General features: G+C 73.1%; 90 protein-coding genes (2 of these 90 running past the window's edge). 45 read left to right on the plus strand and 45 right to left on the minus strand.

Translation table 11 applies throughout. From position 1 onward, the window contains the following. Positions 1 to 3,111, minus strand: partial view of a serine protease gene (locus tag SLAV_RS43105; protein WP_279638165.1) — the 5' portion only. 1,314 nt of this gene lie to the left of the window's left edge; only the first 3,111 of its 4,425 coding nucleotides appear in the window; it begins with the start codon at positions 3,109 to 3,111; its stop codon lies beyond the left edge, outside the window. Between the two features lie 38 nt (positions 3,112 to 3,149). Then, positions 3,150 to 3,479, minus strand: a complete 330-nt coding sequence (locus SLAV_RS08705) for a CU044_2847 family protein (protein ID WP_030237565.1) — start codon at positions 3,477 to 3,479, stop codon at positions 3,150 to 3,152. Positions 3,480 to 3,573: 94 nt separating this feature from the next. Here SLAV_RS08705 and SLAV_RS08710 point away from each other — a divergent pair, with 94 nt between their 5' ends. Next, entirely contained in the window at positions 3,574 to 4,518 is a 945-nt protein-coding gene (locus SLAV_RS08710; RefSeq protein WP_030237566.1) for a coiled-coil domain-containing protein, read from the plus strand. On the opposite strand, the gene SLAV_RS08715 is transcribed toward SLAV_RS08710, so the two are convergent. From SLAV_RS08715 to SLAV_RS08760, 10 genes are all read right to left on the minus strand, one after another. Beyond that, a complete protein-coding gene (locus SLAV_RS08715; RefSeq protein WP_063760354.1) occupies positions 4,508 to 7,156 on the minus strand; it encodes an AAA family ATPase in 2,649 nt (882 codons plus the stop codon). The genes SLAV_RS08710 and SLAV_RS08715 overlap by 11 nt on opposite strands. Then, positions 7,153 to 8,520, minus strand: a complete 1,368-nt coding sequence (locus SLAV_RS08720; RefSeq protein WP_030237579.1) for a hypothetical protein — start codon at positions 8,518 to 8,520, stop codon at positions 7,153 to 7,155. Before SLAV_RS08720 ends, SLAV_RS08715 begins: the two co-directional genes overlap by 4 nt. Continuing rightward, on the minus strand, positions 8,510 to 9,169 hold the full coding sequence (locus SLAV_RS08725) for a 4Fe-4S single cluster domain-containing protein (RefSeq protein WP_030237580.1): 660 nt from the start codon (positions 9,167 to 9,169) through the stop codon (positions 8,510 to 8,512). Before SLAV_RS08725 ends, SLAV_RS08720 begins: the two co-directional genes overlap by 11 nt. After that, positions 9,166 to 10,749, minus strand: a complete 1,584-nt coding sequence (locus SLAV_RS08730; protein WP_051841304.1) for a vWA domain-containing protein — start codon at positions 10,747 to 10,749, stop codon at positions 9,166 to 9,168. Before SLAV_RS08730 ends, SLAV_RS08725 begins: the two co-directional genes overlap by 4 nt. Further along, positions 10,746 to 12,080 (minus strand): hypothetical protein, encoded by a 1,335-nt coding sequence (locus SLAV_RS08735; protein ID WP_030237584.1) that lies wholly within the window; start codon positions 12,078 to 12,080, stop codon positions 10,746 to 10,748. Before SLAV_RS08735 ends, SLAV_RS08730 begins: the two co-directional genes overlap by 4 nt. Next, positions 12,077 to 14,596 (minus strand): hypothetical protein, encoded by a 2,520-nt coding sequence (locus SLAV_RS08740; protein ID WP_051841305.1) that lies wholly within the window; start codon positions 14,594 to 14,596, stop codon positions 12,077 to 12,079. Before SLAV_RS08740 ends, SLAV_RS08735 begins: the two co-directional genes overlap by 4 nt. Beyond that, positions 14,593 to 15,771, minus strand: a complete 1,179-nt coding sequence (locus tag SLAV_RS08745; protein WP_051841306.1) for a hypothetical protein — start codon at positions 15,769 to 15,771, stop codon at positions 14,593 to 14,595. The genes SLAV_RS08740 and SLAV_RS08745 overlap by 4 nt, the downstream gene beginning before the upstream one ends. A gap of 28 nt (positions 15,772 to 15,799) precedes the next feature. Then, positions 15,800 to 17,857 carry a hypothetical protein gene (locus tag SLAV_RS08750; RefSeq protein WP_159038055.1) on the minus strand — a complete coding sequence of 686 codons (2,058 nt, stop codon included), beginning with the start codon at positions 17,855 to 17,857 and terminating at the stop codon, positions 15,800 to 15,802. A 377-nt stretch (positions 17,858 to 18,234) separates the two neighbouring features. Next, positions 18,235 to 19,776, minus strand: coding sequence for an AMP-binding protein (locus SLAV_RS08755; RefSeq protein WP_030237591.1), 1,542 nt, complete (start codon positions 19,774 to 19,776; stop codon positions 18,235 to 18,237). Between the two features lie 140 nt (positions 19,777 to 19,916). Continuing rightward, a complete protein-coding gene (locus SLAV_RS08760; RefSeq protein ID WP_030237597.1) occupies positions 19,917 to 21,017 on the minus strand; it encodes a winged helix DNA-binding domain-containing protein in 1,101 nt (366 codons plus the stop codon). Positions 21,018 to 21,132: 115 nt separating this feature from the next. On the opposite strand from SLAV_RS08760, the gene SLAV_RS08765 reads away from it, so the two are divergent. Next, entirely contained in the window at positions 21,133 to 22,293 is a 1,161-nt protein-coding gene (locus SLAV_RS08765; protein ID WP_030237604.1) for a magnesium and cobalt transport protein CorA, read from the plus strand. A 214-nt stretch (positions 22,294 to 22,507) separates the two neighbouring features. Further along, on the plus strand, positions 22,508 to 23,038 hold the full coding sequence (locus SLAV_RS08770) for a hypothetical protein (RefSeq protein ID WP_030237607.1): 531 nt from the start codon (positions 22,508 to 22,510) through the stop codon (positions 23,036 to 23,038). Between the two features lie 398 nt (positions 23,039 to 23,436). Here SLAV_RS08770 and SLAV_RS08775 read toward each other — a convergent pair whose 3' ends face one another. Further along, positions 23,437 to 23,631 carry a hypothetical protein gene (locus tag SLAV_RS08775; RefSeq protein WP_234333815.1) on the minus strand — a complete coding sequence of 65 codons (195 nt, stop codon included), beginning with the start codon at positions 23,629 to 23,631 and terminating at the stop codon, positions 23,437 to 23,439. Positions 23,632 to 25,067: 1,436 nt separating this feature from the next. On the opposite strand from SLAV_RS08775, the gene SLAV_RS08780 reads away from it, so the two are divergent. The 7 genes from SLAV_RS08780 (at position 25,068) to SLAV_RS08810 (ending at position 31,628) form a co-directional block, all read left to right on the plus strand. Beyond that, a complete protein-coding gene (locus SLAV_RS08780; RefSeq protein ID WP_030237610.1) occupies positions 25,068 to 26,315 on the plus strand; it encodes an ATP-binding protein in 1,248 nt (415 codons plus the stop codon). After that, positions 26,312 to 27,154 carry a roadblock/LC7 domain-containing protein gene (locus SLAV_RS08785; protein WP_234333816.1) on the plus strand — a complete coding sequence of 281 codons (843 nt, stop codon included), beginning with the start codon at positions 26,312 to 26,314 and terminating at the stop codon, positions 27,152 to 27,154. Before SLAV_RS08780 ends, SLAV_RS08785 begins: the two co-directional genes overlap by 4 nt. Continuing rightward, positions 27,147 to 27,542, plus strand: coding sequence for a DUF742 domain-containing protein (locus SLAV_RS08790; RefSeq protein WP_030237614.1), 396 nt, complete (start codon positions 27,147 to 27,149; stop codon positions 27,540 to 27,542). The genes SLAV_RS08785 and SLAV_RS08790 overlap by 8 nt, the downstream gene beginning before the upstream one ends. A gap of 4 nt (positions 27,543 to 27,546) precedes the next feature. Then, positions 27,547 to 28,107, plus strand: coding sequence for a GTP-binding protein (locus SLAV_RS08795; protein WP_030237619.1), 561 nt, complete (start codon positions 27,547 to 27,549; stop codon positions 28,105 to 28,107). Between the two features lie 10 nt (positions 28,108 to 28,117). Then, complete coding sequence (locus SLAV_RS08800; RefSeq protein WP_030237621.1) at positions 28,118 to 29,494, plus strand: cytochrome P450 family protein; 1,377 nt, start codon at positions 28,118 to 28,120, stop codon at positions 29,492 to 29,494. A gap of 104 nt (positions 29,495 to 29,598) precedes the next feature. Continuing rightward, positions 29,599 to 30,846, plus strand: coding sequence for a cytochrome P450 (locus SLAV_RS08805; protein WP_030237628.1), 1,248 nt, complete (start codon positions 29,599 to 29,601; stop codon positions 30,844 to 30,846). Next, a complete protein-coding gene (locus SLAV_RS08810) occupies positions 30,843 to 31,628 on the plus strand; it encodes an enoyl-CoA hydratase/isomerase family protein (protein WP_030237631.1) in 786 nt (261 codons plus the stop codon). Before SLAV_RS08805 ends, SLAV_RS08810 begins: the two co-directional genes overlap by 4 nt. Positions 31,629 to 31,664: 36 nt before the next feature. Here SLAV_RS08810 and SLAV_RS08815 read toward each other — a convergent pair whose 3' ends face one another. The 5 genes from SLAV_RS08815 to SLAV_RS08835 form a co-directional block, all read right to left on the minus strand. Next, positions 31,665 to 32,957 (minus strand): NAD(P)/FAD-dependent oxidoreductase, encoded by a 1,293-nt coding sequence (locus SLAV_RS08815; RefSeq protein WP_234333817.1) that lies wholly within the window; start codon positions 32,955 to 32,957, stop codon positions 31,665 to 31,667. A gap of 93 nt (positions 32,958 to 33,050) precedes the next feature. Beyond that, on the minus strand, positions 33,051 to 34,298 hold the full coding sequence (locus tag SLAV_RS08820; protein WP_030237636.1) for an MFS transporter: 1,248 nt from the start codon (positions 34,296 to 34,298) through the stop codon (positions 33,051 to 33,053). Continuing rightward, positions 34,295 to 36,079: a condensation domain-containing protein gene (locus SLAV_RS08825; RefSeq protein WP_030237637.1), complete on the minus strand. Its 1,785-nt coding sequence runs from the start codon at positions 36,077 to 36,079 to the stop codon at positions 34,295 to 34,297. Before SLAV_RS08825 ends, SLAV_RS08820 begins: the two co-directional genes overlap by 4 nt. Next, the gene (locus SLAV_RS08830; RefSeq protein WP_051841308.1) at positions 36,076 to 37,413 is read right to left on the minus strand and encodes a DUF6271 family protein; all 1,338 of its coding nucleotides are present in this window, start codon (positions 37,411 to 37,413) and stop codon (positions 36,076 to 36,078) included. The genes SLAV_RS08825 and SLAV_RS08830 overlap by 4 nt, the downstream gene beginning before the upstream one ends. Next, a complete protein-coding gene (locus SLAV_RS08835; protein ID WP_030237642.1) occupies positions 37,395 to 38,480 on the minus strand; it encodes a phytanoyl-CoA dioxygenase family protein in 1,086 nt (361 codons plus the stop codon). Before SLAV_RS08835 ends, SLAV_RS08830 begins: the two co-directional genes overlap by 19 nt. 592 nt (positions 38,481 to 39,072) lie before the next feature. Between SLAV_RS08835 and SLAV_RS08840 the strand changes: the two genes are divergently transcribed. The 3 genes from SLAV_RS08840 (at position 39,073) to SLAV_RS08850 (ending at position 40,959) form a co-directional block, all read left to right on the plus strand. Beyond that, positions 39,073 to 39,930 (plus strand): class-II aminoacyl-tRNA synthetase family protein, encoded by an 858-nt coding sequence (locus SLAV_RS08840; protein ID WP_030237645.1) that lies wholly within the window; start codon positions 39,073 to 39,075, stop codon positions 39,928 to 39,930. Positions 39,931 to 40,000: 70 nt separating this feature from the next. Further along, positions 40,001 to 40,231 (plus strand): hypothetical protein, encoded by a 231-nt coding sequence (locus SLAV_RS08845; RefSeq protein ID WP_030237647.1) that lies wholly within the window; start codon positions 40,001 to 40,003, stop codon positions 40,229 to 40,231. After that, on the plus strand, positions 40,228 to 40,959 hold the full coding sequence (locus SLAV_RS08850; RefSeq protein ID WP_078950576.1) for a 4'-phosphopantetheinyl transferase family protein: 732 nt from the start codon (positions 40,228 to 40,230) through the stop codon (positions 40,957 to 40,959). Before SLAV_RS08845 ends, SLAV_RS08850 begins: the two co-directional genes overlap by 4 nt. Here SLAV_RS08850 and SLAV_RS08855 read toward each other — a convergent pair. The 5 genes from SLAV_RS08855 to SLAV_RS08870 all read right to left on the minus strand — a co-directional run bounded on the left by SLAV_RS08855 (position 40,916) and on the right by SLAV_RS08870 (position 48,296). After that, positions 40,916 to 41,317, minus strand: a complete 402-nt coding sequence (locus tag SLAV_RS08855) for a DUF7144 family membrane protein (RefSeq protein WP_030237651.1) — start codon at positions 41,315 to 41,317, stop codon at positions 40,916 to 40,918. The genes SLAV_RS08850 and SLAV_RS08855 overlap by 44 nt on opposite strands. 171 nt (positions 41,318 to 41,488) lie before the next feature. Further along, the gene (locus tag SLAV_RS08860) at positions 41,489 to 42,868 is read right to left on the minus strand and encodes a M1 family metallopeptidase (RefSeq protein ID WP_030237654.1); all 1,380 of its coding nucleotides are present in this window, start codon (positions 42,866 to 42,868) and stop codon (positions 41,489 to 41,491) included. A 50-nt stretch (positions 42,869 to 42,918) separates the two neighbouring features. Further along, a complete protein-coding gene (locus SLAV_RS08865) occupies positions 42,919 to 46,890 on the minus strand; it encodes a Pls/PosA family non-ribosomal peptide synthetase (protein ID WP_078950570.1) in 3,972 nt (1,323 codons plus the stop codon). 196 nt (positions 46,891 to 47,086) lie between these two features. Further along, complete coding sequence (locus SLAV_RS40960; RefSeq protein WP_158740830.1) at positions 47,087 to 47,233, minus strand: hypothetical protein; 147 nt, start codon at positions 47,231 to 47,233, stop codon at positions 47,087 to 47,089. Between the two features lie 94 nt (positions 47,234 to 47,327). Next, positions 47,328 to 48,296, minus strand: a complete 969-nt coding sequence (locus tag SLAV_RS08870) for a DUF8832 domain-containing protein (RefSeq protein WP_030237658.1) — start codon at positions 48,294 to 48,296, stop codon at positions 47,328 to 47,330. A 185-nt stretch (positions 48,297 to 48,481) separates the two neighbouring features. Between SLAV_RS08870 and SLAV_RS08875 the strand changes: the two genes are divergently transcribed. From SLAV_RS08875 to SLAV_RS08970, 22 genes are all read left to right on the plus strand, one after another. Continuing rightward, positions 48,482 to 48,763 carry a heavy-metal-associated domain-containing protein gene (locus SLAV_RS08875; RefSeq protein WP_030237668.1) on the plus strand — a complete coding sequence of 94 codons (282 nt, stop codon included), beginning with the start codon at positions 48,482 to 48,484 and terminating at the stop codon, positions 48,761 to 48,763. A gap of 94 nt (positions 48,764 to 48,857) precedes the next feature. Continuing rightward, the gene (locus tag SLAV_RS08880; RefSeq protein ID WP_030237671.1) at positions 48,858 to 51,116 is read left to right on the plus strand and encodes a heavy metal translocating P-type ATPase; all 2,259 of its coding nucleotides are present in this window, start codon (positions 48,858 to 48,860) and stop codon (positions 51,114 to 51,116) included. A 9-nt stretch (positions 51,117 to 51,125) separates the two neighbouring features. Continuing rightward, the gene (locus SLAV_RS08885; RefSeq protein ID WP_030237674.1) at positions 51,126 to 51,407 is read left to right on the plus strand and encodes a metal-sensitive transcriptional regulator; all 282 of its coding nucleotides are present in this window, start codon (positions 51,126 to 51,128) and stop codon (positions 51,405 to 51,407) included. A gap of 376 nt (positions 51,408 to 51,783) precedes the next feature. Beyond that, the gene (locus tag SLAV_RS42325) at positions 51,784 to 52,068 is read left to right on the plus strand and encodes a transposase family protein (RefSeq protein WP_078950571.1); all 285 of its coding nucleotides are present in this window, start codon (positions 51,784 to 51,786) and stop codon (positions 52,066 to 52,068) included. A gap of 259 nt (positions 52,069 to 52,327) precedes the next feature. Next, positions 52,328 to 53,557, plus strand: a complete 1,230-nt coding sequence (locus tag SLAV_RS08895) for a M16 family metallopeptidase (protein ID WP_158740834.1) — start codon at positions 52,328 to 52,330, stop codon at positions 53,555 to 53,557. After that, positions 53,554 to 54,363, plus strand: a complete 810-nt coding sequence (locus tag SLAV_RS08900) for a GNAT family N-acetyltransferase (protein WP_030237679.1) — start codon at positions 53,554 to 53,556, stop codon at positions 54,361 to 54,363. Before SLAV_RS08895 ends, SLAV_RS08900 begins: the two co-directional genes overlap by 4 nt. Positions 54,364 to 54,467: 104 nt before the next feature. Continuing rightward, positions 54,468 to 55,631 (plus strand): nucleotidyltransferase family protein, encoded by a 1,164-nt coding sequence (locus SLAV_RS08905; protein ID WP_051841309.1) that lies wholly within the window; start codon positions 54,468 to 54,470, stop codon positions 55,629 to 55,631. An 8-nt stretch (positions 55,632 to 55,639) separates the two neighbouring features. Beyond that, positions 55,640 to 56,578 (plus strand): ABC transporter ATP-binding protein, encoded by a 939-nt coding sequence (locus tag SLAV_RS08910; protein WP_158740836.1) that lies wholly within the window; start codon positions 55,640 to 55,642, stop codon positions 56,576 to 56,578. Beyond that, a complete protein-coding gene (locus SLAV_RS08915; protein WP_030237689.1) occupies positions 56,578 to 57,333 on the plus strand; it encodes an ABC transporter permease in 756 nt (251 codons plus the stop codon). Before SLAV_RS08910 ends, SLAV_RS08915 begins: the two co-directional genes overlap by 1 nt. Then, positions 57,326 to 58,117 carry an ABC transporter permease gene (locus tag SLAV_RS40965; protein ID WP_030237692.1) on the plus strand — a complete coding sequence of 264 codons (792 nt, stop codon included), beginning with the start codon at positions 57,326 to 57,328 and terminating at the stop codon, positions 58,115 to 58,117. The genes SLAV_RS08915 and SLAV_RS40965 overlap by 8 nt, the downstream gene beginning before the upstream one ends. Positions 58,118 to 58,201: 84 nt before the next feature. Further along, positions 58,202 to 58,969 carry a nucleoside/nucleotide kinase family protein gene (locus SLAV_RS40970; RefSeq protein ID WP_030237694.1) on the plus strand — a complete coding sequence of 256 codons (768 nt, stop codon included), beginning with the start codon at positions 58,202 to 58,204 and terminating at the stop codon, positions 58,967 to 58,969. After that, on the plus strand, positions 58,960 to 59,562 hold the full coding sequence (locus SLAV_RS40975) for a histidine phosphatase family protein (RefSeq protein WP_030237697.1): 603 nt from the start codon (positions 58,960 to 58,962) through the stop codon (positions 59,560 to 59,562). Before SLAV_RS40970 ends, SLAV_RS40975 begins: the two co-directional genes overlap by 10 nt. 13 nt (positions 59,563 to 59,575) lie before the next feature. Then, positions 59,576 to 60,511 (plus strand): hypothetical protein, encoded by a 936-nt coding sequence (locus SLAV_RS08925; RefSeq protein ID WP_030237701.1) that lies wholly within the window; start codon positions 59,576 to 59,578, stop codon positions 60,509 to 60,511. 91 nt (positions 60,512 to 60,602) lie between these two features. Then, a complete protein-coding gene (locus tag SLAV_RS08930; protein ID WP_030237704.1) occupies positions 60,603 to 62,642 on the plus strand; it encodes a PEP/pyruvate-binding domain-containing protein in 2,040 nt (679 codons plus the stop codon). Between the two features lie 13 nt (positions 62,643 to 62,655). After that, a complete protein-coding gene (locus tag SLAV_RS08935; protein ID WP_030237708.1) occupies positions 62,656 to 64,143 on the plus strand; it encodes an ARMT1-like domain-containing protein in 1,488 nt (495 codons plus the stop codon). A 20-nt stretch (positions 64,144 to 64,163) separates the two neighbouring features. Next, positions 64,164 to 64,517, plus strand: a complete 354-nt coding sequence (locus tag SLAV_RS08940; protein WP_030237710.1) for a nucleoside triphosphate pyrophosphohydrolase family protein — start codon at positions 64,164 to 64,166, stop codon at positions 64,515 to 64,517. 230 nt (positions 64,518 to 64,747) lie between these two features. Then, positions 64,748 to 65,143 carry a BlaI/MecI/CopY family transcriptional regulator gene (locus tag SLAV_RS08945; RefSeq protein WP_030237712.1) on the plus strand — a complete coding sequence of 132 codons (396 nt, stop codon included), beginning with the start codon at positions 64,748 to 64,750 and terminating at the stop codon, positions 65,141 to 65,143. Continuing rightward, on the plus strand, positions 65,140 to 66,048 hold the full coding sequence (locus tag SLAV_RS08950) for a M48 family metalloprotease (RefSeq protein ID WP_030237716.1): 909 nt from the start codon (positions 65,140 to 65,142) through the stop codon (positions 66,046 to 66,048). Before SLAV_RS08945 ends, SLAV_RS08950 begins: the two co-directional genes overlap by 4 nt. Before the next feature lie 129 nt (positions 66,049 to 66,177). Further along, positions 66,178 to 66,657: a GNAT family N-acetyltransferase gene (locus SLAV_RS08955; protein ID WP_030237719.1), complete on the plus strand. Its 480-nt coding sequence runs from the start codon at positions 66,178 to 66,180 to the stop codon at positions 66,655 to 66,657. Positions 66,658 to 66,871: 214 nt separating this feature from the next. Further along, positions 66,872 to 67,777 carry a class I SAM-dependent methyltransferase gene (locus SLAV_RS08960; protein WP_051841310.1) on the plus strand — a complete coding sequence of 302 codons (906 nt, stop codon included), beginning with the start codon at positions 66,872 to 66,874 and terminating at the stop codon, positions 67,775 to 67,777. A 126-nt stretch (positions 67,778 to 67,903) separates the two neighbouring features. Further along, positions 67,904 to 68,335: a Fur family transcriptional regulator gene (locus SLAV_RS08965; protein ID WP_030237722.1), complete on the plus strand. Its 432-nt coding sequence runs from the start codon at positions 67,904 to 67,906 to the stop codon at positions 68,333 to 68,335. Positions 68,336 to 68,610: 275 nt separating this feature from the next. Continuing rightward, positions 68,611 to 69,663: a helix-turn-helix transcriptional regulator gene (locus SLAV_RS08970; protein ID WP_030237725.1), complete on the plus strand. Its 1,053-nt coding sequence runs from the start codon at positions 68,611 to 68,613 to the stop codon at positions 69,661 to 69,663. 110 nt (positions 69,664 to 69,773) lie between these two features. Here SLAV_RS08970 and SLAV_RS43110 read toward each other — a convergent pair whose 3' ends face one another. The 3 genes from SLAV_RS43110 to SLAV_RS08980 form a co-directional block, all read right to left on the minus strand. Continuing rightward, positions 69,774 to 69,899 carry a hypothetical protein gene (locus SLAV_RS43110; protein ID WP_256462235.1) on the minus strand — a complete coding sequence of 42 codons (126 nt, stop codon included), beginning with the start codon at positions 69,897 to 69,899 and terminating at the stop codon, positions 69,774 to 69,776. 198 nt (positions 69,900 to 70,097) lie between these two features. After that, positions 70,098 to 71,414, minus strand: coding sequence for a D-inositol-3-phosphate glycosyltransferase (mshA, locus tag SLAV_RS08975; RefSeq protein ID WP_030237728.1), 1,317 nt, complete (start codon positions 71,412 to 71,414; stop codon positions 70,098 to 70,100). A 166-nt stretch (positions 71,415 to 71,580) separates the two neighbouring features. Continuing rightward, the gene (locus SLAV_RS08980; protein WP_030237731.1) at positions 71,581 to 73,155 is read right to left on the minus strand and encodes a class I tRNA ligase family protein; all 1,575 of its coding nucleotides are present in this window, start codon (positions 73,153 to 73,155) and stop codon (positions 71,581 to 71,583) included. A gap of 335 nt (positions 73,156 to 73,490) precedes the next feature. Here SLAV_RS08980 and SLAV_RS08985 point away from each other — a divergent pair, with 335 nt between their 5' ends. From SLAV_RS08985 to SLAV_RS08995, 3 genes are all read left to right on the plus strand, one after another. Next, a complete protein-coding gene (locus tag SLAV_RS08985; RefSeq protein WP_030237734.1) occupies positions 73,491 to 74,234 on the plus strand; it encodes a PIG-L deacetylase family protein in 744 nt (247 codons plus the stop codon). A 123-nt stretch (positions 74,235 to 74,357) separates the two neighbouring features. Continuing rightward, positions 74,358 to 75,797 carry an MFS transporter gene (locus tag SLAV_RS08990; protein ID WP_037688225.1) on the plus strand — a complete coding sequence of 480 codons (1,440 nt, stop codon included), beginning with the start codon at positions 74,358 to 74,360 and terminating at the stop codon, positions 75,795 to 75,797. Between the two features lie 52 nt (positions 75,798 to 75,849). After that, a complete protein-coding gene (locus SLAV_RS08995; RefSeq protein WP_051841313.1) occupies positions 75,850 to 76,710 on the plus strand; it encodes a helix-turn-helix transcriptional regulator in 861 nt (286 codons plus the stop codon). Positions 76,711 to 76,861: 151 nt separating this feature from the next. Here the strand turns inward: SLAV_RS08995 and SLAV_RS09000 are convergent, their stop codons facing one another. The 18 genes from SLAV_RS09000 to SLAV_RS09085 form a co-directional block, all read right to left on the minus strand. Further along, a complete protein-coding gene (locus SLAV_RS09000) occupies positions 76,862 to 77,530 on the minus strand; it encodes a maleylpyruvate isomerase family mycothiol-dependent enzyme (RefSeq protein ID WP_030237743.1) in 669 nt (222 codons plus the stop codon). A gap of 5 nt (positions 77,531 to 77,535) precedes the next feature. Then, positions 77,536 to 78,942 (minus strand): adenosylhomocysteinase, encoded by a 1,407-nt coding sequence (ahcY, locus tag SLAV_RS09005; protein WP_100660824.1) that lies wholly within the window; start codon positions 78,940 to 78,942, stop codon positions 77,536 to 77,538. 35 nt (positions 78,943 to 78,977) lie between these two features. Next, positions 78,978 to 82,433, minus strand: coding sequence for a methionine synthase (gene metH, locus SLAV_RS09010; RefSeq protein ID WP_100660825.1), 3,456 nt, complete (start codon positions 82,431 to 82,433; stop codon positions 78,978 to 78,980). Further along, complete coding sequence (locus SLAV_RS09015; protein ID WP_030242398.1) at positions 82,430 to 83,413, minus strand: carbohydrate kinase family protein; 984 nt, start codon at positions 83,411 to 83,413, stop codon at positions 82,430 to 82,432. The genes metH and SLAV_RS09015 overlap by 4 nt, the downstream gene beginning before the upstream one ends. A gap of 1 nt (position 83,414) precedes the next feature. Then, on the minus strand, positions 83,415 to 84,623 hold the full coding sequence (metK, locus tag SLAV_RS09020; RefSeq protein WP_100660826.1) for a methionine adenosyltransferase: 1,209 nt from the start codon (positions 84,621 to 84,623) through the stop codon (positions 83,415 to 83,417). Further along, entirely contained in the window at positions 84,620 to 85,426 is an 807-nt protein-coding gene (locus tag SLAV_RS09025) for a 4'-phosphopantetheinyl transferase superfamily protein (RefSeq protein ID WP_100660827.1), read from the minus strand. The genes metK and SLAV_RS09025 overlap by 4 nt, the downstream gene beginning before the upstream one ends. Before the next feature lies 1 nt (position 85,427). Further along, complete coding sequence (locus SLAV_RS09030) at positions 85,428 to 86,288, minus strand: class-II aminoacyl-tRNA synthetase family protein (RefSeq protein WP_100660828.1); 861 nt, start codon at positions 86,286 to 86,288, stop codon at positions 85,428 to 85,430. 33 nt (positions 86,289 to 86,321) lie between these two features. Next, a complete protein-coding gene (locus SLAV_RS09035) occupies positions 86,322 to 87,215 on the minus strand; it encodes a diiron oxygenase (RefSeq protein WP_100660829.1) in 894 nt (297 codons plus the stop codon). 63 nt (positions 87,216 to 87,278) lie between these two features. After that, on the minus strand, positions 87,279 to 88,325 hold the full coding sequence (locus SLAV_RS09040; protein ID WP_100660830.1) for a class I SAM-dependent methyltransferase: 1,047 nt from the start codon (positions 88,323 to 88,325) through the stop codon (positions 87,279 to 87,281). Further along, a complete protein-coding gene (locus SLAV_RS09045; protein WP_100660831.1) occupies positions 88,322 to 89,161 on the minus strand; it encodes a class I SAM-dependent methyltransferase in 840 nt (279 codons plus the stop codon). The genes SLAV_RS09040 and SLAV_RS09045 overlap by 4 nt, the downstream gene beginning before the upstream one ends. Positions 89,162 to 89,201: 40 nt before the next feature. After that, positions 89,202 to 89,717 (minus strand): MaoC family dehydratase, encoded by a 516-nt coding sequence (locus SLAV_RS09050; protein ID WP_100660832.1) that lies wholly within the window; start codon positions 89,715 to 89,717, stop codon positions 89,202 to 89,204. A 63-nt stretch (positions 89,718 to 89,780) separates the two neighbouring features. Beyond that, on the minus strand, positions 89,781 to 90,971 hold the full coding sequence (locus tag SLAV_RS09055) for a trans-sulfuration enzyme family protein (protein WP_100660833.1): 1,191 nt from the start codon (positions 90,969 to 90,971) through the stop codon (positions 89,781 to 89,783). A 113-nt stretch (positions 90,972 to 91,084) separates the two neighbouring features. Further along, entirely contained in the window at positions 91,085 to 92,530 is a 1,446-nt protein-coding gene (locus tag SLAV_RS09060) for an MFS transporter (protein WP_100660834.1), read from the minus strand. Between the two features lie 154 nt (positions 92,531 to 92,684). Then, positions 92,685 to 94,742, minus strand: a complete 2,058-nt coding sequence (gene fusA / locus SLAV_RS09065; RefSeq protein ID WP_100660835.1) for an elongation factor G — start codon at positions 94,740 to 94,742, stop codon at positions 92,685 to 92,687. 439 nt (positions 94,743 to 95,181) lie between these two features. After that, on the minus strand, positions 95,182 to 95,925 hold the full coding sequence (locus SLAV_RS09070) for a tyrosine-protein phosphatase (RefSeq protein WP_100660836.1): 744 nt from the start codon (positions 95,923 to 95,925) through the stop codon (positions 95,182 to 95,184). 52 nt (positions 95,926 to 95,977) lie between these two features. Next, complete coding sequence (locus tag SLAV_RS09075) at positions 95,978 to 96,427, minus strand: hypothetical protein (protein ID WP_100660837.1); 450 nt, start codon at positions 96,425 to 96,427, stop codon at positions 95,978 to 95,980. Further along, complete coding sequence (locus tag SLAV_RS09080; RefSeq protein WP_159038056.1) at positions 96,424 to 97,749, minus strand: RBBP9/YdeN family alpha/beta hydrolase; 1,326 nt, start codon at positions 97,747 to 97,749, stop codon at positions 96,424 to 96,426. Before SLAV_RS09080 ends, SLAV_RS09075 begins: the two co-directional genes overlap by 4 nt. 102 nt (positions 97,750 to 97,851) lie before the next feature. Continuing rightward, positions 97,852 to 98,211: a nuclear transport factor 2 family protein gene (locus SLAV_RS09085; protein ID WP_100660839.1), complete on the minus strand. Its 360-nt coding sequence runs from the start codon at positions 98,209 to 98,211 to the stop codon at positions 97,852 to 97,854. Between the two features lie 198 nt (positions 98,212 to 98,409). Here SLAV_RS09085 and SLAV_RS42330 point away from each other — a divergent pair, with 198 nt between their 5' ends. After that, a complete protein-coding gene (locus SLAV_RS42330) occupies positions 98,410 to 102,432 on the plus strand; it encodes an AfsR/SARP family transcriptional regulator (RefSeq protein WP_244225238.1) in 4,023 nt (1,340 codons plus the stop codon). A gap of 88 nt (positions 102,433 to 102,520) precedes the next feature. On the opposite strand, the gene SLAV_RS09105 is transcribed toward SLAV_RS42330, so the two are convergent. Continuing rightward, on the minus strand, positions 102,521 to 102,703 hold the full coding sequence (locus tag SLAV_RS09105; protein ID WP_100660840.1) for a hypothetical protein: 183 nt from the start codon (positions 102,701 to 102,703) through the stop codon (positions 102,521 to 102,523). A gap of 288 nt (positions 102,704 to 102,991) precedes the next feature. Between SLAV_RS09105 and SLAV_RS09110 the strand changes: the two genes are divergently transcribed. From SLAV_RS09110 to SLAV_RS09140, 6 genes are all read left to right on the plus strand, one after another. After that, positions 102,992 to 104,362 carry a helix-turn-helix domain-containing protein gene (locus tag SLAV_RS09110; RefSeq protein ID WP_100660841.1) on the plus strand — a complete coding sequence of 457 codons (1,371 nt, stop codon included), beginning with the start codon at positions 102,992 to 102,994 and terminating at the stop codon, positions 104,360 to 104,362. 271 nt (positions 104,363 to 104,633) lie between these two features. Beyond that, positions 104,634 to 111,050 carry a non-ribosomal peptide synthetase gene (locus SLAV_RS09115; RefSeq protein WP_159038057.1) on the plus strand — a complete coding sequence of 2,139 codons (6,417 nt, stop codon included), beginning with the start codon at positions 104,634 to 104,636 and terminating at the stop codon, positions 111,048 to 111,050. Further along, complete coding sequence (locus SLAV_RS09120; protein WP_030234603.1) at positions 111,047 to 111,850, plus strand: thioesterase II family protein; 804 nt, start codon at positions 111,047 to 111,049, stop codon at positions 111,848 to 111,850. Before SLAV_RS09115 ends, SLAV_RS09120 begins: the two co-directional genes overlap by 4 nt. A gap of 84 nt (positions 111,851 to 111,934) precedes the next feature. Next, entirely contained in the window at positions 111,935 to 112,978 is a 1,044-nt protein-coding gene (locus tag SLAV_RS09125; protein WP_030234600.1) for a TauD/TfdA family dioxygenase, read from the plus strand. Positions 112,979 to 112,983: 5 nt separating this feature from the next. Next, positions 112,984 to 114,804, plus strand: coding sequence for a non-ribosomal peptide synthetase (locus SLAV_RS09130; RefSeq protein ID WP_030234598.1), 1,821 nt, complete (start codon positions 112,984 to 112,986; stop codon positions 114,802 to 114,804). Positions 114,805 to 114,815: 11 nt separating this feature from the next. Continuing rightward, positions 114,816 to 115,343 carry the beginning of a condensation domain-containing protein gene (locus tag SLAV_RS09140; protein ID WP_234333738.1) on the plus strand. Its footprint extends 4,731 nt past the window's final position, so the window shows 528 of its 5,259 coding nt (coding positions 1–528); it begins with the start codon at positions 114,816 to 114,818; its stop codon lies beyond the right edge, outside the window.

Genomic DNA, 115,343 nt, shown 5'->3' on the forward strand with positions numbered 1-115,343 from the left:
TTCGCGCACCAGCAGGTCACCGAGCAGGTCGGCGGCCCGCGGGCCCTGATGGGGGTGCCCGGACCCCATCGCCTCGGCCAGCAGCGCCCGCGCCCGGTCCGCCCCGCCCTCCTCCCCCGCGAGCATGACGGCCAGCCCGACCCGGGCCGGCGGCGCCCAGTACCAGTGTCCGGAATCGATCGCGGTGCGGTAGGCCCGCTCGGCCTCGCGCGGGTGGCCTTCGCGCACCAGCAGGTCACCGAGCAGGTCGGCGGCCCGCGGGCCCTGATGGGGGTGCCCGGACCCCATCGCCTCGGCCAGCAGCGCCCGCGCCCGGTCCGCCCCGCCCTCCTCCCCCGCGAGCATGACGGCGAGGGCGACCCGGGCCGGCGGCGCCCACTCCGGGTGGTCGGAGGCGATCACCCGCTCCAGCCACTCCCCCGCGGGCCCGGTCTCACCGCGTGCGGCGTGCCATTCGCCGAGTGCGCAGGCTGCCCGGTTGCTCTGGTCGGGGCGTCCCGATCCGGCCACCTCCCGCAGGATGGCCACCCCCCGTTCCTCCTCGTCCCCTCCGAGCAGGACGACGGCCAGGCCGACCTGTGCGACCGGGAGCACGTAGGGGTGTCCGGTGGCGATCGCGGCCTCCAGTACCTGCCGGGCCTCGTCGTACCTCTCCTGCAGGGTCAGTACGTCTCCCAGGCCCGCCAGGGCCCACGGCACGACGTGCGCCTGTCCGCTGTCCGCCACCGACCGCAGCACGGCCTCGGCCCGGTCCAGCTTGCCCTGGTGGATCAGCAGGCCCCCGAGGTTCGCGCGGGCCGCGGAGGTGATCTGCCCCGCCACCGCGTCGCCCATCATGCGGGGCAGGGTCCACGGCCGCTCGGCCGGTTCCGGCGCGCCGGGGCCCCGGGCGACGCCCATGCCGGCCGCGGGCTTGCCGAGTTCGGTGCCCGGCTCCCGGCCGGTGCGTACGCCGGCCAGGTCGCCGTCGGTCAGGGTCCTTGCCAGCTGGGCTCCGGCCAGGTACCCGGCTTCCGCGTCCCCGGACGCGAGGACGGCCTCCAGCAGTCGTTCGGCGCGTTCGCCCTCGCCCTGAAGGACCAGGACCTGGGCCAGGCCCACCTGGGCCAGCCGGGAGATCTGCGGGTCGGCGGAGGCGACGGCGCTCTCCAGGAGCTGTCTGGGGCGGGTCCGGTCGCCGTTGACCACGAGTGCGCCGGCCAGTTCGACCTGCGCCAGCGGGGCCACGTTCTCCGTCCGGGAGGAGGCCGCCGCGTCCAGCAGTTCCAGGGCCTGGTCCACGTCCCCCCGGATGAGGGAGAGCTGCCCGAGCATCAGTGAGGCCCATGCCGCGCCGTCCCGGTCGCCGGAGGCCCCGGCGATCCTGCGCAGCAGTCCCTCGGCGACGTCGGGCTCCTCCCGGACCAGCGCGGCGTAGGCGATCGGCACCAGTTCGGCGGGGGTGCGGTGCTCGGCGAGGTACTCCCAGGCGATCCGGGGCACCGCGGCGGAGGGATCGTCGGCGCGGGTGTCCAGGTACTCCGAGGTGTAGGCGAATCCGGTGTACGCGGGCCGGTCCTGCGGCCCCGGTACCCGGTACAGGAGGGCGATGGCCCCGGCCACGGGCTCCCCGGCCCAGGCCAGGCCGCTCCGGTACAGGGTCTCGTCGGCGTCGAACCGCAGGTAGTGGGCGGACATGTAGGAGCGGAAGAGGTCGAGGAGGGCGGATTCGGGGACCGGTCCGGTCATGCCCATCCGGTGCCAGTCGGTCGCCGCCTTCACCAGCGCCCAGCCCTCGGGGCAGCTCTCCGCGCCGTCGCGCAGGCGCTGTTCCAGAAGGGGCGCGGCGACCAAGTGCTCGCCGATGCCGCGCGCGGCGAAGTCCTCCCGGGGGTAGAGCTCCCGCGCCGCGGCGGTGTCCTGAGGGGCCAGGAGCGCCGGCAGTTCGACCGTGTGCGCCTTGCCGAGGACCGTGCGGGCGACGCGACCGATGTCGTTCCCCATGCCGGCGAGGGCGGCCCGCTGTTTCGCCGGGATGGTGGCGACGACGGTGACGGCCGGCTGCCGCCGGGCCAGCCGGTCGAGGATCTGCAGGTCGAGGCCGCCGGGCCGGAGGTAGCGGTGGAGGTCGTCCAGCCAGAGGACGGCGCGGTCCTGGCCGAGCGGCAGGGCGAGCCGGCTGAGGTCGTCGAGGATCCGGCGGTCCGTGCCGTCCGGGCGCGGGACGATCAGCCGGGCTCCGGGCAGGGTGCGCAGGAGCGCCTCGTACAGGGTCCGCGACTTGCCGGCCTTGGACTGCCCGGCCAGCAGGACGAAGCGCGACCGGAGCAGGGCGTCGTCGAGGAGGCCGTCCTGCGGGCTGCGGGGCACGTAGGGCGAGGCCCCGGGCCGGTCGCTGTACGTGGAGCGGGAGACCCCGATGTCGTGCGGATCCACCCGGTCGACGCGGGCGATCTCCCCGTCCTCGGTCAGCGGGAGCCACAGCAGGCTCTCCAGCCGCTCCCTGACCTCTCGCGTCGTGGCGTCGCGTACGTGCGCGCCCAGTCCGGGCCAGTAGCGGACCAGTGTCTCGACCCTGATCGCGTACGCCGTGCGCCGGTCGACCTTGGTCACGGAGTCCCGGGCGACCAGCATGCCGATGACGCCCTCGCTGTGCACGTCCCAGACGGGCGAGCCCGAGAAGCCCTGTTCCAGTGCCCAGCCGGTGTGGGGGCTCGCCTCGACCTGGAGCCACTCGCTGCCGGCGTGGCCGATGATCTCGCCCCGTACGGGTACCCCCTGGCGGGGGTGCTCCCTTGGGTAGCCGTAGGCGCGGAACTGGTGGTCCCAGGTGCCGGAGTCCGTGGTCCGCAGCGGGGCGGGAACCGCTTCCGGGGGTGGCGGTGAGCCGAGTTCGAGGACGGCGACGTCCCCGGTGTCGGTGCCGGTGGCCGGGTGCCAGCCGCCGGGCACGACGGTGGCGGGCAGGGGGTCGTGCGCCTCGGCGTACTGGAACTCCACGAAGACCGGTTCCCGCGGCATCCCGAGCGCCGTCCCGGCCCGTACGACATGGGCGCAGGTGAGCACGTGCCGCGGGCCGACCAGCATCCCGGCCCCGACGGGGTTCTCGTGCGGGGAACGGCGGATGCTCACCAGCCAGGGCGGGCGTTCCCACGCGGCGGACAACGGGGTCAGTCCGCGGGACCGGCGGCGGAACGGCTCCAGTGGATCCGGACGCTGAAGTGTCCCTCGACCGCCGTCTTGGCGATCACCACTCCGGACTCCGCGTTGAGTTTCATCCCGAACTCGACCTCGTACTCGTCCGGCCCGAGGGACCTGACGGAGTCGACCACGGAGCGGATCGCGGGACGGACGGCGGTCAGGGCGGCCTCCAGTCGGCGGCCCGCCCGCACCACCCCGTCGGAGTCCCGGGAGATCCGCTCCAGACCCGGCGCGTCTTCCTCCACCTCGACCAGGAGCGACGCTCCATCAGGACCGTCGAATCGCACCAACTCGGCCATGAGTCCCCCGAATTCATCGCTGCGGAACCGCTCCGTGAAGAGTAGTCCCGCAAGTGCCGGATGCGGGCGGGTTCACGGCGATACGGTGATCGCCATGGACGACGCCAGACGAGAGATAGCCGACACGCTGGACGCCACCGACGCCGACGACGTGGAAGCCGCTCTGCGCGTACTGGGCAGCGCCTTGCGGTGGGCCGCGGACGCGGTGCGCCGGGTGGGCGGCGACACCGGCGGGGCCCGCGCGCTCGGGGCCCTGTACGCGCTGGACGACGCGCTGGAGCACGGCCGCGGACTGGAGGAGGCGCTGCCCGCCCTGCTGGCAGCCGCGATGCCCGGGGACCTGGTGGGCGGCGGTACGGACGGGCTGGTGCGGCGGCTCGCCGAGGTGACCGGGCAGGTATCGGACGAACGGGCGGAGCTGGAGAAGCTCGTGGCGACGCAGGAGGCCCTGCGCAGCCGACTGGAACAGCACGGGGAGCTGCGCCGCCAGGTGGACGAACTGCGCCGGCTGGAACGGCTGGTCGTCGCGCTGGACGCGCTCCGGGAGCAGCAGCAGGTCATCGGGGAGCGGCTGACCGCGCTGCGCGGCAGGGACGCCGGGGTCGAGGACGCACTGCGCACGAGCGGCGACGCGCTGATCCGCCTCTCGGAGGACCAGCTCGCCGCCCTGGGGCCACAGACCAGACAGGTGCTCGAACGGGCGGCGGCCGTGCAGGGCGCGCTGGCCGCCGAGGGACGCGAACACGCCGAGGGCGCGGCCGCGCTCGCGTCCGGACAGGAGCTCCTGGAGCGGATCCGGACCGAACGGGGCGCGCAGCTGGTGTCGTTGAGGCTGCACGCCGAGGCCAACCGCGATGTCGCGCGGGCGCTCCTGGCTCCGGGGGGAGCCGGCGGCGGGCCGGAGCTGACCTCGCTGGAGCAGGTGGAGGCCGCCGCCGCGGACATCGAGCGGCGGCTCGGGGACGCGGACCGGGCGCTGGGCCGGGTTCTGGAGGCCCGTGACTCCGAGGAGGCGCAGGGGCGTTCGGTCATCCGGTGAGCGGGCCGCCCGCCGCCGGGTCCGGGACGTCGGCCGGTTCGAACTCCAACGGGACGACGGGAGCGGGACCGGAGCCCGTTCCGGAGTCGGGGCCGGGGCCCTGCGGCCATCCGTGCTGGGCGAACCGGGCCGCCATCCTGCCCTCCATGACCTCCAGCAGCCCGCGGACCGTCCGGGCGTTGCCGAAGCCGGCCGGATCCGCCGCCCGCCCGCGCTCCAGCCAGCGCGCGGCCCGGTCCGCCACGCCCGCCCCGAGGGCGTACCCCTCGGCGGCGGCCGACCGGCGCAGGATCTCCACCAGGTCGGCGGTGGAGTACGGCGGGAACGGGATCGGCTCCGTGAACCGCGACTTCAGACCGGAGTTGGCGTCGAGGAACTCCGCCATCTCCCGCGGATAGCCCGCGGCGATCACGACCAGGCGGCCGCGCCAGTGCTCCATCTCCCGGGTCAGGGTGTCGATGGCCTCGGCTCCGTAGCCCCCGTACGAGCTGTCACGGGCCAGGCTGTACGCCTCGTCGATGAACAGGACGCCGTCCAGCGCGTCCTGAACGGCCTTCTGCACCTTGGGGGCGGTCTCCCCGATGTGCACGCCCACGAGTTCGGCGCGGGTGACCTCCAGCACGTGTCCCTTGCGCAGCAGGCCGAGGTCCCGGAACATCCTCCCCACCAGCCGGGCCACGGTGGTCTTCCCCGTCCCCGGCGGCCCGGTGAACAGCAGGTGCGGGGCGGCGAAGCCCTCCCCTCCCCTGGCCTGGCGCAGCCGCAGCCGGTTGGCCAGCTGCGTCAGGTGTCCGCGGACCGGGCCCAGCCCGACGTAGCGGTCGAGTTCCGCCAGCAGGCCGTCGGGGTCGGGGGCCGGCGGGGCCAGGTGCGTCCGGTAGGCCTCCGGGATGTCCCCGGGTACTACCGGCCGGTCGACGTGGCGGCGGACCCGGGCGGCCCACAGGGCGTAGACCTCGTCGGCGAGGGTCCGCATCTCCCGCGCGTTGCCGAAGGTCGCGTCCCTGGTCCGGTACATCCCGGCGACGATCCGGGCCAGCTCCTCCTCGGCCTCGGGACTCGGGCGCGGGCCCCGCCGGGTGAGTCGCCCGAGGAGGATCGCGAGCAGGGTGTCGGGGGGATAGTCGGTGAAGTCCAGGACGGTCGGGAACCGGCTCCGCAGGCCCGGGTTGGCTTCCAGGAACTCCTCCATCTTGTCCGGGTATCCGGCCGCGACGACGGCCAGTCTGCCGCGGTCGTTCTCCATGCGGCTGATGAGCGTCTGGATCGCCTCGCCCCCGAACCCGTCCCTCTGGTCGCTGAGTCCGTACGCCTCGTCGATGAAGAGCACTCCGTCCAGGGCCCGTTCCACCGTCTCGTCGATCAGCGCGGCCGTCTGGCCCACGTATCCGGCGACCAGGTCCCGGACCTTCGCCTCCACGACGTGGCCCCGGCCCAGCAGGCCCAGGTCCCGGTAGACCTCACCGACCAGCCGGGCCACGGTGGTCTTCCCGGTCCCGGGATTCCCGGCGAACACCAGGTGGAGGGCGGGGGGTTCGGCCGCAGCGGTGTGACCGGCCTCCCGGAGCGCCGCGGCGGCCTCGACCTGGGCGCGCAGGCGCTCGAAGTGCCGTTTGACCGCGTCCAGCCCCGGCAGGGCGTCGAGCCGCTCCCAGGCCGGGCGGGGGTCGGTGTCGGCGCCCTCGACCCAGCCCCGGACGGCGTCGGCGTCGAGCGCGCCGCCCTGCCGGGCCAGGCGGACCAGCTCGGTCCGCCAGGTCCGGGCCTTCCAGGGCTGTCCGGCCATGACCCGTACGATCGGGGCCAGTTCCCGCCAGTCGCCGATCCGCAGCCCGTCCCGCAGCCGTGTCGCGTGGATCAGCCGTTCCACCTCGGCGGCCTGCGGGAATCCGATCCGTGCCGTACCGGGGCGCCCGGGAGTTTCCATCTGCTGGCGTACGAAGGTCTCCAGCAGCGGGAAGCCGCCCTGTCCCGCGACGAACCCGGCCACTGCCTCCAGGGTGGGCCTGCGGAACACCAGCACCCACAGGTTGTGTCCGTCGCTCTGCTGGGACCAGTCCGCCATGGCGTGGGCCAGCTGCCGGGCCGCGTTGTGGTGGCGCAGGACCTCCTCGGCGTACGGGAACACCACGGCGGTCCGCTGGCCGCGCCCACGCAGGTACCCGGCGAGGGTCATCACCCCGAACGGGTCGGAGACGCCCGCCGCCGACGGCGCGGGCCCGGTGGCGCCCGCGGCGCCGGCCGGATCCGCCCCCCGCTCCCCGGTGCCGCCGCCCGCGCCGAGGCCGGACACCAGCATCCCGCCGAGCGGGCCCCTGAGCTGCGGGTGGCGCATGGTGCGCGGCGCCGCCCGGCGCGGGGCGGCGGCCCTGCGGGACCGGTCCCGCGAGGCGTCGTCGCGGAAGTAGACGGGATCGGACAGGGAGCTGAAGACGATCCGCTCGTAGCCCTCGGCCCGCAGCAGCCGCCACAGGGTCTCCTCCAGGGTGCACACCTGGTGACCGCCGTCGACGAAGACGTCGTCCACGCCCGGACCGTAGAGGACGGCGAACGGTTCCCCGCCGCGCAGGGCGGCGGCGGGGAACCGCTCCACGGCCGGCCCGGGGCCGGGCGCGGGCGGTGTCGCGGGCCCGGTCATGCCGTCCCGGGCCGGGGCTGCTGCCGGGCGCGGTGCCGTTCGATGTCGCGCAGCAGCGGATCGGGGTCGCCTTTTTCGCTCACCGGTTCCGACACCTGGTGGCCCTCCGCCGCCAGCCCCTGCCCGATCGCCCGGGCCCGGGCGGTGAGATCGGCCTCGGCGGTCACGTCGTGGTCGTAGGAGTGCACGCGGATCACGCACTCCCCCTCGTCCTGGACGGCCTGCGAGATGTCCAGGACGATCTCGTTGCCGTTGTCGTGGCGGAGTTTGGCGTAGTAGGCGCCCCGGGGGTCGGCGTCCTGGTACTCGCTGTCGACGAGGTCGTAGAAGGCGTAGTCGCTGAGGGTCTGGGCCACGGCGTCGGCGAGGTTAACCCGGATCTGCGAGGCCAGTTGCCGCATGCCGGCCCGTTCGACGGTTTCCCCCAGCGCGCCTTCGAGCCCCGGTGCCCGCTCCCGCAGCGCGTGCAGTTCGCCGGTGTCGGTCCCGTCGTCGCGCGCCCGTGCCAGGGCCCGCTCCGTCTCCTGTCCCAGCTCGTCGAGCTCCCCGGCCGACCAGTAGGTGACGTCCAGCGTGTACCCGGGCAGGGACCGGCCGTCCGCCCCGAGGACGGGGCGTTCCCTGTTGCCCTCGATCAGCTTCCCGATCCGCACCAGGGCCTCGACGGCGGCGGTCTGGGCCCAGGAGCGTTCCAGTTCCCGCTGTTCGATGTCGAGGCGCAGCTCGCTGAGCGAGTGGTACGTCTCCTGCACCACGGCGAGGGCGGCGTCGAACCGGCCGTGCGAGGCGTTCTGCTCGGCGGTGGACAGCCGGCGCGTCAGCCGGTCCAGTTCCCCGGGGGCGTAGCGCTCGTGCGGCAGCGACCGCTCGATCAGCCCGGCCATGGCCCGGCTGTCGGAGAGCCAGGTACGGACGGTCTCCTCGGCCCGTGCCCGGTCCTGCTTCATCACGTCGATCTCCGCGGACAGCCGGGCCGTCTCGGCGCGGCGTTCGGCGCGTTCCGCGGCGATCTCCCGGCGTACGGCCTCCTGGTGGGCGGCCAGCTGCCGCCGGGAGTCCTCCTGGATGCGGCCCGCCGTCTCGTCGAGGGTCCGGTGCAGCTCGCGGGCCTGCTCCCGGAGCCGTCGCGAGGTGTCGGCCTCCAGCTGCCGGGTCTGCTCGCTGAGGCCGCGCACCACTTCCTCGTGCCGGCGCTGGCGCTCCTCGACCCTGCCGAAGGTGCGGTCGATGTCGGCGCGGGTCTGCTTGCGGACGTCGTCGATCAGCCGGGGCAGGTTGCGCTGCACCTCCTTCAGCTTCTGCGCGTTGCGCTGGAGGCGGTACCACTCGGACTCGTCGACCTGGATGCGCTTCCTACCGCTCATGGGGCAGTTCCCTTCCCGGGGAGGTGCGGGCTCGTACGGAGTCGACCGCGCTGTCGAAGGCGGCCAGCAGCCCGCTCGGCGGGACGCCGACGAGCAGGGCTTCCGGGCCGCTGATGGCGATCTCGGCGGTCCTGGGGCGGCGGGCGAAGTCGTACCCGCAGTCCGCCAGCCGCCGGGTGAGGTGGTGGATGCGCTGGTTGGTGCTGCCGCGCAGTCCGCGGCCGTCGTCCAGCGCCGCCACGTACCGGCCGTCGATCAGTACGTCGACCGCGGCCAGGAGTGCGGGGACCCCCGGGGACGGCGGCGCGGAGCGGAGCCGTTCGAGCCGGTAGCCGGTGAAGCAGATCACGGAGACCTCGCGCTCCCGGCGGGCCAGCCGTGCCACCTCGGCGAGCCCGGCCGCCTGCTGCATGGGCTCGCCCCCCGAGAAGGTCAGGCCGTCCACCTGGGGGTCGCTCAGCAACTCGGCTGCCAGGGCTGCCGGTTCGGCCCGCCGGGCGGGCCGGTCGGGGATCCATTCGGGGGACATGCAGCCGGCGCAGCGAAAGGGGCATCCCTGTACCCAGAGCACGGACCGCAGGCCCGGCCCGAGCGCCTCGGTGCCGATCCGGGTCGCCGCGACGTTCAGTGCCGGGGTGGCGGCGCTCACCGCGGCCCGCCGGCGGGGGTGCCCGAAGGGCCGGGCGCGGCCCGTCCGGACAGGTAGGTGAACGACACCCCGTTGACGACGACGTCCCGGTCGGGCAGACAGGTCGCGCCGCTCTCGCGCGCGGTGGAGCCGTCCGGCGTGTAGCGGATCAGCAGGTCGATCCTGGGGCCGGTGCCGGTCGACCGGCGCCGGCCGCGGACCCGGCCCCGTCCGCCGACCGACGGGGGCCGCAGCGTCACCGTGCGGCCGGTCAGTTCGACACGGTCGGTGAACGCGTCACCGAACACCCGGGTCAGCAGCAACTCGCCGCGCAGTCGGGGCCGGTGGGTCCTGCGCCACCACAGCCAGCCGGTGAGCAGCAGCAGCGCGCCGCCGCCCAGCACCCCGGGGAGGAAAACAGCCGATCCCACCGTGGCCCGCAGCGGCACCGCCGCCCCCGTGACGCGCACCTGCTGGGGAACGTTCAACCGCACGTCGGGGGCGAGCGGCTGCTCCCACGCAGAGGTCACCCGGCCGGACAGCTTCAGCGTGGCGTCGGCCTCCTCCACCCGGCGGTACGGCAGCGGGCCCGCCGGGAGCCGGCCCCTCAGCCGTACGTCGAAGGTCCGGGACTCGCCCGGCCGGAGGGTCAGTTGCCCCGGCAGGCCGTCCAGGGCGACGGACGGGTCGCCGAGCGAGGCGCTCGCGCCGGTGACGGTCAGGGGTACGTGCCGGGACGTCGAGCGGAGCGTGAGCTTCGCGGTCGCCGACCCGCTCGTGAGATCGGCGCGCGCGGCGTCCGACCACTCCGCGGTCACCCCCTTGCCGACGTCCCCGGCCAGCAGCAGCTGCGCCTTGCGGATCCGGGTGCGCTCCCCGGCCCGTGCCAGGTACGAGCCGAGGTCCTGGATGCTGTCGGGGCGCAGCACGGTGGTGTTCTTCACGACGTCGCCCAGCAGGTCGGCCCCCGTGGCGCCGTTGCCCAGCGGCAGCGCGTACCCGGCGAGTTCGGTGCGTTCGGCGAGGGCCTGCGCGCGCCCGCGCAGGGCGGTCCAGGCGGGCCCCGTCGCATCGGGGTAGCGGGAGCCCCCGACGGGGTGGTGCTCGCCGTCGGTGAGCAGCACCACGGACGCGACCGCCGAGGCGTGATCGCGTTCGAGTTCGGTCAGTGCCGCGTCGAGCGCCTCGCCGATGTCCGTGTCCCCGGCGGGGTCGGGGGCGGCGGGCAGCTTGGACATGATCGCGGCGCTGTCGCCGGCCGAGCCGATGTAGCGCGGCTGCGGGCGGGAGTCGAAGGTGAAGAGCGCGACGTGGTCCTTGGGCGACATGCCGTTCAGGAAGCTGCCGATGGTCGAGCGGACCGTGTCGTAGCGGCCGTCCTGGTTCATCGACCCGGAGGTGTCGACGAGGACGACGTAGTCGGCGGGCTGGTCGTCCAGCCCGAGGGCCTGGTGGATCTCCGCCCGGGAGGGTGCCGGGTCGTTGGTCGTCGCCCGTGCGGTCGCCGGTGGGGCGGCCAGCAGGACGGCGGTCAGCAGCGCGGCCCCTCCCCGCGCGGCGCGCGCGAACCTGGGTGCCCGTGGCGGGGTGGGGTGCTTCACGGACCTGCTCCCTCAAGGTCGGTCGGCAGGGTGCCGAGGGGGTGTTCGGCGGGCGCCGCGGCGCCCAGCGGGTGCAGCACGAGATGGGCCGTCCCGTCGACGGCGATGCGTACTCCTACGTGGCAGTGCTCGCCTCCGCCTCCCGCGGGGAGGGTCAGGGTGGCGACGGTCCCGGTGTGCTCCCCCCGGGCGTCGCGCACCCGTACCCGTACCGGCCGTGCGGGATCGGCGGGGTGTGCCGCACCCGTCGCCACCGCGACGCGGTGTCCCCCGGCTTCCGCGAAGACGGTGGCGCCGCCGGGTTCCAGGACTCCGGCGGGGCTGATCACCAGCTCTTGCGGCCGGGGGGCTCCGCCGGTGACGCGGTGGGTGCCCACGCTGACGGCGTGCGGGTAGCGGTCGCCCGGGTCGGCCCGGCCGGCCGCGACCAGCGCGGCGCCGAAGACGGCGGCGAGGGCGGGGTCGGTGCCGCCGGGCAGGGCGGCGAGGGGCCCGTGCCGGTCCGCGAGGTGCCGGGTCAGCGGGCCGAACCGGGCCGCGCCCCCCACCGCGACGACCGGCGGGGCGGGCGCGCCGCCCAGGACCTCGTCGAGCAGGTGGTCGAGTCCGGCCGTGAGCGGTCCGAGGGCCCGGCGCACCGCGCCCGCGGTGATCTCCCGCCCGTCGATCCGGTGGACGGCCGCTTCGTCGTACCGGCCGTGATGGCTGTCCGCGCGGCGCAGCGCGACGTCGAGCCGCTCGGCGGCGCCCGCCTCCGAGCGGGTCGCGGCCAGCGCCCGCAGTCCCGCGGCGTCGTCCGGCAGCCCGACGGCGGCCAGCAGCGCCCGGTCGAGGTGGGCGCCGTAGCCGTCGGCGGGGGCGTGCCACGCCCGGTCCGTGACGGCCACGGCGCCGGAGGCCGGGGCGCACACCGACACCTCCGCCGCGCTCGCGCCGAGTGCGCAGACGGCGTACCGGCCCGAGGGCGCCGTGCCCGCGTGCCGGAGCAGCGCCAGTACCGCGTGGGCCGTGCCCAGGAAACGGATCCGCGGTGGCGGGCGCGTGCCGTGGACGGCGGTCAGCGCGTCCGCCGCCCGGTCCGCGGCCCCGGCGCGGTCCTGTTCCCTGACGACCAGCACCACCCGGTCGGGAAAGCCGTGGCCCGCGCAGTACTGCGCGTAGGCGTCCCGCAGGGCGGCCCAGGGACGGGCGCCCGCGTCCGCCGGTACGGGGACGCCCTCGCCGGGTACCGAGCCCGACAGCCGGACCAGCCCGGGGGCGCCGTCGGCGCCGGGCACGGCGATGCGCGTGAAGCGGGTTCCCGCGTCGACGGCCACGGCCGCGGCGCTCACGGCTTGCCCCGGGTGAAGCGGTCGCGGAACTTTCCCCTCTTCTCCTCCTGCTGCGCCTGCCGCGGACCGGGGTCCTGGTACGGCGGCTGTGCCGGAGGCGGCTGCGGAGGGGCGCCGCGGCGGGGGACGCCCAGCAACGTGAGGATCTGGTAGTGGCGTTCCGTCTCCACGTAGCTGAACTGGCGCAGCTGCGCGCGCACGTCCCGCGCCCACTCGCTCTGCCCCAGTGCCCGGTACAGGGCCATGCCCAGTCCGGGCGCCCGCCGGTCCAGCTCGTACCCGAACTCGTACACGGCCCGGGGTCCCCGGGTGTACAGCACGGGGATGAGCTCGGCCAGCAGCGCCGGGGGGACCGACCGGTCGGGGCAGGCCTCGACGACGACCCGGCCCAGTTCCACGAGGTCCTCACCGGCGAGGACGGCCTTGCGCAGCTGCCAGACGGGGCGCAGCCAGCTCAGCCGCTGCCTGCGGCCGAAGGCAGACACCAGGTCCTCGGGCAGTGCGTCGATCCACGGGCCGGGGTCCGCGGCCAGCCGCCGCTCCAGGCTGTCGCACACGACCTCCTCGGTACTGGGCCGCTGCCTCATCAGCTGGGACAGCACGCTCCACGAGGCGGGGTCGGGCGTGTCGCCCAGCAACGCCTCGACCGCGAGCCTCTTCACTTCGGGGTCGGCGTCGATCCGCCCGATCAGGGTGGTCGCGTAGGGACGGGCGGCGCCGGGGTCGGTGAGCCCGCGGAGCCGGGGCATCGTCGGGGTGGTGGGCCCTTGGCCCCGCAGGATGGCGCCGGCCATCGCGCACAGCAGGTCCGCGTCGGCGGCCGCCTCCGGTTCGAGTCCGGGCCCGCCCGGTGCGGCGACCCTGTTCAGCTCCGTGAGCAGCTGCTGCGGGGCCGTCCTCAGGGCCACCTCGCGCAGGCGGGACCACATGAGACCGATGACGGCCGGTGTGCCGTTGCGTCCGGCGGCGTCCAGGGCGATGCGCCAGGCGTCCTCACCGGCGTCGGTGAACTCGGTGACGTCGGCGGCCGTCACCTGGCCGGGGCGCAGGTCACCGGTGAGCACCGCGGCGAACCGCAGCCATCCGGCGGGGCAGTTCCCCGTGTCCCGCACGGCCGAGCGGACGATCCGGCGCAGCGGCGCGAGGTCGTGGCTGCGGTCCTTCAGGAGCGTGCGCAGCCATGCGTCCCGCACCTCGCGCGAGCCGATCAGGACCAGGTCGGCGGCTTCCGAGGTGTGCCCGAGCTCGTGTTCCGTCCGGTAGATGAGCTGGGCCACCCAGCCGGGCTCCTGGGCCGGCTCCGTCGCCATCGCCGTGAACAGCTCGTCGAACGCGCCGGGGCGGTACGCCTCCACACCGCGCAGCACCCTCAGGTACTGGGTGGCGCGGGTGAAGGTGGCCGGCGACGCCCCTTCGGTCAGGACGTCGTCGGCGAGCAGCCGCGGGGTCAGCGGGCTCCAGTACCGCAGCAGCACCTCCGCCGGCGCGTGGCGGGCGACGAAGGGCAGGAGCAGTCCCAGCTGCCCCTCGGTCAGGCCGTTCGGCCCGTACGTGTCCAGCACCCTCTGTACGTCGCCGAGTTCGCCGCCGTCCTGTCGGATCTCCGTGAGCACCGTGTCCAGCAGGTCCACCTCCCGCAGCGTGCGCAGGGCGGACCGCGGATCGCGGGAGGAGACGGGCTCGGTGGCGACCAGGAGGTGCCCGACGAGCTCGGCGGTGGATTCCCGCCCGGCCCGGAGCCTCAGCAGCTCGTTCAGGTACTCGCGCCCGACGCCGGTCCCCGGGTCCGGTGGCGGGCTGCCCGCGCCCAGCCGGGCCTCGGCCTGGCCGGTCCGCGCGGTGGCCGCGAAGACCAGCATCAGGCGGTGCTCGGACTGGCCGGTCCAGGTGGCCGCGCTCAGCCAGGCCCGGCACCCGTACGGCAGGAGCGAGCAGACGGCGTCGAGGATCAGGACCCGCTCGTCGGTGTCGGGGAGCCCGGCGCCCGGCGCCGCCACGATCGCCACCTGCCGGCCTTCCAGCAGCAGGGCCGCGACCCCGGCCGCCCAGTCGAAGCCCAGCCGGTCGACGGTGCGGGCGAGTTCGGCGGCCGTGGTCCGCCCGGCCTCGATGCCGAGGGCGGCCTCCGCCGGATCCGGCTGTGCGCGGGGGGCGGCCCGGTCCAGTGCGGTCCATGTCAGCCGGGCGGCGGTCGCGGGGCTCCAGTCCACGACGAGCAGCCGCCAGGTGTAGCTGGGGGCGCCGGTGCCGTCGACGCTGCCGTCCCAGGTCGTCTCGACCAGGGCGCAGACGGGGCCGCTCTCCCCCGGCACGCCGCTGAGGAACACCCGCCACGGCAGTCCGCCGGCGGGCTCCAGGTCGTCGGGGGTGCCGGTGGCGGCGCCCCAGTAGTAGCGCTCGGCCCGGTCGGACGGCAGGCTGCCGCGCAGGACCTCGTACCCCATGGTCCGCCCCGGGTACTTGCCCACCACCGACCAGTCGGCGGACAGCGGGTGGGTGCCGGGGGCCTCGTTCACTGACCGCTCCGCTTCGGTCCGAAGAGGCCCGGCTTGGCGTGGATCCTGCGCTCCAGGTCGATCAGGGGTTCCAGGACGTTGATGGGCTCGGGGGAGGTGCAGATCCGGGGGCGGCCCTCGACCTCCTCCACGTTGGCGTAGTTGTTGTAGTCGAAAATGTGCTGCGGGTTGAGCCGGTACCCGATGGCCGAGGTCGCGTAGTACGAGATCCGGTCGGGGTGGAAGAAGGTGGCGAGCCCGTCGCGCACCATCCGGGCGGTGGCCCCGCGGAAGTCCTCGCACAGCCACTGGAAGAAGCGGGCGCTGAGGTGCGCGGGCACGCGGGGCAGCCGGGATCCGGTGGAGTCCTGGGTGACCCATCCCGCCCGCATGGCGGGTTCGAAGAGGGCGGGGTGGTCGAACTTGGCAACGCACACGGAGACGTGATGCGGGAGCCTGTTGTCGTGGTGTCCCCTCCTGTCCCGCACCCTGGAGTTCAGCTCGTTGAGCGTCGCGTAGAAGAAGTTGAAGCTCTCCGTCGCCAACTCCCGGTCGCCCAGCGGGTCGAAGAGGTAGATCAGCCCCTGGGCGCGGGCGAGCTGGTCGGTGATCTCCTCGTGCAGCGGGTTGTTCGCCTGGAACACCTCTCCCGCCGCGTCGTTGATGTCCAGGACGAAGCTGGCTCTGCGGGGGCGCCTGCGCAGGCCGCCCGGGGCCGGTTCCTCCCCCTGGACGGACCAGCTCATGCTCCGCAGGCCCACGCTCGCCTCGGGGAAGATCCGGCGGGTCGAAAGCCGCGTCACGCTGTCGTTCAGGAAGCCGTTGGCCTCCCGGCTCATGCCGCTGATCCGCCAGCTGCCCTGCCCGTGCCGCTGGGCCTGCATCGCCGCGATCGGCAGCGCGCCGAGGAAGCTCGTCTTGCCGGAGCGCGGCGCGCCCCACAGTCCTATCCGGACGTGGTCGGTGGCGTTCGCGCCCGCCGGCGCGGTGGGGATCGGCGCCGGATCCCGGTTGCCGTCCATGACGGGGCCGGGCCCGTACCCGTACGGGACCTCCGCCTCCACGGGCCGGGCCGGGGGCCCGGACCAGGGCTGCCCGTTGGGCTGCGGGGGCGCGGGCTTCGGGGGCGTCGTGGAGCCGTCGGCCGGCGCACCGCCTGAGGGCCTGTCGTTCGGGTCGTAGTATTCCTCGGCCATGGGTCTCTCCTCGTGCCGGTACGGTCGGTCACAGCAAGGGGCTGGCGAAGGCCAACGGGCAGGGCGGGCCCTCCCATTGCCAGGTCGGGCTGAGGGCCTTGGCCACGTCGGCGGCCGGGTCCGCGCCGGGGCGGAAGGATCCCCCGCGGGACAGTTCGGCCCACGCGGTCGCCTCGTACCGCTGGACGGCGGCGCGAGCGCGGTCGGGGGGCGTCGGCGGCCCGGTCTGGGGGTCCGCCCTGGTCAGCACGTGGACTCCGGCGGCGCGCAGCCGGTCGAGTTCGGCCCGCCAGTCCGCGCCGAGGGGGCAGGACGGCACCATGCCGTGCTGCCGGGGCGGCGCGGGGGGCCTGCGGGCGACGATGAGGGCGACCCGTCGTACGGCCTCGCCGGCGCGGGGCGGCGCCGTGGCGAGGGGCACCAGTGCCGTGAGCGCGTCCTCCAGCGAGGACACCGTGTCCTGGCGGCGGCGGGCGGGGTGCCAGGTGTCCAGCGCGTGGAGCGCGGCCACGGCGGGCCCGGCCGGGACCGGCGGCATCAGCAGGACCGGCCGGGGGGCGTAGCCGTTCTCGTGGATCGCGTGGTCGTAGTGGCCAACGGCGCCGACCCGCAGGCCGCCGCCGGTGCCGGGGTCGCGGGCCAGGGAACAGATGAGGTCCCGGACGAAGGCCAGCCGCTCCTCGGTCTCGGCGGCGTCCGCCCCGCTCAGCTCGACGGTGCAGAAGACCTCCAGCCGCGGGGGGCGGACGATCCGCCGGGGGAGGCGGGTGAGCAGCGCGGTCAGGTCCAGGGGGGTGGGGTCCAGGGGGGTGGGGGCGGGGGCGGTAGCGCCGGGGGTGGTCGGGGCGGGGCCGGTCGTGCCGGGGGCGGTCGTGCCGGGGGCAGTCGTGCCGGGCGGGTGCCGTCCTTCCGTGCTCCCGCCGTCGCCCGCCGGGCGGGTGCCGTCGCCGGGCCCGGCGAGGGCCACCTCCCCGGGTCCCCGCAGGACGAAGGTGAGCCGGGCCGATTCCAGGGGCCCGAGGGCGGCCCGCCCCACGCCGAGGACCGCCGGGCCCGGGCCCGTGTCCTCGCCCGCCGGGGGGCCTGCCAGTACGGGCAGGAGCACGGAGGTCCCGGTGACCCCGCCGTGCACCGTGACGGTGGCGGTCGCGTCCGCCCCGTGGCGGAGCCGGACGCCCGCGGGGAAGAGCACGTGGCGGTGCACGTCCACCGCGCCGGTCCGCCGGTCGGCGCGCGCCAGCAGCAGGGAGTGGTCCACGGGGAGCGGTGCGGTGCGCAGCACCCCCCGCACGGCGTCCGCCGTCGTGACGCCGTACGCGTCCCCGCCCCGGCGGAGCAGCTCGGCCCGTGGGGGGCGGGTGCGGCGGAACGCGGCGGCGGCCCGGTCCAGCAGGGTCCAGCCGGGGCGGCTCACCAGCAGCACCGTGGAGCCGTCGCGGGGCGGGGGCAAGGACTCCGTCAGCCAGCGCAGCACGGCCGCGTCGAAATCCCTCCGGCCGACCGGGGATATCTCGCCGATGCCTCCGGCCAGCTGGAACCGGCGGATTTCCGGGTGGGGGTCCAGAGCGGGGACGAGGGAGTCCCATTCCGCGCTCCCGGCGTCCTTCTGCCGGGGTATTCCGTTTCCGTCGAGGTATGCCTTGATCACGTTTACGCGATCGGGACCGAATTCGAAGAACAGCAGTTCCCGGGACCGCCCGAAGATCAAATCATCGAGTATTTCAAGCCATTCGGCCGGCCCTTGAACCGGCGTACCCTCCCCCGGACCCACCGGCCGGTACTGCGGTACGCACTCCGCCCCCCGCTCGTCCTGCCCGGCCCCCGGTAACCCTCCCCGGACCACCGCCGCGAGCCGCGCGGAGGCGTCCGTAGACACGCCCGTACCCGCTCCCGCACCCTCATGCGCACCCGCTCCGGCGCTCCCGCTCAGCGCCGCCGCCCGTACGTCCCAGGCGTGCGCGGCGGCCGCCAGGGCGTCGGCCGCCCGGCGCACGTCCCACTCGGTCAGCTCCCCCAGGACCAGCTCGCCCCGCATCCGCCACCGGCAGACCGCGCACAGGTCCCCCTCTTCGGGAGTTCCGCACACCGGGCATGCTTGATCAATACGGGTCCCCCGCATCCACCGACTCCCGCCCCCCGTACAAACCGCCGGAAATGCTCAAGCCCAGCGGTTCCGAAACCCGGCTGTCGCCCGACATGTAACCGGGATCACGCACCTTCAGCGGAATCATGGTGGCACAACCGAGCCGGAATGTGACGTGTTTTGCACAGCCCCCGGCTCGGTGGTCATCTGTTTGGTTTCGGAACGTTCATCGGACCTGGTCCGGACGACGCGGGCGGGCCCGGGCGGACACGGGCGGACACGACGGCCCGCCCGCGCCCGCCCTTGGCCGGCCCGCGCGCAGATCGCGGGATAGCGGATAGCGGATGGCGGATGGCGGATGGCGGATGGCGGATGGCGGATCAGTTGACCTCCCGGTCCAGACCGGACCAGTAGGGCTCGCGGAGCTTGAACTTCTGGATCTTGCCCGTGGCCGTGCGCGGGATCGCCTCGCGGAACTCCACGCTCGTCGGCGCCTTGTAGCCGGCCATCCGCTGCTTGCAGTGGGCGATGATGTCGGCCTCCCCCGCCTCGGCTCCTTCGGCGAGGACCACGAGCGCCTTGATCGTCTCGCCCCACTTCTCGTGCGGCACGCCGATGACGGCGACCTCGGCGACCGCCGGGTGGCCGAAGATCACATCCTCGACCTCGATCGACGACACGTTCTCGCCACCGGTGATGATCACGTCCTTCTTCCGGTCGGAGATCGTCAGGTGCCCGTCGGCCTCGTCGAGGTCGCCGCCGTCGCCGGTGTGGAACCAGCCGTCCCGGAGCGCCGCCGAGGTCTCCTCGGGCTTGTCCCAGTAGCCGTCGAGCACCACGTTCGAGCGCGCCAGGACCTCACCGGACCCGGAGACCTTCAGCTTGACCCCGAGCGCGGGCAGTCCGGCGCGCGACAGCTTGCGCGCCCGCTCCTCGGCGGGCAGCTCCGCGTCGGAGGGCCGGGCCCGGTTGAAGGTGAGCAGGGGCGAGGTCTCGGTCAGGCCGTAGATCTGGGTGAACTCCCAGCCCATCTCCTCGTCCATCCGCTGGATCATCCGGCTCGGCGGCGGGGCGCCGGCACACACCACGCGCACCCGGTCGCGGCCCGGGATCTCCCCCTCCCAGGTCGCCGCCGCGTCGAGGACCGCGTTCCACACGGCCGGCGCCCCGCACATGAGGGTGACGCCGTGCTCCTCGACCCGTCGCAGGATCTCGCCGCCGTCGACCTTGCGCAGGACCACCTGCTTGACGCCGAGTCCGGCCATCACGTAGGGCATTCCCCAGCCGTTGCAGTGGAACATCGGCAGCGTGTGCATGTAGACGTCGCGTTCCCACACGCGGGTGTGCAGGCCGAAGGTCAGCCCGTTGACCCAGATGTTGCGGTGCGTCAGCTGCACTCCCTTGGGGCGGGCGGTGGTGCCCGACGTGTAGTTGATCGTCGCGGTGGCGTCCTCGTCGGGCTTCGACCACGGGCGCGGCTCGACGCCGAAGCGCATCAGCTCGGTCTCTGTCTGCTCGCCCAGGACGAACCGGTGGCGCGCCGTGACTCCGGACAGCGCGCCGTCCAGCTCCGGGTCGACGAGCAGGACCGAGGCCCCGCTCTGCCGCACCACGTACGCGACCTCCTCGGGCTTGAGGCGGAAGTTGACCGGTACGCAGACGCGCCCGCTCATCGGCACCGCGAACAACAGCTCCAGCAGCCGGGCCGAGTTGTGGCTCACCACGGCCACTCTCTCGCCCTCCCCGACACCGAGCGCGTCGAAGCCCGCCTGCCAGGCCCGCACGCGCTCGCCCAGCCGCCCGTACGTCGACACGGGCACCGGCGCGCCGGGCTGGTCCGGCTCGTCGATCACTCCGGCACTGGACGGGAACCCCAGCTCGGCCCGGTCGAGGAAGTCCGCAACAGTCATAGGAACCCGCATAGCCCACTCACTCCTGAATCCCGGATCGCCAGAACACCCGTACGGAGGAACGGCACCGCGCGGCGGGGGCCGTCGGCGGCGCCGAACTCCGATCATGAGGGCATCGTGCCGTGCCGGACGGGCGCTCCACCAGGGTGGCGTCAGCCGCGGATTGACCCGAAGCGCACGGGCCCCGGACCCCCGCCCATCCCGGCGAGCAGCGCTTCCCCCTCGGCGACGATCTCCTCCTCGACGCCCCGGGGGTGCCTCCCGAACAGTTCCACGACCAGCCCGTCGCCCTCCGTCCGCCACAGCCCGGCCAGGAACCCGTCGACGAGCAGGGTGCAGTGGGACTGGTTCCCGGTCCAGGCGCGGCCCTTGTGCTCGGGGGCGATGACGCGGGCACGGTCGGCGTGGGAGAGCAGCAGGTTGTCGAACTCGGGGAGGAAGCGGGGCGGCGCCGGGGTGTCGGCGTCGGGGCGGGGCGCGTCGGGGAGGTCGAAGAGCTCGGCCCCGTTCTCGTCGCGGAAGACGAGCAGCCGGGGCCGGAGCCGCTCGAAGGCGGGGCGCAGGCGGGTGAGACCGGCCCAGGTCTGCATGTCCTTGACGGAGGCGGGCCCGAAGGCGCCGAGGTAGCGCAGCACCACGTCGTCGACCGTCTGCGCCCGCACCCCGTCGGCGTTCGCGCCCAGCCACCGCTCGACGGTGGTCAGCCGCACCTGCCCGCTGCGCCCCCACACCCCGCGGGGGGTGACCTGCACGAGCGGGAGCAGGCAGCGGGCGGCCACGGACAGCGACTGGGGGTCGGCCGCGGGCCACTCCCGGAGCAGCTCCTCTCGGATCTCCCCCATGGTCCGCGCCTCCTCCTCGACGAAGCTCCGGGCGCGGGCGGCGAGCCGTACGAGGTCCACCCCGACCAGTCCCTTGCGGAAGTAGCCCACCTCGCGGTCGCGGGCCGGCTGGACGAGGGGGCGCAGGGTGAGTGCGTCGCGGGCGGTGTGCGTATGGATGGTCGAACGCACGGTCACCATCCGGACCACCTCCCGGGACTCCATGAGCCCCGACAGCACGCCGGGCCCGAACCCGGCGAGCCGGGCGTGCAACTGGTAGTAGGGCGGCTTGACGTTCTGGGCCTGGAGTCCGATGAGGTGCGTGACGGCATCCTCCGCGGACATCTCGGCGCGGCTCAGCAACAGCTGCCGGGCGAGCGTGGCACGGTTCAGCGAGCGGATACCGAGTACGGGGTGCGTCGTGGAGGCCATAAACCCACGCTAACCCTCCTTGCGGACATCCCCTGTCCGCAATCCCCCTCCCCCTCCCCGCCCTATATCCTGCCCTTTGCCCGTAAACACCCGTTCGACCGGGAGCTGACCTGCGATGCCGGAGCGCCCAGACCGCCGCCCCTCCTCCCTGCCCGCGAAGCGCTCGGGGTGGCTGCGCCCGTCCGGCCCCTCCTCGCCGCCCCCGCCCGCCGCCTCCGGCCCGGCGGGGTCCCTGGCGCCCGTCCCCCCGGACCACCGCAGCGTGATCGACTCCGCGGTCTACCGCGACGGCCGCCGGGTCGCCTCCCCCGCCACCCTCGCCGACACCTTCCGCCAGCTGCGCGAACAGCACGGCGGCATGGCCTGGATCGGCCTGTACCGCCCCACGGAGTCCGAACTCCACTCCCTCGCCGCCGAGTTCAACCTCCACCCGCTCGCGGTCGAGGATGCCCTGGAAGCCCATCAGCGCCCCAAGCTGGAGCGCTACGGCGACACCCTCTTCGTGGTCCTGCGCGCGGCCCGCTACCTGGACGCCCCGGAGGAGGTCGACTTCGGGGAACTCCACGTCTTCGTCGGCCCGGACTTCCTGATCACGGTCCGCCACGGCGCCGCCCCCGACCTCTCCGCGGTCCGCCGCCGCATGGAGGAGACCCCGGACCTCCTCTCCCTGGGCCCGGAAGCGGCGCTCTACGCGATCCTCGACGCCGTGGTCGACGGCTATGCGCCCGTCGTCGCGGGCGTCCAGAACGACATGGACGAGATCGAGACCGAGGTCTTCCGCGGCGACCCCGAGGTCTCCCGCCGCATCTACGAACTCTCCCGCGAAATGGTCGAGTTCCAGCGCGCCACCCGCCCCCTGGTCGGCATGCTCCACGCCCTGATGGCCGGCTTCGCCAAGTACGGCACGGACGAGGAGCTCCAGCGCTACCTCCGCGACGTGGCGGACCACGTCACCCACACCAGCGAACGCGTCGACGGATTCCGCCAGGCCCTCACCGAAATCCTCACGGTCAACGCCACCCTCGTCTCCCAACAACAGAACGCCGAAATGCGCGCCCTGGCCGAAGCCGGCTTCGAACAGAACGAGGAGATCAAGAAGATCTCCTCCTGGGCCGCCATCCTCTTCGCACCCACGTTGGTGGGAACGATCTACGGCATGAACTTCGAGACCATGCCAGAACTGCACTGGGCGGCGGGGTACCCCTTCGCGATCCTGCTGATGGCGGTGGTCTGCGTCAGCCTGTACGTCATCTTCAAGAAACGCGACTGGCTGTAGCCGGCGCATCGACACCGTTGATCAACTTGGCTCTTGCGGACGCATAGAGGCAGCCCGCAGGGCCCCCTGGGGAGAATCTGGGGAGAATGCGCAGCCCGCCCAGGCCAGGCACTCCCCCGCACCTTGACGCCGGCCCTCCCGCATCGCCGATCACCTTCGACGGTACGAGGTTGCGGAGGGCGTCGATGTCCGACCCCCTGTCTAGCCTGTCTCCGTGAAGCCCACCGATGACCGCCAGTTCCCCGCCGCGCTCGCCACTGCGATGGCCGTTCGATTCGACTACGCCGACGGGAAGACCGGGGTCGACTTCGAACCCTTCCCGGCCTTCCTGTCCGCCGCCGAGACCACCGACTGGTTCCAGGCATGGACCGGGAACAGCGAACTGGACGGCAACGACTTCCGCGTGTTCGGACAGGACGGCACGGGCGGGTACGCGGCGATCTGGCTCATCCGCCCGAGCCGGCCACTGGCCGAGCAGCCCGTCGTCTTCCTCGGATCCGAGGGCGAGACCGGTGTCGTCGCCCGCGACCTGGGCGACTTCCTGTGGCTCCTGGCCGACGGCTTCGGCCCCTGGGAAGCCGCAACCTCCTACGAGCCCGACTGGAAGGCGCACCCCAATCCGGAGTTGGCATCCATTGCCGAAGGGTTCGCACCGAACCAGCGTCGGTCGGCGGCAGCCGTAATCGAGCTGGCGGCTCAGGAGTTCCCCGACTTCGACGACACCATCATGGAGCTCTGCCGCTGAACGCAGCGCCGTCGTCGCGGACGTTCATTCAAGTCCCCGACGCCGGGAGCCATGGGGAAGGCGAGGACAATCTGGTCCTGGAGGCCCGCGAAATGCCGGCCGCCGGACGGGACGAGGAGGAGGTCTTCGCCGAACTGGCCACGCACACCAGCGACTGGGGCGCCTCCGCGTTGGCTGTGTGTCTGGCCCTCGAAGTGCCCCGGACGGACGCCGAAACCCGAATCCGCGAGGCTCGACCGGGTGCTGGACGGTCGTGGTGAGCGGATCCCTGACCTGTTGTGGACTGCCGCCCGCTCCCGCAGAGGGTTTCCTGGCGGCGTGATCTCCTGGTTTCGCACCGGGGAGCTCACGAAGGTGTTCCTGCTCTTGCACAGACCCGGTTCCGGAACGGACAGGGCTCACCTCCCGAGTTCCGGGCGGCCATGGTTACGGCTGGGGAACGCCTGGCAACCGAGAACGGCGAGGCCCTCAGGTACGTACTCGGGCACCGTGCCGAGCAGCGCGCGGATGGCCGCACGTCCCTTGCCGCCCGCTTCCGGCATGAAGTGGGCGTAGGAGTGGAGGGCGTGGTCGGACTTGAGTGACCGGGCCACCGGGCGAGCGTGACGGTGGACTGGCCCGCTTCGAGGAGGACGGAGGCGTAAGTGTGCCGGAGCACGTGGAAGCCGTCCTCGCGCGAAGCCTTCCACCGCGCACCCTTCTCCCGTGCGGGAATGACTCCGGCCGCAGCGAGGGCCGGCTTCCAGGCCTCATCGTTGAAGATGTTGGCGCTGATGGCGTTGCGTACGTCGCAGTGAGGACGAGCGGGAGGCTCTGCTTCTCCCGGTCGGGGCTCCGGTCCGCCCCAGGGGAGCTCGACGTCGCCCGCCGGATGGTCGAGGAAGTACGCGCCCAGTTCCGTGGCCACCGACCGGGGCGTGTCGACGATGCGCGTCTTGCCACCCTCGGGCAGGGCGAAGTAGAGACGCCCGGTGAGGAGCTGCACCTGCCTCGTAGGGAGAAGCTCACGAACGCCTTCCGGTTGCTTGCGGAATGCGGTTCCGGAACGGTGGGGCTCGCCTCCCCGTGGACCGGGTCGGGTCGTGCACGCGGCAGGGCTCAGCGAACGACGCTGACGTAGTTGCGGACTGCGGTCGGGGTGGAGCACAGCCCCGTCGGCCGAGTCGGTGCGCACGTGTTCACGGGACGGCAGCCGCCGGATGCGGGCACTCGTTTCCGGCGGGCGGAAAGGTGATTTCGCTGCATCACCGCCACGTCCCTTGCGAGTGTGGTGAATTCGCTTCCGCGGCGGTTCCGGCCGTCGCGCGGTTTTCCTCGGATTCCGAGTGATACGGGGAACACCGGACGGCTGCCGCATGCCACCCGCTCCACCTATTGGCCGAAATCAGTTGGCAGTGGCCGGATAGCGACCTGCCCCTTCGTGGAATGCGGAGTGGTCGTGAAGAGACTTCCCTCTCCGGCTCCGGTTCACGCACCTGCTTGCGCAGTCGGTTCGGCTCCCCGGTGACCGTGCCGGGGTTCTCTGCCGCAAGGCCGGCCCGCTTCAACTCCCCCGCTACGGGGCGAAACCCGCGGTAACACCCCCATCACGGATTTCTCCATCCGATCCTCACGAGGTGATCACGAACAGGGCAAGACTCGGTATCGGTGAACTGGTTGCTTCCGCGCCGTTGACGGTGTCTCAGGTGGATGTGAGGGAATGTCGGGCCTCCCGTGAAGAACTGCTTAACAGAGCGGTGGCGGGGGCGGCGGCCGGCGGCGGATGCGGGGGTGAAACGGCATGTCAACCCGCAGCTGTGGTAGTCGGGTTGGGCGTATGAGGGGCCAAAGCGGGCGTCGAGGGGGCCGAGATCCGGGTGATAGCATCCCCGCATCTGTGATCTTGATCCATTTTGACGCAGATGCTGATTTGCGATCGGCGGCATGTTCCTCGCGTAGCAGCAGGTGAACCGCGCCGATCAGCTGTGTTGCGGGGCCTCGCGAGGTGTATCTGCAGCCGTCCGCACGCCATGCGCCGGGAAAGGTTTCCATGAATCGAGACGCACTTGTGTGGTGCTTGGTTGCGGTGGCGGCGATAGCCGTTGCCGCGGTCGTGGCACTCGTCGCCCGCAACAGAGCGCTGGAGGCGAAGAAGGAGCACACCGAGGCCGAACTGAGGCACCAGCTGCTCGCGGCGGACAGCCACCTGCACGCGTCGCGCGCCGAGCTGCAGAGGTTCCGGAACGAGCAGGACGCCACGCTCCGCGAGGCCAAGGAAGCGGCGGAGGAGAACACCAAGTCCGTCCTCAAGGGTGCCGCCAGTCTCCTGCAGAGCCTCGCCGCCGAGCAGACGACGCTGCTGGACGGCATCCAGCGCAAGTACGGTGGACACGCCGTCCTCAGCGACCTGTTGGACGTCAACCACGCCAACGCCCAGATGGCGCGCAAGGCCCAGGGCATCGCCGTCATGTGCGGTGCGCCGCTCGGCCGGCGCAACCGGCCCGCCAGCGTCTACGACGTGGTGCGCAGTGCCCAGGGCCAGATCCGCAACTTCCACCGGGTCGCGATCATGCAGCAGACCGGTCTCGCCCTCAAGGCGTCCGCGGTCGCGCCCGTCGCGCTCGCCGTGGCGGAGCTGCTCGACAACGCCGCCAGCTTCTCGCAGCACGACGCGCCGATCGAGGTGACGTTCCAGCGGGTCCAGAACAACCTGTGCATCGTCATCGACGACGCCGGCGTCAGCATGAACGACGAGGACCGGCAGCGGGCGACCGCGCTGCTCTCCGGGGAAATCGCTCCCCGCCTGTCGCAGCTCGGCACCCAGCCCAAGTTCGGCTTCCCCGTAATCGGCCTGATTGCACGTCAGCACGGCTTCAAGGTGGACGTCACCGGAGTCTCCCGGTACGGCGGCGTCAGGGCCGTCGTCCTCTTGCCCGAGGAGCTGTGGACCATGGAGGAGATACCGCCCGTCCAGGAGGCTCCGGTCAGCAACATCCGGCGCGCCTCCGAGAACCGGCCCCACAGCGCGCCCCACAGCGCGCCGCACAGCGCACCCCAGAGCGCGCCCCCGAGCGCCCCGTCGCGCACGATGCACGGTCTGCCCAAGCGCGGCGCGCGCCAGGCGCCCATCGCCAGCGTCCCCGATCCCGAGCCCCGCCCCGACACCACCTGGGCGGCGCCACGGAGCCCGGAAGAGACGGGCCGCGCTTCCGGGCGCAGCCTGGGGGCCTTCCAGCGCGGCACGCTCTCCGGCCGCAACCTTGACGCCACCTCGTTCGAAGGGCCCGAAGACGCATGACCGCAGACCTGTCGTGGATGCTTGAGGACATCGTGCACAACGTGCCCCGCGCACGTCACGCCGTCCTGCTGTCCGCGGACGGCCTCCCTCGCGGTGCGACGGAAGGCCTGGCCGAGAACGATGTGCGCACCATCTCCGCCGCCATGGCCGGAATGCAGTCGCTCAGCCGGGCGACGGCCCACTTCGCCGGACCGGAGAAGGACCGGCAGTGGAACCAGACCATCATCGAGTTCTCGCACGGCTGGAACTTCCTGATCGGTGCGGGGCAGGGCTCGTACCTCGCCGCCGCGGCCGCGCCCGATGTGGACATGCAGCAGATCTCCTTCCGCATGCACCGCCTCGTCGCCCGACTGGGCAACAACCTCACCTCGCCGCCGCGGGTGGGCCACGAGGACGCCGGAGGAGCGCGGGGGGACCAGCCCCGGCGGCAGAGCCCCGGTGACGCGAAGTTCGTCCTCGGCGCGCTCGACCGGGTGGTGTCCGAGGTCAAGGGCGCCCGGCACGCGGTACTGCTGGGATCGGACGGCCTTCCCCGCGGGGCGACCACCGGGATGAGCCGTGACCTGGCGGACACCATCTCCGCGGCCATGACGGGCATCCACGCCTACAGCCGGGTCACCTCCCAGTTCGCGGGGGCCGCCGAGGACGCGGAATGGCGTCAGACGGTCATCGAGTTCCAGCACGGCTGGATCTTCCTCCTGGCCGCCGGCCCCGACGCCTTCCTGGCCGCCGCCGCCGAACAGGCCTGTGACATCGAGGAGCTCACCACCCGGCTGCACTCGGTGGTTCCCAGACTGACCGCGGCGGCGACACCGGCGAAGGGGACGGCACATGCCTGAGGGGCCCGGACAGGACGAAGAGCTGGAGCTGACGTCTCCGTTAGTCCCCCTCTTCGTGATCACGAACGGACGGGCGCTGCCCCCGGACCACGAGTACGAGCACACGACGCTCGTGACGGCGACGGGGGCGGAGAACGGACAGGTCGCGGCGCGCACGCTGTCCCCGGAAGCGGGGCAGGTCATGGACCTGGTCGCGGACGGATTCCTGTCCGTGGCCGAGGTGGCGGGGCACACGCACCTGCCCCTGGGCGTGGTCCGCATCCTGCTGGCGCAGCTGGAGGAAGACAGCCTCATCCTCGCGAGGACACCGATACCGCGCGCCGAACGTGTCGACAGAGAACTGGTCAGCGCCGTGCTCGAAGGCCTGAAGAATCGATTCGGAGCGTAAACGCGTGTACCTGGATCCAGATGTCTCCCACGCGGTGAAGATCCTCATTGTGGGGCACTTCGGGGTCGGCAAGACCACCTGCATCGGCAGCCTCTCCGAGATCGAGCCCCTGCGGACCGAGGAAGAGATCACCGAGGCCAGCGTGGGCTTCGATGACCTGTCGGGCACCCCCGACAAGACGACCACCACCGTCGCCATGGACTTCGGCCGGCTGACCCTCAGCGACACCCTGGTGCTCTACCTCTTCGGCACGCCCGGCCAGGAGCGCTTCAAGGAGATGTGGGAGGAGCTCTCCCGGGGCGCGCTGGGCGCGCTCGTCCTGGTCGACCCGGAGCGGCTGCACGAGTCCTTCCCCGTCCTGGACCTCGTCGAGCGCTTCGGCCTGACGTACGCCATCGCCGTGAACCACTTCGAGGGCACCACGCACTACCCGCTCGACGAGGTGCGCGAAGCGCTGAACCTCACCGACGAGACCCCTGTCGTGGAGTGCGACGTACGGGACGAGAACTCCTCGGCGCAGGCCCTCATCACCCTCGTGAAACACCTCATGTCCCAACTCGGCTAGGAGCGCAGGAATGCAACAGCCACGTGAACCGATGGAGATACCCCCCGGCTGCCCCGCGCACGGGAACGTCCAGATGTACGGTCCCTCGTTCGGAGCCGACCCCGACAGCCACTACGCGCAGCTGCGCCACTACGGACCCAGCGCGCCCGTGGACATCGCCCCCGACGTCCAGGCCGAGCTCGTCACCAGCTACGACGCCGCCCTGTACGTCCTGCAGAACCCCGCCTCCTTCGTGCGCGACTCCCGCCGCTGGAACGCCCTCAACGAAGGGCGCGTCCCGGCGGGCAGCCCGGCCCTGCCCATGATGGGCTACCGCCCCAACGCCCTCTTCAGCGACGGCGCGGCACACGCCCGGCTGCGCGGGGCGGTGACCGACAGTCTCGCGACCGTCAACGAGCACCAGCTCATCCGGCAGACGCAGCAGTCCGCCAGCTACCTGATCAGCCAGTTCAGTACGGACATCCGCGGCCAGGCGGAGCTGATGGCCGAGTACGCCCAGCCGCTGCCCCTGCTGGTCTTCAGCGAGCTGTTCGGCTGCCCGCCCGAGATCGGCGACCGCGTGATCGCCGGGATCAGCGGCATCTTCGAGGGGACCCCCGGGGCCGACGAGGTGCTCGGCGGGGCGCTCACCGAGCTGATCGCCCTCAAGCGGCGGCGCCCGAAGGACGACCTGACGACGCGTCTGATGGAGCACCCGGCCCAGCTGAGCGACGAGGAGGTGCTGCACCAGCTGGTCACCCTGCTCTCCGGCGGCACCGCGCCGCTGGCCGCGGCCATCGGCACCAGCAGCGCCCTGTACCTCGGGGAGGACTGGCAGGTCGGCCTCCCGGTCGAGGACGCGGTCTCCCAGACCCTCTGGAACTACGCGCCGATCGCCAACTACGCGGCCCACTACCCGACGCACGACGTCGAGCTCGGCGACAGGGTGGTCCGGGCCAACGACCCGGTGCTCATCTCGTTCGCCGCGGCCAACACGGACCCGAAGCTGACCGAACACCGCGAACAGCTCAGTGCCAAGGCGCACCTGGCGTTCGGGGCGGGTCCGCACGCCTGTCCCGCCAAGGACCCGGCTTTCATGATCACCGTGACCGCCGTCGAGACGCTGCTCAACCAGCTTCTCGACGTGGAGATGCGCGTCCCGTTCAAGTCGCTCACCTGGGCGCCGAGTCCGTGGAGCCGCACCCTGGTCACCCTCCCGATCCGCTTCACCCCGAGGGCCGCCCCCCAGGCGTCCAAGCCGGCCGGTACGAACGCGGGCCAGACCTCGCAGCAGCAGGCGGCGGTCTCCTCGCCCACCGTCGGCCCCTCGCGCACGAACACCGGTGCCGCGCCGCAGCCCAAGGGCGGCCTGTTCAGCCGCTTCCTGGCCTGGACCAGGGGCGAGTGAGCCGAGTGTGATTCTAGTAACCTCCTGCGTACTCCGTGGTAGTGGATGCTCTAACGATCATGTGGGTAGGCATGGCGGCTGGTTCTCAGAAAGGAGCCGCCGTCATGGGGGTTGCCACAACTCCGTCGTACGACCGCCGGGCGTCCGCCTCCCTCTTCTCCCGTCTGCGGACGGCAAGAGGGCAGGCCGACCCCTTCCCGATATACGCCGAGCTCCTCGCGCGGGGTGAGGTGGTCCCCGCCCCCTGGGGCGGCTTCGCCGTCACCGGCTTCGCCGCCTGCGACCAGGTCCTGCGCAGCCGTCAGTGGCTGGAGCCCGACCGGGAGTGGCGGGAGCGCCAGGGGCCCGGGACGCGCTGGAACGCGCCCTCCTCGCGCGAGATGAGCAACACGCTCGCCGCCCTCAACGCCCCGGACCACACCAGGGTGCGCCGGGCGGCGGGCACGTTCGACCGGTCCACCGTGGAGCGCATCGGCCGCAATGTGGAACGGAGCGCGGATCGGCTCCTCGACGCCTTCACCGAGCGAATACGCACCGGCGAGGCGGACTTCGCGGAGCTCGTCTGCGAGGAGCTGCCGGTCGCCACCATAGGGGACTGGCTCGGACTGCCGCGGGCCGACTGGGCCATGCTCCGCCAGTTGACGCACGATCAGGTCTTCACCCAGGAACTGCTGCCGTCGGCCAGCCAGCTGGCCCTGTCCGACACGGCCACCGCCGAACTCCGCGCCTATTTCATGGAGCTGGTGCGCGACCGGCGCTCCCACCCCGGGAACGACCCGGTCACCGGGTGGATCCGGACGTGGGACGAGATCGAGCCCGACCGGGACAAGGCCGACGAGGCGGTCTACTTCCTGGTGCTGTTCGTCCTGCTGGCCGCCCTGGAGACCACGGCGACCCTCCTGTCGACGATGACGCTGCGGCTCGTCGAGAGCCCGGAGCGCTGGGACATGGTCGCCGACGACCCGGACCTCGTCCCCGGGTTCGTTGAAGAAACGCTTCGCTACGACCCGCCCACCCACGTGATCAGCCGGGTCGCCCCGCACGACACCGTACTGGGGGGCATCGAGATCCGCCGGGACGAGATGGTCCACCTCATGGTCGGGGCGGCGCACCGGGACCCGGCCAGGCACGGTGACCCGGACCGGTTCGACCCCGCACGCGTACCCGGCCACCTCGCCTTCAGCGGCGGCATCCACTACTGCCTCGGCGCGCCGCTGGCCCGCCTCGAAGCCCAGACCCTGCTCCGCCAGCTGATCCGGCGCCTTCCCCGTCTCACCCTCGTACGCCCCCCGTCGATGGCGCCCCGCGTGGCGTTCCGGCGCCTCCTGAACCTGGACGTGGCCCTCGCATGACCGAATGCACCCCCTCCCCCGTGCGCACCCGGACCGCGCCCAAGGCGATCCGTGCCGAGCAGGACGGCCCCGTCCTGCACGTCCGCCTCAACCCGTGGGGGCAGGACGACACGCTGGACACCGCGGTCCTCGACGACCTCATCTCCCTGCTCGACGACCTCCACGAGAGACCCGACGTCCGGATCCTGACGCTGTCGTCGCTGGGTCCGGACTTCTGCCTGGGTGCCGACCGCGACGAGTACCGGGAGGCGCTGGCCGACGATCCGTCGGGGGCGGCCCTGCGGCGCATCGCCGACAAGGCGCACCGCCTGTGCCAGGCCCTGGAGACCACCCACGCGGTCACCATCGCCCGGCTGCACGGGCGGGTCATCGGCGCGGGCCTGGCCCTCGCCGCCTTCTGCGATCTGCGCGCGGGGGCCGACGACAGCCGCTTCCGCATGCCGGAGGTCGGCATCGGGCTGCCGCCGGCGTGGGGCGGGGCGATGGGGCGCCTGGTCTCCGAGGCCGGCACCTCCAGGATCCGCGAGCTCATGCTCACCTGTGACGTCTTCGACGCCGACACCGCCCAGCGGATCGGTCTGCTCCACCGGACCGCCCCGCTCGACCGGCTGGACAAGGTGATCGACTCCTGGACCAGGCCCCTCGTGCGGCGTTCGCCCGAAGCGCTCGTGCTGACCAAACGGATGCTGGCCGGCTTCGCGCGGGCGGACCGGACCGCGGACGTCTCCCTGCTCGACTCCCATCTCCTGTCGGCCGCCCTCCGCGGGCACGCCGGGGGCTGATCCCCCCGGGCCGCCGCGGGCGTCCGGCCCGTCGGGTCAGGTGCCCGCGCGCGTGGCCGGCGCGGACGCCCGGCGGTACCCGATGTTGACGGCGGCGGCCCTGGCCAGCGCTGCGGGGTTCAGGAAGCGCAGCGGGCCGATCAGGCGGGAGGCGAACAGGTACATGTGCCGCGCCATCGCCTCGTCGCGGGCCGCCGCCGAGAAGACCAGCCGTTCCCCGGGGTTGAACGGGCGGGCCCTGGCGAAGTCGACGGCCAGGTTCTGGTGGCCGCGCAGCCGGCGGCGGTGGGTACGGGCGTACGCCGCGAGGGATCGGTCGAGGTCGCCCCGGCCGGTGGCCGCGGGGGCGACCGCCTCGGCCAGCCACTGCGCGGACTGCAGGGCCCACCCGCAGCCCACCCCCCACAGCGGATCCCCGGTCAGGGCGGCGTCACCGATCAGCGCGATGCCCGGGGCGGTCGGATCGCGGGTGACCAGGGGGTAGTCGACCGTTCCGATGATCTTGCTGACGCGTTCGGCGGAGTCCACGGGCGGCGCCTCGGGCAGGGCGCGGACGAACGAGAGGAAGCTCCCCTCCAGGTCCTCCCGGAAGGCGGGCAGCCGCTTCTTGTCCGGGAGCACCGCGAGGACCGTCACCCCGTCGTCGTTGGGGAACGCGTAGGCCATGTCGGGTTCGAGGAACCAGGTCCGGCCGATCCCGCCGGGCAGCGGGAGGCCGCGGAAGTGGGCGAGGTAGCCGAAGCGGCCGTTCTCGTGCAGCCGGGTGGGCACCCCGGCGAGCGTGGCCACGGCCGAGTCCTTGCCGTCGGCGCCGACCACCAGGCGGGCCCGGATCTCCCGTTCGCCCTTCGGCGTGGACGCGCGCACGCCCACGGTCCGCCCTGCTTCCCGGACCAGCCCGGTCACCCGGTGGCCGGCGAGCAGGTCCACGCCGGGGGTACCCGCCGCACGGGCCCTGATCAGCGGGTCGAGGACGCTGCGCCGGATGTTGTACGCGTACGGGAGCCCGGGCCCGCCCGGCACGGCCCTCGGCTCGATCCAGCCCCAGCGGGTGTACCAGCGGGCCTCGTTGCGGACGGCCCCCGCCTCTTCGAGGGCGGGGACGAGGCCGAGTTCGTCCAGCACCGGGTAGGCGTTGGCCGTGAGGGAGTGGGTGCACAGCACCTTGTACGCGCCGGGGTCCGAGCGGCGCTCCAGCAGCGCGACGCGGACCCCGCGCCGGGCGAGCAGGATCGCCGCGGCGCTGCCGCCCGGGCCCGCTCCGCTGATGACGACGTCGTAGTCGTGTCCCGCGCTCTCGGGGTTGGTCAAGCTCTCGGGGTTGGTCATGCGCTGATCGCTCCCTTCGGGTGGTGCACCGGCGCCGCTGTCAGGAACATGCCCAACTGTAGGCGTCCCGGGGCGCCGGTGACCGTCACCGGGCTACGGTTTCTCCGGTGCCCGGTTCAGGGCGCGGACCGCCGGGACGCTCAGCATCACGCCGATGCACACCACGCCCACGGCCGAGGAGAACAGCAGGACCCGGTCCGCCCCGAAGGCGGAGGCCGCCGGGCCCGCCAGGGCGCGGCCCACGGGGATGACCATGATGGAGCCGGCCACGTCGTAGGCGGAGACGCGGCTCAGCACGGCCAGCGGGATGTGGGACTGCACGCTCGTCGCCCACATGACGCCCCAGAACGCGAACCCGCAGCCCGCCACCGCCCCGGTCAGGGCCGTCACGGTGAAGTTCCAGCCCAGCGCGGGGGCGAGGGGGTTGAGGGAGAAGAAGAACATCGCGCAGGCCCCCGCGACGAGCGGGCGGCGGGGCCGGACCCGCATGCCGAGCAGGCCGCCGACGATCGTCCCGGCGCCGTCGGCCGAGGCGATCCAGCCGTATCCCCCGGCGCCGTGCTGTTCGGTGAGCAGGGTCGCGCCCAGCGGGAGGGCCGGGCCGAAGACGAAGAGGCCGTACACCGCCCATACGGAGATGACCCCCCACAGCCAGGCACGGGAGCGGAACTCGTGCCATCCGGTCGCCAGCCGCTGCCACATCGGGGCGTCGCTCGCGTCCCGGGCGGTGCCGAGCCCGCGCAGCGGCGCCAGGCCCAGGGCGCTGAGCGCGTACGCCGCCGCGATGACCACGAAGGATCCCGCGACGTTCCAGTAGGCCACGAGGAGACCGGCGATGCCGGGGCCGAGCAGGGTGCAGATGGCCTCGGAGATCCGCAGGAGGGCGTTGGCCCGCTGGATGTCCTCGGCGACCCGGGGGACCAGGCTCGCCAGGCCCGGCTGGAACATGGCGGTGGCGGCGCCGCTGAGGGCCAGCAGCGCCATGACGTGCCACAGGCGTACGTGGGAGCCGGCCAGCAGCAGTGCCAGCGCGAGCATGACCACCGTGCGCACCACGTCCGCGCCGACCATCATCACCTGCGGGGTGAACCGGTCGGCGAGGACCCCGCCGAACAGCACGAGCAGCACGATCGGCGCCATCCACGCGGCGAGCGCGTATCCGACGCCGGACGCCCCGTACCCCGTGCCGAGCACGGCGGTGGTCAGCGACACCATCAGCATGCCGTCGCCGAGCAGCGAGGTGCTGCGGGCGGTGAAGAACAGCCGGAACCGGCCGGAGCGCCACGGGCTGGGCGCAGGGGCCTGCCGGTCCCGCTGCGCGGTTGCCTCATCCATCGTCATGTCACATCGGCCTGCCGGCCGGTCCCTTCGCCGAGTATCTGCCGGTGGAGCCATGCACGGGTCCGGTCCGCCTCCGCGGGCGGGTGCCGGACGATCACGTACCGGCCCGGGGCCAGTACTCCGGGGCGGCCGGGGAGCGCGTCCATCAGCGCGGCGTGGGCCCGCGCCGGGGTGAGCGGGGTGTCGCCCGCCGCGATGTACGCCGTCAGGGCGTTCCGCGTCGGCGCGCTCCCGGCCGGGGCGTCCGCGGTGACGTGGACGGGCAGGCCGTCCAGGGCCCGGCTCAGCGTGGCGGCCACGAGCGGCGGCGACGTCCAGGAGCCGTCCACCCGGAGCCACTCTGGGCCGCGTTCCGCCGGCCGGACCCCCGTCGCCGAGGTGAGCGAGGCGAGCGGTACGTCCTGCGTGGCGGCCGCTTCCAGGAGCCGTACCAGACCGGTGAGGAGGCCCTCTGCTTCCGCACGCCCGAACAGCTCGGGGTCGGCCCACATGCCGAGGTGCAGCAGGGGGCCGGTCGCGTGGACGAAGGTGAGCAGGCGGGTCGGCAGGACCTGCTCGGGGCCCCAGGTCAGCTCCAGCTCGGGCCCGTCCGGGTCCCGGTCCGCGGCCCCGGACTCCCCCGGGGCGGCCCGCGGGCCGTCCGCGGTGAGGGAGGCCACGGTGGGCGGGAGCGTGCTCACGTCGTTGAACACGACGTCGCGCGCGAACCTGCTGCCGCGCTCGTAGGTGGCCCCGTCGATCACCTCCCACAGGCGGAGCGCGTCGAACCGGCTGTGCCGGTAGGCGTTGAGGGCGGCTCCCCAGGCCTTCTTGAGGAGCGCGTCGAAGGACGGCACCCGTACGTCGAGGGAGAGCAGGGCGTCTTGGGAAAGGGTGTTCACCGAGCGCGCGAGCCGGGGGTGGTACCGGTTGGAGGTCGGGGCGGCGATGACGCAGGCTTCCTGCCCGGCGCGGTGGGCGACGAGCGCGCACCAGGCGGTCAGCAGCACGGTGGACGGCAGGGCGCCGGTGCGTGCGGCCACCCGGGCCAGCGCGCGGGCGGCCCGCCGCGACCGGAGGGTGAGCAGGGGCGTGCCTACCTCGGTGCCCTCGGCACCCGGCTCCGCGAACATCGCCTGGGGGCCGGTGCGGATGATCCGCTCCCAGTGCCGCAGCGATGCCTCGGACGTGCGCAGACCGGCCGGGGTGGCCTCCTCGGCGGCGAGGTCGAGGGGGGTGAGCGAGGCGGGCGGCCCGAGCTCCTCCCCCGCGAGCAGGGCGAGCCATTCCTCCTTCAGCACGGCGAGGGCGCCTGCGTCGGTCACGGCGTGGCTGGCCGCCATGGCCACGGACACGGGCGCGCCGGCGCGTGTCAGCAGGCGGATGCGCAGGGGGAAGTCCCGGTCCAGGTGGAAGCGTTCCTCGCGGGCCCGGCGGGCCAGCGACTCGGCGTACCCGAGGACGTCGTCGGGGAGTTCCGCGTGGTCGAGGACGGTGACGGCGAACCGTCCCGCGGACGCGACGGCCTGCTCGCGGGGCGTGCCGCCGGGGGCGTGCGGGAAGGTGGTGCGCAGGGCCTCGTGCCGTACGACGAGGGAGCGCAGGGCTTCGACCACCGAGTCCGTCCGGGTCCCCACGGGGACCGGCCACACGTCGTGGATGTTGATGTGGGCGGGCTCGTCCCGCAGCATGCAGCGGATCATGTTGGCCTGCCCCATCGTGACGGGGCCCCGGCGCTCCTCCCCGCCCGCGTAGGTGACGGTGAGGGTGTGCGTGCTCCCCGGCGTGCGGGGGCGGCTCATGCGGTGCATCGCGCGGACTCCCGGTGCTGCGGGACCGGGCGGCCGTGCGTGCGGCTCGCGCGGGTCAGGTCCTGCCAGGCGTCGGCCAGGAGGGCGAAGTCCTCCATGTCCCGGCGGGCTTCGTCGAGGAGCCGGTCGCGGCGGGCGGTGAGCGCGTCGGCGGCCGTGGCGTAGCGGCCGCCCAGGGTCCGGTACGAGCGGTCTAGGACGTCGAGCCGTCTGGCGCCCTCCGCGGGGGCCGTGCGGGCGCCGTCCCTGAGCAGGGCGGCGACGGCGGCGGTGCGGACGTGGCCGTCGGGGTCGAGCAGCGCGTCCCCGGCGCGCCTCGTCGCGGCGTACACGGTGTCGAGGTGGGGGCCGAGGAGGAGGAACTTGGCGAAGCGCAGCTGGTAGGCGAGGAAGCCCTCGTCGGAACGGCGTTCGCCGGTGTGGAAGTTGACGATGTGCCGGTTGTGGAGGACGCCCGGCAGCCGTGCGTCGTGGACCAGGTGGAGGAGGAAGTAGTCGCTGCCGATGGTGTCGGTGGCCGGCGGCAGCGGCACCCGGCCGTAGACCTCCCGGTCGAGGGCGATGTTGCACATGTCGACGCGTGTCGGGCTGACGCTGGTGAGGGTGGTGCGGTCGCCGCCGAACGCGGTGGTCCCGGCGCCCCTGAAGGACTCCGCGATCAGGTTCCTGCGCCAGATCTCCGGGTGGTCCGCGGGGACCGAGAGGCCCACCACGTCCTCGTAGACGGACGGGTCGAGGCGCTGGATCTCCGCCACGTCCACGGACATCTCGCCGACGAAGGAGCCGCCGACCAGGGCCACCGGCCGGTCCGCGCAGGCGGGGTCGAGCCTGCTGCGGGTGACGAGGGCGGACACGTCGGCGGCGCGCCGCCCGAGGGAGGCCAGCTCGTGGTGGAGGGGGAAGACCGGCTGCCCGTCGAGGTACTGGTAGCGGCTGTCGGAGTCCCGGCGGTGGACCGAGGTGCAGCCCAGGGCCTCCGCGATGAGGAAGGCGCGGTTGGTGCAGGCTCCGTAGGAGACGCGGGACGGCAGCATCAGGTCGAGCAGCTGTTCGGGCGCGGCGGCTCCGGACCGGGTGATCACCTCGCGCAGGAAGGCCCGCTGCCCGTCCTCGTCGAGGTGGTGCACGACCACCCCGGGAACCTCGGGCAGGGCGGCGACCGTCTCCCGGTGCCCGGCGAGCGCCGGGGCGTCGCAGGAGTCGAGGACGAGGAGGTGCACCTCGGCGCCGAACCGGCGGGCCCCGTACGCGGCCTCCTCGGCGACGGCCCTGATCGTGGCGGCGCAGGGGCGGTTGGTGGGAAGGGTCAGGCAGACACGGCGCACGCCGGCTCCCCGCTCTGGTCGGTGGGGGCCGCGGCGCCCGGCTCGTTCCAGGACGTGAGCCCGAGCAGCCGGCTGCCGAGCTCGTTCAGGGTGGCCGTGGGGTAGCGCCGGGACTCGTGCAGTACGGGGTCGCCGACCAGGGTGCGGTTCCAGCGCGGGGTCCGCAGGTGCCGCCAGGCGTCGACGCGGGAGTGCCGCAGCCGCTCGTGTTCCTCCAGGGCCGGCATCATCGACAGGTACTGGACCGCGCGCACCTGATCCCGGGAGACGTTGCGCGCCACGCCGTGGGCGAGCAGGCCGTTCCAGATCAGCAGGTCCCCGGGGTGCAGGTCGGGGCGTACGACGGGGTACTCGGTCCGGTCGGCGCCGGGCCGCAGGGGGTCCCGGTCGGCGGGCTGTCCGGCCTTCCAGGCGTCGAACCGGCGGAACAGTTCGGGGCTGCACTGGAAGCCGCCCGTCTCCGGCCGGGTCTCGTTGAGCGCGATGATCCCCTGGACCCGCTGCGGCGGGACGCCGAGCGTGGTGTCGATGTCCCAGTGCAGTTCGATGTCGAAGCCGCGGTCCGTGGGCTCGATCAGGGCGCGGTCGCGGTTGCCGGTGTTGGGCGGGTTGAGGTTGAGCCGGTCCTGGGTGACCCAGAGTTCCTCGCAGTCCCACACGTCGACGAAGGCGTCGTAGACCCGCCGCGCCTGCCGGTTGTCCCACAGGAGCTGGTGGTGGTACGCCTCCACGAAGCCGTACACGTGCAGTTGCCGGTCCAGGTCGGAGCGCATCGGCCGGTCCTCGTACCAGCTCTCCGGCCGGTCCGGGTCGAGGCCCTGGAACTCCCAGGTGAAGTCGAGCAGGCGGCGCGCCGCTTCGGCCGGGACCGCCTCGCGGACGATGACGTAGCCGTACGTCTGCCAGTGGGCGAAGTCCTCCTCGGACAGCACCCGCAGCGGTCGCGACTTCTTCAGCTCCCGCAGGGTGGTCTGGGCGAGGTAGGACTCGCCGTCCGCGCTGAAGTACGGCAGGTCCGAGGCGGCGCGGTGGAGACGGGGGCGGCGGCGTGGAGCGGGTGTCGTCATGCGGTCCCTCCAGAAAGGGAGTCGGGGCGGCGGTTCGGCGCGGCGGCGCGCGTGGCCGCGCCGTCGGAAGCTGGGGGGGAGGGGCGGCGGGGACACGCGCGTCCTCGGCGGCGGGACAGCGCGGCGCGACCCTCGGCGGAGGCCGGTGGCGGACGGCACGGACGGATGGTCACGCCGTGGCGCGGTTGCGTGGACCGCGCCGATCGGCGGAATTGGTTTAGACCATAACGGTTGCCAAGTGGCATCTCAATACGCGGAGTTGCCTTGAACCGGAGCCCCTAACTCCGCTCGACCGTCCGGCAGGTTTGGTCTAGACAATAGCCGCACGGGCGGCTTAGTGTCCTGATGCGCAGTCCGCCCCTAATCGGACATTCGACGTGTTCGCCGCTGCGCACCGTCGCGGTCAACGCCGACCGCACGTGCGGGCCTTCACCCCCGTCCGTGCCCGGTGGGAGCGCGTGGGCGCCACCGCGGGAACGCGGCGGAGCACACGCGGCGACCACCGCGCGCACCACGGCCGGCGCGGCCGCCGCGCCCACCCGTGCGGCCGGCGCCTCCGCCCGTCCATCCATGCCCAGAGGAAGCGGTTCCCATGAGCACACCCAGCATCACGGCCCTGCCGGACGGCGGCCTGAAGAGCCCGGGTGCGGGCCTGATCACGCTGGATCCGGTCCGCACCGCCCTGCTGCGCGGACTGGACGACCTGCTCACGGGGCTGGCCGCACGGCTCGGCGCGCCCGAGGTCCTCGGTCCGCCGCTGCTGTCGGTGGAGGGGCTGGCGCGGCTCGACTTCTTCCGCAACTTCCCCCATCTCGGCGTCTCCGCGGCGCGTTTCGCCCCGGCAGCGCTCGACGGGCTCGCCGCCGGCGAGGCGCCGGGGGACCTGCCGCTGCGGCCGACCGGCCACCTCCTGCCGTCCGCCACCTGCTACGGGCTGCTGCTCTCCCTGGAGGGCCGGGACGTGGGCGAGGAAGGCCTCCGCCTCTCCGCCAGCGGCCGTTGCTTCCGCAATGAGACCCACTACGACGGGCTGCGCCGCCTGTGGGGCTTCCACATGCGGGAGGTCCTCTACCTCGGCACCAAGCAGGGCGCGGTCGAACACCTGGAACAGGGCGCCGGGTTCATCCTGGAGGCCGCCGCGCGGCTCGGGATGGAGCTCGACCGGGCCGTCGCCGACGACCCGTTCTACGACAAGGGGGGCGCCCGGGCCCGGCTGATGGCCCTGGACCCCGTCAAGCACGAGTTCTCCGCCCCCGACGGCACGGCCATCGCCTCCGTGAACCGGCACCGCAACTTCTTCGGCGAGCGGCTGGACATCCGCGCGGGCTCGGCCGGGCCGGCGTACAGCGCCTGCGTCGCCTTCGGTCTCGAACGCTGGGTCCACGCGATGGTCCTCACCCACGGCTCCCCCGAACGGGCCCTGGACCGGCTGCACGACGCCGCCCTCTGAAGCCGCGGTGGGGCGGCCCGCCCCACCTCTCACGTCACCCCCGCAACAGCAGCAAGGAGCGACTCTCCCCATGGACCGCATCGCCGCGTGGCTCCACGAGAAGAACCCCGGCCTCGACGGCCCCATCGCCGCCGACGAGGACCTCATCGAGGCACGCCTGATCGACTCGATGGACTTCCTGGAGTTCGTCGACCTCCTGGAGAAGCTCTCCGGCACCACCATCGACCTCCAGGAGGTCACCATCGACGACTTCCGCACCCTCGACAACGTCCAGAAGCGCTTCCTGGCCGCGTGCCCCTGACCGGCGGCGCGGAGCGGGACCGGGACACGGGCATCGCGGTGGTGGCGACCACCCGGGAGGTCCTGGCCCACCCCGCACTCCACGAGGGCCTGCTCGCGCCCTGGGAACGGCGGCGGCTCGCCGGGATCCGGCTGCCGGGCCGGCGCGACGACGTACTGGCGGCCCGGCTCCTGGTCCGGCTGTGCGTCGCCCGGCACACGGGCCTGTCCCTGCGCGCATCGGCCCCGGCGCAGCTGTGCCCCGGGTGCGGACGGCACGGCCACGGTCGCCCGTACCTGCGCGGCCGTCCCGGGCTGGGGCTCAGCCTGAGCCACGCCGACGGTCTGGTCGCGGCCGCCGTGGGTGCGGGCGCCGTCGGCATCGACGTCGAGCCCTCGGCCCGCCGCCCGGGCCCGCTGCGCGTGCTCCGCCGCCTGTTGCCCGAGGCGGACCTGCGCGAGGCCGCGGCCCGGCCGGACGCGGGTCCGGCGCTGCTGCGGCTGTGGGTCCGTGAGGAAGCCCGGCTGAAGGCCGGCCGGCACGGTCTGCGGCTCCTCGCATGGCAGGACCACGACCGGGCGGCGGTGGCGGCCGTTGCCGCCACCGCCGCCACCGTGGTCCTGCCCGTCCTCCCCGTCCTCCCCGAGCCGGACGGGCCGCACGGGCCGGACGGGCGGGACGGACAGCCCCGTGCGGGCGGGCCCGTCACACGGCCCGGGACGCGTCCGCTTCGTGGTGGATGCCCGTGAGGAGGGCCCAGACGACGAGGAGGTTCACGGCGATCAGCACCATGGCCCACCAGGGGTAGTACGGCAGCCACAGGAAGTTGGCGATCGCTCCCAGGCCCGCGACGGTGACGCCGAAGTAACGCGCCCACAGGGCTTCGCGGAGCACCGCGACCCCCGCGAAGATCAGCAGGGCGCCGAGGATGATGTGCACCCAGCCCCAGCCCACCAGGCTGAACTCGAACACGTAGTGGCGCGTCGCGACGAACACGGGGTCCCTGGAGGCGGCGGATATGCCTTCGAGGAGCGCCATCACGCCACCGAAGATCATCAGCGCCGCGGCCAGCTGGGTGCGGCCGGACGTGTGAGCGTGATGGGGCATGGGCTGTGCTCGGCCCGCACGGGCACTGCTGGCGTCACTGGCCATGTCGGCCTCCATGGTTTGCGGAGAGCCGGTCCGGCGTACCGCGACCGGCGGAACACCCCGTTTCAGCCTGGCACGGCGGACCCGCATCGGCACTCCGGGCGCCCCGGCACCGCCCGGAGCCCGGAGCTACGCCGACGCCGGGTGCGGTGGGTGCGGCGGGCGGGCCGGGGCGACCGGGGGCGCGGGGAGGGGCGGGAGCTCGGGGGTGTGCAGCCAGGCGGTGAGGAGCTCGTCCACGGGCTCGGTGGCGTAACGGGTCACGTGGGCGGTGAACACCGCGGTGGTGACCACCCCGTGGCGGTGCACGCCGGCCCAGTCACGGAGCATGCGGAAGAACGCGCTGTCGCCCAGGGCGCAGCGGATCGCGTGGACGGTCAGGCCCCCGCGCTGGTAGAGACGGTCGTCGAACATCAGCTTGCGGCCCGGGTCGGCCAGGCGCAGGTCCTGCGGCTGCACCGAGAGCAGCCGGTGGGCGGCGGTGGCGAGGTCGTGCGCGGGGCGGCCGCCGGAGCGCTCCGACCAGAGCCACTCCGCGTACTTCGCGAGGCCCTCGTTGAGCCAGATGTGCCGCCAGTCGGCGATGGTGACGCTGTTGCCGAACCACTGGTGCGCGAGTTCGTGCGCGATGAGGCGCTCCGAACCGCGGGCGCCGTCGACGTGGTTGGCGCCGAAGAGGGAGAGGCCCTGGGCCTCGACGGGGACGTCGAGTTCCTCGTCGGCGACGACGACGGCGTACTCGCCGAAGGGGTAGGGCCCGAAGAGTTCCTCGAAGAGGCGCATCATGGCGGGCTGCCGGGCGAAGTCGCGGGAGAACCGCGGCAGCAGGTGCGCCGGTACGTGGGCGGTCTGCGCGACGCCGCCGAGGCCGGGGTCGCCGAGCAGCACCGTCTGGTAGAGGCCGATGGACAGGCCGACCAGGTAGCTGGAGGTCGGCGCGGGCTGCTCGTAGACCCAGGTGGTGGTGCTGGCCCGGGTGGTCCGGGTGAGGAGGCGGCCGCCCGCCACGACGGTGTAGGCGGAGGGCGTGTTGACAGAGATGTGGTACGAGGCCTTGTCAGCGGGTCGGTCGTTGCACGGGTACCAGGAGGGTGCGCCGACGGGCTGGCTGGCCACCAGCGCGCCGTCGGCCAGTTCCTCCCAGCCGAGGCCGCCCCAGGGGCTGCGCACGGGCTTGGGGTTGCCCGCCCAGTGCACCTCCACGGTGAACGCGGCGCCGGCGGGCAGCGGCTTGGCGGGCCGTATGCGCAGCTTGCCGCCCCGGTGGGCGTAGTGCGGGACGCGGCCGTCGACCAGGACGCGGCCCACCTTGAACTCGGCCAGGTTCAGGGCGAACTCGGCGAGCGGGGCCCGGCCGGCGATCGCGCTGAGCCGGGCCGTACCGGAGAGCCGGTTGGGTCCGGGGCGGTACTCCAGAGCGAGTTCGTACCGGTGCACGCGGTAACGGGGGTCACCGTTGGCCGGGAAGTACGGGTCCGGTGCCGCTGCCTTCTGGCCGCTGAGGTTCATGGCCGTTCCTGCTCCCTGCGGTGTGCCGCTGTGCCGCTGTGCCCGGCCGCTCAGGACCGCCACGCCTCGATCGGATTGCCCAGCCACCGGGTGTCGGCGGGGACGGATTCCCCGGCCATCACCAGCGAGGCGGGTCCCAGAGTGCTCCGGGCCCCGACCGTGCTCCCGGGCAGGACGATGCCGCCCGGGCCCAGGGTGGCGCCCTCGCGGAGGACCACAGTATCCGTCCTCAAGATCCGGTCGTGGAAGAGGTGCGTCTGCAGGACGCAGCCGCGGTTCACGCTGACTCCGTCACCGAGGACCACCAGGTCCGTCTCCGGCAGCCAGTAGCTCTCGCACCACACGCCGCGCCCGATCCGGGCGCCCAGGCCGCGCAGCCACAGGGACAGCAGCGGGGTGCCGGGCACCGATCCGACGAGCCACGGCACGGCCAGGACCTCGACGAAGGTGTCGGCCAGTTCGTTGCGCCAGACGAAACCGCTCCACAGCGGGTGCTCGCCGGTGCGGTGGCGGCCGACCAGCAGCCATTTGGCGGCCACCGCGACCGCGCAGGCGGCGGCTCCGGCGGCGAGCAGGACGGCGCCGGACAGCAGCGCGGCCTGCCAGAGCCCGGCGCCGGGGGCCGTGACCAGGGCGCAGAGCGCGGCCGCGGTCAGCACGGCCAGCGCGGCCGAGCAGAACACGGGGACGAGCCGGCACAGCTCGACCAGGCCGCGGGCCCACAACAGGCGGGCGGGCGGGTCGTAGGTGCGGCTGTGGTCGGCGGCGGCGGCCGACCGCGGCAGCCTGACCGGCGGCAGGCCCAGGTAGGAGCTGCCCTTCTTGGCCTTCTTCGGGGTGGCGGACAGGACGCCGACGAGTCCGTCGTCGGGCACGCTGCGCCCCGGCGCGGTCATCCCGGAGTTGCCGAGGAAGGCCCGGCGGCCGATCTCGGAGTGTCCGACGCGCATCCAGCCCCCGCCCAGCTCGTAGGGGGCGGTCAGGGTGTCGTCCGCGAGGAAGGCGCCTTCACCGACGGTGGTCAGGCTGGGCAGGCCGAGCACGGTCGACACCTCGGCGCCTCGGCCGATCTTCATGCCGAGGAGCCGCAGCCACACCGGGGTGATCAGGCCGGCGTACAGGGGGAAGAGCGTCTCGCGGGCCAGGTCCATCAGCTGGGTGACGGTCCAGGCCTGCCAGCCGGTGCGGCTGTGGGTGGGGTGCGTGCCCGTACGCAGTCCGAGGCTGAGCAGGCGTACGGAGACCAGCAGCAGCAGCGCGTACGCGAACCCGAAGGCGAGCGCCCCGGGGACCACGGCGAGCAGGGCCCCGCGCAGGGCCTGTGCGAGCCCGGCGTCGGCGGGCACGAACCGGCTCGCCACGAGCAGGGCGGGCAGGGCGGCGAGCACCGGCAGGGCCGTCAGGCCGAAGCCGGCCGCCCCGTAGGCGGCCCGCCAGGGCAGCCCGCGCGGCGGGCGTTCCCTGGGCCAGTTCCGCTTGGCCCTGCCGAGCTTGACGGCGGGCGCCCCGGCCCAGCGCTGCCCGGTGGGGATCTGCCCGACCACGGCGGAGCCGGGGGCCACCTCGGCCCGCTTGCCGACGCGCGCTCCGGGGAACAGCATGCTGCGGGTGCCGACCACCGCGCCCGCACCGACCTTGACCGGGCCGATCTCCAGTCGGTCGCCGTCGAGCCAGTGCCCGCAGAGGTCCACCTCGGACTCGACGGCGCAGCCTCGGCCGAGCTTGAGCATGCCCGTCACCGGCGGCAGCGAGTGCAGGTCCACCTCGGGGCCGACCTTGGCGCCGAGCGCCCGCGCGTAGCGCTCCAGCCAGGAACCGGTGAGCGAGGTCGCCCCGGCGTACTCGGCCAGCCGTTCGGCCGTCCACAGCCTCAGGTGCACGCTCCCGCCGCGCGGGTAGCGCCCGGCCTTCACCCCGCGCAGCAGCAGGCGCGCGCCGCCGGCCGCGATCGCGAGGCGGCCCGGCGGGCTGTACAGCAGCGCCGCGCCTGCGGCGACGAGCCACCACGAGGCGGTCGGCGCCCACGGGTAGGGCCCGAAGTGGTGCAGTACGTTGCCCAGGGCCAGCAGCGCCACCGTCCAGCGGGCCCCGACCAGGGTGAACAGGGGGAGCAGCAGGAGCGTCTGCACCACCTCGGCGCGCCGCGGAACGGGCGCGACGGTCCGGATGGCGCCGTCCTCGCGCACGGACTTCTCCAGGCGCCGGGCCAGCTTGCGCAGGACGGGCTGCTGGTAGATGTCGAGGACGGCCGCCCTCGGGTAGCGGGTGCGCAGGCGGGTGGTGAGCTGTGCCGCGGCGAGGCTGTTGCCGCCGATGGCGAAGAAGTCGTCGGCGGCGCCGGTCACGGCCACCCCGAGGGTCTCGCTCCACTGTTCGGCGAGCCAGGCCTCGGTGCCGTACAGCTGTTCCGCGGGACCGGTGGTCTCCAGTTCGGGCAGCGGCCAGGGCAGGGCGTCGCGGTCGACCTTGCCGGAGGTGCGGGTGGGCAGTTCGGTGACGGGCGCGAGGAGGGGGACGAGCGCGGCGGGCAGTTCGGCGCGCAGCCGGGTGACGGCCGCCGCGTGGTCCCAGCCGTCCTGGGTGACGAGGTAGCCGACGAGCAGCTGGTTGCCGCTGCGGGCGGTGCGGACGGCCGCGGCGGCGCCGGCGACGCCGGGCAGGGCCTGGAGGGCGGCGTCGACCTCGCCGAGTTCGATGCGGCGCCCGCCGAGTTTGATCTGCTCGTCGGCGCGGCCGAGGAAGACCAGCCCCTCCGGTTCGGCGCGGACGAGGTCGCCGCTGCGGTAGGCGCGCTGCCAGCCGAGGGATTCCAGCGGGGCGTACTTCTCGGCGTCCTTGTCGGGGTCGAGGTAGCGGGCGAGCCCGACGCCCCCGATGACGAGCTGGCCGCTGCCGCCCATGGGCACCGGTTCACCGGCCCCGTCGACGACGGCCAGCTCCCAGCCCGCGAGAGGAAGGCCGATTCTGATCGGTTCCTCACCGGTCAGGAGCGCGGCACAGGCCACGACGGTGGCCTCGGTGGGGCCGTAGGTGTTCCAGACCTCGCGGCCCTCGGTGACCAGGCGCTGGGTCAGTTCGGGCGGGCAGGCCTCGCCGCCGAAGATCAGCAGCCGGACCTCGTCGAGGGCCTCCGGCTCCCAGAGCGCGGCCAGGGTCGGCACGGTGGAGACCACGGTGATCTCCTGCTCCGCCAGCCAGGGGCCGAGGTCGGCGCCGCTGCGCACCTGGGAGCGGGGTACGGGCACGAGGCAGGCGCCGTAGCGCCAGGCGAGCCACATCTCCTCGCAGGAGGCGTCGAAGGCGACGGAGAGTCCGGCCATGACGCGGTCGCCGGGGCCGATGGGTTCGTCGGTGAGGAACAGGGCGGCTTCGGCGTCGACGAAGGCGGCGGCGCTGCGGTGGCTGACGGCCACGCCCTTGGGCCTGCCGGTGGAGCCGGAGGTGAAGATGATCCAGGCGTCGTGTTCGGGTCCGGGCCGGGCGGCCGGGGTGCGGACGCCGGCGCCCGCGCCGGGGGTGTCCACGGGGTCGATGCGGCCTGCGGCGCCCAGGACGGCCCGTACGCCGGCTTCGCCGAAGACCAGCTCGGCGCGTTCGTCGGGGTCCTCGGCGTCGACCGGGACGTAGGCGGCGCCCGCGGCGAGGACGGCGAGGATGCCCGTGTACAGCTCGTTGGTGCCCGAGGGCACGCGTACGCCGACGCGGTCGCCGAGGCCCACTCCGGCGGCGTCCAGGGCGCGCCGGCGGCGCTCGACCTCGGTGGCGAGGGCCCGGTAGGTCAGACGGGTGGTGCCGTCGTCGAGGGCGAGCTCGTCGGGGTGGGCCCGTACGGAGGCCTCGAATACGTCGACGAGGGTGCGTACCGGGGCCGCGGGGCCCGCCGTGAACCGGGCGGACTTCCCGGGCTCGTCGTACGGGGGCGCGTCCGGGTGCCCGTCCGTACGCCCGGCCGTACGCCCGGCGGCCGTGTGCCCGTCGTCGTCGAGCAGGGTGACTTCACCGTGTCCCGGTGTGGCTGTCATGGGCCCTCGCGTCTCGTTCCCGGAAACGTCCGGGTCGCCGGACGGAGCCCGGGTTCGCCCGGGTTGTTCCGGTCCAGCGCCAAACAACCCGCCAGTCTAGTGCGGCATCAAGGATTTTCCCGTTGAAGCCTGTGGCGTGGCCGGGAAGGAGACACCGTCCGGAGCTGGGTCCGGACGCGACCGGGGGGCGCCGGAGTCAGACGCGCACCATGCGCGAGACGGCCCGCGAGGCCTCGGTGACCTTGTCGCGGGCGGCGTCCGCGCCCTCGGCGTCCGCGCCCTCGGCGTCCGCGCCGTCGGCGACGGCGTCGGCGACGCAGGAGCGGAGGTGGTGCGTATCCATGCAACGACGGCCGGCGGCCGGGTGTTCCGCCGGGCGGGTCCGGCCGCGCGGCCCCCGGCCCGCGACGGGGCGCCGCCGGCGGGGGCCGTCGCGGTCAGTGGGAGTGCCCGTCCGGCTGCTCGGGCGCGGCCGGGGCGGCCGGGGACGCGGGCGGTGCGGCCGGGGCCTCGGGAGCGGCGGCGCCGGCCCGGACCGTGAAGGCCGCGGTGCGGACCGTGCCCCCGTGCTGGAAGTCCAGGAAGAGCCGGTAGCTGCCGGCGCTCGGGGCGGTGGCGGTGAAGGAGACGTCCGGGCCGGGTCCGCCCTCGTTGGGGTGGACGTGGAGGTAGGCCAGGTCCCCGTCGCGCAGGGCGACCAGGTGGCCGTAGGCCCCGAGGTACGGCTCCAGGTCGGTGACCGGCCTGCCGTCCTTGCTGACGGTGAGCTTCAGCTCGCCGGCCTTGCCGGGGGCGAGGTCGCCCGCGAGGTCGACCCGGTAGCCGTCCACCTCGGCGGTCCGCGACTCCGGGGGCAGCGCCTCGGGGGCGTAGGCGCCCGCGACCGACAGGTCCGCGCCGAGGGTGACGCCCTTGGCACCCTCGGCGGCGGGGGTGAAGTCGGCGAAGGCCTTGTAGCCGCCCGCTGCCGGGAGGTCGACGGGGGTCGACCAGGTGCCGTCGGCGGCCCGCACCGGGTGCAGGTGGCGGTAGACGGTGAGGTCGCGCGAGGCGACGATGAAGTGCAGCTCCTTGCCGTGCTCGGTCTTGAAGGCGGTGACGGGGCGGCCCGCGGCGTCCTTGACGGAGAACTTCAGCTCGCCCTGCCCCGACGCCCTGCGCGGGGATTCCAGGCTCAGCGTGTAGCCGCCCTCGGAGACCTGGAGCCCGCCGGCCGCCGGGCCCTGGCCGGGGTTCTCGTGTGCGGCGTGTCCGGCGGCTCCCCCACCGGCGGGCGCCGCGTGGCCCGCGTGCTCCGCACCGGCCGGCGCGCCGACGGGGCCCACGCCCGCGCCGACCCCGTAGGCGGTCCCGAAGGTCGCCGCCAAGGCGGCCGCGAAGACGGCGATCCTCACTCCGGTATTCATGGCTGCTCTCCCGTACGAGGTAGACGACGTACTGCCGCATCCAGCGGTTTCATGACCTCACCATACCCCTGGGGGGTATCAAGTCAAGCCGGGTCGGCGCTTGCGTCGGATACCACTGGGGGGTATACCTGAGACCAGAAACCAGATACCCCCAGTGGGTATCCGACGGATCCAAGGAGAAACGTATGTCTTCCTGCTGCACCCCTGACGGCAGCTGCGGTACCGGCACCACCACCGTCACGGCCGTCGTCGACAGCACCGCCACCGCCTACCGCGTGTCCGGCATGAGCTGCGGCCACTGCAGGACCGCCATCACCGCCTCCGTCGGGGCCCTCCCGGGGGTCCTCTCCGTGGACGTGGACGTCGACGGCGGCCTGGTCACCGTGACGACGGCGGGCGACCCCGACGACGCCGCGATCGGCGCCGCGGTCGACGACGCCGGCTACGAGCTCACCGGCCGGGCCTGACACACCGCCCGGCCCCGGCCCACCGGCCGCCGGGGCCCCGTCCACACCACCGGGCCCCGGCCCCCACCCCGCGCTCGAACGAGGAGCAGCCCTCATGACCACCATCACTCCCGGCGCCGCCCAGGTCGAGCTCGCCATCGGCGGCATGACCTGTGCCTCCTGCGCGGCCCGCATCGAGAAGAAGCTCAACCGCATGGACGGGGTCGAGGCCACCGTCAACTACGCCACCGAGAAGGCCAGGGTCACCTTCGACGCCGACGTCTCCGTCGCGGACCTGATCGCCACGGTCGAGGCCACCGGCTACACCGCCAGGGAGCCGGCGCCCGCCCGCGACCGGGGCCCGTCCGGCGCCGGGGAGGAGCCGGAGGAGGCCGACGAGCTGCGCCCCCTGCGCCAGCGGCTCACCACCGCCGTCGCCCTGGCCGTGCCGGTCATCGCGATGGCCATGGTCCCGGCCCTGCAGATCGACTACTGGCAGTGGCTCTCGCTGACCCTGGCCGCCCCCGTCGTCACCTACGCCGCCTGGCCCTTCCACCGCGCCGCCTGGACCAACGCCCGCCACGGCGCGGCCACCATGGACACGCTGATCTCGGTGGGCACGACCGCGGCCTTCCTCTGGTCGCTGTGGGCCCTGTTCTTCGGCACCGCCGGCACGCCCGGCATGACCCACGCCTTCGAGTTCACCATCGCCCGCAGCGACGGCGCCGGGAACATCTACCTGGAGGCGGCCGCCGGGGTCACCGCCTTCATCCTCGCCGGCCGGTACTTCGAGGCCCGCTCCAAGCGCAAGGCCGGCGCGGCCCTGAAGGCCCTGCTGGAACTGGGCGCCAAGGAGGTCACGGTGCTCCGCGGGGGCCAGGAGGTCACCGTGCCGACGGCCGACCTCCAGGCCGGGATGCGCTTCCTGGTCCGCCCCGGCGAGAAGATCGCCACCGACGGCACCGTGGTCGAGGGCTCCTCCGCCGTGGACGCCTCCATGCTGACCGGCGAGTCCGTGCCCGTGGAGGTCTCCGTCGGGGACTCCGTCACCGGCGCCACCCTCAACGCGGGCGGCCGCCTGGTCGTCGAGGCCACCCGGGTCGGCGCCGACACCCAGCTGGCGCGGATGGCCAAGATGGTGGAGGACGCGCAGAACGGCAAGGCCGCCGCGCAGCGCCTCGCCGACAAGATCTCCGCCGTGTTCGTCCCGGTCGTCATCGGCCTCGCCCTGGCCACCCTCGGCTTCTGGCTCGGCACCGGCTCCGGCCTCGCGGCCTCCTTCACCGCCGCCGTCGCCGTACTGATCATCGCCTGCCCCTGCGCCCTGGGCCTGGCCACCCCGACCGCCCTGATGGTCGGCACCGGCCGCGGCGCCCAGCTCGGCATCCTGATCAAGGGGCCCGAGATCCTGGAGACCACCCGCAAGGTCGACACCATCGTCCTCGACAAGACCGGCACCGTCACCACCGGCCGGATGACCCTGCTCGCCGTGCACACCGCGGAGGGCGTCGCCGAGAACGACGTACTGCGGCTGGCGGGCGCGCTGGAGCACTCCTCCGAGCACCCGATCGCCCAGGCCGTAGCGACCGGCGCGGCCGCCCGGGTCGGCACCCTGCCCACCCCCGAGGACTTCGCCAACATCCCCGGCCTCGGCGTCCAGGGCGTCGTCGACGGGCACGCGGTCCTGGTGGGCCGCCAGAAGCTGCTCGCCGAGTGGGCGATGGCGCTGCCCCCGCACCTGGAGCACGCCAAGGCCGCGGCGGAGAACGCCGGGCGCACCGCCATCGCGGTGGCCTGGGACGGTGAGGCGCGGGCCGTCCTGGAGGTCGCGGACGCCGTCAAGGACACCAGCGCCGAGGCGATCCGCCGGCTGCGCGCCCTGGGCCTGACCCCGATCCTGCTGACCGGCGACAACAAGGCCGTCGCGGAGTCCGTCGCGGCCGAGGTCGGCATCGACGAGGTCATCGCCGAGGTCATGCCGCAGGACAAGGTCGACGTCGTGAAGCGGCTGCAGTCCCAGGGCCGCAGCGTCGCGATGGTCGGCGACGGGGTCAACGACGCGGCCGCGCTCGCCCAGGCCGACCTGGGCCTGGCCATGGGCACCGGCACCGACGCCGCGATCGAGGCCGGCGACCTGACCCTCGTACGGGGCGACCTGCGGGCCGCGGCCGACGCGATCCGGCTCGCCCGCAAGACGCTCGGCACCATCCGCTCGAACCTGTTCTGGGCCTTCGCCTACAACGTGGCCGCCCTGCCGCTCGCCGCGGCCGGACTGCTCAACCCGATGATCGCCGGAGCGGCCATGGCCTTCTCCTCGGTCTTCGTCGTCGGCAACAGCCTGCGTCTGCGCGGCTTCCGGGCCGCCGCCAACTGAGGAGCTCCCGTGGCCGGTTACGAACCACACAAGGAAGACGTCATCAGACGCCTGCGGCGGATCGAGGGCCAGGTCCGCGGCGTGCAGCGGATGGTCGCCGAGGACGTCTACTGCATCGACGTGCTCACCCAGGTGTCCGCCGTCAGCGCCGCGCTCCAGTCCTGTGCCGTGACCCTGCTCGACGGACACCTGGGCTCCTGCGTCACCGAGGCCATCGCCGAGGGCGGGGACGCGGCGAAGGCCAAGGTGGACGAGGCCACCAAGGCCATCGCCCGGCTGATCCGCGCATAGACCCGGCCGGTGCGCCGACCGCTCCTCCACACACGGCAGTTCGTGGAGGGGCGGTCGGCTTTTCCGTGCCCGCCCGGGGCACGCGTACCGGACCCGACCCGGCTGCCCGACCACCCGAATTGCCCGCCATTCTGGGCCTGTGCGGGCTCAGGACCGGCGTCAGGGGCGTTTCAAAGTCCCGTCGATCACGCAAGTCTGCAGGCCACAGCAGCGTGAGGGGTCTGGGCTAGCCCATGACGTACGCAACGAAACTCCGGTTGCACGGGGCGACCTTGCCAAGGCGCCCTGGACCAACGGAGTTTCGAGCTGCCGCCGGTCTGCCACCGCCTGCCTCGTCAAGTCGCCCGCTCTGGGTGGCGTGGCGGGACTCTCGCTGATGGAGCGGCTGCGGGTGCTGCCCGATCCGCGTCGACGGCGCGGTGTGCGTCACCCGTTCGTGACAGTGCTGCTGCTTGCCGCGTCAGCGGTGGTCGCTGGCGCGCGCTCGTACGCGGCGATCGGCCGGTGGGCCGCGAGCGCACCGCAGCTCGCCCTGACCCACCTCCTTGCCCGCCTGACCAGCACTCTCACAAGATCACGGGGCTTCGCAACGGCCCTGCCCTGCCCTCGGCCCTGCCCGTTCGTACATTGTTCGCTCAAGGACCAGGGTGGTTGCATTTGAACCCGGTTGAACAGTCAGGTAACAACTGTTCCACCGGAATCCATTTCAGAGCTAGAAACCGGAGGAATTTCTCATGGTTCGTCACCACGCCGTCAGCCTGCGCCCTCGCCTCGACAAGATCCGGGTGCGCGCCGGTAAGTGATTGACCGGTGTGCCGCGGGTCCCGTACCCGCGGCACACCGTCCCCATTCGTACTGCCGGAAGTCGGAACATCGCGGCGTGAAATCGCGCCGGTAATTCAGGAGAAGTGGATCCGTACATGAGAGTCACTGAGGAAAGCCACGGCGTTCCGGTCCTGATCGGGGCTGATTCAGCGCGGCGTACGACGTCCCTCTGCTTCTCCATCGCGTTCGGCGGGCGGCACGACTCGCCGGAGGGCTCGGGCGCGGCCCACCTGATGGAGCACTTGCTGATGTCCGCTCCGCTGGACGGTGGCGCCTCGCTGGCCGAGCGCATCGAAGGCCTCGGCGGTGAATGCAATGCTTCCACCGGGCCCGAATCTCTCCTGTTCTTTGCCCAGGTGATGAACGAGGATGCCTGTGCCGTTGCGCAGTGGATGACGCAGGCGGTACTCCATCCGGAAATCGACGACAAGATATTCGATTCCGAGCGCCGCGTCGTGCTTACGGAATTGGCCGCCGCAGCAGCCGACCCGAGTGACATCGTCCAGGAGAGGTTCCTCGCCGAACTCTTCCGGGGGCACCCCCTTTCGCAGCCTTCCGGTGGCACCGAGGAGAGCGTCCGGGAATTGTCCCTGAACATTGTCGAGGAGTCGCACCGGAGGGCGACGACGACACGCCCCATGGCCTTCTCCGCAGTCGGCGGAATAGATCCGGAAGCTCTTCGCGCCACGCTCGGCAACTCGGCGCTGGCCTCGGCCGCGGTCGCACCGCTGACGTCTGGCGGCCCAGTGGTCGAACCGCCCGCGCTGCCCCTCGTTTCGCAGCGGACCGACCCGTCCTGGCCCGACGAGTTCTGCTGGCTGGTTGCCGGCGGACGGGCCCCGCGGCTCGCGGACCGGGAGCGGTTCGCCTCCGTCGTGCTGGGCCATCTCCTCGGTTCGAGTGCCGCCTCCCCGCTCTACCAGCGGCTCCGCGGGGAGAACGCCCTCGCCTACATGTTCCGCTCCTGGTCCCGCAGCTACAGCGACACGGGCGCCTGGCGCTTCCTCGCCGGCGCCGAACCCGAGAACGCCCCGCGCGTCCTGGAGGAATTCCGCAGCGCCCTGTCCGAGGTCGCGAACAAGGGGCCGCTGGAAGGGTCGCTGGCCGCGGCCCGCCGGCTGGCGGTGATGGAGGCCGTGCGGGAGGCGGAGGACCCGCTGGAGCACGCGATCACCCTGGCGAACCAGCGTTGCGCGCTGCCCGGGCCGTGGGATCCGGAGCAGCACATCCAAGCGGTGCTGGCGACGACCGGCGAGGAGGTCGCCGCAGCCGCGGCCCGGCTCTCCGACGAACTCCTGGTCGTGGCGAGCCCGGAGGGAGCATGACCTCCTTCGCTGTCTCACCGGCCTTCCTCGACGCCGCCGGCCCGGCCGGGATGCTGCTGAGGGTCCAGGGGCAGGACTGTGTCGCCGGTTCGTACCACGATCCGGTCGCCGACGAGACCCGCTGCCTCGTCGAGTACGCGGACCAGGCGCTCCTGGCCGACCTCTCTCCGCTCCTGCCGGTGCTCCGAGCACGGTACCCGGAGTGCACGAGCCTGCTGGTGCGCGTCCTGCCGGGGGGCGAGGTCGACGCGAGGCTGAGCCCGTTCCTCACCTACGTGCGGTATGCGGCCGAGCCGGACGGGCCGGCGGCTGACGTGGCGGAGCCAACGATTCTGCGGGTGACGGAAGTCGACGACGACTGCGCCCCCCTGGTCGAGGAGTGGATGGCGCGGGCGATCAGTGACGGAGCGTCGGCCCAAGGGGGGCGACCCGATCCTTCCGTGGCACTGGACGCGGCCCGCACACTACTGGCCGGTGCGGAGCGCACCTCGTTCGTCGCCTGGCTGGACGGGATGGCGATCGGCCACGCCACGGTGCGCCGTGACGGCTACGACGACCCCAGCGATACCGAGTTCCTTGAGCTCATCGACATCCTCGTCGATTCCGACGCGCACCGGTCGGCCGCCACCCGAGCACTGGTGCGGGCCTGTGCGGAACTGGCCGGGACGACCGGCCTCCCGCTGGTCGGCCACGTCAGTCACCCGCTCCCCGGCACCGGAACGGACAGCGGAGCGCGGATCGTCGCCGGGCTGGTGAGCCAGGGTTGGCAGCCGGCCTTCGGCTACCGGCACCTATCGCTCGCCTGAGCTCAACGCCGCGGCCGACCAGGCCGTCCGAGCCGTGCCCCCCATGAAGCCCTGTCACATCCGAAGCTCCGTCATGTCTGATGCCACGTCACGAAGGGACGCGCATGTCCGACTCTCCCCCCGCGTCGCCGCCGCCGCTCACCTTGGACCTGCTCTACACGGCGCTCGGCATGGATCCGCAGGAGCCGCTCCGTGACCTGGTCCGGGCCGCCCGTACCCAGCGCGGCCACCTGGCCCCGCTGGTCCTCTCCGTTGCCACCGGGCAGGGCGAGGCGTTGGGCAGCGGGTCGTCGGACGAACTGCGCCGGATGCGGGTACGGACGGACGACTACCGCACCCTCGCCGCCCAGCTGACGGCCGCCGTTCCCGGAGCCCGCGTCCTCAAGGGGCCGGCGCTGGCACAGCACTACCCGCCCGCGGTCCTGCGCCCCAGCGGCGACCTCGACGTCTACCTGCCGGGCGAGTCCGCCCTGTGGCACGCCGTGCGCGAGGTCTTCCGCACCCGGCCGGTGAACGACGTCGACATCACGCTCATCGGCCAGGGCGCCGGAGCGCACTGGGTCGTCGTACTGCGATGGTCCGCGGAGGACCCGGTCCTCGACCCCGACCACCGTGTCGAACTGGTGACCTTCGCCTACCCCGAGCGCGCCGGGGCCGCCCCGATGCGGGTGCGACCCCCGCAGGACCAGGTCACCTCCGATCTGCTGGCGATCGCCGACGAGCGATTCGACCGCCCCTTCACCGTCAAGGACGTCCTCGACCTGGCCTTCACGCTCGACAGCCCGCACTGCCCGCCCCCGGAAGCACTGGTCTCGGCAGCGGACGCCTACCGGCTGGCTCCGGAACTGCTCCTGCTGAGCCAGGCGCTGCGCAGCGCGCCGGAGTTGACCAGTCCGCGGAACGAACTGCTGCTGCCGCTGCTCACCGACGCCGCCGCGCGCGAGGAGGCCGCGCGCGAGGAGGCCCTGCGCAATGCCCAGCCCGTGCAAACCGCCGCCACGCCAACAGCCACAGCACAGACCGAGCCGAGCGCGCGACAGTGCCTGGAGGACGGTCGGCCGCTGTACGGCCTGCGGCTGAACCCGGACCTGGCCCCGCGAGACGGCGACGCAGTACAGCTCCGCCTCCTCGGCGACGACGTCCTGCTGCGCTGCCCCGTCGGGGACTTCCTCCTGGTGGCCTCGGAGCTGGTCGACCCCGGTACCTACGAGGCGGCGCTCGAAGCGCTCGCGGCGGAGGAGAACAACCAGGCGGTGGCACGGGCATGAGCGCGGACATGCTTCAGGTCGAAGCCCTCACCCGCCGCTTCCGCAACCGCAAGGGCAACGAGGTCACCGCGCTCGACGGGGTCACCCTGCACGCACGGGAAGGAGAAGTCGTCGGTCTCCTCGGGCCCAACGGTGCCGGAAAGACGACGCTCTCACGGATCCTGACGACACTGCTGCTCCCCACCGGTGGCATCGCCCGGGTCGACGGCCTCGACGTGGTCCACGACGCACGTCAGGTGCGGGAACGCATCGGGCTGGTGCTCGGTGGCGAGCGGGGTCTGTACAACCGACTGACTGCTCGTCAGAACCTGCGCTACTGGGGCGCGATGCAAGGACTGCCGGGAAAGGCATGCCGCAGCCGCGCCGACGAGCTGCTGGAGCGGCTGGGACTGAGTGCGCGTGCTGACGACCAGATACAGACGTACTCGCGCGGCATGGTCCAGCGCGTCCACCTGGCCAGAGCCCTGCTCCGCAGCCCCCGCCTGCTGATCATGGACGAGCCGACCAGCGGCATGGACCCGCATGCCGCGCAGGGCTTCCGTGGACTCGTCGAAGAGCTCCGTGACAGTGGTTCGACCATCCTGCTCGCCACCCATGACATGCAGGAGGCGCAGTCCCTCTGCTCGCGGATCGCCCTGATCGACCACGGCCGGATCCTGCAGGAGGGGACAACCGAGGACCTCCTCCGCGCCATCGGTACAGGCCGCACCGTGACAGCCGCCGGCGTCGCGGCGCAGCTCGCCCTGAGCATTGCAGCGATCGCCGGAGTGAGCGTCCAGGAGTCGACGCCGGACGGGCTGTTGACCCTTCGGGCCGACGGCGACGGCGCGATCGCCGCGGTGCTCCAGGCCCTCACCGCCGCCGGTGTCCACGAGCTGTCAGTGGCCGCACCCTCCCTGACCGAGGTGTACCGCACCATCATCGAGGACCGGGAGTTCGCCCTCTGATGACTGCCTTCGTGCAACTGCAGTGGCTGCTCCTGATCCGCTCTCCGCGCCTTCTGGCCACGCTGGTCATCGTCCCGTTCTACTCGGTCGTCTTCTTCACCACCCTGCACGGGTACGGGGCGCCCGGACTGTCGGCCACCGTGGCTCTCACCGCGTTCGTCATGAGCATGTGGTCGCAGGCCATGTTCGTCGCGGCGGAGGTCGTGGACGATGACCGCTGGGACGGCACCCTGGAGCCGGCCCTGCTCACCCCGGACGCCTACGTGCGCGCGCTGACGGTCAGGGTCTGCACGACCACCGCGCTGAGCCTGCCGGTGCTGGTCGAAGTGATCGCGATCGGCCGGATCGGCTTCGGTTTCGCGCTCCCCGTCCACCGGCCGCTCCTGGCGCTGACGGCCTCCCTGCTACTGGTCGTCGGCACCGCCGGCTTCGCGCTGATGGTCAGCGCGTTGATGATCCTCATGCCTGGTGGGCGCAACCTGCGGAACGCCCTGACCTACCCGTTCTACATCCTCGGAGGGCTGATCCTGCCGGCGGCCGCGCTGCCGGTACCGGTCCGACAACTCACCCAGCTGTTCTTCCTCTCGTACGGCACGCAGCTGCTGCGCGCGGCGATGGCCGGATCCTCCGGGAGCCACTGGAAGGACCTCTCGCTCCTGCTGCTCCTGACCGTCCTGCAGCTGGTCGCGGGAGCGGCCCTGCTGCGCCGCGCGCTGTCGCGAGCCCGTCACGGGGAGGCCCGACTCTATGCGTAAGGCCGAAGCACTGATCCGTCAGATCGGCTACGGGCTGCTGAGCAGCTATCAGGACTACCGGGCTCTCTACACCTGGCGCTCCTGGCTGTTCGGCTGGCTGGCGCGGCTGCTCTGCCAGGTGCTGTTCTTCTCCATGGTTGGCTGGGCGATCGGCTCCGCCGCCACCCAGCGGTACATGGCGCTGGGCAATGCGGTGGTCCTGGGGCCCCTCGGCGCCTTCGGAGTGGTCTCCTCCAGTGTCGGCGAACGCCGTGGCGGCACCTTGCAGTTTCTCCTGCTCAGCCGCAACGGACCGTTCCCCGTGCTGCTGGCGCGCGGGCTCTACTGGGTCGCCGACGGCATCGTCACCTCCTGCATCGCCCTGTTCGTCCTGCGCTGGCTGGCGGACGTCGAAGTGAGCCCGCCCATGCTGCTGGTCTGCTTCCTCCTCCAGGTACTGATCACCCTGAGCGGCTACAGCCTCGCGCTGGCACTGGCGGGGATCAGCCTCCGCTGGCCGGAGAGCCGGATGTACCTGACGGCCGGTACGACAATCCTGCTGATGACGCTCGCCGGGGTGAACACCCCACTCCCGCGTGGCGGAGTCGTCGGAGCGATCGCCGCCGTAATGCCTGCCGCACACGGCCTCCAGGCGATCCGTGCGCTCGTCGCCCATGGCACGGTCCCGGCAGGCGAGGTGTTCGCGGAATTCGCAGTGCTCCTCCTCTGGGGAGCGGTGGGCTACTTGGCGCTCACCGGATCCCTTCGTCATCAGGTCCGTACCGGAACGCTCAACCTCCGCTGAAGGCGCGCTGCAGCCACGCGGCAGCCCCCACGGCAGCCCCCGTCCCGGAACCGTCCGACCGTCCCCACCACGGAGAACCACCCCATGAGCAGAGCGAACGTCCTGAGCCTGGTCGGCCCACCGGGGTCGGGGAAGTCCACCCAGGCGGCGCGTCTGGTCGTCGCCCTGGGCCGGTCCCGGGGAACCCCGGTGCTGTGCGCCTCGGTCCCGGCACTACTACGCGGCGACCCTGCGCTGCACGAGCGGTTGACCCGGCAGGAGGCGGCCCAGGTGGCCGCCGTACGCCGCGCCGCGCACGAGTCCGCCGACCGGGGTGCGCTGATGCCCACGGAACTCGACGAGGTGCTGGTCGAGTTGGTGGCCAGGGCGGCCGCCGACGGGCCGGTGGTGCTGGACAGCGTGCCGCGGGGACGGCAACAGGCGCGCATCCTGCTCGCCGGCGCCGTGCCGCTTGCCGAGCTGATGGTCCTTCACCTCCAGCTTCCAGGGGACGTCCTGGCGGCCTCCCTGGAGCGCCAGATCACCCGGGCTGCCTCCCGAGGGGAGTGGCCTCCCACGCAGCGGCAGCTCTCCCGGATGGCGGGCAAGGCGGGCGTCTATACCGACGAGACCCTCCCCGGCCTGGCCGAACTCGCCCGAGCTGGCGTCGACACGGCCCGGTTCGATGCTTCCGGCCCTGCCGACCTGGTCGCCGAGGAGATACACGCCCACCTGGTCCACCGGGGAGCCCTGCCGGCGTTCGCCGCCTCCGGTGCCGTCATCCCCGCCGCCACCACCACTTCCACTCCCGCCCTCACCGCCGCCCTTGCCGGCGTCGACCCGGGGCAGCCGGAGGCCGGACCGTGCAGCTGATCCTCGCCCGACACGGACGCACCGAGTCCAACGCGCTCCACCGCTTCCCCCTCTCCCCCGCCGTACCGCTGGACCGGACCGGCATCGAGCAAGTCCGGTGCACCGGGCAGCAGATCGCCGACTCCGGGTTCCATCCGACCGCCATCCACGCCAGTGACGCGGAACGGACCCTGCAGACCGCCCGCCTCCTCCGTGATCTGATCGCCCCGGAGCTGCCGGTCACCCCGCAGCCAGGCCTGCGGGAGCTGGACTGGGGCCTGCTGCGCGGCCGTTCCACGCTCTCCGGCCCCTCGGGCGACGCCGAGTACACCCGCTGGCAGCAGGACCCGCTGCGCAGGCTCCCCGGCGGGGAGAGCCTGGCCGACGTACAGGCCCGGGCAACCCCCCTGTTGGAGCGACTGATTGCCGACGGCCGCCCGGCACTCGTGGTCTCGCACGCGGTCACCCTCACCGTCCTAACCGCCTGGCTGCGAGGTTGGGACCTCATCGAGACATGGCAGTCCCACCGGGCCCATCTCCCGACGGGCGGATACCGCCGGCTCGAACTCACCGGCCCCCCGGGCCTGCCCCACCCCCTACCCGTGTCGCAATGACAGGAGCAACCCCATGGCCTATCCATCGCTGTCCCCCCTGGTTGAACAAGGTCTGCTGGACGAGATCCTGGACAACCTGGGCTTCATCCACGCGAATGACCACTGCCGCCGCAACTGCACGCACTGCCCGGCCTTCGGCGACACCTCACCCGTGCAGATGACCCCGTTCGCGACCCTGACCCGGCTGGTCCGGGACGTCGGCGAAGCCTTCCGGGACCGGGGCATCTCCCCCAAGCGCAGCATCGTCTCCTGGCGGATCAGCGACCCGCTCGACTACCACGTCAGGGACGGCGAGACCACGCGGAACACCTTCGACGTCGCCCGGATCTGGCGTGAACACCTGGGGCAGGGACTCTACCTGGTGACCAACGGCAGCGAGGGAAAGCGCTTCGCCCGGACCGCGCTGCGCCAGATCGCCGCCCGGCCCGACGTGCTCTCACAGGCCAAACTGACCATCACTCCCTGCGACCAGGGCTGGGGCAGCGAGCGTTACCTACAGAACATCGCCGATGACATCTCGGTGCTCGCGCCGCTGTGGGACCTGGGCTCGACGCGGATGGAGGACCCCGACGGCCTGCGCTTCCGGATCAATCTGAAGTCGACGGCGGACCGGCGCGAGGAGGCACTGGAATTCATGGCCCGGGCAATGGACTTGGCCGGTCTGGACGCTGGCGCGGCGCAGAAGGCGTTGGCCGATCCGCGCCGCATCTCGGCGAAGGACATCTACGACCTCGGCTCGTACGTCGGCGACAGCCCCGTGGTGAACGCGATCAGCATCAAGGGCGAGGGCGGCAAGCGCTTCAAGGACACCGCGGAGACCCGCTCCCACCACCAGTACGGCATCTACCCCGACGGGGCCGTCCGCGTCATTGACATGTACGAGTTCAAGGTCTACGAGGCGACCGGGGAGGGCGGCGCCCCGCTCCGGGTCGACCTGCGCGCCGCCTGACCCGCCGTCCGACCCTGGGTCTGACTGACTGTCCGACTCAAGGTATGAGTCGCCGTCATGGCAGCCGGAAGCATCAAGGAACAGGAATCAAGTGAACGACATCCGAGTCGTCCCGCTGTACCGGGCCGACGAGCATCCCGTGCTGCTGACCGGCGCGAAGGCGCAGGCCCTGGCACGTCTGCACCGCGCCGGCTTCCGGGTCCCGGACGGCGTCTGCGTGACCTCGGCCTGGTTCCAGGAGGTCATGTCCCGTACCGGGATCGGCGACACCGTCGAGCAGAACCTGCGGGATCTGAGCGCCGTCCCCACCGGTACCGGCCGCGCGCTGGAACTCATCCGACGGGCCGTCATCCAGTCGCCGTGGCCGGCGGACCTGGTCGAGGAGGCAAGCGCCGCGGCGCAGTCGCTCCTCGACCAGGGGCCCGTCATGGTGCGCTCCTCCGTACCCGTCGAGGACGGCGCAGGGCAGTCCTATGCCGGAGTGTTCCACTCCGAGGGGCCACTGCACACGGTGCCGGAGGTACTGTCCTCACTTGCCCGCTGCTGGGCGGCGCTGTACTCGGCCCGCTGCTACTCCTACTCGCGCGGCCAATTGCCGCAGGAGTACGCCGCGTTCCTGCAGACCTGGGTTCAGCCGCAGGCGCACGGTGTGCTGTTCACCAAGGACCTGTTCACGGGCGACGGCGGCCCGGTCACCGACTTCGCGTGGGGCAGTGCGACCGACTCCACCTCGGGCGAGGGTCCGACGAACCGGCTCCTCCTGTCGGACGAGGCCGCGCTGCCCGACGGTCTGCCGGATGCTCTGCCCGACGGCCTGCGCGAGGAGTTGCTCTCGCTGGCCAAGCGAAGCGAACAGCTCTTCGGTCTGCCGCTCGACGTGGAGTGGGTGTGGAACGAGGGCCTGTTGCACACGCTCCAGGCCCGACCCATCACCCACGGCCGGACGCCCGCCAAGGTGACCGGCGGCTGGTGGCCGGATTCCGACGTCAGCGGCCTGTACGACGTCGACCTCGGCAACTGTCGCGCCCGTTTCGAGGGCGCGCTGCAGAAGCACATCTGGCTGCGCAGGCAGTGTGCGGCCGTCGGCGTGGAGACCTACCGCGAGGCGTACATCGTCTACGGGGAGCAGGACGTCCGCCGGCTCGCCGACGACCTGGCCGGCTACCTGCGCACCGAGTTCGTCCAGATCAACTGGGGTGGCCGCGGCACCGGAACCGTCGCGAAGCTGGCCGACCTGGCCGACCACCTGCTGCGCGGACGCGAGCGCAACGCCCTGTCCGACCCCGCGTTCAGCGCCGCGCACATCGGCGAGATCGTCCCCGCGGAGGCCTCCGGCTTCTCCGCACTGCTCGGCGACGGAACCGTCATCGTCGAGGCTTTCCCCGCCGGCCTGCCCGGCATCAAGGAAGGCGGACTCGTCCCGTCGGTCTTCACCATCGCCCCCGGCGGACCCATCGTCCGCGTGAACATCGCGGAATTCAGCCGTCGTTGTCACATCGAGCCCGGTGAGGGCTGGTGGTGGCGCCCCGAGGACACCGCCCCATACACCTTCGACCGTGCCGACGGCGAGGTCCTCGACATAGCCCGGATCACCCGCGACCTGTGCGGCGCCCTGGGCGAGGCCCGGCTGGAGTGGTACACCGCCGACGGCCGGGCAATGATCCGCGACGTCAGCCTTGAGGGCCGCGGTCTGGAGGCGCGCACCGCCGATGTCGGGAGGGTCATCTCCACCGGGATCGCCGCGGGCACGGTGCTCGCCCTGCCGGACCTCTCCGAACTCGACGAAGCGGCACGGGCATTGGAAGTCAGTGTGGTCGGCTTCGGAATGGACAACCCCGCAGTGCTGTCGGACGACCGCATCACCGCCGCCGTCGATGCCATCCGGCAGAAGAACGGTGTGATCGTCGTCGCCGAGTACCCCTCCGCCGGGCTCATCCCCCTGGTGGACCTCGCCTCGGGCTTCGTCTTCGAACGCGGCAATCTGCTCTGCCACACAGCCATCGTGCTACGTGAGCGCGGCGTGCCGGCGATCGTGGCGCCCGGCGCCGGGAAGTGGCTGCGTGACGGCATGAAGGTCGAGCTCTCCCCAGCGGGCCTGGCCGTCCTCGACCCCGAGGACCGGACTTGCTGAAGGGCGAGCACCGATGAACGCGCTACAGGTCGGCCTGTGTCCCCTCGACCTCACCGACGAACGGCACGTGCGGCGGCTTCTCTGCGACGACTCCCGGGGAAGCGCGGCAGGCAGTCGGCTGCTGACCCGCCCGGACTTCGTGCCGGACGGCTTCACCGTCGCCGAGCGGATGACGGGGCAGGTCCTGCTACACCCCTCTGAGCGCGCGTTCGACCCCTGGCTTTCCCGGCTGATCGCGGACAAGCTGGCCCGGATCGCCGCCCCGGCAGGGCGCAGCGCCGTCACCGACCCGGCGGTTGCCGCGTTCTGCCGGGACCAGACGCTTCGACTGCTGGACCACACCTGGGAGGAATCGCCCGCGACACAATCCGCGAGCGACTCTCCGGCCAACTCGCTGAGCAACCAGGAACTGCCGTCCGTAGTGGACCGGGTGATCGCCCACTGCGTGCTCGGTGATGTCCGCGCGCCGGTCGCCACCCACCTGCGGTACGCCGATCGCGGGGTGAGCGTCGCCGTGGCGCTCGCCCCGCTCGTCCTGGAGCGGTGCGGAACCGACCTGTCGCGCCTGCTGCGGTACAGCCTGGCGGCCGGCCTGCTCGGCGCGGAGCAGAAAGCACGTGCGCCCGGCCCGGGCGCGCGCCTGCCCATCGACGCGTCGGCCACTCCCGTGGCCACCGCGCGGAAGCTGTGGCCCAGGTACCGGGCGCTGGCCGAACGGCCCCTCCAGGTGGATCACTGGGCGGAGTTCGCGAGCGAGGTACTCGACGGTCCGAGACGGCTTGTGTGGTTCTTCGACGACTGCGCCGAGACGGTGATCGACCTCCTCCTGCTCACCCGCTTGAAGGAAGCCAACCCCCAGCTGGAAATCACCATGGTGCCCAAGTCCCTGCCCTGCTACACGGACGCCGATACCGGCCTGCTGCTCCGGCTGCTCGCCACTCCCAGCCTGCAGGCGCTGGGCGTAGGAGGGGCGCTGCAGGCCTCGGACGTCTGCCGCTTCGGCCCGACCATGGCCACGGCCAACCTGCGCAAGCTCTCCCCTGAACTGGCCGGGCAACTGGACGCGGCGGACTGCGTCTTCGTGAAGGGCACCAACATTCACGAGATGTTCCAGGGCGGGATCGACAGGCCGATGTACACCGGGTTCGTCCTGGTGAGCGAGTTCAACGAGAGTGCGATGGGGGTGGACGCCTCGTCCGCCCCCCTCTTCCTCGTCCACTCCGGGCCCGGCGAGTACGCCCACTGGGGCTTCGAAGGACGCGAATCCCGTACCGTCCGGTACTCGGATCAGCGCCTCGTCCGGCTTTGCTGGAGTACCTTGACGGATCATCAGCTGAGAAAGAACTGCGACGACCCCGCCGTACTGCGCGAGGAGCTACGCCGGCTGGACTCCCTCACCGAACGCGTGCTGCCCAGGACCCGCCCCGCACTCGACGGCGAAAAGGCACTCGTCCACCGGGCACTGCGGCGCGTCACCGGCAGCGCCCCGCGAATCCCGTGACCGACACCAGTGGAGCAGACGTGCACGACCCCCGAAACGACCTGCACGATTCCCGGAACGACTGGCTCGACGACCTGGCGGCCCTGACCGCCGGAGCCGTCGAACGCTTCCCGCGCCACAACGACGCCTTCCACCTGGTCTCCCGCCTGGCCGAAGAGGCCGGTGAACTGGCCCAACAGGTCAACCACATGGAGGGCATGGGCCGCAAACGCGAAGCCCACGGCGAGCCTGACCCCGACCATCTCACCAAGGAGGTCCTCGACGTTGTCCGCTGCGCCGTCGCCATTGCCGCCCACTACGGCTGCCTGGCCAACCTCCGCACCCTCACGTCGGCGAAGCTGGACTCCTATCGCCGCGAAGGGTGGGCGCGCTGACCGTCGGTCCTCCGCCTGACCGCTCATCGGAGGCCACCAGGGCCATCGCCCGGCTGATCCGCGCATAGACCCGGCCGGTGCGCCGACCGCCCCTCCACACACGGCAGTTCGTGGAGGGGCGGTCGGCTTTTCCGTGCCCGCCCGGGGCCCGCGTACCGGACCGGGGTATGCCCCCGGCGCCGGGACGGCCCGTACGATGAGCCGCTCGCGAGGGGGAGGGGCGAGGAGCGATGCGCGTACGCCGGCTGGGAGAGCTGGAGGCCGAGATCATGGACCGGGTGTGGCTGTGGGAACGGCCCGTCTCCGTCCGCGAGGTCGTCGACGACATAAACCGGCGCCGCAAGGTCGCCTACACCACCGTGATGACCGTGGCCGACATCCTGTACCGCAAGGGCTGGCTGAGCCGCGAGAAGTCCGGCCGCGCCTGGATGTACGAGGCCGTGCGCAGCCGTGAGGAGTACACCGCGGCGCTCATGCAGGACGCGCTCGGCGACAGTCAGGACCGCAGGGCCGCCCTGCTGCGGTTCGTCGAGGTCATGTCCCACGAGGACGTGGAGGCGCTGGACGAGGCCCTGCGCGCCGCCCGTCCCGGCCGCCCGGCCGGCGAAGCGGGACGCGGCCGGTGAACCACCACGTCCTGCCACCGCTCGCCCTGGCCCTGATCACCGGTCTGGCCGTCCCCTGGCTGCTGGTCCGCGCCCGCTGGGCGCAGCAGGTGCCGCGGCTGGGACTGGCAGTGTGGATGCTGTGCGGCGCGGCCTTCGCGCTCTCCATCGCGGTCCTCCCGGCGCAGCTGCTGCTCCCCGAGGAGACCAGCCACCGTCTCGTCGACCTGCTCCTGACGCTGCACGCGCCCTCCCCCGGCCGGCTGGCGGCCGGTACGGGTCGCGAGTACCTCGCCGCCGCGGCGGCGTTCGCGGTCCTGGCGCTGCCCGGAGCCGGTTTCGTACGGGAGGTCGTACGGGCCCGGCGCGCCCGGAGCCGGCACGCCGGACTGCTGCGGCTGGTCGGCCGCTACGACGCCCGGCTGGGCGCGACCGTACTGGAGGACGCGCGCCCCGCGGTGTACTGCCTGCCGGGGCGCTCGCGCCGGGTCGTGGTCTCGTCCGGGGCGGTGGCGGTCCTGACGGAGCAGGAGCTGGCGGCGGCCCTCGCGCACGAGCGGGCCCACATCGGCGGCCGGCACCATCTGCTGGTCGCCGCGGCCGGGGCGTTCTCGGCGGTGTTCGGCCGGGTCCCGCTGGCCCGGATCGGCGGACGGACCGTACCGCTGCTGCTGGAGATGGCGGCCGACGACCGGGCGCTGCGCGGCTGTTCCCGTGACGCGCTGGCCACGGCGCTGTACGCGCTGGCGGCGGGGCGCGCGCCGCGCAGGGCGTTCGCGGCGGGCGGGCCGTCGGCGGCGGTGCGGATGCGGCGCATCCTGGCTCCCCAGCGTGCGGGGCATCCGGTGCTGCGGGGGCTGTTCGCGGTGGCCACGGCCGTGGCGGCCATCGCCCCGGCGGTCGTCGCCTGTTGCTGGACGGGCTGATAGCGCGGCCCCAACCCGGCTATTTACTAAGCCAATTCGTAGATTTAACCTCGCTCCCGACCACTCGAATTGCCCGCTATTCTGGGCGCGTGCGGGCTCAGGACCGGTACGGCGAGAGGTGCGGAACAAATGCTGCTGGCTGACGTGCGGACGGCAGCGCCCGGCGACGCGACGGCGATTTCGCGGCTCCTCGCCGAAGCGATTCGCACCGCCTACGGTGAGATCCTCGGGGAAATCGGCGTCGGCCGGCTGGTGTCGGAGCATTGCGCGCTGCCCCGTATTCGAGCGGAAATTGGAATTCCCGGCGGGGCGCCCGGCTGGCTCGGCTGGCTGGTCGCCGCCGACGCGGACGGGCGCGTGGTGGGGGCGGTCTCCGGCGGGCTCCCCGTCGCCGGGCAGGGCGAGGTCTACGCCCTGTGCGCGGATCCGGCGCGGCTGCGGCAGGGCATCGGCACGGCGCTGCTGGCGGGTGCCACCGAGCGGATGCGGGAACACGGGGCGGTCGCCCAGCGGATCGGCCTGCCCGCCGAACAGGGCCCGGCGGTGGCGTTCTTCACCCACCACGGCTTCACGGCGCTCACCCCGCTCAGGCTCGGCCGCAGCCTCTGACGGCCGCCCGGCCCGTCCGCTGCTCCCCGCACGTCCGCCCCTCCGCGCGCGTCCGCCCGGACCGTGGCAGATCCACGCCATCGCGTGTTCACGCAGCCCTTCGCTCTGGCCCGAGTCCCCTGTCACAGGACAGGATTCGACCAGCGGCGCGGTCCCCGGCGGCACGGGAGTCCCGCCCCCGGACCGCCGGACCGAGCGAGCCCCTGGAGGAGCGATGCACACCACGAGCGGCACTTCCCTGCCCGTCAGGCCGGTCGCGCCCGCCGCGTTCGCACCGGTCCCGCCGTCCGGGCGCACGGTCACACCCGCGATCACGCACCCGGCCGCGCTCACGGGCATCCCGGCCGACTTCCCGCCCGGCCTGGAATCGGTCGCGCCGGCCGACGAGGACTCCGCCTGGCTGCACGACGCGCTGCTCGGCCCGCACAGCGCGGACGTCGTCGGCTACCTGCGCCTGGCCCGGCACTGCGGCGCCCCGGTCCTGGACCTGGGGTCCGGCGCCGGGAGGCTGGCGGTGCCGCTGGCCCGTCAGGGGTTCTCCGTGGAGGCCGTGGACCGGGACCCCGCCTGCCTGGAGCGGCTGCGGACCTGGGGGGCGCGGATCGGGCCGCAGGTGTCCCGGCTGCTGGTCACCACCCGGGCCGAGCTGGCGGACCTGCGGCTGCGGCGCACGTACCGGCTGGCCCTGCTGGCCGGGACGATGGTCTCGGCCGTGGCCCCCGGCGCCCGCCCCGGGCTGCTGCGCGAGATCGCCGCGCACCTGGAGCCGGGCGGCGCGCTCGCCCTCGACTACACGGCGCACCGGATGCGGGACCTGGCGCGGGAGCCGCGGCGCGCGTACGCGTTCCAGGTGCCCCGGTTCGACGGGGTCGAGGAGTGGGCCGCGGCCCGGCAGGTCTTCGACCTGGACGGCATGAGCGAGCACATCACCTACCACTGCGTGCGCACCGGCAGGCTGAGTACGGAGCGGACGGTGCGCAGCACCCGCAAGTGGATCGTCGACCCGGAGCGGCTCGACGCCGAACTGCGGGCGGCGGGGCTGCGCGTGGAGCGCAGGCGGCGCCACCGCCTCGACGAGCGGACCGAGAGCGTCCTGCTCGTCTGCCGCGCCGACGGCTGACCGGCACCGCCCCGGGCCCCTGCCCTCCCCTCCCCCGCCATCCGCTCCGGAGGGCGGCCAAGAGGTACGATGCCCCCAAAGGTTTGATCGGACCAGATGGCGGAGAGTGGCGGAGTGGGGGCTGTCGTGCAGGAGCCGACCGGACGCGAGGCGGTGATCCAGCGCCTGCGCGACGTGGGCCTGCGCGTCACGGGGCCGCGCCTCGAAGTGCTCCAGGTCCTGGCGGCGGGCGGCCACATGGACGTCGAGTCGATCACGGCCGCCGCCCGCGAGCGGCTCGGGACGCTGACCAGCCAGGCCGTCTACGAGATGCTGCGCCACTTCCTGGAGACGGGCCTGGCGACGAAGTTCGACCGCCCCTCGCTGCCCGCCGTCTTCGAGATCGCGGGCCCGCCCCATCAGCACGCCCTGTGCATGTGCTGCGGCCGGGTGGAGAACGTCGCGGCCGAGGTGCCGGAGCCCGCCGACCCCGCACTGCGCTCCTGGCGGATGGGCGAGGGCGCGGAGATCATCTTCAGGGGGCTGTGCCCCGACTGCCTCCGGGCGGAAGAGGCCTAGGCCGTTCTTCGGCTTCCCCGTTATGTCCCGTCGGCGGCGGAGTGGGAGGCCGCGCGGTAGCAGCGGGAGCAGACGCAGAAGTCGAGCGTCGGCCTTCCCCCCGGGGCGGTCGTGCGGGCGAAGGCCGGCCCGTTCGGAGGCGGCGGGCGCGGAGACATGCACTCCGGAGGGCCCCTGTGACCCCCGTCACATCCGAAACGCGGGGGCACGGGCCCTCCCCCCGGCATGTGCCAAAGTGTGACTGTCGATTCGTAAGAAGAGGGGGTCGCTTCGCGATGGCAACGGGCGACGGCAGGGACGGCATCCAGTCCGCCGACAGGGTGCTGGCTCTCTATCAGGAGCTGCGCCTGCGCGGGGTGTCCCACCTCTCCGAGGTCTTCCGGGAACTCGGCCTGGCTCCCGAGGAATCCGAGAAGTGGAGCGCGGAACTCGCCGCCCTCGGCCTGATCGTACCGACGGGCACCACCCACGCCACCCGCGACGACCTCCAGTCGGGCGCGTGGCAGCCGGGCCCCGACGCGGTCGCCGTCGTCGATCCGGAGATCGCCCTGCTGAGGATGCTCCAGGGCGAGCGCGAGCGGCTGCGCGAGCACCTGGACCAGTCCGACCGCGCGTACAGCGCGCTGGAGACCCTGGTCGGACGGTTCCTGCGCCCCGGATCGCTGAACGGTTCCGAGGTCGAGGTGGAGATTCTCGACGACTACGGGCGGATCCAGCAGGTGCTGGAGGACATCACCGACGTCATCCGGCACGATCTGACGTCCATGCACGTGACGGCCCTGGTCCGGGAGGTCGCGGACCGGGTGCTCAGCCGCGACCGCCGGCAGATCGACAACGGGGTGCGCATCCGCGCCATCTACCACCAGCGGATCACCACCTCGCCGGAGGCGGTGGAGATGCTCCGCCGCCGCGTCGAGGCCGGTGTCGAGATCAGGCTCTCCCCCGCCGTCCCGATGAACATGATCATCGCGGACCAGCAGTTCGCCGTGCTGCCCGTACATCCCGACGACCGTGCGGCCGGTGCGATCCTGGCCCGTGGGCCCGCGCTGGTCCGTTCCTATCTGGCGCTGTACGAGCACTGCTGGCACGCCGCGACCCCGTACGGCGACGACGTCGCACCGGAACTCGGCGGAGACGGGCTGTCCGAGCAGCAGCGGGCCGCGCTGAAAATGCTCGCCTCCGGCATGAAGGACGAGAAGGTCGCCCGCAATCTGGGCGTGTCCCTGCGGACGGTGAGCCGCATGCTGTCCGAACTGATGCAGGAAATGGGCGCGTCGAGCCGCTTCGAGGCCGGCGTGCGCGCACAGCGGCTCGGCTGGCTCGACTGACCCGAAATACCGCCGCAATACGCCGCGACACCCCGGGGGCCGGAGAACGGAAAAGGCCCCGCGGTCGCCCGGGGGCGATCACGAGGCTTCGCCGTGCGGCGGCGGTACCGTCAGTCCCAGCCGTTGTCGGCGGTCCGGACGGCCGACACGGCGGCGACCGCCGCGGTACAGCGGGGGCGGACGGTGACCGCGGGGCGGGCGGTGACGGGCGTTCCGGTGGCGTGCGCAGCGGACATGATTTCCTCCAGGAATTCAGAACGTCAATTCCGTCTCCGGGGATCCGTGCCGTCGGTATTCCTTCGAAGACATCTCCATTGTCCTACGGAATCCCCGGCCGGCCCGGATTCCTGTAGCGCCTCTGAGGCGGAACTGAAGTCCGGAGCACCGGAATTCCGGGCGGAGTTCATACAGACGTTACGCTTGCGCACCTTTGGTCAGCCCAAAAGAGCTGTTAGGGTGGGCTTCCGGCCTTCTCGGCCCTCCAGGAGAGAGGCGCCGGCGAGGCAGGAGCGTGCCGTCGCTCCTGCCTCACCCGTATCCGCCGCCCCCCGCTCCTCGCGCAGTACGTCCCGGTACACCTCCAGCGTCCGGGCCGCCGCGGCCCGCCAGCTCATCGCCCGCGCGTGCCGCACCGCCGCCTCCCCCATCGCCGCGCCCGCGGCCGGGTGTTCGGCGAACCAGCGCAGCCAACGGGCGTACTCCACCGGGTCGTTGCCGTGCACCAGCACGCCCGTCACCCGGTCCCGTACGGCGGTCGGCAGTCCGCCGACCGCCGAGGCCAGGACCGGGGTCCCGCACGCCTGGGCCTCCAGCGCGACCAGCCCGAAGGACTCGCTGCGGGAGGGGACCAGCAGGACGTCCGCCGCGCGGTACCAGTCGGCCAACTCCCGCTGCGGCACAGGAGGGTGGTGCCGAAGGACGTCCGACACCCCCAGCTCCCGGGCCAGTTCCCGGGCGTCACCGCGCGGCCCGGCGCCCGAGTCCCCGCCCACCACCGCGACGAGGGTCCGCTCGCGCAGCCCCGGCGCGTCCGCCAGCAGGCGGGCGATCGCGCGCACCATCACGTCGGGCCCCTTGAGGGGCTGGATCCGGCCCGCGTACAGCGGGACGAACGCGTCGGCGGGCAGACCGAGCCGGGCCCGCGCCGCCGCCCGGCCCCGGCCGGGGGCGAACGTGCGCAGGTCGACGCCGGGCCGGACGATCTCCGTGCGGCTCGCCCGCGCCCCGTACAACTCCCGCATTGCCCGCGCCTCGTCGCCCGTGTTCACGATCAGCCGGTCGGCGGAGCCGACCACCTGGTGCTCGCCGAGGACGCGCAGCTCCGGCTCGGGGGTGTCACCGTCGGCGAGGGCCGCGTTCTTGACCCGGGCCAGGGTGTGGGCGGTGTGCACGAGCGGGATCCGCCAGCCGGCGGCGGCGATGCGGCCCGCCTGGCCGGAGAGCCAGTAGTGCGAGTGGACCAGGTCGTAGCGCCGCTCCTCCTTGAGGAGCGCCAGCGAGAACGGCACCACGAGGGCGGGCATGTCCTCCTTGGCCAGCGCCGCGCGCGGACCCGCCTCCAGGTGGCGCACCCGGACCCCGGGGGCGAGGAGGTCCCGGGGCGGGCGGGCCTCGCCCCGGCAGCGGGTGAACAGGTCGACCTCGACGCCCTGTTCGGCGAGCGCGCGGGAGAGCTGGACCATGTAGACGTTCATGCCGCCCGCGTCCCCGGTGCCGGGCTGGTGCAGCGGCGAGGTGTGGACGCTGAGCATGGCGACTCGCAGGGACACGTGGGGCTCCTACGGGGAAGGGCCGCGTGCGCCCGCCGCCACCGGGCGACCGGCGCGCGGTCACGCGGCGAAGGAGGGTTGCTGTCGTGGTGCGGTCGTACGGCGGCGGGCCTCGTCCCGGGCCGGGCGGCCGGACGGGCGGTGCCGGTCAGAAGCCGAACACCGGGCCCGAGGGCGGGGCCAGCCGGGTGCCCGGCGCGGGCGGGGTGAGCACCTCGGACCGGACCGGGCCCCCCGCGTGCGTCCGCAGGGCCGCGGCGAGCCGGTCGGCGCCCTCCGGCATCACCGGGCGGGCCCAGGCGGCGAGCGCGCGGGCCACGGCCAGCTGGGCCGCGAGCACCGGCAGGTACCGGCCGTCGGCGGCGGGGCGGTGCGCCTCGTGCGCGTTGACGTGGCCGAAGTCGGACACCGACCGCACCATCTCGTCGAGCAGCGCGACCGCCCTGCGGGGGTCGAAGGCCTCCGGCGAGTAGGCCTCCCGCAGGTCCTCCAGCCCGCGCAGCAGCCTGCGTTCCAGCACCTGCCAGCCGGTGCCGCCGGGCAGCGCCTCCGGCACACGCCCGGAGCTCTGCTCGCGCACGGCGGTGAACAGCCGGGACAGCCAGCTGTTCCAGCTCTCGTCCAGTTCGCGGCGGGCGGCCGCGAGCCGGTCCGGGTCGAAGGCGGTGCGGCGGCCCAGCGGCCGGGCCTCAAGGACGTGCCGGCGCAGGGTGTCCGACCCGTACTCGGTGATCAGGTCCAGCGCCCAGGCCTTCCGGCCGGTGCCCCAGACCAGCGCCTCGTCCTCGATGACGTACGCCTCGTTCACGCAGAAGTGCTGCGGCAGCTTGACGCCCCGGGCGAACAGCAGGACCGGCAGCAGGACGGCGTGGCAGAAGGCGTGGCCGAAGCCGCAGAAGTGGATGGCCCGCTCGGGCAGCGGGCGCTCGCCGTGACCGAACAGCTGCATCGCGGCGGCCTCGAAGCAGCCGTCGATACGGTGTTCGGGGAATCCGTCCACCGGTACGGGCAGCCCCCACTCGGCGGGGTGGGCCACCGCGATGTCCGGCAGCCCGTCCTCGACGAGCGACTCGCACAGTGCGGCCAGGCGCGGCGGCAGCCCGGTGGCGGCCCAGTACTCGGCGAGGGCCTCGCGGTGCGGCTCCAGCGGGATGTACAGGCGCCGGCAGCGCTTCGGCACGGCCGGGGTGCCGCACTGTGCGCAGTGCGCACCCAGCAGGTCCCCGCCGTCGTTGGGGCGGGCGCACTCGTGGCACATGCCGCCGTCGCTGACGGCCGCGCAGTGCGGGCAGGAGCCGGTGACGTGCGCTCCGTGGAGAAAACGCCCGCAGGGTTCGCACCAGGGGGTGAGGCGGGTGCGGGCGGCGATGACCCCGTCCGCGTACAGCCGCCGGAAGAGGTCGCCCAGCCAGCGCGCGTAGCCCCGGTCCTGGCGCGGACGGACGATGTGGTCGAACTCGACTCCCGAGCGCAGCCAGTCCGCCGTGATCGCGGCGCGGTACCCCTCGGCCACCTCCTCCGGCTTGCGGCCGGCGCGCAGCGCCCGGACGTGGACGGAGCTGGTGTGGTCGGCGGTACCAGTGGTGAACAGGACGGGTTCGCCCTCGGCCCTGAGGTACCGGGACAGCACGTCCGCCGCGACGTACGGTCCGGCGAGGTGGCCGACGTGAAGTTCGCCGTGGGTGGCCGGCGGGGTCGCGGTGATCCAGACGGGGGTGCTCATGGGACCTCCTTGACGCTGAGGTGCGCAGTACGCAGCGAGGCTCGGAACGGAAGGGGCGTGACCCCTCCCCGCTCCGCACGGCGCACGAGGGGCGGCGGAAGCGGAGGAGAACGGGGTGCCCACCTCAGGGTGACAGAGAAACGAACCGCGCGGTCTGGTATCGGCTTGCGCGTTCACGCCGTTGCGCGGACACGCCAGACGGGCGGGCGGGCGGGCGGCCGGGCGGGCGGCCGGGCGGGCCCCGCCGGACCGGCGCGTGGCGTACTCGCGACATGACGCCTGTACGCCAAAGGGGCCGCCTTGCGGCCCACGGCCGCGCCCAACAGGCTGACGCCATGGAACACTTCGCGACCGATCGCATAGACCGCAGCGCCCCCGAATCCCTGCTGGTCGTGGCCGCGCACCCGGACGACATCGAGTTCTGCGTGAGCGGGACGGTCATGCGGTGGATCGCGCAGGGCACCACCCGCGTCACGTACTGCATCGTCACGGACGGCGGCGCCGGCGGGTACGACGAACAGCTCCCCCGCCAGGCCATGGGCGACCTGCGGCGTGCCGAGCAGGTGCATTCGGCCAAGCGCAGCGGCGTCGACGACGTCCGCTTCCTCGGCTACCCCGACAGCTACGTGGAGGCCGGCGTGGAGCTGCGCCGCGACCTGTGCCGGGTGATCCGGCAGGTCCGCCCGCAGCGGGCCGTCATCCCGAGCCCGGAGATCAACTGGTCCCGCATCGCCGACCTGCACCCCGACCACCGGGCGGTGGGCGACGCCGCGCTGCGGGCGATCTACCCGGAGGCGCGTAATCCGTTCGCGCACCCGTCGCTCCTCAAGGAGGAGGGCCTGGAGCCGTGGATCGTGCCGGAGCTGTGGCTGATGACGGGCCCGACGCCCAATCAGTACATCGACGTCACCCCCGTCTTCGACCGCAAGGTGGAGGCCCTGCGCATCCACACCTCACAGACGGCCCACTTCGACGATCTCGCAGGCCTGCTGCGGGAATGGCTGGGCGAGCACGCACGCGCGGCGGGTCTGCCCCCGGGCCGGATGGCGGAGGCCTTCCAGGTCGTACGGATCGACTGAGGTCCGTGCCGGGACGCGCGGGCGCGGGCCGCCGGCGAAGGTGGCACTGCCGGTGACAGTCTCCGCAGGAGTGCCCTCGGAAGGGATCTGGCTGGGGCGGGTCGGGCCGCCGAGGCTGGGTGCATGACAACCGCTGATACCTCCACAACCGCAGCAGCCGCGCCGCCGGCCGGTGCCGGCATGACCGGGCGCCAAGTCGCCGCCCTGGTGGTGCTCCTGGCGTCGCAGTTCATGATGGCCGCGGACTTCTCCGTGCTGAACGTCGCACTGCCCGAGGTCGGGGTGTCCCTCGGGTTCTCGACGGGGAGCCTGCAGTGGATCACGACGACGTTCGCCCTGTGCGCCGCCGGATGCACCCTCGTCTTCGGCCGCGTCGGCGACCACCTGGGGCGTCGGCGCATCTTCACCGCCGGAATGGCCGTCCTGGCCGTCTCCTCGCTCGTCGGCGGCATCGCCGACTCGGCCGCGATGCTGCTGGTCGCCCGTACCCTCCAGGGTCTGGCCACCGCGGCCGTCACGCCCGCCGCGCTCGCCCTGCTCACCACGGCCTTCACCGAGCCCGCTCTGCGGACCCGGGCGCTGGGCCTCAACAGCGTGATGATGAGCTCGGGGTTCAGCGTCGGCGCGATCCTCGGCGGCGTCCTCACGGACGTGTTCTCCTGGCGCTGGGCCTTCTTCGTCAACATCCCCGTGGCCATCGCGGCGATCGTCGTCGTGCCGTTCGTCGTCGACGAGAGCCGGGCCGCGCAGCGCAGCCGCATCGACCTGCCGGGCGCGCTGCTGATCACCCTGGGCCTGTTCACCGGGATCTACGGCGTCACCCGTGTCGGCGAGGAGGGCCTGGACCTGACGGCGGGCGCCGCGCTGATCGCCGCCGCCGTCCTGCTGAGCGTCTTCTGGGCCGTGGAGAGCCGTACCGCCGACGCCCTGGTCCCGGTGAAGTTCCTGAGGAAACCCGCCATCGCCTTCGGCAACGTGGCGGCCCTGTTCATCTTCGGCGGCGAGACCGCACTGATCTTCTTCACCGGTCTGTACGTCCAGAACGTGCTCGGCCTGTCGCCCCTGGTCGCCGGCCTGGTGCTGCTCGGCATCGGAGTGGGCCAGATCATCGCGGGCATCGTCGGTCCGCGCCTCCTCCAGCGCGTCTCGCCGCGCACGATGCTCGGGGTGTCCCTGGCCCTCCAGGGCGCGTTCATGCTGCCGGCGCTGTGGGCGACCTCGGACTCGCGCTGGCTGATCCCGCTGATCGTCACCCAGTTCGTGAACGCCTTCTTCTCCATGATGGCGGCTCTGTGCTTCATGGTCATCGCCACCTCGTCCGTCGACGCCGACGAACAGGGCATGGCGACCGGGCTGGCCACCCAGAGCCAGCAGGTCGGCATCGCGATCGGTATTCCGCTGGTGAGCGCGGCGTTCACCACCGTCGTCGGGCGGGGCACCGTGACCACCGCCAAGGAACTCACCGGCATCCACGTGGCCATCGGCGTGGCCGGCGTCTCCCAGTTCGCCGTCGGCCTGCTCCTGTGGCTGGTACTGCGCAGGAAGTGCAGCAGTCCGCAGTGACCACGGGGGCCGATGAAGTGCCGATGCCGTTCGGCACTTCATACTGAGAAGGGTGGAAGAGATCGTGAACACGGACCTCGGCAGCTATCTGCGACAGATGCGCGAGCGTGTCCGACCCGAGCAGATGGGGCTGCGCACCAGCAACTCCCGGCGCGTGCCCGGACTGCGCCGCGAGGAAGTGGCCGCGCTGGCGGGCGTGAGCCAGACCTACTACACCCGACTCGAACAGTCACAGACCGCGCACGCCTCCCCGCAGGTCCTGCTCTCCATCGCCCGCGCACTGGATCTCAGCCTCGACGAGCAGGACTACCTGCTCAAGATCGGCACACCGGTCCAGAACCCTCAGCGGCAGACGCCCCGTGACGACCAGCTCAACCCCAGCACCAGGATGCTGATGTCCTCACTCGGCAACGTGGCGGCGGCCGTACTGAACTACCGGTGCGACATCCTGGCCTGGAACTCCCTGTACCACCAACTGTTCGCACCGCACCTCGAATTCGGCCTCCCCGAGGACGCCGGCCGGCGCCCCAACATCATCAAGATGAACTTTCTCGACGACAACGTCCGGGCTCTGTACGCGGACTGGGCCGCAGAGTCGGAGTCGAACGTGACGTATCTGCGCTTCATCGCCGGAAATCACCGGCACGATCCGCGGCTCGCCGAGCTGATCGGTGAACTGACCATTCAGAACGAGGAGTTCGCGGCACTCTGGTGCCGTCAGCGGGTGGCGAACTGCATCGAGGGCACCAAGCCGTTCGACCATCCGGTGGTGGGCGAGCTGGAGTTGATGTACCAGTCCGCCGACCTCCAGGACGGCAACATCCTGAAGTTCTACCACGCGGAGCCCGACTCACCGCACGAGGTGGCCCTGCGGCTCCTGACGGCGGACCTGGACTCCGTACACCGGCGTTGAAGGGAAACGGACACATTTCGGCGACCACGTCGGCATGCTCGAATTCTTCGCCGCACTCGGATTCACGCATCCCGAAGCGCGCCGACCTCATCATCGTCGACGGCAATCCGCTGACCGAGCTGGACGGCCGCCCGATGGCCCGCCCCGGTCCTCACCGGTAGATGAGCAGCTCCGCCTCGGTCGCGCCCACCAGCGCGTAACGCGTGGCGACCAGCGGGCGGCCCGAGTAGAGGCGGATCAGCGTCGTTGCCTCGCCGTCGAAGCGGGCGGCGGGACGGCCGGGCACCTCGTTGCCCAGGAACACGGGGCCCGCGTGGCCGTCGAGACCCGCGACGAGCCGGGGCGTGTCCCGCTTGCGGCTGGCGGTGCGGAGCAGGGGCAGGGCGAGGGAAAGTCCGTCGCCGCCGTACGCCCCCGGTTCCCCCCACGCGTCACGGACGTCGCCCGCGTGGATCCACTCCCCCAGGGCCACCGCGTCCAGCGTGCCGTCGCCCGCGGCGATGGCCGGTCCGGCTTCCGTGAGCCCGCGTTCCAGCTCGTCCAGGATCCGGGCCACCGGCCGGTGCGCCCGCTCCGCCACATCGGCGGCGTTGGCGGCGGGGAGGAAGACGCCCTCCTCCAGCCGGCCCTCCACGATGCGTACGAGGGCCGCCGCGCAGTGGGCGAGGACGTCCCGGACCGTCCACCCCGGGCAGGCGGTCCGCAGCCCGTACGCGGCTTCGGGCGCACGGCGCAGGAGCGGGAGCAGGGCGTCCCGTTCGGTGCGCAGGAGCAGGTCCGGGAGCCAGGGGTCACGTACTGCTTCGTCGACGCTGTCCATGGCCGTCAGTAGCGGTAGTGGTCGGGCTTGTACGGGCCTTCGGCGTCGACGCCGATGTAGGCGGCCTGTTCGGGGCGCAGGGTGGTGAGTTTGACGCTCAGCGCGTCGAGGTGGAGGCGGGCGACCTTCTCGTCGAGGTGCTTGGGCAGGACGTAGACGTCGGTCGGGTACTCCGAGGGCTTGGTGAAGAGCTCGATCTGGGCCAGGGTCTGGTCGGCGAAGGAGTTCGACATCACGAACGACGGGTGGCCGGTGGCGTTGCCGAGGTTGAGGAGGCGGCCTTCGGAGAGGACGATGAGGACCTTGCCGTCGGGGAAGGTCCAGGTGTGGACCTGGGGCTTGACCTCGTCCTTGACGATGCCCTCGACCTTGGCCAGGCCGGCCATGTCGATCTCGTTGTCGAAGTGGCCGATGTTCCCGACGATGGCCTGGTGCTTCATCCTGGCCATGTCGGCGGCCATGATGATGTCCTTGTTGCCGGTGGTGGTGATGAAGATGTCCGCGATCTCCACGACGTCGTCGAGGGTGGCGACCTGGTAGCCGTCCATGGCCGCCTGGAGGGCGCAGATCGGGTCGATCTCGGTGACGATCACACGGGCGCCCTGGCCTCGGAGGGATTCGGCGCTGCCCTTGCCGACGTCGCCGTAGCCGCAGACGACGGCGACCTTGCCGCCGATCAGGACGTCGGTGGCACGGTTGATGCCGTCGATGAGGGAGTGGCGGCAGCCGTACTTGTTGTCGAACTTCGACTTGGTGACGGCGTCGTTCACGTTGATCGCGGGGAAGAGGAGGGTGCCGGCCTGGTGCATCTCGTAGAGGCGGTGGACACCGGTGGTGGTCTCCTCGGTGACGCCGCGGATCCCGGAGGCCAGGGCCGTCCAGTCGATGCCGGTCTTCGCCAGCAGGCCCAGGACCAGGGCCATCTCCTCGTTGTCGGCGGTGGACGGGTCCGGGACCGCGCCGGCCTTCTGGTACTCGACGCCCTTGTGGACCAGCAGGGTCGCGTCACCGCCGTCGTCCAGGATCATGTTCGGACCGGCGTGACCGGGCCAGGTCAGCGCCTGCTCCGTGCACCACCAGTACTCCTCCAGCGTCTCGCCCTTCCAGGCGAAGACCGAGATCCCGGCCGCCGCGATCGCCGCGGCCGCGTGGTCCTGCGTCGAGTAGATGTTGCACGACACCCACCGCACCTCCGCGCCGAGGGCGACGAGGGTCTCGATCAGCACGGCGGTCTGCACGGTCATGTGGAGCGAACCGGTGATCCGCGCGCCGGCCAGCGGCCGCGCCTCGGCGTACTCGCGGCGGATCGACATCAGACCCGGCATCTCGTGCTCGGCCAGGGTGATCTCCTTGCGGCCGAAAGCGGCGAGGGAAAGATCGGCGACCTTGAAATCCGGGAATGCGGCGGTCATGCGGTGCGCTCCTTGAAGGTGTCCGGCGTCGGAGGTCATCTACGGCCTCCCGCGTTGAAGTAATTGGCTTCGGGGTGGTGGATGACCAGAGCATCCGTGGACTGCTCGGGGTCGAGCTGGAACTCCTCCGAGAGGTGGACGCCGATCCGCTCCGGCCGGAGCAGCTCGGCGATCTTCGCCCGGTCGGCGAGTTCGGGGCAGGCTGGGTAGCCGAGGGAGTAGCGGCAGCCCTGGTACTCGGTGCGGAACATGCCGTCGACCGAGGCCGGGTCGGACCCGTCGATGCCCAGTTCGGTACGGACGCGGGCGTGCCAGTACTCGGCCAGGGCCTCGGCGAGCTGGACGGACAGGCCGTGCAGCTCCATGTAGTCGCGGTAGGCGTCGGCGGCGAAGAGGCGGGCCGTCTCCCGGCCGATGCGACTGCCCACGGTCACGACCTGGAGGGCGACCACGTCGGTCTCGCCGGAGTCCTCGGGGCGGAAGTAGTCCGAGAGGCAGAGGTGGCGGCCGCGGCTCTGGCGGGGGAAGGTGAAGCGGGTCCGCTCGCTCCCGTCCTCGTCGAGGATGATCAGGTCGTCGCCCTTGGAGACGCAGGGGAAGTAGCCGTGGACCACGGCCGCTTCGAGCAGCCGGTCCGTGTGCAGGCGGTCCAGCCATCCGCGCAGCCGGGGGCGGCCCTCGACCGCGATCGACTCGGGCGACTTGATGCCCCACTGGCCCTTGAAGAGCGCCTGCTCGTCGAGCCAGTCCGCGTACTCCTTCAGCTGGATGCCCTTGACGACCCGGGTGCCGAGGAACGGCGGCTCGGGCACCGGGTTGTCGACGGCCACGTCGGAACGGCCGGCCGCTTCCGGTTCGCGTACGTCGAGCAGGGCGCTGCGCGGGGCCACCCGGCGCTGCTTGAGGGGTGGCAGCGCCACGCCGGGGACGCCGCGTTTGATGCCCATGAGGGTGTCCATGAGGCGGAGGCCTTCGAAGGCGTCGCGTGCGTAGCGGACTTCGCCTTCGTAGATCTCGTGGAGGTCCTGTTCGACGTAGGCGCGGGTGAGGGCGGCGCCGCCGAGGATGACGGGGTAGTCCGCGGCCAGCTTGCGCTGGTTGAGCTCCTCCAGGTTCTCCTTCATGATCACGGTGGACTTGACCAGGAGACCCGACATGCCGATCACGTCGGCCTTGTGTTCCTGGGCGGCTTCCAGGATCGCGGAGACCGGCTGCTTGATCCCGATGTTGACGACGTTGTAGCCGTTGTTCGTCAGGATGATGTCGACGAGGTTCTTCCCGATGTCGTGGACGTCCCCGCGGACGGTGGCCAGCACGATCGTGCCCTTGCCCTCGTCGTCCGTCTTCTCCATGTGCGGTTCGAGGTAGGCGACGGCCGTCTTCATCACCTCCGCCGACTGCAGGACGAAGGGCAGCTGCATCTGGCCGGAGCCGAACAGCTCGCCGACGACCTTCATGCCTTCCAGGAGGGTGTCGTTGACGATGTCCAGGGCGGGGCGTGTCCGCAGGGCTTCGTCGAGGTCGGCCTCCAGGCCGTTCTTCTCGCCGTCGATGATGCGGCGCTGGAGGCGTTCATCCAGCGGCAGGGCGAGGAGTTCCTCGGCGCGGCCGGCCTTCAGGGACTTGGTGTTGACGCCCTCGAAGAGGGCCATCAGCTTCTGCAGCGGGTCGTAGTCGCCCTCACGGCGGTCGTAGATCAGATCCAGGGCGGTGGTGACCTGTTCCTCGTCGAACCGGGCGATCGGCAGGATCTTCGACGCGTGCACGATCGCCGAATCCAGACCCGCCTTCACGCACTCGTCGAGGAACACGGAGTTCAGCAGGACACGCGCGGCCGGGTTCAGGCCGAAGGAGATGTTCGACAGACCGAGGGTGGTCTGCACGTCGGGGTGGCGGCGCTTGAGCTCACGGATCGACTCGATCGTCGCGATGCCGTCCTTGCGGGACTCCTCCTGCCCCGTGCAGATCGTGAACGTGAGCGTGTCGATGAGGATGTCCGACTCGCGGATCCCCCAGTTCCCCGTCAGGTCGGCGATGAGACGCTCGGCGATGGCGACCTTGTGCCCGACCGTGCGGGCCTGGCCCTCCTCGTCGATGGTCAGCGCGATCAGCGCGGCACCGTGCTCCCGCGCCAGCTGCGTGACCTTCGCGAAGCGGGACTCGGGCCCGTCACCGTCCTCGTAGTTGACCGAGTTGATGACCGCACGCCCGCCCAGCTTCTCCAGACCGGCCTGGATCACCGGAACCTCGGTGGAGTCCAGCACGATCGGCAGCGTCGAGGCGGTCGCGAAACGCCCGGCGAGCTCCTGCATGTCCGCGACACCGTCACGCCCGACGTAGTCCACACACAGGTCGAGCATGTGCGCGCCCTCACGGATCTGGTCCCGGGCCATCTCCACACAGTCGTCCCAGCGCGCCTCCAGCATCGCCTCACGGAACTTCTTCGACCCGTTCGCGTTCGTCCGCTCACCGATCGCCATGTACGAGGTGTCCTGCCGGAACGGCACCGTCTGATACAGCGAAGCGGCACCCGGCTCGGGCTGCGGGCTGCGCGCGGTGACGGCCGTGCCACGCACCCGCTCCACCACCTGCCGCAGATGCTCCGGAGTGGTGCCACAGCAGCCGCCGACCAGGGACAGACCGTACTCACGCACGAACGTCTCCTGCGCATCCGCCAGCTCAGGAGCCGACAGCGGATAGTGCGCACCCTGCTTCGTCAGCACCGGCAGACCCGCGTTCGGCATGCAGGACAGCGGGATACGGGCGTTGCGCGCCAGGTAGCGCAGGTGCTCACTCATCTCCGCGGGGCCGGTCGCGCAGTTCAGACCGATCATGTCGATCCCCAGCGGCTCCAACGCCGTCAGCGCCGCGCCGATCTCCGAACCCAGGAGCATCGTGCCGGTCGCTTCCACCGTCACCTGCACGATCAGGGGCAGGTCCTGCATCCCGCACCAGTCCAGGGCGCGGCGGGCGCCGATGACGGCCGCCTTGGTCTGGAGCAGGTCCTGGGTGGTCTCCACCAGGAGGGCGTCCGCGCCGCCGCGGATCAGGCCCTCCGCGTTCTGCTGGTAGGCCTCGCGCAGGGGCTCGTACCCCACGTGCCCGAGGGTGGGGAGTTTGGTGCCGGGGCCCATGGAGCCCAGCACCCAGCGGGGTCGGCCGTCGCCCGCCGTGAAGGCGTCCGCCGACTGGCGGGCGATCCGGGCGCCGGCCTCGGCGAGCTCGTAGACCTGTTCCTCCACCCCGTACTCGGCGAGGGCGGCCAGGTTCGTGCCGAAGGTGTTCGTCTCGACGCAGTCCACGCCCACCGCGAAGTACGCGTCGTGCACGGACCGGACGATGTCGGGGCGCGTGAGGTTGAGGATCTCGTTGCAGCCCTCCAGCCCGAGGAAGTCGTCCAGCGTGGGGTCGGCGGCCTGCAGCATCGTGCCCATGGCGCCGTCCGCGACGACCACGCGGGTCGCGAGCTCCGCGCGCAGTGACCGTCTCATCTCAGCCCCCTCAGGTGTGCGGCCAGTTCCGTCGCGCTCTCCGGGCCGTACGCGGACCGCAGTGCGGCGAGCAGGGGTTCCCGGGACAGGTGGTACTCCTGGGTACCGGTGTGGCCGAGTACGGCCGCGGCGACGGCGCAGCCCAGTTGGGCCGCGTACCGCTCGGGGACGCCCCACGCCGTTCCGGCGAGGAAGCCGGCCCGGAAGGCGTCGCCGACGCCGGTGGGGTCGACCACCTCAGCTACCGGTACGGCGGGTACGGTCAGCGGCTCGCGGTCCGCGGCGCGGATCCGGACGCCGGCTTCGCCGTGGGTGGTGATCCAGGAGCCGACCCGGCTCAGGACCTCCTCCTCGGTGAAGCCGGAACGCTCGCACAGCAGGGCGGACTCGTACTCGTTGGTGAACAGCCGGTGGGCGCCGTCGATCAGGTCCCGCACCTCCTCCCGGGTCAGCCGGGCCAGCTGCTGCGAGGGGTCGGAGGCGAAGGGGATTCCCAGGGCGCGGCAGGTGTGGGTGTGGCGGAGCATGGCCCCGGGGTCGTCCGGTGAGATCAGCACCAGGTCGGGACGACCGCTGCGGGCGACGACCTCCCCGAGGTCCATCTCACGGGCCTCGGCCATGGCGCCCGCGTAGAAGGTGGCGATCTGGTTCTGGTCGGCGTCCGTGGTGCAGACGAACCGGGCGGTGTGGCGGGTGTCGCTCACGCGGACGGAGCCGGTGTCCACGCCGTGGTCCTTCAGCCACACCCGGTACGGTTCGAAGTCCGCTCCCACGGCGCCCACCAGCAGGGGGTGCAGTCCCAGCACGCCCAGGCCGAACGCGATGTTCGCCGCCACTCCGCCCCGCCGCACTTCCAGTCCGTCGGCGAGGAACGACAGGGAGACCCGGTCCAGCCGGTCCGCCAGCAGCTGTTCGGTGAACCGGCCGGGGAAGGTCAGCAGGTGATCGGTCGCGATGGATCCCGTGACAGCGATGCGCATGTCAGACCCCGGCGGCCTTGCGGAGCGCGTGGACGCGGTCGGTGCGTTCCCAGGTGAAGTCCGGCAGCTCGCGGCCGAAGTGGCCGTAGGCGGCGGTCTGGGCGTAGATCGGGCGCAGGAGGTCGAGGTCGCGGATGATCGCGGCCGGGCGCAGGTCGAAGACCTCGCCGATGGCCTCCTGGATGCGCTCGTCGGGGAGGGCGCCCGTGCCGAAGGTCTCGACGAAGAGGCCTACGGGTTCGGCCTTGCCGATGGCGTACGCGACCTGGACCTCGCAGCGTGCGGCGAGGCCGGCGGCGACGACGTTCTTGGCGACCCAGCGCATGGCGTAGGCGGCGCTGCGGTCGACCTTGGAGGGGTCCTTGCCGGAGAAGGCGCCGCCGCCGTGGCGGGCCATGCCGCCGTAGGTGTCGATGATGATCTTGCGGCCGGTGAGGCCGGCGTCGCCCATCGGGCCACCGATCTCGAAGCGGCCGGTCGGGTTGACCAGCAGGCGGTAGCCCTCGGTGTCCAGCTTGATGCCGTCCTCGACGAGCTGCGCCAGCACGTGTTCCACGACGAACTCGCGGATGTCCGGGGTGAGCAGCGAGTCCAGGTCGATGTCGGCGGCGTGCTGCGAGGAGACCACGACGGTGTCGAGGCGGACGGGCTGGTCGCCGTCGTACTCGATGGTGACCTGGGTCTTGCCGTCGGGCCGCAGGTAGGGAATGACGCCTTCCTTGCGGACCTGGGTCAGGCGGCGGGAGAGCCGGTGCGCGAGGTGGATGGGCAGCGGCATCAGCTCGGGGGTCTCGTCGCAGGCGTAGCCGAACATCAGGCCCTGGTCGCCGGCGCCCTGCTTGTCGAGTTCGTCGCCCTCGCCCTCGACGCGCTGCTCGTACGCCGTGTCCACGCCCTGCGCGATGTCGGACGACTGCCCGCCGATGGACACCGACACGCCGCAGGAGGCACCGTCGAAGCCCTTCTTGGAAGAGTCGTAGCCGATGTCGAGGACGGCGCCGCGCACGAGTTCGGCGATCGGCGCGTACGCCGTCGTCGTGACCTCGCCCGCGATGTGGACCTGGCCGGTGGTGATGAGCGTCTCGACGGCCACGCGGGAGGCCGGGTCCTCGCGCAGCAGCGCGTCGAGGACGGTGTCGCTGATCCGGTCGGCGATCTTGTCGGGATGTCCTTCGGTCACGGACTCCGAGGTGAACAGCCGCTTGCTCATGCCTGCACCGCCCGGGCCGCGAAGAAGTGGGTCTCGATGGCGGCGAGGGTGCGGATCTCGTCGACCTCCAGGGTCTCCATCTGGATGGAGCGTCCGCTGTGCTGTTCCAGCAGGAAGACGAATTCGACGAAGGACAGCGAGTCGATGAGCCGGTTCTCGATGAGGTCCAGGTCGGGGGCGATGTCGTCGAGCTCCTCGTGGCGGGCGAGGAGCCAGTTCTTCACGAGCTGCAGACCGTCGGACATGGGGTGTCTCCTTGGGGTGTGGTGTGCGGTGGGGGCGCCGGCCGCGGATGCGCAGTCGTGGGCGGCGGCCGGAGCGGGCTGAGCGGGCTGAGCGGGTTCTTCGGGGTGTGCGGGATGTACGGGTCCTTCCGGCGGGCCGGGTTCCAGCACCGGGGCGGCGACCGCGACCGCGTAGTCCACGTCGTGGCTGATGGTCACGGCGATGGCGGCGATGCCGGACTCGGCGGCCATCGCCGCGGCCGGGCCGCGGAGTTCCACGAGCGGCCAGCCGCCCTCGGAGCGGCGCACGACGATGTCCAGCCAGGGCAGGAACACGGCCCGGACGCGGAGGGTCTTGAACGCCGCCTCTTTGGCGGCGATCCGCCCGCACAGGCCCAGGACGTCGAGCCTGGCGGAGGTGCGGCAGTCGGCGAGTTCGCCGGGGGTGAGCATGCGCCGGAAGAAGTCCTCGCCGTAGAGGGTGAGGAGCCGGCGGACACGGGTGACGGACACGATGTCCATGCCGAGGTTCGCCCAGCCCAGGCCGCCCGCCGGCGGGGCGACGGGTCGGGTCTGCACGTCAGATCGCCGGCCCGGCCGCGTTCGCCTTCAGGACCGCCGCGGTCGCCGCTCCCCAGCTGCCGTGGCGCCGGGTGAGCGCGGACAGCCAGCGCTCCAGTCCGAAGGCGACGCAGCTGGTGAACGCCGGTCCCCCGCCGGAGGCGAGGGGGATGTCGCACCGGTCGCCGAAGAAGTTGCGGTGGGTGTTGACGGAGGCGATCGCGAGGTCCTCGTACAGGAACTCGTGCTTGACCGGGGTCAGGCGCTGCAGGACGGCCTTGGAACTGCCCTTGTCGAAGAACGGGTCGCAGGCGGCCTCGCGGCGCAGCGGCAGGTCCAGGGCCTCGGCGAAGGAGTTGATCCGCGCGGTGAAGGAGGCCAGGTGCGCCTCGGCGTGTTCCCGGGTGCCGATGGCGACGATCTCCCGCATCCGGAAGCCGAGCTGGCGGCGCAGGCCTTCGTAGCGCTCCTCCTTGCGGAAGCACCAGCCGACCACGGTGACGAGTTCGTCGTCGGCGGCCGGGCGGCCCTGGTGGTCGATGTAGACGGCGTAGCAGGATGCCGAGGGGAGTCCGAGGGCGGCGGGCTCCAGCGCGTCGCACGGGAAGCAGCCGGTGTCGGTACAGAACTCGCTGCTCTCCCGGACCTCCAGGTTCAGCGGGGCCGCGACGACGGCCTGGTGGGGGAAGTTGTCGTAGTAGTCGAGCCGGGCCAGGTCGGCGGCCGGAAGCAGCGGGGGCATGGTCATCGGACGGGCGCCCGCGCGCACGCCCCAGTGCTCGAAGGTGTCGTCGAGCAGTCTCAGCAGGGCGGTTCCCTCGGGGCCCAGGGACGGCAGGCCCTTCGTGTCCCGGGCACTCGCGGTGGTCGTGACGGTCATGGGGGGTCACCTCTCGGACGGCGGTCGGCCCTCTCAGACGACGGGCAGGACGTCGTCCGAGAAGATCCCGGTCTTCAGGAAGAAGCCGAGGGGTTTGCGGATGGTCTTGCGCTCGAAGGGGCGGCGGCGTTCGTCGGCGACGAGCGCGTTGCGCAGGCCCAGCGGGTCGGCGATGCCGGCGTCGCGGTAGACGTGGGGGTTGTAGAGGGAGTTGACGCTGTAGACCACGTACCGCTTGAGGTAGGCCTCGACCTCGGCGATCCGGGCGGCGGGGACGGCCTCGCACATCCGGGTGAAGAGCAGGGACACCAGTTCGCGGCCGAAGGCGATGTGCCGGGACTCGTCCTGGTGGTGGATGCGGTTGACCTCGCGGATGGTGTGGCACAGCGATTCGTCGCGCGCCATCCGGGTGTTGTAGTGGTCGACGAGTTCCTCGAAGAAGAGGATGCGGGCGAAGACGAGGAAGTTCTCGACCTCCGGCTCCCAGGCGGAGTCGGCGCGCAGGGCGGTGGAGCCGTAGATCTTGTCGCCGTAGCGTCGGCAGAACTCGGCGAAGAACCACATGTGCTCGTTCTCCTCACCGATGAAGTGGTGGAAGAAGTCGGAGGGGACTTCGAAGCCGGGCATGTGGATCCGGCCGACCACCTCGATGAGCAGTTCGCGGATGCCGTGCACGTTGAGGCTGTAGAAGTTGATGCTCTCCCACTTGGAGAGGCGCTGGAGGGTGTCCTCCCCGAGCTCGTCGTAGAACGGGGTCCCGTAGACGGTGAGCAGCTCGGGGGTCATCCACATCCGGCCCTCTTCGAGCTTCTCGGGCCACTGGAACTGCTGGTAGGGGTTGTAGTACTCCTCGATGGAGCGGGAGCTCAGCCGCTCCAGGACCTCCAGGAACCGGTCGGTGACCGGCAGGGGGGCGCTGACGCCCATGGTGACTCTCCTCGGTGTGGTGGTGGGGCGGGGCGCCGGGCCCCCGGGGCGGCCGCGGGTCCCCTACGGCCGGACCTCGTAGACCGCGTTGACGGGGGTCTCGGTGGCGCGGCGCCAGCGGGTGAATCCGGCCTCTTCGGCGATGGCCCGGAAGGCCTGCTCGCCGGAGTGGTTGCCGAGGGCGTGGGGGCCGCGCTGGGCGACGGCGACGGGCAGGCACATCACGGCGGACAGGGCCATGAACATGCGGGCGGCGGGGGTCTGGGTGTCGATGTCGGCGGGCGACACGTTCGACTCGACGAGCATCCAGGTGCCGTCCGCGTCCAGGGACTTGTGGACGTGCCGGGCGGCGGCGACCGGGTCGCCCATGTCGTGCAGGGCGTTGAAGAAGGTGACGAGGTCGTAGCCGGAGCCGGGGTAGTCGTCGGCGGCGGCGACCTCGAAGACGACGCGGTCGGAGAGTCCGGCCTCCTCGGCGAGGCGGCGGGCGAGGGAGATGGCCTCTTCGGAGTAGTCGAAGCCGTGGACGGTCGCCCGCGGGAAGGCCTTCGCGATCAGCAGGGTGGTGTGGCCGACGCCGCAGCCCACGTCGGCGACGGTGCCGCCGGCGGCGAGCCGGTCGGTGACCCCGGTGAGGGCGGGCAGCCAGTCGGGGACGAGCCTGTGCTCGTAGGTGGGCTGGAAGAAGCTGCCCATGCCGGTGTCCAGGGCCGGGTCGTGCTCGGCCCAGCCCACGCCCTCGCCGCTGCGGTAGGCGTCGACGAGCAGGTCCTCGGTGGCGTAGAGCGCCTTGAGGGCGGTGAAGAACCCGGCGGCGTAGGTGACGGCGTCCGGGTCGGCGAGGACGGAGGCGTGGTCGGCGGGCAGCGCGTACGCGTCCGTCTCCGGGTCGCGCTCGACGTACCCGGCGCTCAGCTGGGCGTGCAGCCACTCCTCGGCGTAGCGGGGGTGGACGCCGGCGCGGGCGGCGAGGGCGGCCGGGGTGAGCGGGCCGGTCCCGGCGAGGGCCCGGTAGAGGCCGAGGCGTTCGCCGAGGGCGACGGTGAGGCCGCGGACGGCGGCGCCGGCGTCGCCGATGACGCGCTGGTGGAAGTCGTGGGTGCCGGTCATGCCGCTCTCACCTCTGCGGTCGGGAGGTCACAGGTGAACAGGAAGGAACGGGGCACGCGCGGGACGGCGCGCGCGGGGACGGGGTAGGGCCAGCGGCCGAAGTCGGCGCCCGCCTCGCCCGGCTGGCGGACCTCCCGTACGTCCCAGCCGCATTCGGCGAGGAGCTGCTCGGGGGTCTCGGTGCCGAACAGCCACGGGTTCCCGTCCTCCTTGAGGCAGTTCAGGAAGGGCCGGGACAGCGGGTTGTCCAGCGCGGACCTGCTGATGACGTCGCCGAGCAGGACGGAGCCGGGCGCGGAGTGTCCGGCGAGGGTGGTGATCAGGTGGCGTACGGCCTGCTCGGGAAGGAAGAAGAGGAGTCCCTCGACGACCCACAGGACCGGCTCCTCGCGGCGCCATCCGGCGTCCTGGAGCGGGCCCGTCCAGTCCTGGGTGAGGTCGACGGGGACGGTGACGCGGGTGCGTCCGGCCGGGTCCGGTTCCCCGGCGAGCATCTGCGCCTTGGCCTCCAGGAGGGCGGGGCGGTCGAGTTCGTAGACGGTGACGCCGTCGGGCCAGGGGAGCCGGTAGAAGCGGGTGTCCATGCCGGCGGCGAGGAACACGACCTGGCGGATGCCGTGGTCCTCGACGGCGCGGACGATCGCCCGGTCGAGGTAGGTGGTGCGGATGGCGAGGAACGGCACGGTTCCGGCGCCGGCGTAGCGCTCCAGCAGTTCGAAGCCGATGCCGTCGGCGACGGTGCGCGCGTACGGATCGGCGAACAGCCGGTCCTCGCGGTCGGTCTCCAGGGCCCGCGCTGCGGCGGTCCACTGGGCGGTGCGGGATACGGCCTCCACGGGAGGTCTCCCTTCACTTCGGTGGACGGGTGGGGGTGGTTCAGGCCGGCGTGCGGACGCGGACGACGGGGTCCTGGGCCGCGCACGTCGACGCGGGGTGCGCGGCGTCGGACTCGGCGGGCCGCCGCTGGAAGATGCTGTGCAGGATCATGCTGAAGACGACGTTCCCGTCGGCGTCCACCAGCGTGCACTTGGGCTGGACGACGCCGGTGGACGGATTGAACGGCGAGGGGCGGGACCCGAGGACCTCGACGCGCGCCGTGAGGACGTCCCCGGGGCGCACGGGCCGCAGGTAGCGGATCTCGTCGACGCCCGGGGAGCCGGTACAGGCGCTGTAGGCGAGCAGTCCGTCGACGTAGCGCCGCATGAACATCGAGGCGCTGTGCCAGCCGCTGGCGATCAGGCCGCCGAACGGCGACTGCGCGGCGAGGTCCGGGTCCGTGTGGAAGGGCTGCGGGTCGAAGCGCCTGCCGAAGTCCAGCACCTCCTCCGCCGTGACGGTGACGGTCCCCAGCTCGTGGACGTCACCGGTCCGGAAGTCCTCGAAGTAGCGCATCACGCGCCCCCCTTGACGTAGAGGAGTGTTTCTCTGGCGTGAACCAATCTACGAATCTGTCGATTATTTTGTCAACCCAAAAGAAGACCGCAGTGCCTGTTCTGTGTCGCGCCACAGGTCCTCGGGATCCTCGATGCCCACCGACATCCGCACGAGCCCCGCGCCGATGCCCGCCCGCGCCAACGCCCCCTCGTCCAGCTCCCGGTGGGAAGTCGAGGCCGGATGCGTCACGAGCGTCTCCACCCCGCCCAGGGAGAGGGCGAGCCGGGCCACCCGGACCCCCTCGACGAAGGCCCGGCCGGCCTCCCGGCCGCCGTCCAATTCGAAGGAGAGGAGCCCGCCGCCGCCGGAGAGCACCGTGCGGGCACGGGCGTGGGAGGGGTGCGTTCCCAGCCACGGCCAGTGGACGGCCGTCACGGCCGGATGGCGGGCCAGCCGCTCCGCGAGCAGGCCCGCGTTGGCGCAGTGCGCGCGCATCCGCAGGGGCAGCGTGGCGATCCCGCGCAGCGTCAGCCAGGCGGCGAACGGGTCGGCGCTCGCGCCGAGTTCGACCGTGCGCGACCACACCTCGCGGCGCAGGGAGTCGTCGGCGAAGACGGCCGCGCCGCCGATCACGTCGGAGTGCCCGGCGAGGTACTTGGTGGTGGAGTGCAGCACGATGTCGGCGCCGAGCTCGATCGGGCGGCACAGGACGGGCGAGGCCAGCGAGTTGTCCACGGCGCCGATGACACCGCGGCGCCGGGCCGCCGCCAGCAGTCCGGGCAGGTCCGGCACCTGGGCGGTGGGGTTGGCGATGGTCTCCAGCAGGAGCAGCCGGGTGCGCGGCCCGGCGAGGGCCTCGAACTCCCCCACGTCGTCACCGCCGATGTGGGCGACCTCGATCCCGTAGCGCTCGGCGAGGTCGGTCAGCGCCGCGTACGTCCCTCCGTAGAGGCAGCGCTGCGCGATCACCCGGTCGCCGGGGCGGAGCAGTGCGAGCAGGACGCCGCTGATGGCGCCCATGCCGGAGGCGAAGGCGAGGGCGCCGGCCCCGCCCTCCAGGTCGGCGAGGGTCCGCTCCAGGGTGCGTACGGTCGGATTGCCGCGGCGGCCGTAGACGTACGGGCCGTCGGGTCCGGCCATGGCGGCGGCCAGTTCTCCGGCGGAGTCGAAGGCGAAGGCGGAGGACTGCACGAGCGGCACGGACAGCGGGCGGCTCGTGGGGGCGGGCGGTTCGTGGGCCACGTGCACGGCCCGGGTGCGGATGTCCTTCATCGGGTTCTCCCTGTCGTTCGTCGTCGTGCTGGTCCGGATGCGGAAAAGGGGTCGCCCGACGTCCGGGAAGGACGTCGGGCGACCCCTGGGTGCACGCGGGGCGGCCCCGTGCGTCACACCCCTGCCGTCTCGCCGCGCGGCGCCGGGGCGTCGGCGGCCGGGGCTGCGGCAGCGGCGGACCTGTCGCTCTTCATCGCGAGGAACGTGATCACCGCACCGGCGGCCGCGATGACGGCGGCGCCGAGGAAGGCGGCGCTGAAGCCGTCGGTGAGGGCGGGCAGGTCGCCCAGCTGACCGGCGCCCTGGGTGGTGGCGAGGGCGGTCAGGGCGGCGAGGCCGAGGGCGGAGCCCACGTTGTAGGTGGTGTTGACGATGCCGGAGGCCAGGCCGGCCTGCTCCTGCGGGGCGCCGGACATCGCGGCCATCATCGCCGGGATGTAGGCGAGCGCCATGCCGAGCGCGGCGACGAGCGAGGCGGGCAGGACGTCGACGAGGAAGGTGCCGGTCGGCTCGACCGCGGAGAGCCAGACCAGGCCGGCGGCGAGGACCAGCAGGCCGCCCGCGATCAGCGGCTTGGCGCCGAAGCGGCCCATGAGGCGGGCGGTGATCGCCGTCATGAAGATCATCAGCAGGATGGTCATGGGGAGCAGGGCCGCGCCGGAGGCGAAGGCGCCGTAGTCCAGGACCTGCTGGAGGTACAGATTGAGGAAGTACCACATCGGGATCCAGGCGGCGCCGAGCAGCGTCATCGCCAGGTTGGCGGAGCCGAGCCGCGGGATCCGCCACACGCCGAGCGGCATGAGGGGCTCACGGACGGTCTTCTGGATCACGAAGAACAGGGCGAGCAGGACGACGGCGCCGATCAGTTCCAGCACGGTGGCGGTGGCACCCCAGCCGGCCTCGGGCGCCCGGACGACGGCGAAGACGGCGAGCGCGAGCCCGGCGGTGACGGCGACGGCCCCCAGGACGTCCACGGAACCGCGGCGGGCCTGGACGGCGGGCAGCAGCCTGGTGGCGGCGAGGGTCGCGAGGCCGATCGGCACGTAGACGATGAAGACCCAGGGCCAGCTCATCCACTCGGTGAACACGCCGCCGAGGAACACGCCCGCGGTGCCGCCGGCGGGCGCGGCGGCGCCGTAGAGGGCCATCGCCTTGCCCAGTTCCTTCGGGTTGTGCCCGAAGAGCATCATCAGCAGGGTCATGGCGGACGGCGCGATCAGCGCACCGCCGACGCCCTGCACGGCCCGGCCGGCGATCTCGACGGCCGCGCTCTGCGCGGCGGCGGCCAGCACCGATCCGACGACCATGGTGACCCATCCGGCGGCGAACACCCGACGGGCGCCGAACAGGTCGGAGAGCCGCCCGCCGAGCAGGAGTAACCCGCCGAAGACGATCACATAGGCGTTGAAGACCCACTGGAGCTCGCCCTGCGAGAAGCCGAGGTCCTTCTGCATCTCGGGGAGCGCGACTCCGATGATGGACGTGTCCATGATCACCATGAACTGCGCGGCGGCAAGCACGCCAAGTGCCCACCAGCGCCGGGGATTGACGGTTGACATTGCCCTGACCCTCCTCTGCCGTATACCCCTGGGGGGTACCTTCGCGTAGCAACGTAGCATACCCATGGGGGGTATGTAAGGGAGAGTTCGGGGCGGCCCCGGACAGCCCGCGGACCCCCGTCGGCCGGGCCGGCGGGGGTCCTGGGGCGGGGGGTCAGCGGGGGGCCGGGGCGAGGCCCGCGGGGCGGGTGGTGAACGTGCCGCGGCCCTGGGTGCGGCCGCGCAGGCGCGACGCGTAGCCGAAGAGTTCGGCCAGCGGCACCGTCGCCGTGATCACCGCGGTGCCCGACCCGGTCGTGGAGCCGGACACCCGGCCGCGGCGGGCCGCGAGGTCGCCCAGCACTCCCCCGACGGCGTCCTCCGGCAGGGTCACCATGACCTCCACGACGGGCTCCAGCAGTTCGAGCGTGCTCGCCCGCAGGGCCTCGCGCAGGGCGAAGCGGCCCGCCGCCCGGAACGCCATCTCCGAGGAGTCCTTGGAGTGGGTCGCCCCGTCCGTGAGGACCACCCGCAGCCCCGTCACCGGATGCCCGCCGAGCGGCCCCTCGGCCAGGGCGTCACGGCAGCCCGCCTCCACGGCGCGCGCGTACTCCTGGGGGACCCGGCCGCCGACGACCGTCGAACGGAACTCGAAGCCCGGCTCCTCCCACGGCTCGACATCGATGACGACGTGCGCGAACTGGCCCGCGCCACCGTCCTGTTTGACGTGCCGGTGGACGAAACCGCGCACCCCGCCCACCACCGTCTCCCGGTACGAGACCTGCGGACGGCCGACCTCCACCTCCACCCCCGAGCCCCGGCGGATCTTCTCCACCGCGACCTCCAGGTGGAGTTCGCCCATGCCCGACAGCACCGTCTGACCGGTCTCCGCGTCCGTCCGCACGACCAGCGAGGGGTCCTCCTCGACGAGCCGCGCCAGCGCGGACGCGAGCCGGCCGGTGTCGGTGCCCCGGCGCGCCTCGACCGCCACCGACACCACCGGTTCCGCCACCGAGGGCGGTTCCAGCAGCAGCGGCGCCCCGGGCGCGCACAGGGTCGTGCCCGCGCCGGCGGTCTTGAGCCCGATCACGGCGACGATGTCACCGGCGCTCGCCTCCTCCCGTTCCTCGTGCCGGTCGGCCTGCACGCGCAGGATCCGGCCGACGCGTTCCGTGCGGCCCGACGCCGGGTCGCGCACCGCATCGCCCTTGCGGAGGGTGCCCGCGTAGACCCGCAGGTAGGTGAGGCGTCCGGTCGCGGTCGCCGTCACCTTGAAGGCGAGCGCCACGACGGGCGCCGCCGGGTCGCAGGCGCGCTCCAGCTCGCTGCCGTCCGGTGCCGTGCCGCGCACCGGTGGCATGTCGGACGGCGCCGGCAGGTAGTCCCGTACGGCGTCCAGCAGCGGCTCGATCCCGCGGTTGCGGTACGCCGAACCGCACAGCACCACCACGGCCTCCCGCGCGAGGGTCAGCTCGCGCAGGGCCCGCGCCAGGGTCTCCCCGGTCAGCGCCGAGGCCGCGCAGAACTCCTCCAGGGCCTCCGGGTGGAGTTCCGCGACCGCCTCCTCCAGGATCCGGCGGCGCCGCACGGCCTCCTCGCGCAGCGGCTCGGGGACCGGCTCGACGGTGTACCCGGTATCGCCCGGGCGCCAGAGCAGCGCACGCATCCGCAGCAGGTCGACGACGCCGGTGAAGACGTCCTCGCGGCCGACGGGCAGCTGGACGACCAGGGGTACGGCCCCCAGCCGGTCGCGGATCGAGGCGACGGCCGTGTCGAGGTCGGCGCCCGCCCGGTCCAGCTTGTTGACGAACGCGATCCGCGGGACGCCGTGCCGGTCGGCCTGCCGCCACACCGACTCGCTCTGCGGTTCGACGCCCGCGACGGCGTCGAACACCGCGACGGCCCCGTCCAGCACCCGCAGGGAACGCTCGACCTCGTCGGCGAAGTCGACGTGCCCGGGGGTGTCGATCAGGTTGACGCGGTGACCGCCCCAGGTACAGCTGACGGCCGCTGCGAAGATGGTGATGCCCCGGTCGCGCTCCTGGGCGTCGAAGTCGGTGACGGTCGTGCCCTCGTGGACCTCGCCCCGCTTGTGGATGGCGCCGGTCGCGAACAGGATCCGCTCGGTGAGGGTGGTCTTGCCCGCGTCGACGTGGGCGAGGATCCCCAGGTTGCGGACGGTGTCGAGGGCGCCGGGGGCGGGGGTGCGGGTGTGGGAACGGACGGTGCGCATGGCCCGTGGCCTTTCGGATGCGTGAAGAGGTCGTGCGGGGGCTGCGCGATTGCCCGGCGCGGGGGTCCGCAGGCCCGCGGCCCCGCGCACCGGTCCGGACGCCGCCCGGCGGCCCGGAAGGGCACGCGGCGGAGCGGGACGGAGCAGGGCGGGGCGGGGCGGAACGGGGACCGAAGACGCGTCAGGGGCGTACGGTGACGGCCGCGCAGCCGTTACCGCGCGCTGCGGGACACCAGGATCACGTCGTACCGGGACGGGGGAACGCAGACGGCGGTGCGGTGCGTGCGCATGGCCCGGTTCCCCTTCTCTTCACTCGGCAAGGCTGACGCGGCGCCCTGTCGGCGGCGCGTGGGGCGAGTCTACGAGCGGCGCCGGGGGCGGGGCACGCGGTTTTCCGCCCGCGCCCCCGCCGCCCGGCCGCACCCGGGGCGGACCGACGTCACGTCAGGAGGCGTTCCCGCAGGCGGGAGACGGTGTCCGGGGTGATGCCGACGGGGCCGGTGAGGTAGGCGTACGGGGAGCCGTAGCGGGCGGTGAGGTCGGCGAGGACCAGGGACATGACCGTCGCCGGGGCGCGCCCGTAGGCGGGCCAGCGCATGGTGCGGCCCGGGTGGGCGGCGTGCCAGTCCGCGGTGAGGCGTTCGGTGGCCAGCTCGGTGAGGGCGAAGTCGGCCAGGACCTCCTCCTCGGGGACGTCGAGGAGGGTCAGGACGAGCGCGGCGATCAGGCCGGTGCGGTCCTTGCCGGAGGTGCAGTGGAAGACGGCGGGCCCGGGGCCGGTGGCGATCAGCTCGATGGTCCGGCGGATCTCCTCGACCCCGTCCTCGGCCACCTCCGCGAAGCGGTCGGCGAGGTAGCGCCAGGGGTCGAGGGCGGGGTCGATCTCGGCCTGGTCGTAGGGCCGGTGCTCGATGCTGAGGTTGGCGTACGTGAACCGCTCGGGCTGCGGTATCCGTCCCTTGGCCTCGATCTCCCACGGGTAGCGCAGGTCGATGACGGTGCGGATGCCGAGGTCGAGGAACCGGTCCCAGTCGGCGCCCTGGAGCTTGCCGAGGGAGTCGGCCCGGTAGAGGACGCCCCAGGCGAGGGTGCGGCCGTCGGCGCTGCGGTAGCCGCCGAGGTCGCGGAAGTTGTGCAGGCGGTCGAAGGGGACGTGGCGGCGGCCGGGTGGGGTGTGCGGCACGAGTGACTCCGTTGTGGGGCGGGGCAGTTGTGCACCCAGGATGCCGGACGGGTCACGGTTCACCGGGTTCCGGGGAGGGGGCGGCACGATCCGCAGGAAGCCGTCGGTCCTGCTGACCGTCCGGCCTTCCGGCAGGCCCGGCACGGAACCGGCGGCGCCCCGGGACGGTGGCGCCGCCCCCGTAGTCGGCGCTGCCGAAGTTCCAGCGGGTGCCGCGGGGCGCGGCCAGGCCGGGCAGGCCGGGCAGGCCGGGCAGGCCGGGCAGGCCGGGCAGGCCGGACCAGTCGAGCCGGTCGGGGTCGTCGGTCAGCCGGCGGGCGAAGCGCAGGGCGTCGCGGGCGGGGCCCCGGAGGTTCCAGCGGTGGCTGACCTCGTACGTCTCCACCCCGGCGATCAGCGCGAACGTGCGGCGGGGGCCGAGGGTGGGCGGCAGGAGCCCGTCGTGGGCGGGGGCGGGGCCGGGATCCCGGGGGTCGGGGGCCCGCCGGGCGGGGTGCGTCACCCGATGCCCGCCTCGGTCACCGCCTGTTCGATGCGCTCGTAGAGGGACGGCTGTTTCCAGTAGGCGCTGTGGCTGGCCGGGAACGGCTGGCGGCTGCTGACCTCGTGGTCGGTGACCCGCGGATCGCCGGGGAAGACGGGCGCGGCGAGGTAGGAGAGCACGTCCTGGCGGTCGTAGACGTTGAGCCAGCGCGGGAAGCCGTACGGGAGCGCGCTGCCGGGCGGGAGGGCCGTGAGCGCGCCGATCTCGTGCAGGTACGGGGCCTGCGAGCCCACGGTGACCAGCAGTTCGGCGCCCGGCACGGGCCCGCCGGTGGCCGCCTCCAGGGCGAGCAGGTCCACCAGGGCGATCCCGCCGAGGCTGTGCCCGATCAGCACGGTCGGGCCCGGCGCGGCGGTGATCCGCTCGTGCAGGAACGCGCGCAGGCCCGCGCCCCGGGCCTGGTAGCGCAGGATGTCGCCGAGGGCGGGGGTGGCGCCGGTGAGGGCGCCCCGCCGGGCGTTGAGCAGGGGCTGCGTGGTCACCCGCATCGCGAGGCGCCCGAGGACGGCGGCGGCGCGGGCGCCGGGGACGCGGGCGTCGCCGCCGAGTCGGGCGGCGAGCAGTTCGACGAGCCGGTCCCGCTCGGCGGCGGTGCAGTCGGCGTCGGCCCCGGCCCCGGCTGCGGCCAGTGCGGCGGCGGCGACGGCCCGGGCGAGGGCGGTGGCCAGCTCCCGGGCCTCCGGCTCGGCCGTGGCCCGTTCCCCGGCGCGGGCCGCCTCCTCGGAACGCGCGACCGTGTCCAGGGCCGCCCGGAAACCGGGGGCGAGGCCGGTGCCGTGCAGGAGGGCCGCCAGCTCGTCGGCGTGGTCCGCCGCCGGGGCCGGCGGAGCGTCCGGATCCGGGCCCGGGCGGTGCGGCAGGCCCGGTACGTCCAGACGGTCCAGGAGGTCCAGGACCCCGGCTCCGGCGGCCCGGATCCCGGGCATCGCGAAGGGGTCGTCCTCGCCCTCCGGGCCGCCGGATCCGTCCGCCGCCCGGGCGGTGTCCCAGCCCGCCTCCGCCAGGACGCGCAGCTCGCACAGCGGGTCGGCCAGCAGCAGGCCCCACTCGGCCGCCTCGGCGGCGTCGGCGTCACCGGCCCCGTCGGCATCGGTGCGCAGCCCCGGCACGGAGACGCCGCCCGCGCCCATGGACGCCCCGAAACGTTCGCCCCAGAAGCAGGGTTCGACGGCCGCGCCGGGGAACCGGGCCGCCAGCCGCTCCCGGACCAGCGCGAACAGCGCGTCGTGCCGCTCCCGCCGCACCCCCGTCCCGTGCACGAACAGAAATCGCATCGCCACGCCCGCCCCCTCGTCCGCTCTCCCCCGCCCGCACGATAGCGCCGAGCGGGCAAAGGGGCCCGGAGAACGCGGAGTTCGGCGCGGCCGCCTGCGCGGACGGCCTCAGCGGACGGACTCGACGGGGGGCGGGGCCGGGGCCGGGTAGTAGCGGCGGCAGCCGCGCAGCATGCCCTCGGCGGAGAGGGTGAACACGTCGACGAACTCGCGCTGCTGCGGGGCCAGCCGGCCCATCGCGATCACGCAGTCCCCCTCGGCGACGATCCGGGTGATGTGGTGGCGCCGGGCGCCCGCGCTCCCGGAACGCTCCAGGTCGGCGCCCAGAGCGGTGCCGGCGTGCAGGAGCGAGCCGTACCCGTCGAGGTCTCCGGAGTCGAGGTAGTGGTAGGCGAGGCGCACGTGGTCGACCCCGGAGTCGGTGACGACCCGGCTGGGCGTCAGCCGCCCGGCGTACCGACTGTTCATGGATGGTCCCTTCGTACGGCCGCACCCCCTTCGGGTGCCGACGTCCCCACGGTCCTGCGGACCCGCAACTCCCGGCTATCCCGGGCCTATCGCGTTCACCACCACGCAATCTCCACACCATGGACAACCGGAGAGGTGTTCGGGAAGACTGACCCCGCGCTCCACCCGATCTCTGGTGTGCCTCCAGCTGGGAGACTCATGACCGTTTCGCCCGGCGGGGTTCCGCACACCCCGGACACGGTGGTGTTCCGCATCCTCGGCCCCTTACAGGTGACCGGCCTGAGCGGGCCGGTGCGGATTCCCCCGGGGCGGCAGGAGGTCATTCTCGCCGCCCTGCTCCTTGAGGCGAACCGGGTCGTCAGCACGGACTACCTCGTCGACCTGATCTGGGACGACGAGCCGCCGGACACCGCGCGCACCCAGGTGCAGATCTGCGTGTCGCGGCTGCGCAAGCTCTTCACGACGGCCGGGATCGCCGCCGCCATCACCACGCGGCCGCCGGGGTACGTCCTCAAGACGGAGGGCGACCTCGTCGACGCCGCCGTCTTCGCCCGCCGGCTCGCGGACGCCCGCGCCCTGGCGAAGCGCGGAGACGCTGCGGGGGCGGTGGAACTGCTGCGTGCCGCCGGTGAGTTGTGGCAGGGGGACTGCCTGAGCGGGGTGTCGAGCGAGACGCTGCGCAGCAAGGCGCTCCAGCTGGACGAGGAACGGCTGACGGCCGCCGAGACGCGGATCGAGCTGGAGCTCGACCTCGGCCGCCACCACCAGCTGGTCGGCGAGATCCAGTTGCTGGTACGGGTCCACCCGCTGCGGGAGCGGCTGCGCGGGCAGCTGATGCTGGCGCTGTACCGCTCGGGGCGGCAGGCGGAGGCGCTGGAGAGCTACCGGGTGGGGCGCGAGCTGCTGGTCGAGGAACTCGGGCTGGAGCCGGGCGGCGAGCTGCGCGGACTGGAGCGGGCCATCCTCGCGGGCGACGTCCCCCCGGCCCGCCCCCCGAGACCGACCGCCGCCTTCGGCACCCCCGGCCCGGGCCCGTCCTTCGGGACCACCGGCCCGCGACGCGACGCCTCCGGCACGGGACGGGACTCGGGCTCCGGCACCGCCGGCACGGGACCGGACCCCGCCTACGGAACCACCGGGACGGTGCCGGACTCGGGCTCCGGAGTCACCGGCGCAAGACCGGACTCCCGCTACGGGACCACCGGCACCGGGCCGAACCACGGCTACGGAACCACCGGCGCGAGGCCGGACTCCGGACTCGGGCTCTCCGGAGCCGGGGCGGACTCGGCCTTCGGCGCGACCGGCGCGGGACCCGACTCCGGGCTCGGAAGCACCGGCGCCGGGCCCGGCACGGCGTTCGGTGCCGCTGGCGGCAACAGACCGGGCAGCGGAGCCGCGTACAGCGCCGGAGCCGCGGGGGCGGGCGCGGCGTTCGGAGCCGTTGCCGTCGGCAGGCCGGGCGACGGCGGCGGTTCGGCTGCCGCCGCCGGTACGGGGCCGGGCGCGCCCCGGGCTTCGTACGGCGGCCCGGGAACCCCAGGGGCCCCGACCGCCTCCGCGGGCCCGCAGGCCCCGCAGAGCCCGGACACCCCGGGGAACCCGCTCGGCACGCCGACCCCGCAAACCCCGTACGACCACGGCACCCCGGGGAACCCGCTCGGCGCACAGACCCCACAGGCCCCCTACGACCACGGCGCCCCGGCAGGCCCGCCAGGAACGCCGGCGTACGGCCACGGCACCCCCGGCGGCCCACTCGGCATTCCCGCCCCGCGGGCCCCGCAGGACCACGCCGCCCCGCAGGGTCCTTACGGCCAGGGGACGCCCGGCTTCGCGCCGGGTCACGGCCCCCTCCTGCCCACGCCGTTCGGCGGCGGTGCCGCCCCGGCGTGGAGCCCCGCGCCGGACCGCCCCGCCGACGGCGGGGGCATGGCCGCCGCGTACACCGCGTGGGGCGCGGCCCCCGCGAGCGCCGACGGAGCCCCTCAGTGGAGCGCCGGGAGCGGCGCCGGCTCCGGGCGTGCGGGATACCCGGCCCCCGCCCCGGCCCCGGCCGGGACCCCGTACCGCGAGGAGACGCCCCGTCAGCTCCCGGCGGACACGTCCGACTTCGTGGGCGACGAGGAGTGCATCCGCCGCGTCGAGCAGGCCCTCCTCGGCGACGGCGAAAGCGGCGGCGTCCGCCGTGCCGTCGGCGTGGCCGTGATCGTCGGCAAGCCCGGCACCGGGAAGTCCACGCTGGCCACGCACATCGCGCACCGGCTCAGCGAAACCGCCTTCCCCGACGGCCAGTTGTACTGCGACCTGCGCGGCACCGGCACCCCCGCCACCTCCGGCGAGGTGCTGGGCCGGTTCCTGCGCGCACTCGGCATTCCGGGCCCGGTGCTCCCCGAGTCCCAGGACGAGCGGGCCGAGATGTACCGCACGCTCCTCGCCTCCCGCCGGGTGCTGGTGGTACTGGACGACGCCGCGTCGGAGAGCCAGATCCGGCCGCTGCTGCCCGGCAGCAACACGTGCGCGGTGCTGGTCACCAGCCGGGTCCGGCTCACCGGCCTGCCCGGCGCGCACCGCGTCGAGCTGGACGTGATGGGCACCGACCACGCCGTGGAACTGCTGGTCCGGGTGATCGGCCCGGACCGCGTCGCACGCGAGCCGGTGGCGGTCGAGGCGCTGATCCGGACCGTGGGCGGGCTGCCGCTCGCCCTGCGGATCGTCGCGGCCCGGCTGGCGGCCCGTCCGCACTGGACGCTGGCGTCGATGGTGCACCGGCTCGCGAACGAACGGCACCGCCTCGACGAGCTGACGCACGGCGAGATGACGATGCGGGCCAGCCTCTCCCTCACCCACGACGGGCTGGCCGCCGAGGACCGCCGGCTGCTGCGCCTGCTGAGCCTGGCCCAGGGGCAGACACTGCCGGGCTGGCTGGCCGGCGCGCTGCTGGACGATCCGCGCCCCTTCGCCTCGGATCTGCTGGAGCCGCTGGTCGACGTACAGATGCTGGACGTGGTCGGGATGGAGTCCACGGGCGGGTTCCGCTACCGCTTCCACGAGATCATCCGGGTGTTCGCGCGAGAGCAGCTGGCGGCGCACCACGAGGTGGCCGACCAGCACGCGGCGACGGCGCGGATGCTGGGCGGCTGGATGTCCCTGGCGGAGCAGGCCCACCGGCGCATCTACGGCGGGGACTTCACGGTGCTGCACGGCTCCGCGCCGCGCTGGGAGCCGCCGTCGGAGTGTGTGGACGAGCTGCTGGTGGATCCGCTGGGCTGGCTGGACAGCGAGCACGGGAACCTGGTGCAGGCTGTGGAGCACGCGGCCCGCGAGCAGATGGACGAGCTGTGCTGGGACCTGGCGACGACCCTGGCCACCCTGTTCGAGGGGCGTGGCTACCTCGACGACTGGGAGCGTACGCACCTGCTCGCGCTGGACTCGGTGCGCGCGGCGGGCAACACCCGGGGTACGGCCGCCCTGTTGAGCTCGCTCGGGGTGCTCCATCTGGGGCGCAGCCAGAGCGAGGAGTCCCGGTCGGCGCTGACGACGGCGCTCGGGCTGTTCCTGGAGCTGGAGGACCGGCAGGGGCAGGCGCTGTGCCACCGGGACCTGGCGCTGCTGGAGCGGATGCGGGGCAACGAGGACCACGCCCTCTCGCTGTACGACCGGGCCCTGCGGGATTTCGACCAGGCCGGGGACGTGGTGGGCCGGGCCATCGTGCTGACGCAGAGCGCGCACATCTGGATGCGGCGGGGGCAGAGTTCGGCGGCCCAGACCCGGCTGGACGAGGCGCTCGGGATCTACCGGTCGGTGGGTTACACGGGCGGGCAGGCCCGGACGCTGCGCCGGGCGGGGCAGCTGCTCCAGGGACAGGGGGAGCACGAGCGGGCGGTGACCACGTACACGGAGGTCCTGGAGCTGTGCCGGGAGAGCGGTGACGTGATCGGCGAGGGGCACCTGCTGCGGGACCTGGGGCACGCGCACGCCGAGATGGGGCGGTGCGAGGCGGCCCGCGGTTTCTACGCGCAGGCCCTGTCGGTGCGGGAGCAGATCATGGACCAGGGCGGAGCGGCGCTGGTGCGCCTGGACCTGGCGCGGCTGCTGACCGCGAACGGCGGCGCCGGGGAGCGTTCGCGGTCCCGGGAGTTGCTGGAGAGTGCGGTACGGGCGTTCCGCGACCGGGGGATGGAGCGGGAGCTGGCCGAGGCCGAAAGGCTGCTGGCCGCTCCGTGAGGGGCTGAGGGGGCTGAAGGGGCTGAAGGGGCTGAAGGGGCTGAAGGGGAGGATCCCCGGCCCTGGCCCCGGCCCCGCGGGGTCCGGGTCAGTCCCACGGGTTGGTGTCGGTGGAGCCGCTCGGCGTGGGGGTGGCCTGCGGGGCGGGGACGCCGGCGGTGGTACCGGTGACGGCCGGGCCGTCGGCCTGGGCGACCTGGGTGCCGAGGGCGGCGGCTCCGGCGATGGCGGCGGTGACGAGGGCGGCGCGCAGGGCGTGGGAGAGGTTCATCTCGGGTCCTTTCGTCGGTGCGCTCCGGGTTTCCGGGGCGCTTCCTGCTTTCTGGACCTCAACTTAGGGACGGCCGGAATCCCGGCACCGGCCCCGCCCCTATCCCCGCGCTATCACGGGCCGCCACGGCGGACCTATATTCCCGCTCGCGGTGATAGCGGCGTCCGCGGCCGGGACGGATCAGCCGGTGATGCCCCCGGGATAGCGCGCTGCCGACGATGGGGACCAGGAACCGGGCCGTCACCCCAGGCCCCGCCGTTCCCCCACACCGTCACCGGGAGCGACTCGATGAACGCCCATGTGAACACGGACTCGACCTCCCGGGTGGGAGCCTTGATACGGGCCCACCGGCTGCGTATCGGGCTCACCCAGCGGGAGCTGGCGGACCTTTCGACGATCAGCGTGCGGGCCATCCGCGATCTGGAGCAGGGCAAGGCGAGACGGCCCCGTCCCGACACGGTGCGGCTGATGGCGGACGCGCTGCGGCTGGGCCCGCGGGCCCGGGCCGCGCTGGAGGCCGCCGCCCAGCAGGGGCGGGCCGGCGGCCAGGGCTGGGGGCGGCCCCCGGCTCCGCCGACCGCGCTGCACGCGATGTCCGGGCGGGACGCGGAGACGGCCGTCCTGGAGCGGGAGCTTTCCGTGGGCGGCGAGCGGCTGGTGAACGTGGTGGGGCTCGGCGGGGTGGGCAAGACTCGGGTCGCGCTGGAGGTCGCCGAGCGGTTGCACGCGGCGGGCGTGCCGGTGCTGTGGCACGCCTTTCCGGGGGCGTCGGCGGACCATCTGGGATGCGCGGAGCCGGAGTCGGCTGCCCGGGTGGCGGCGACGGTGGCCGACCTCTACGGACCGCCTCCGGCGGACGCGGCGTACGGCGGGTGTGGCGCCGGTGCCGGTGCCTTCGGCGAGGCGGCGGGGGGCGGGCTGTTCGAACTGCTCGGTGAGCAGCGGGTGTTGCTCGTGCTCGACGGGGCCCCGGCGGTCGCTCCCCGGTTCGACCGGCTCACCGCGCTGCTGCGGGCCTGCCCCGGTCTGCGCGTGCTGGTCACCTCGGAGCGGCCGTGGGAGGTGCCGGGGGAACGGATCTTCCTGCTGTCCCCGCTGGAGGTCCCAGCCGAGGGCGCGGCGCCGGACGCCGCCGCCCTTGCCCCCGCCGTACGCGTGTTCCTCGACCATGTCCGGCGCGTGCGGCCCGAGTTCACCGCCGGTCCGGCCGATCTGGCCCGCGCGGCCCGGCTCTGCCGCCGCCTCGACGGGCATCCGGGGGCGCTCGCCGCCGCCGCGTCCTGGCTGGTGGTCTGCGATCTCACCACCCTGTGTCTCAGTCTCGACGCCGACCCGGTCGCCCTGCTGGACCACCTCGGCGGGGGCGCGGGGGCCGACCGCTTCCGGGCCGCCCTGCGGAGCCGGACGGACGGGCTCTCCGCCGGGGCCCGCGAGCTGCTGGACGCGCTGTGCGCGGGGGAGGCCGAGGACGCGGGGGCGGAGTTCGGCCTGACGGACGTGGCGGCCCTGACGGGGCGTGGCCTGCCGGAGTCCGGCCGGATGCTGCGCGAGCTGCTGATCAGCGGAACCGTACGGGCGGCGCCCGAGAGCGGCGGCTCCCGCTTCCGCGTACTGAGCCTGGTCCGCGCCGCCGCCCGCCGCACCCCCCAACGCGCCTGACACCCCGCCCCCCGAACAACCCGATCCCCCGGACCCCGCCGACCCGTCACCCGGACCCCGGCCGCTCTGCGCAGCGAGGGCGCGGGCCTCGTGGGGCCGAACCCCGGCCGGCGGCGAGAGGCACCCGCCCGGAGGGCAACTGCTCCCGGAGTGCCGGAGCAACTGCCGCCGTGGTGTTCGGCCCGCGGGTTGTATGACGTACGGCCGGACGGCAACGGCAACGGCACATCCGCCCCACCCCACCCCACCGCACCCTTCGAGGAGCCTCCGCATGTCTTCGACCGCGTCCGAACGGAGCAGCGCGCACGGGCCCGCCGCTGTGCGGCTGCCCCTGTCGGCGGCGCAGCGCGACATCTGGACGGCCCACGCCCTGGACGCCACCGGCAGCCGCTACAACATCGGCGAGTACCGGGAGCTCGTGGGCCCGCTGGACGCCGACCTGCTGGCCCGCGCCTGGTACCAGCTGGCCCGCGAGGCCGACGTGCTGCGCGTCCGGGGCACCGGCTCCGACGAGGACGGCGGCCTGTGGCAGCTGCTCCACCCCGACCCGGGCGAGCGGCGGCTGCGCGTCGTGGACCTGGACGCGGAGCCGGATCCGGTGGCGGCGGGCCGGGCCTGGATGGCGGCGGAGCTGGCGCGGCCGTTCGACCTGGCGGACGACTGGCTCACCCGGCACGTCCTGCTGAGGGCGGGCCGCACCGAGGGCGGCGAACGGCGCTGGTTCTACTTCCACGCCTTCCACCACCTGGTCGTCGACGGCATGGGCGTCGCCCTGCTCGACCAGCGGCTGGTCGAGCTGTACGAGCGGGGGTCGGCCGGGGAGCCCTGGGGGCCGAGTCCCTTCGGTTCCCTGGAGGCGCTGCTGGCCGAGGACGGCGCCTACCGGGCCTCCCCGGAGGGGGCCGCCGACCGCGCCCACTGGGCGGCACACCTGGCGGGGCTGCCGCAGACCCCGCGGCTGGGCGAGGGCCGGACCGGCCGTACGGCGCCGGGCGCGCTGCCCTTCGTACGGCGCACCGTGGTGCTGCCCGCGCAGCGGGCGGAGCGGCTGCGGGAGGTGGCGCGGGCCCACCGGACGCCGTGGACGATGCTGGTGATCGCCCTGGTCGCGGCGTACGTGCACCGGGTGAGCGGGAGTCCGGAGCTGGTGCTCGGGCTGCCGGTGACGGGCCGGCGCACCGACCTGGCCCGCCGTACGCCGGGGATGATGTCGAACGTGGTGCCGCTGCGGGTGGCGGTGCCCGCGGACGGGACGACGGGCGAACTGCTGGCGGCGGTGGTCGCGGAGGCCCGCCGGGGGCTGAAGCACCAGCGCACCCGGTACGAGGACATGTGCCGCGATCTGGGGCTGGGCGAGGCGGAGCGGCGGATCACGGCTCCCCTGGTCAACATCATGGCGTTCACGCCGGGCATGCGCTTCTGCGGGCTGCCGACCCTCCAGCACAACCTGGGCAACGGACCGGTGGAGGACCTGGCGGTCGGCGTGTACGACCTGGGGCCCGAGGACGGGCTGCGGATCGACTTCGACGCGGCGCCCGAGGTGTGCGACGTCGATGCGGTGGCGGCGCACCAGGACCGCTTCGTGCGGTTCGTGGAGTCGGTCCTGTCGGCGGGCGAACAACCGCTGTCCCGGATCGAGTTGCTGGGCACGGCGGAGCGGCGTCAGGTGCTGGACGAGTGGACGGGCATCCGCGCCGACACCGGGAAGGCCACCCTCGTCGAACGGTTCGAGGAGCAGGTCCGGCTGCGTCCGACGGCCCGCGCCCTGGTCTTCGGCGGCCAGGAGCTGACCTACGCGGAGCTGGACGCCCGCGCCAACCGGCTCGCCCACCACCTCGCCGCCACCGGCCTCGGCCGCGGCGACCTCGCCGGCATCCTCCTCGACCGCGGACCCGACTTCGCCGTCGCCCTCCTCGCCGTCGTCAAGACCGGCGCCGGATACGCCCTCCTGGACCCCGAGTTCCCCGACGAACGCCTGGCCGGCACCGCCCGCGACGCCTCCCTCAGCACCCTCGTCACCGACACCCGCCACCACACCCGGCTGCCCGACACCGGCGGATCCCCCTGGGTGACGGTCCGCGTGGACACGGAGGCCGATTCCATCGCCGCACGACCGACCGTCCCGCTGGAAGCGCCGCTGACCTGGGACGACGTCGCCTGTGTGATGTTCACGTCCGGCTCCACCGGACGCCCGAAGGGCATCCTGTCCTCCCACCGCAACCTGGTCTCCACCCTCACCGCCCAGACCTACGCCACCTTCGGCCCAGGTGAAACCTTCCTCCAGTGCTCCCCCGTCTCCTGGGACGCCTTCAGCCTCGAATTCTGGGGCGCCCTCCTCCACGGCGGCACCACCGTCCTCCAGCCGGGACAGCGCCCCGAACCGGCCCTGATCGCGGAGCTGTCGCGCCGGCACCGGGTGACGATGCTCCAGCTGTCCTCCAGCCTCTTCAACTACCTCACCGACGAACACCCCGACACCTTCACCACCACCCGCATCGTCTACACCGGCGGCGAACCCGCCTCCCCCACCCACGTCCACCGTCTCCACGGGCTCCGGCCCCACCTCACCATCACCAACGGGTACGGGCCCGCCGAGTCCATGGGCTTCACCACGACCCACACCGTCGCGCCCACCGCCGAGGTCCAGGGCCCGCTGCCCATCGGCCGCCCCCTCACCAACAAGCACGCCTACGTCCTGGACGCACGGCTGCGCCCCTCCCCTCCCGGGACGACGGGCGAGCTCTACCTCTCCGGCGACGGACTCGCCCACGGCTACCTCGCCCAGCCCACCACCACCGCGACCCACTTCATCCCCAACCCCTACGGACCCCCCGGCAGCCGCCTCTACCGCACCGGCGACCAGGCCCACTGGGACACCCACGGCAACCTCCACTACACCGGCCGCACCGACACCCAGATCAAGATCCGCGGCTTCCGCATCGAACCCACCGAAATCGAAACCACCCTCACCACCCACCCCCACATCACCCAGGCCACCCTGCTCCACTCCGACGGGCAGCTGACGGCCTACGTGACCGCCGCTCCCGGCGCCCCGGCCCCGGCCCCCGAAGCGCTGCGCGCCTGGCTGCGCGAGCGGCTGCCCGAGCACATGGTCCCCGCCCGGTTCGCCGTCCTGGACCGGCTGCCCCTCACCCCCAACGGGAAGATCGACAAGGCCGCCCTCCCGGTGGTCGAGGCGGCGCCCACCGCCGGGGGCCGCGCGCCGCGCACCGAGACGGAAGAGCTCGTACGGACCCTCGTGAGCGAGGTGCTCGGCAGCCCGGCGCCCCTGTCCATGGACGACGGGTTCTTCGACCACGGCGGCCACTCCCTCCTCGCCGCCCGCCTCACGAACCGCATCGCCTCCACCCTCGGCGTCACCCTCACCCTGCGCGACGTCTTCCAGCACCCCACCCCCGCCGCCCTGACGCGCAGGATCGAGGAGGCCGGCGACCGGCCCGCGCTGCCGCCCCTGCGGCGTGCGGCGGAGCGTCCCGAGCGGCTGCCGCTGTCCTTCGCCCAGCAGCGGCTGTGGCTGGTCGCGGGGCTCGGCGGCCCGGGGGCGACCGCGTACAACGTGCCGATGGCGGTCCGGCTGGAGGGCGAGCCGGACGTGCCCGCGCTGCGCGCCGCCTTCGAGGACCTGGCCGCCCGCCACGCACCGCTGCGGACCCGGTTCGCCACCGCGGACGGGGACCCGTACCAGATCGTCGACCCGGTTCCCGCGCCCGCGTTCGAGCTGCGCGACGTCACTCCCGGCAGTCTCGAAGAGGAACTGCTCGCCGCTGCCCGCCACTCCTTCGACCTGACCGCCGAACACCCGCTGCGCGTCACCCTGTTGCGCTCCGGGGAGGGTGCGTACACGCTCCTGGTCCTGCTGCACCACATCGCCACCGACGGGCAGTCCCTGCGCCCGCTGTTCGAGGACCTGTCCCACGCCTACGCGGCCCGGCTGGCGGGCGCCGCCCCCGACTGGGAGCCCCTGCCGGCCGATTACGCCGACTTCGCGCTCTGGCAGCGCACCACCCTCGCGGGCGACCCGCTGGAGACCCGGCTGGCCCACTGGAGGACGGCGCTGGCCGGGCTCCCCGAGGAGCTGGGGCTGCTCCCCGACCGGCCGCGTCCGCCGGTGGCGGGGCAGCGCGGCGGGGCGGTCCGGGTGGACTTCGGGACGGACCTGTACGAGCGGGTGGTGGAGCTGGCGCGGGCCGAGCGGTGCACCCCCTTCATGGTGCTGCAGGCCGCGCTCGCGGCGACGCTGACCCGGCTGGGCGCGGGCACCGACGTGCCGCTCGGCTCACCGGTCGCGGGCCGGTCCGACGAGGCCCTGTCGGGGCTCGTGGGCTTCTTCGTGAACACCCTGGTGCTGCGTACCGACACCTCGGGGAACCCGGCCTTCCGGGAGCTGCTGGCCCGGGTGCGCAGCGCCGACCTGGACGCCTTCGCCCATCAGGACGCCCCGTTCGACCTGGTGCTGGAGGCCCTGAACCCGGTGCGGTCCCTGGCCCGGCATCCGCTGTTCCAGGTGTGCCTGGCGCTGGAGTCGGGTCCCGGGGTCTCGCCCGTGCTGCCCGGGCTGCGGGCCGGTGAGGCGGAGCCGCTGGCCACCGGGGCCGTCAAGTTCGACCTGGAGTTCCTGCTGCGCGCCGACGGGGCCTCCGGTCTGACGGGGGCGGTGCTCTACAGCTCCGACCTGTACGAGCGGGCCACCGTGGAGCGGATGACCGGCATGCTGCGGCGGACGCTGGAGCAGGTGGCGCGCGAACCGGGGGTCCGGCTGTCGGAGCTGGAGCTCCTGGACGGGGCCGGGCGCCGGCAGGTGCTGGAGGAGTGGACCGGTGTCCGTACCGACACCGCCCCGGCGACCCTCGTCGAACGGTTCGAGGAGCAGGTCCGGCTGCGTCCGACGGCCCGCGCCCTGGTCTTCGGCGGCCAGGAGCTGACCTACGCGGAACTGGACGCCCGCGCCAACCGGCTCGCCCACCACCTCGCCGCCACCGGCCTCGGCCGCGGCGACCTCGCCGGCATCCTCCTCGACCGCGGACCCGACTTCGCCGTCGCCCTCCTCGCCGTCGTCAAGACCGGCGCCGGATACGCCCTCCTGGACCCCGAGTTCCCCGACGAACGCCTGGCCGGCACCGCCCGCGACGCCTCCCTCACCGCCCTCGTCACCGACACCCGCCACCACACCCGGCTGCCGGAAGGACCGTGGCGCAGCACCCTGGTCGACGCCGGGCGCGAGGAGATCGCCGACTGCTCCGAGGAGCCCCTCGAAGTAGCGCTGACCTGGGACGACGTCGCCTGCGTGATGTTCACCTCCGGCTCCACCGGACGCCCGAAGGGCATCCTGTCCTCCCACCGCAACCTGGTCTCCACCCTCACCGCCCAGACCTACGCCACCTTCGGCCCAGGCGAAACCTTCCTCCAGTGCTCCCCCGTCTCCTGGGACGCCTTCAGCCTCGAATTCTGGGGCGCCCTCCTCCACGGCGGCACCACCGTCCTCCAACCGGGACAGCGCCCCGAACCGGCCCTGATCTCCGCACTCGCCCAGCAGCACCGGGTGACGATGCTCCAGCTGTCCTCCAGCCTCTTCAACTACCTCACCGACGAACACCCGGACACCTTCACCACCACCCGCATCGTCTACACCGGCGGCGAACCCGCCTCCCCGACGCACGTGGAGCGGCTGCACGGGCTGCACCCGCGGGTCACGATCACCAACGGGTACGGGCCGGCCGAGTCCATGGGCTTCACCACCACCCACACCACCGACCCCAACGTCCCCGCGACCGGCCCCCTCTCCATCGGCCGCCCCCTGACCAACAAGCACGCCTACGTCCTCGACGCCCACCTCTCCCCCACACCGCCCGGGACGACAGGGGAGCTCTACCTCTCCGGCGACGGACTCGCCCACGGCTACCTCGCCCAGCCCACCACCACCGCGACCCACTTCATCCCCAACCCCTACGGACCCCCCGGCAGCCGCCTCTACCGCACCGGCGACCAGGCCCACTGGGACACCCACGGCAACCTCCACTACACCGGCCGCACCGACACCCAGATCAAGATCCGCGGCTTCCGCATCGAACCCACCGAAATCGAAACCACCCTCACCACCCACCCCCACATCACCCAGGCCACCCTCGCCACGCATCCGGACCACCACCGCACGCCCCAGCTGACCGCCTATCTGGTCACCACCGACGAGGCCCTCTCCCCCCAGGACGTCCGCCTGTGGCTGCGCACGCTCCTGCCCGACCACATGGTCCCGGCCTTCGTCGTCCTGCTGGACCGGCTGCCGCTCACCCCCAACGGGAAGATCGACAAGAGCGCCCTGCCCGCACCGCAGGCGGTCACCACGGCGGGCGGACGCGCCCCGCGCACCCCGCTGGAGGAGAAGGTGCGCACCTGGTTCGGGGAGGCGCTGGCCGCCCCCTCCCCGCTGTCGATCGACGACGACTTCTTCGACCAGGGCGGCCACTCCCTCCTCGCCGCCCGCCTCACGAACCGCATCGGCACCGCCCTCGGCGTCACCCTCACCCTGCGCGACGTCTTCCAGCACCCCACCCCCGTCACCCTCGCCCGGCACATCGAGACCCGGCTGCTGTCCGCGGGGGCGCCCGCTCCCCGGCGCGCCCGGCCCGCGCTCCGCCGCCGCACCCCCGACCAGGAACGGAGTTCCTCATGAGCACCACCGACCAGGACCAGGCCGACTTCACCCCCGCGCCGGACGACGTGGTCTGGGACCTGCCGGGCGAGGGCCCGCAGCGCACGGCGCTGCTGGTCCTGCCGCACGCCGGCGGCAACGCCCACGCCTACGCGGAGTGGCGCGCCCACCTGCCGGCCGACGTCCGCCTGCTGATCGGCCAGTACCCGGGCCGGGGCGCCCGGTTCGCCGAGGACCTCCCCCGGGACATCGCCGACCTGGCCGGTCCGGTCGTGGCGGCGCTGCCCGACGGGGTCACCGAGGACCTGGTGGTGCTCGGGCACAGCATGGGCTCGCTCGTGGCCTTCGAGGTCGTCCGCAGCCTGGAGGCGTCCGGCCGGCCGCCCCGCGCCCTGGTCGCCTCGGCCTGCCGGGCCCCGTTCCTGGCCAACCCGTGCGCCGTGCACCCGGAGCGGCTGGACGACGACGAGCTGGTCGCCGCCATCAAGGAGCGCGGCGGCACCGACGACGGCATCCTCGACGAGCCGGAGCTGCGGGAGATCATCCTGCCGTCCATCCGGGCCGACTTCGCCATCGACGACGTCTACCGCTGCGCGGAGTCCGAGGCCCGGGTGGCCTGCCCGGTGACGGTGATCGGCGGGGACGCGGACCCGGTCGCCCCGGCGGCCTCGCTGATCCGCTGGGCGCAGATCACCGACCGCGCGTTCGCCTCGTACGTGCTGCCGGGAGGCCACTTCTACTTCCAGGAACAGCTGCCGGAGTTCTTCTCCGTGCTCGGTCCGGTCGTCGGCGGGCACGCCGCCGCCCCGGCCGCCGCCTGACCGCGCCGCGCGGCCCCGCTCCCCTCGTCTCCGCATCCCCTCGTCTCCGCTCCCCTCGTCTCCGCATCCCCTTAAGGACGTTCGATGACCACGTACGCAGAGTCCCCGGCCCCGGCGGCCGGCTTCGCCCCGGTGCGCGAGCCCGGCAAGCCCGTCGTCGTGCACGCCCCCGCCGGTCTGGACGCGGCCTCCGCCGCCGCCTGGCTGACCGCCCACCGTGCCGACGTCCAGGCCGAGTTGCTGCGCAGCGGGGCCGTACTCCTGCGGGGGCTGCCCGTCGAGGACGCGGCCTCCTTCGCCGCCGCCCGGGACGCGCTGATCGAGCGGCGCGCCGGGTACAAGGAGAAGGCCACCCCGCGCACCGACTTCGGCGAGGGCGTCTTCTCCTCCACCGACCTGCCCGCGGTCCAGCCGATCCGGCTGCACAACGAGAACAGCTACACCCTCGACTTCCCCGGGGTGCTGCTGTTCGGCTGCGTGACCGCGCCCGAGGAGGGCGGGGCGACCACCGTCGGCGACATGCGCGAGGCGCTGCGGCTGCTGCCGCCGGAGCTGGTCGAGCGGTTCGAGCGGGCCGGCTGGCTGCTCGTGCGCAACTACTCCGAACTGGCCGGGCTGCCCTGGTACAAGACCTTCGCCACCGAGGACAGGGCGGTCGCCGAGGCCTACTGCGAGGAGAACACCGTCGGCTACGAGTGGGTCGAGGAGGACGACTCGATGATCACCCGGCAGCGGCGCTCCGCGGTCGTCACCCACCCCGTGACGGGCGAGCGGACCTGGTTCAACCACTTCGCCTTCTGGAACAGCCGCACCCTGGACCCGGACGTCCGCGAGGTCCTCGTCGAGACGTACGGGGAGGACGGGCTGCCCTTCAACACCTACCTGGGCGACGGCTCCCGGCTCACCGACGCCGAGGTCGACGCGGTCAACGCCGTCTACGACCGGGTCACGGTCCGCGAAACCTGGCAGCGGGGCGACCTGATGCTCGTCGACAACATCCTGTGCGCGCACGGCCGCGAGGCCTACAAGGGCGACCGGAAGATCCTCGTCGCCATGGGCGAGCCCGTCGCCCTGGCCGACTGCGCGCCCGCCACCCAGCCGTCCACCACCGTCTTCACCGGGGAGTGACCGTCATGACCGCCGTACTTCCCGAGCGTCCCGGCACCCGTACGGGCGCCGCAGCCGTCCCCGACCTGCTGGAGCGTCTCGCCCTGGCCCCCGCCGACCGGACCGCCGTCGTCGCGGACGGGCGCGCCAGGAGCTTCGGCGAGCTGCGCGCCGAGGCCATGCGGATCGCGGGCCGCCTCGCCGCCCGCGGCGTCGGGCCGGAGAGCGTGGTCGCGCTGTGCCTGCCGCGCGGCGCGGAGCTGGTCGCCGCGCTGGTCGGGACCCTGACCGCGGGGGCCGCCTACCTGCCCGTGGACCCGAAGCTGCCGGCCGAGCGGCGGCGCTACCTCGTCGAGGACGCGGGTGCCGACCTGGTCGTCACCGCCGCCGGCGCCGCCGCGCCCCTCGCCGACGGCGTACCGCACGTGGCCGTGTCCGCGCTGGCCGCGCCCGGCCCGGAGCTCCCGTACGTCCCGGTGGCCGTCTCCGGCGACACCCTGGCCTACGTCATCTACACCTCCGGTTCCACGGGCCGCCCCAAGGGCGTGGAGATCGGCCGGGCCGCCGCGTCCGCGCTGCTCGCCGAGCTGGAGGGCGCGGGCATCGCCGTCACCGAGGGCGGGCGGGTCGGCTGGAACGCCTCGCCGTCCTTCGACGCCTCCGTGCAGCAGTGGGTCCGCCTGTGCCGCGGCGACACCCTGGTGATGATCGACGACGAGACCCGCGCGGACCCGGCGCTGCTGGCCCGGCTGGTCGACGAACAGGCCCTGACCGACCTGGACATCACCCCCGCGCACGCCGATCCCCTGCTGGACCTGCTCACCCCGGACGGCGGCCCGCGCCCGCTGACCCTGCTGATCGGCGGCGAGGCCGTCAGCCCCGCGCTGTGGCGGCGCCTGGCCCGGCTCGGGGAACGGGGGGTGCTGCGCACGGTCAACCTGTACGGGCCCACCGAGTGCACGGTCGACGCCACGGCCGGCTGGGTGGACGGCGCCGACATGCCGCACATCGGCAGCGCCCTGCCGGGCCTGCGCACGCGGGTCCTGGACGAGGAGCTGAACCCGGTCGCCGAGGGCGGCAGCGGCGAGCTGTACCTGGCGGGGCCCCGCGTGGGCCGCGGCTACCGGGGCCGGCCGGCGCTGACCGCCGAGCGGTTCGTGGCCGACGCCGCCGGGGAGGCGCACGGCGGCCGCATGTACCGGACGGGCGACCTCGTACGGCTCCTGCCCGGCGGCCGGCTGGCCTACCTGGGGCGGGCCGACGGGCAGGTCAAACTGCGCGGCCACCGCCTCGAACTCCCCGAGGTCGAGGCCGCGGTGGCCGCCGTCCCCGGGGTCGCCGAGGCCGCCGTCGTACTCCGCGACGACGTCCACGGGGCGCCGGGCCTGGTGGCCTACTACCGGGCCGCCGGACCCGTCACCGAAGCCGGGCTGCGCGAACGGCTCACGGCCGTGCTGCCCGCGTACATGGTCCCGGCGGCCTTCGTGGCCCTGGAGCGGTTCCCGGTCACCGTCAACGGCAAGGTGGACCGGGCCGCGCTGCCCGCCCCGGCACCCGCGCCCGCGCCCGCCCCGGCCGGGGACGCCGGCGCGCCGGAGCTGACCGCCTCGCAGACGCTGATCGCGGGCGTCTGGGCCGCCGTCCTCGGCGCCCCGCACGTCGGCCCGGACGACAACTTCTTCAAGCTGGGCGGCCATTCGCTGCTCGCGATCAAACTGGTCTCGCGGGTCCGCGCCGAACTGGGCGTCTCCCTCCCGGTGAAGGCCGTCTACGCCAACCCGCGCCTGCGGGACCTGGCCGCCCACCTCGACACCCTGGTCGCGGCCGCCGCGAGCCCGAACTCCTGAAGGACATGACCGTGATCCCGTTGTCGTACGCCCAGCGCCGGCTGTGGTTCCTGGGCCGGCTGCACGGCCCTTCCGCCACCTACAACGCCCCGGTCGTCCTGCACCTCGACGGCGAACCCGACGCCGGGGCCCTGGCCCTCGCGCTGGCCGACGTCGTGGAGCGGCACGAGGTGCTGCGCACCGTACTGCCGGCCGGGCCCGACGCGGAGCCGTACCAGCGGGTGCTGGACGAGGCGCCCACGGCGCGGCTCACCGCCGAGGAGTGCGCGCCGGACCTACGGGACGCACGGGTGGCCGCCTTCGTCCGGCAGCCTCTGGACATCACCGCCGAACCCCCGCTGCGAGCCCGGCTGTTCCTGCCGGGCGACGGGACCTCCACCCTGGTGCTGCTGATCCACCACGTGGCGACCGACGGCTGGTCGCTGCGCCCCCTGCTGCGCGACCTGGCCGGGGCCTACGCCGCCCGGCTGGCCGGGCGGGCCCCCGACGCGGAGCCGCTGCCCGTGCAGTACGCGGACTACGGCCAGTGGCAGCACGAG

This window comes from Streptomyces lavendulae subsp. lavendulae (assembly GCF_002803845.1).
GTDB lineage: Bacteria > Actinomycetota > Actinomycetes > Streptomycetales > Streptomycetaceae > Streptomyces > Streptomyces lavendulae.

Excerpts from the sequence above, each read along its gene's own strand:
- SLAV_RS08870 (WP_030237658.1), bottom strand. The coding sequence starts at position 48,296 with ATGAATACCGGAGTGAGGATCGCCGTCTTCGCGGCCGCCTTGGCGGCG.
- SLAV_RS09000 (WP_030237743.1), bottom strand. The coding sequence starts at position 77,530 with ATGGACAGCGTCGACGAAGCAGTACGTGACCCCTGGCTCCCGGACCTG.
- SLAV_RS08945 (WP_030237712.1), top strand. The coding sequence starts at position 64,748 with ATGCGCGTACGCCGGCTGGGAGAGCTGGAGGCCGAGATCATGGACCGG.
- SLAV_RS08705 (WP_030237565.1), bottom strand. The coding sequence starts at position 3,479 with ATGGCCGAGTTGGTGCGATTCGACGGTCCTGATGGAGCGTCGCTCCTG.
- SLAV_RS09085 (WP_100660839.1), bottom strand. The coding sequence starts at position 98,211 with ATGAACAGTCGGTACGCCGGGCGGCTGACGCCCAGCCGGGTCGTCACC.
- SLAV_RS08755 (WP_030237591.1), bottom strand. The coding sequence starts at position 19,776 with ATGCGGGTTCCTATGACTGTTGCGGACTTCCTCGACCGGGCCGAGCTG.
- SLAV_RS08855 (WP_030237651.1), bottom strand. The coding sequence starts at position 41,317 with ATGCCCCATCACGCTCACACGTCCGGCCGCACCCAGCTGGCCGCGGCG.
- SLAV_RS08935 (WP_030237708.1), top strand. The coding sequence starts at position 62,656 with ATGAACGCGCTACAGGTCGGCCTGTGTCCCCTCGACCTCACCGACGAA.
- metK (WP_100660826.1), bottom strand. The coding sequence starts at position 84,623 with ATGAGCAAGCGGCTGTTCACCTCGGAGTCCGTGACCGAAGGACATCCC.
- fusA (WP_100660835.1), bottom strand. The coding sequence starts at position 94,742 with ATGCGCACCGTCCGTTCCCACACCCGCACCCCCGCCCCCGGCGCCCTC.
- SLAV_RS08990 (WP_037688225.1), top strand. The coding sequence starts at position 74,358 with ATGACAACCGCTGATACCTCCACAACCGCAGCAGCCGCGCCGCCGGCC.
- SLAV_RS08860 (WP_030237654.1), bottom strand. The coding sequence starts at position 42,868 with ATGAACCTCAGCGGCCAGAAGGCAGCGGCACCGGACCCGTACTTCCCG.
- SLAV_RS40960 (WP_158740830.1), bottom strand. The coding sequence starts at position 47,233 with ATGGATACGCACCACCTCCGCTCCTGCGTCGCCGACGCCGTCGCCGAC.
- SLAV_RS43110 (WP_256462235.1), bottom strand. The coding sequence starts at position 69,899 with ATGTCCGCTGCGCACGCCACCGGAACGCCCGTCACCGCCCGCCCCGCG.
- SLAV_RS40970 (WP_030237694.1), top strand. The coding sequence starts at position 58,202 with ATGAGCAGAGCGAACGTCCTGAGCCTGGTCGGCCCACCGGGGTCGGGG.
- SLAV_RS08720 (WP_030237579.1), bottom strand. The coding sequence starts at position 8,520 with ATGAGCGGTAGGAAGCGCATCCAGGTCGACGAGTCCGAGTGGTACCGC.
- SLAV_RS08955 (WP_030237719.1), top strand. The coding sequence starts at position 66,178 with ATGCTGCTGGCTGACGTGCGGACGGCAGCGCCCGGCGACGCGACGGCG.
- SLAV_RS09035 (WP_100660829.1), bottom strand. The coding sequence starts at position 87,215 with ATGGGCGTCAGCGCCCCCCTGCCGGTCACCGACCGGTTCCTGGAGGTC.
- SLAV_RS08825 (WP_030237637.1), bottom strand. The coding sequence starts at position 36,079 with ATGAGCCGCCCCCGCACGCCGGGGAGCACGCACACCCTCACCGTCACC.
- metH (WP_100660825.1), bottom strand. The coding sequence starts at position 82,433 with ATGAGACGGTCACTGCGCGCGGAGCTCGCGACCCGCGTGGTCGTCGCG.
- SLAV_RS09130 (WP_030234598.1), top strand. The coding sequence starts at position 112,984 with ATGACCGCCGTACTTCCCGAGCGTCCCGGCACCCGTACGGGCGCCGCA.
- SLAV_RS08960 (WP_051841310.1), top strand. The coding sequence starts at position 66,872 with ATGCACACCACGAGCGGCACTTCCCTGCCCGTCAGGCCGGTCGCGCCC.
- SLAV_RS08925 (WP_030237701.1), top strand. The coding sequence starts at position 59,576 with ATGGCCTATCCATCGCTGTCCCCCCTGGTTGAACAAGGTCTGCTGGAC.
- SLAV_RS08910 (WP_158740836.1), top strand. The coding sequence starts at position 55,640 with ATGCTTCAGGTCGAAGCCCTCACCCGCCGCTTCCGCAACCGCAAGGGC.
- SLAV_RS09125 (WP_030234600.1), top strand. The coding sequence starts at position 111,935 with ATGACCACGTACGCAGAGTCCCCGGCCCCGGCGGCCGGCTTCGCCCCG.
- SLAV_RS08810 (WP_030237631.1), top strand. The coding sequence starts at position 30,843 with ATGACCGAATGCACCCCCTCCCCCGTGCGCACCCGGACCGCGCCCAAG.
- SLAV_RS09120 (WP_030234603.1), top strand. The coding sequence starts at position 111,047 with ATGAGCACCACCGACCAGGACCAGGCCGACTTCACCCCCGCGCCGGAC.
- mshA (WP_030237728.1), bottom strand. The coding sequence starts at position 71,414 with ATGCTCAGCGTCCACACCTCGCCGCTGCACCAGCCCGGCACCGGGGAC.
- SLAV_RS09050 (WP_100660832.1), bottom strand. The coding sequence starts at position 89,717 with ATGCGCTACTTCGAGGACTTCCGGACCGGTGACGTCCACGAGCTGGGG.
- SLAV_RS08840 (WP_030237645.1), top strand. The coding sequence starts at position 39,073 with ATGAGCACACCCAGCATCACGGCCCTGCCGGACGGCGGCCTGAAGAGC.
- SLAV_RS42330 (WP_244225238.1), top strand. The coding sequence starts at position 98,410 with ATGACCGTTTCGCCCGGCGGGGTTCCGCACACCCCGGACACGGTGGTG.
- SLAV_RS08800 (WP_030237621.1), top strand. The coding sequence starts at position 28,118 with ATGCAACAGCCACGTGAACCGATGGAGATACCCCCCGGCTGCCCCGCG.
- SLAV_RS08880 (WP_030237671.1), top strand. The coding sequence starts at position 48,858 with ATGACCACCATCACTCCCGGCGCCGCCCAGGTCGAGCTCGCCATCGGC.
- SLAV_RS42325 (WP_078950571.1), top strand. The coding sequence starts at position 51,784 with ATGGAGCGGCTGCGGGTGCTGCCCGATCCGCGTCGACGGCGCGGTGTG.
- SLAV_RS08790 (WP_030237614.1), top strand. The coding sequence starts at position 27,147 with ATGCCTGAGGGGCCCGGACAGGACGAAGAGCTGGAGCTGACGTCTCCG.
- SLAV_RS40965 (WP_030237692.1), top strand. The coding sequence starts at position 57,326 with ATGCGTAAGGCCGAAGCACTGATCCGTCAGATCGGCTACGGGCTGCTG.
- SLAV_RS08845 (WP_030237647.1), top strand. The coding sequence starts at position 40,001 with ATGGACCGCATCGCCGCGTGGCTCCACGAGAAGAACCCCGGCCTCGAC.
- SLAV_RS08805 (WP_030237628.1), top strand. The coding sequence starts at position 29,599 with ATGGGGGTTGCCACAACTCCGTCGTACGACCGCCGGGCGTCCGCCTCC.
- SLAV_RS09115 (WP_159038057.1), top strand. The coding sequence starts at position 104,634 with ATGTCTTCGACCGCGTCCGAACGGAGCAGCGCGCACGGGCCCGCCGCT.
- SLAV_RS09105 (WP_100660840.1), bottom strand. The coding sequence starts at position 102,703 with ATGAACCTCTCCCACGCCCTGCGCGCCGCCCTCGTCACCGCCGCCATC.
- SLAV_RS09040 (WP_100660830.1), bottom strand. The coding sequence starts at position 88,325 with ATGACCGGCACCCACGACTTCCACCAGCGCGTCATCGGCGACGCCGGC.
- SLAV_RS09030 (WP_100660828.1), bottom strand. The coding sequence starts at position 86,288 with ATGACCGTCACGACCACCGCGAGTGCCCGGGACACGAAGGGCCTGCCG.
- SLAV_RS08820 (WP_030237636.1), bottom strand. The coding sequence starts at position 34,298 with ATGACGATGGATGAGGCAACCGCGCAGCGGGACCGGCAGGCCCCTGCG.
- SLAV_RS08915 (WP_030237689.1), top strand. The coding sequence starts at position 56,578 with ATGACTGCCTTCGTGCAACTGCAGTGGCTGCTCCTGATCCGCTCTCCG.
- SLAV_RS08875 (WP_030237668.1), top strand. The coding sequence starts at position 48,482 with ATGTCTTCCTGCTGCACCCCTGACGGCAGCTGCGGTACCGGCACCACC.
- SLAV_RS08980 (WP_030237731.1), bottom strand. The coding sequence starts at position 73,155 with ATGAGCACCCCCGTCTGGATCACCGCGACCCCGCCGGCCACCCACGGC.
- SLAV_RS08815 (WP_234333817.1), bottom strand. The coding sequence starts at position 32,957 with ATGACCAACCCCGAGAGCTTGACCAACCCCGAGAGCGCGGGACACGAC.
- SLAV_RS09015 (WP_030242398.1), bottom strand. The coding sequence starts at position 83,413 with ATGCGCATCGCTGTCACGGGATCCATCGCGACCGATCACCTGCTGACC.
- SLAV_RS08865 (WP_078950570.1), bottom strand. The coding sequence starts at position 46,890 with ATGACAGCCACACCGGGACACGGTGAAGTCACCCTGCTCGACGACGAC.
- SLAV_RS08745 (WP_051841306.1), bottom strand. The coding sequence starts at position 15,771 with ATGGCCGAGGAATACTACGACCCGAACGACAGGCCCTCAGGCGGTGCG.
- SLAV_RS08900 (WP_030237679.1), top strand. The coding sequence starts at position 53,554 with ATGACCTCCTTCGCTGTCTCACCGGCCTTCCTCGACGCCGCCGGCCCG.
- SLAV_RS09055 (WP_100660833.1), bottom strand. The coding sequence starts at position 90,971 with ATGAAGGACATCCGCACCCGGGCCGTGCACGTGGCCCACGAACCGCCC.
- SLAV_RS08715 (WP_063760354.1), bottom strand. The coding sequence starts at position 7,156 with ATGACCGGGCCCGCGACACCGCCCGCGCCCGGCCCCGGGCCGGCCGTG.
- SLAV_RS08970 (WP_030237725.1), top strand. The coding sequence starts at position 68,611 with ATGGCAACGGGCGACGGCAGGGACGGCATCCAGTCCGCCGACAGGGTG.
- SLAV_RS08780 (WP_030237610.1), top strand. The coding sequence starts at position 25,068 with ATGAATCGAGACGCACTTGTGTGGTGCTTGGTTGCGGTGGCGGCGATA.
- SLAV_RS08760 (WP_030237597.1), bottom strand. The coding sequence starts at position 21,017 with ATGGCCTCCACGACGCACCCCGTACTCGGTATCCGCTCGCTGAACCGT.
- SLAV_RS08985 (WP_030237734.1), top strand. The coding sequence starts at position 73,491 with ATGGAACACTTCGCGACCGATCGCATAGACCGCAGCGCCCCCGAATCC.
- SLAV_RS09110 (WP_100660841.1), top strand. The coding sequence starts at position 102,992 with ATGAACGCCCATGTGAACACGGACTCGACCTCCCGGGTGGGAGCCTTG.
- SLAV_RS08895 (WP_158740834.1), top strand. The coding sequence starts at position 52,328 with ATGAGAGTCACTGAGGAAAGCCACGGCGTTCCGGTCCTGATCGGGGCT.
- SLAV_RS08905 (WP_051841309.1), top strand. The coding sequence starts at position 54,468 with ATGTCCGACTCTCCCCCCGCGTCGCCGCCGCCGCTCACCTTGGACCTG.
- SLAV_RS08710 (WP_030237566.1), top strand. The coding sequence starts at position 3,574 with ATGGACGACGCCAGACGAGAGATAGCCGACACGCTGGACGCCACCGAC.
- SLAV_RS08785 (WP_234333816.1), top strand. The coding sequence starts at position 26,312 with ATGACCGCAGACCTGTCGTGGATGCTTGAGGACATCGTGCACAACGTG.
- SLAV_RS09060 (WP_100660834.1), bottom strand. The coding sequence starts at position 92,530 with ATGTCAACCGTCAATCCCCGGCGCTGGTGGGCACTTGGCGTGCTTGCC.
- SLAV_RS08765 (WP_030237604.1), top strand. The coding sequence starts at position 21,133 with ATGCCGGAGCGCCCAGACCGCCGCCCCTCCTCCCTGCCCGCGAAGCGC.
- ahcY (WP_100660824.1), bottom strand. The coding sequence starts at position 78,942 with ATGACCGCCGCATTCCCGGATTTCAAGGTCGCCGATCTTTCCCTCGCC.
- SLAV_RS08835 (WP_030237642.1), bottom strand. The coding sequence starts at position 38,480 with ATGACGACACCCGCTCCACGCCGCCGCCCCCGTCTCCACCGCGCCGCC.